Annotated in this window: 107 protein-coding genes (1 of these 107 cut by a window edge); 76 read left to right on the top strand and 31 right to left on the bottom strand. The window is 70.8% G+C overall.

The window, feature by feature from the left end; translation table 11 throughout:
- Positions 1-315 (top strand): GMC oxidoreductase (locus ABD743_RS41575; protein ID WP_344729780.1); only part of this gene is annotated, 315 nt, incomplete at its 5' end.
- A gap of 12 nt (positions 316-327) precedes the next feature.
- Here ABD743_RS41575 and ABD743_RS41580 read toward each other — a convergent pair.
- On the bottom strand, positions 328-1,566 hold the full coding sequence (locus ABD743_RS41580; RefSeq protein WP_344729782.1) for an FAD-dependent monooxygenase: 1,239 nt from the start codon (positions 1,564-1,566) through the stop codon (positions 328-330).
- 78 nt (positions 1,567-1,644) lie between these two features.
- Positions 1,645-2,406, bottom strand: coding sequence for a class I SAM-dependent methyltransferase (locus tag ABD743_RS41585; protein WP_344729784.1), 762 nt, complete (start codon positions 2,404-2,406; stop codon positions 1,645-1,647).
- Between the two features lie 181 nt (positions 2,407-2,587).
- Between ABD743_RS41585 and ABD743_RS41590 the strand changes: the two genes are divergently transcribed.
- Complete coding sequence (locus ABD743_RS41590) at positions 2,588-3,181, top strand: superoxide dismutase family protein (RefSeq protein WP_344729786.1); 594 nt, start codon at positions 2,588-2,590, stop codon at positions 3,179-3,181.
- A 62-nt stretch (positions 3,182-3,243) separates the two neighbouring features.
- Here the strand turns inward: ABD743_RS41590 and ABD743_RS41595 are convergent, their stop codons facing one another.
- Positions 3,244-4,038, bottom strand: coding sequence for an SDR family oxidoreductase (locus tag ABD743_RS41595; RefSeq protein ID WP_344729788.1), 795 nt, complete (start codon positions 4,036-4,038; stop codon positions 3,244-3,246).
- Between the two features lie 183 nt (positions 4,039-4,221).
- Between ABD743_RS41595 and ABD743_RS41600 the strand changes: the two genes are divergently transcribed.
- Both ABD743_RS41600 and ABD743_RS41605 read left to right on the top strand, forming a co-directional pair.
- The gene (locus ABD743_RS41600; protein WP_344729790.1) at positions 4,222-4,401 is read left to right on the top strand and encodes a hypothetical protein; all 180 of its coding nucleotides are present in this window, start codon (positions 4,222-4,224) and stop codon (positions 4,399-4,401) included.
- Between the two features lie 203 nt (positions 4,402-4,604).
- Positions 4,605-5,666 carry an acyl-CoA dehydrogenase family protein gene (locus tag ABD743_RS41605; protein WP_344729793.1) on the top strand — a complete coding sequence of 354 codons (1,062 nt, stop codon included), beginning with the start codon at positions 4,605-4,607 and terminating at the stop codon, positions 5,664-5,666.
- Positions 5,667-5,785: 119 nt separating this feature from the next.
- On the opposite strand, the gene ABD743_RS41610 is transcribed toward ABD743_RS41605, so the two are convergent.
- From ABD743_RS41610 to ABD743_RS41635, 6 genes are all read right to left on the bottom strand, one after another.
- Positions 5,786-6,958 carry a hypothetical protein gene (locus tag ABD743_RS41610; RefSeq protein ID WP_344729795.1) on the bottom strand — a complete coding sequence of 391 codons (1,173 nt, stop codon included), beginning with the start codon at positions 6,956-6,958 and terminating at the stop codon, positions 5,786-5,788.
- Entirely contained in the window at positions 6,955-9,207 is a 2,253-nt protein-coding gene (locus ABD743_RS41615; RefSeq protein ID WP_344729797.1) for a xanthine dehydrogenase family protein molybdopterin-binding subunit, read from the bottom strand. The genes ABD743_RS41610 and ABD743_RS41615 overlap by 4 nt, the downstream gene beginning before the upstream one ends.
- Entirely contained in the window at positions 9,204-10,208 is a 1,005-nt protein-coding gene (locus ABD743_RS41620; RefSeq protein WP_344729799.1) for an FAD binding domain-containing protein, read from the bottom strand. Before ABD743_RS41620 ends, ABD743_RS41615 begins: the two co-directional genes overlap by 4 nt.
- A gap of 5 nt (positions 10,209-10,213) precedes the next feature.
- Positions 10,214-10,672 (bottom strand): (2Fe-2S)-binding protein, encoded by a 459-nt coding sequence (locus ABD743_RS41625; protein WP_344729801.1) that lies wholly within the window; start codon positions 10,670-10,672, stop codon positions 10,214-10,216.
- A 408-nt stretch (positions 10,673-11,080) separates the two neighbouring features.
- Positions 11,081-11,734 (bottom strand): DUF998 domain-containing protein, encoded by a 654-nt coding sequence (locus ABD743_RS41630; protein ID WP_344729803.1) that lies wholly within the window; start codon positions 11,732-11,734, stop codon positions 11,081-11,083.
- Between the two features lie 229 nt (positions 11,735-11,963).
- Positions 11,964-12,641, bottom strand: coding sequence for a hemerythrin domain-containing protein (locus tag ABD743_RS41635; protein ID WP_344729805.1), 678 nt, complete (start codon positions 12,639-12,641; stop codon positions 11,964-11,966).
- A gap of 288 nt (positions 12,642-12,929) precedes the next feature.
- Between ABD743_RS41635 and ABD743_RS41640 the strand changes: the two genes are divergently transcribed.
- From ABD743_RS41640 to ABD743_RS41675, 8 genes are all read left to right on the top strand, one after another.
- Positions 12,930-13,601, top strand: coding sequence for a bifunctional 4-hydroxy-2-oxoglutarate aldolase/2-dehydro-3-deoxy-phosphogluconate aldolase (locus tag ABD743_RS41640; RefSeq protein WP_344729807.1), 672 nt, complete (start codon positions 12,930-12,932; stop codon positions 13,599-13,601).
- On the top strand, positions 13,598-14,575 hold the full coding sequence (locus ABD743_RS41645; protein ID WP_344729809.1) for a sugar kinase: 978 nt from the start codon (positions 13,598-13,600) through the stop codon (positions 14,573-14,575). The genes ABD743_RS41640 and ABD743_RS41645 overlap by 4 nt, the downstream gene beginning before the upstream one ends.
- An 804-nt stretch (positions 14,576-15,379) precedes the next feature.
- Entirely contained in the window at positions 15,380-18,157 is a 2,778-nt protein-coding gene (locus tag ABD743_RS41650) for an AAA family ATPase (protein ID WP_344729811.1), read from the top strand.
- Between the two features lie 87 nt (positions 18,158-18,244).
- Positions 18,245-19,078: a GNAT family N-acetyltransferase gene (locus ABD743_RS41655; protein ID WP_344729813.1), complete on the top strand. Its 834-nt coding sequence runs from the start codon at positions 18,245-18,247 to the stop codon at positions 19,076-19,078.
- 37 nt (positions 19,079-19,115) lie between these two features.
- Positions 19,116-19,634 carry a winged helix-turn-helix transcriptional regulator gene (locus ABD743_RS41660; RefSeq protein ID WP_344729815.1) on the top strand — a complete coding sequence of 173 codons (519 nt, stop codon included), beginning with the start codon at positions 19,116-19,118 and terminating at the stop codon, positions 19,632-19,634.
- A gap of 48 nt (positions 19,635-19,682) precedes the next feature.
- A complete protein-coding gene (locus ABD743_RS41665) occupies positions 19,683-20,189 on the top strand; it encodes an SRPBCC family protein (protein ID WP_344729818.1) in 507 nt (168 codons plus the stop codon).
- Between the two features lie 5 nt (positions 20,190-20,194).
- The gene (locus ABD743_RS41670; RefSeq protein WP_344729820.1) at positions 20,195-21,256 is read left to right on the top strand and encodes an LLM class flavin-dependent oxidoreductase; all 1,062 of its coding nucleotides are present in this window, start codon (positions 20,195-20,197) and stop codon (positions 21,254-21,256) included.
- A gap of 18 nt (positions 21,257-21,274) precedes the next feature.
- On the top strand, positions 21,275-23,605 hold the full coding sequence (locus ABD743_RS41675) for a molybdopterin-dependent oxidoreductase (RefSeq protein ID WP_344729822.1): 2,331 nt from the start codon (positions 21,275-21,277) through the stop codon (positions 23,603-23,605).
- A gap of 19 nt (positions 23,606-23,624) precedes the next feature.
- On the opposite strand, the gene ABD743_RS41680 is transcribed toward ABD743_RS41675, so the two are convergent.
- Both ABD743_RS41680 and ABD743_RS41685 read right to left on the bottom strand, forming a co-directional pair.
- Positions 23,625-24,836 carry a GDSL-type esterase/lipase family protein gene (locus tag ABD743_RS41680; protein WP_344729824.1) on the bottom strand — a complete coding sequence of 404 codons (1,212 nt, stop codon included), beginning with the start codon at positions 24,834-24,836 and terminating at the stop codon, positions 23,625-23,627.
- Positions 24,837-24,890: 54 nt separating this feature from the next.
- The gene (locus ABD743_RS41685; protein WP_344729826.1) at positions 24,891-25,328 is read right to left on the bottom strand and encodes an STAS domain-containing protein; all 438 of its coding nucleotides are present in this window, start codon (positions 25,326-25,328) and stop codon (positions 24,891-24,893) included.
- A gap of 159 nt (positions 25,329-25,487) precedes the next feature.
- Between ABD743_RS41685 and ABD743_RS41690 the strand changes: the two genes are divergently transcribed.
- A complete protein-coding gene (locus ABD743_RS41690; protein WP_344729828.1) occupies positions 25,488-26,621 on the top strand; it encodes an SIS domain-containing protein in 1,134 nt (377 codons plus the stop codon).
- 122 nt (positions 26,622-26,743) lie between these two features.
- The gene (locus ABD743_RS41695) at positions 26,744-27,739 is read left to right on the top strand and encodes an isopenicillin N synthase family dioxygenase (protein ID WP_344729830.1); all 996 of its coding nucleotides are present in this window, start codon (positions 26,744-26,746) and stop codon (positions 27,737-27,739) included.
- A 1-nt stretch (position 27,740) separates the two neighbouring features.
- On the opposite strand, the gene ABD743_RS41700 is transcribed toward ABD743_RS41695, so the two are convergent.
- A complete protein-coding gene (locus ABD743_RS41700) occupies positions 27,741-28,508 on the bottom strand; it encodes a GntR family transcriptional regulator (RefSeq protein ID WP_344729832.1) in 768 nt (255 codons plus the stop codon).
- Positions 28,509-28,550: 42 nt separating this feature from the next.
- Between ABD743_RS41700 and ABD743_RS41705 the strand changes: the two genes are divergently transcribed.
- Genes ABD743_RS41705 through ABD743_RS41755 form a run of 11 tightly spaced genes read left to right on the top strand, consistent with a single transcriptional unit; the run spans position 28,551 to position 38,660 of the window.
- Positions 28,551-29,054: a MarR family winged helix-turn-helix transcriptional regulator gene (locus ABD743_RS41705; protein ID WP_344729834.1), complete on the top strand. Its 504-nt coding sequence runs from the start codon at positions 28,551-28,553 to the stop codon at positions 29,052-29,054.
- Between the two features lie 27 nt (positions 29,055-29,081).
- Positions 29,082-30,128, top strand: coding sequence for an ABC transporter substrate-binding protein (locus tag ABD743_RS41710; protein ID WP_344729836.1), 1,047 nt, complete (start codon positions 29,082-29,084; stop codon positions 30,126-30,128).
- On the top strand, positions 30,125-30,979 hold the full coding sequence (locus tag ABD743_RS41715) for an ABC transporter permease (RefSeq protein WP_344729838.1): 855 nt from the start codon (positions 30,125-30,127) through the stop codon (positions 30,977-30,979). The genes ABD743_RS41710 and ABD743_RS41715 overlap by 4 nt, the downstream gene beginning before the upstream one ends.
- Before the next feature lie 10 nt (positions 30,980-30,989).
- Positions 30,990-31,802: an ABC transporter ATP-binding protein gene (locus ABD743_RS41720; RefSeq protein WP_344729840.1), complete on the top strand. Its 813-nt coding sequence runs from the start codon at positions 30,990-30,992 to the stop codon at positions 31,800-31,802.
- A gap of 28 nt (positions 31,803-31,830) precedes the next feature.
- The gene (locus ABD743_RS41725; protein WP_344729842.1) at positions 31,831-32,970 is read left to right on the top strand and encodes a M24 family metallopeptidase; all 1,140 of its coding nucleotides are present in this window, start codon (positions 31,831-31,833) and stop codon (positions 32,968-32,970) included.
- Positions 32,967-34,025 carry an aminopeptidase P family N-terminal domain-containing protein gene (locus ABD743_RS41730; protein ID WP_344729844.1) on the top strand — a complete coding sequence of 353 codons (1,059 nt, stop codon included), beginning with the start codon at positions 32,967-32,969 and terminating at the stop codon, positions 34,023-34,025. Before ABD743_RS41725 ends, ABD743_RS41730 begins: the two co-directional genes overlap by 4 nt.
- A complete protein-coding gene (locus tag ABD743_RS41735; RefSeq protein WP_344729846.1) occupies positions 34,022-35,101 on the top strand; it encodes an ornithine cyclodeaminase family protein in 1,080 nt (359 codons plus the stop codon). The genes ABD743_RS41730 and ABD743_RS41735 overlap by 4 nt, the downstream gene beginning before the upstream one ends.
- Positions 35,098-35,637: a LeuD/DmdB family oxidoreductase small subunit gene (locus ABD743_RS41740; RefSeq protein WP_344729848.1), complete on the top strand. Its 540-nt coding sequence runs from the start codon at positions 35,098-35,100 to the stop codon at positions 35,635-35,637. The genes ABD743_RS41735 and ABD743_RS41740 overlap by 4 nt, the downstream gene beginning before the upstream one ends.
- Entirely contained in the window at positions 35,630-36,892 is a 1,263-nt protein-coding gene (locus ABD743_RS41745) for an aconitase/3-isopropylmalate dehydratase large subunit family protein (protein WP_344729850.1), read from the top strand. The genes ABD743_RS41740 and ABD743_RS41745 overlap by 8 nt, the downstream gene beginning before the upstream one ends.
- On the top strand, positions 36,889-38,145 hold the full coding sequence (locus ABD743_RS41750) for a 3-isopropylmalate dehydratase large subunit (protein ID WP_344729852.1): 1,257 nt from the start codon (positions 36,889-36,891) through the stop codon (positions 38,143-38,145). Before ABD743_RS41745 ends, ABD743_RS41750 begins: the two co-directional genes overlap by 4 nt.
- Entirely contained in the window at positions 38,142-38,660 is a 519-nt protein-coding gene (locus ABD743_RS41755; RefSeq protein ID WP_344729854.1) for a LeuD/DmdB family oxidoreductase small subunit, read from the top strand. The genes ABD743_RS41750 and ABD743_RS41755 overlap by 4 nt, the downstream gene beginning before the upstream one ends.
- A gap of 27 nt (positions 38,661-38,687) precedes the next feature.
- Here ABD743_RS41755 and ABD743_RS41760 read toward each other — a convergent pair whose 3' ends face one another.
- Complete coding sequence (locus ABD743_RS41760; RefSeq protein ID WP_344729856.1) at positions 38,688-39,185, bottom strand: hypothetical protein; 498 nt, start codon at positions 39,183-39,185, stop codon at positions 38,688-38,690.
- A gap of 348 nt (positions 39,186-39,533) precedes the next feature.
- Between ABD743_RS41760 and ABD743_RS41765 the strand changes: the two genes are divergently transcribed.
- Positions 39,534-41,156 carry an ABC transporter substrate-binding protein gene (locus ABD743_RS41765; protein ID WP_344729858.1) on the top strand — a complete coding sequence of 541 codons (1,623 nt, stop codon included), beginning with the start codon at positions 39,534-39,536 and terminating at the stop codon, positions 41,154-41,156.
- A gap of 74 nt (positions 41,157-41,230) precedes the next feature.
- On the opposite strand, the gene ABD743_RS41770 is transcribed toward ABD743_RS41765, so the two are convergent.
- On the bottom strand, positions 41,231-41,644 hold the full coding sequence (locus ABD743_RS41770; protein WP_344729860.1) for a nitroreductase family deazaflavin-dependent oxidoreductase: 414 nt from the start codon (positions 41,642-41,644) through the stop codon (positions 41,231-41,233).
- 125 nt (positions 41,645-41,769) lie between these two features.
- Here ABD743_RS41770 and ABD743_RS41775 point away from each other — a divergent pair, with 125 nt between their 5' ends.
- Positions 41,770-42,156 carry a DUF6394 family protein gene (locus tag ABD743_RS41775; RefSeq protein WP_344729862.1) on the top strand — a complete coding sequence of 129 codons (387 nt, stop codon included), beginning with the start codon at positions 41,770-41,772 and terminating at the stop codon, positions 42,154-42,156.
- Between the two features lie 13 nt (positions 42,157-42,169).
- Here the strand turns inward: ABD743_RS41775 and ABD743_RS41780 are convergent, their stop codons facing one another.
- Positions 42,170-42,814, bottom strand: a complete 645-nt coding sequence (locus ABD743_RS41780; protein WP_344729864.1) for a TetR/AcrR family transcriptional regulator C-terminal domain-containing protein — start codon at positions 42,812-42,814, stop codon at positions 42,170-42,172.
- A gap of 90 nt (positions 42,815-42,904) precedes the next feature.
- Here ABD743_RS41780 and ABD743_RS41785 point away from each other — a divergent pair, with 90 nt between their 5' ends.
- The 7 genes from ABD743_RS41785 to ABD743_RS41815 all read left to right on the top strand — a co-directional run bounded on the left by ABD743_RS41785 (position 42,905) and on the right by ABD743_RS41815 (position 51,525).
- Positions 42,905-44,482, top strand: coding sequence for an FAD-dependent monooxygenase (locus ABD743_RS41785; protein ID WP_344729867.1), 1,578 nt, complete (start codon positions 42,905-42,907; stop codon positions 44,480-44,482).
- Between the two features lie 53 nt (positions 44,483-44,535).
- Complete coding sequence (locus tag ABD743_RS41790) at positions 44,536-46,350, top strand: potassium channel family protein (RefSeq protein WP_344729870.1); 1,815 nt, start codon at positions 44,536-44,538, stop codon at positions 46,348-46,350.
- A 29-nt stretch (positions 46,351-46,379) separates the two neighbouring features.
- The gene (locus ABD743_RS41795) at positions 46,380-47,165 is read left to right on the top strand and encodes a DUF427 domain-containing protein (protein ID WP_344729872.1); all 786 of its coding nucleotides are present in this window, start codon (positions 46,380-46,382) and stop codon (positions 47,163-47,165) included.
- A gap of 258 nt (positions 47,166-47,423) precedes the next feature.
- The gene (locus ABD743_RS41800; RefSeq protein WP_344729874.1) at positions 47,424-48,134 is read left to right on the top strand and encodes a YoaK family protein; all 711 of its coding nucleotides are present in this window, start codon (positions 47,424-47,426) and stop codon (positions 48,132-48,134) included.
- Positions 48,135-48,283: 149 nt separating this feature from the next.
- Complete coding sequence (locus ABD743_RS41805; protein WP_344729876.1) at positions 48,284-48,853, top strand: hypothetical protein; 570 nt, start codon at positions 48,284-48,286, stop codon at positions 48,851-48,853.
- Between the two features lie 392 nt (positions 48,854-49,245).
- Positions 49,246-50,526 (top strand): aspartate kinase, encoded by a 1,281-nt coding sequence (locus ABD743_RS41810; RefSeq protein WP_344729878.1) that lies wholly within the window; start codon positions 49,246-49,248, stop codon positions 50,524-50,526.
- Between the two features lie 165 nt (positions 50,527-50,691).
- Entirely contained in the window at positions 50,692-51,525 is an 834-nt protein-coding gene (locus ABD743_RS41815; RefSeq protein WP_344729880.1) for an alpha/beta fold hydrolase, read from the top strand.
- Positions 51,526-51,825: 300 nt separating this feature from the next.
- Here the strand turns inward: ABD743_RS41815 and ABD743_RS41820 are convergent, their stop codons facing one another.
- The 5 genes from ABD743_RS41820 to ABD743_RS41840 form a co-directional block, all read right to left on the bottom strand.
- On the bottom strand, positions 51,826-53,301 hold the full coding sequence (locus ABD743_RS41820; protein ID WP_344729882.1) for a hypothetical protein: 1,476 nt from the start codon (positions 53,299-53,301) through the stop codon (positions 51,826-51,828).
- 40 nt (positions 53,302-53,341) lie between these two features.
- Positions 53,342-53,500: a hypothetical protein gene (locus ABD743_RS41825; RefSeq protein WP_344729884.1), complete on the bottom strand. Its 159-nt coding sequence runs from the start codon at positions 53,498-53,500 to the stop codon at positions 53,342-53,344.
- Between the two features lie 230 nt (positions 53,501-53,730).
- Positions 53,731-53,910: a DUF7455 domain-containing protein gene (locus ABD743_RS41830; RefSeq protein ID WP_344729886.1), complete on the bottom strand. Its 180-nt coding sequence runs from the start codon at positions 53,908-53,910 to the stop codon at positions 53,731-53,733.
- Positions 53,911-53,915: 5 nt separating this feature from the next.
- The gene (locus ABD743_RS41835) at positions 53,916-54,149 is read right to left on the bottom strand and encodes a hypothetical protein (RefSeq protein WP_344729888.1); all 234 of its coding nucleotides are present in this window, start codon (positions 54,147-54,149) and stop codon (positions 53,916-53,918) included.
- 296 nt (positions 54,150-54,445) lie between these two features.
- Positions 54,446-56,926, bottom strand: coding sequence for an Hsp70 family protein (locus tag ABD743_RS41840; RefSeq protein WP_344729890.1), 2,481 nt, complete (start codon positions 56,924-56,926; stop codon positions 54,446-54,448).
- Between the two features lie 210 nt (positions 56,927-57,136).
- Here ABD743_RS41840 and ABD743_RS41845 point away from each other — a divergent pair, with 210 nt between their 5' ends.
- From ABD743_RS41845 to ABD743_RS41880, 8 genes are all read left to right on the top strand, one after another.
- The gene (locus ABD743_RS41845) at positions 57,137-57,907 is read left to right on the top strand and encodes a sensor histidine kinase (RefSeq protein ID WP_344729892.1); all 771 of its coding nucleotides are present in this window, start codon (positions 57,137-57,139) and stop codon (positions 57,905-57,907) included.
- A complete protein-coding gene (locus tag ABD743_RS41850; protein ID WP_344729894.1) occupies positions 57,898-58,563 on the top strand; it encodes a response regulator transcription factor in 666 nt (221 codons plus the stop codon). The genes ABD743_RS41845 and ABD743_RS41850 overlap by 10 nt, the downstream gene beginning before the upstream one ends.
- A 76-nt stretch (positions 58,564-58,639) precedes the next feature.
- Complete coding sequence (locus tag ABD743_RS41855) at positions 58,640-59,989, top strand: sensor histidine kinase (RefSeq protein WP_344729896.1); 1,350 nt, start codon at positions 58,640-58,642, stop codon at positions 59,987-59,989.
- The gene (locus ABD743_RS41860; RefSeq protein WP_344729898.1) at positions 59,986-63,630 is read left to right on the top strand and encodes a sensor histidine kinase; all 3,645 of its coding nucleotides are present in this window, start codon (positions 59,986-59,988) and stop codon (positions 63,628-63,630) included. Before ABD743_RS41855 ends, ABD743_RS41860 begins: the two co-directional genes overlap by 4 nt.
- The gene (locus ABD743_RS41865) at positions 63,627-64,568 is read left to right on the top strand and encodes a slipin family protein (RefSeq protein WP_344729900.1); all 942 of its coding nucleotides are present in this window, start codon (positions 63,627-63,629) and stop codon (positions 64,566-64,568) included. The genes ABD743_RS41860 and ABD743_RS41865 overlap by 4 nt, the downstream gene beginning before the upstream one ends.
- 49 nt (positions 64,569-64,617) lie before the next feature.
- Positions 64,618-64,983, top strand: a complete 366-nt coding sequence (locus ABD743_RS41870; RefSeq protein WP_344729902.1) for a hypothetical protein — start codon at positions 64,618-64,620, stop codon at positions 64,981-64,983.
- A gap of 77 nt (positions 64,984-65,060) precedes the next feature.
- Positions 65,061-65,480, top strand: a complete 420-nt coding sequence (locus tag ABD743_RS41875; protein ID WP_344729904.1) for a hypothetical protein — start codon at positions 65,061-65,063, stop codon at positions 65,478-65,480.
- Positions 65,477-66,238: an SDR family oxidoreductase gene (locus ABD743_RS41880; RefSeq protein WP_344729906.1), complete on the top strand. Its 762-nt coding sequence runs from the start codon at positions 65,477-65,479 to the stop codon at positions 66,236-66,238. Before ABD743_RS41875 ends, ABD743_RS41880 begins: the two co-directional genes overlap by 4 nt.
- A 105-nt stretch (positions 66,239-66,343) precedes the next feature.
- On the opposite strand, the gene ABD743_RS41885 is transcribed toward ABD743_RS41880, so the two are convergent.
- Positions 66,344-66,883 (bottom strand): PadR family transcriptional regulator, encoded by a 540-nt coding sequence (locus ABD743_RS41885; protein WP_344729907.1) that lies wholly within the window; start codon positions 66,881-66,883, stop codon positions 66,344-66,346.
- A 95-nt stretch (positions 66,884-66,978) separates the two neighbouring features.
- Between ABD743_RS41885 and ABD743_RS41890 the strand changes: the two genes are divergently transcribed.
- A complete protein-coding gene (locus ABD743_RS41890) occupies positions 66,979-68,337 on the top strand; it encodes a carotenoid oxygenase family protein (RefSeq protein WP_344729909.1) in 1,359 nt (452 codons plus the stop codon).
- A gap of 9 nt (positions 68,338-68,346) precedes the next feature.
- Here the strand turns inward: ABD743_RS41890 and ABD743_RS41895 are convergent, their stop codons facing one another.
- Entirely contained in the window at positions 68,347-69,384 is a 1,038-nt protein-coding gene (locus ABD743_RS41895; RefSeq protein ID WP_344729911.1) for a zinc-dependent alcohol dehydrogenase, read from the bottom strand.
- A 294-nt stretch (positions 69,385-69,678) separates the two neighbouring features.
- On the opposite strand from ABD743_RS41895, the gene ABD743_RS41900 reads away from it, so the two are divergent.
- From ABD743_RS41900 to ABD743_RS41935, 8 genes are all read left to right on the top strand, one after another.
- Positions 69,679-70,725 (top strand): helix-turn-helix domain-containing protein, encoded by a 1,047-nt coding sequence (locus ABD743_RS41900; protein ID WP_344729913.1) that lies wholly within the window; start codon positions 69,679-69,681, stop codon positions 70,723-70,725.
- A gap of 102 nt (positions 70,726-70,827) precedes the next feature.
- A complete protein-coding gene (locus tag ABD743_RS41905) occupies positions 70,828-72,444 on the top strand; it encodes an ABC transporter substrate-binding protein (RefSeq protein WP_344729915.1) in 1,617 nt (538 codons plus the stop codon).
- 102 nt (positions 72,445-72,546) lie between these two features.
- Entirely contained in the window at positions 72,547-73,860 is a 1,314-nt protein-coding gene (locus tag ABD743_RS41910) for a dihydrolipoamide acetyltransferase family protein (protein WP_344729917.1), read from the top strand.
- On the top strand, positions 73,857-74,726 hold the full coding sequence (locus ABD743_RS41915) for a sugar phosphate isomerase/epimerase family protein (RefSeq protein WP_344729919.1): 870 nt from the start codon (positions 73,857-73,859) through the stop codon (positions 74,724-74,726). Before ABD743_RS41910 ends, ABD743_RS41915 begins: the two co-directional genes overlap by 4 nt.
- The gene (locus ABD743_RS41920) at positions 74,723-75,745 is read left to right on the top strand and encodes a thiamine pyrophosphate-dependent dehydrogenase E1 component subunit alpha (protein WP_344729921.1); all 1,023 of its coding nucleotides are present in this window, start codon (positions 74,723-74,725) and stop codon (positions 75,743-75,745) included. The genes ABD743_RS41915 and ABD743_RS41920 overlap by 4 nt, the downstream gene beginning before the upstream one ends.
- 13 nt (positions 75,746-75,758) lie before the next feature.
- Positions 75,759-76,748: an alpha-ketoacid dehydrogenase subunit beta gene (locus tag ABD743_RS41925; RefSeq protein WP_344729923.1), complete on the top strand. Its 990-nt coding sequence runs from the start codon at positions 75,759-75,761 to the stop codon at positions 76,746-76,748.
- Between the two features lies 1 nt (position 76,749).
- Positions 76,750-77,727: a thiamine pyrophosphate-dependent dehydrogenase E1 component subunit alpha gene (locus ABD743_RS41930; RefSeq protein WP_344729925.1), complete on the top strand. Its 978-nt coding sequence runs from the start codon at positions 76,750-76,752 to the stop codon at positions 77,725-77,727.
- Entirely contained in the window at positions 77,724-78,713 is a 990-nt protein-coding gene (locus ABD743_RS41935) for an alpha-ketoacid dehydrogenase subunit beta (RefSeq protein WP_344729927.1), read from the top strand. Before ABD743_RS41930 ends, ABD743_RS41935 begins: the two co-directional genes overlap by 4 nt.
- Before the next feature lie 3 nt (positions 78,714-78,716).
- On the opposite strand, the gene ABD743_RS41940 is transcribed toward ABD743_RS41935, so the two are convergent.
- Positions 78,717-79,541 carry a transporter substrate-binding domain-containing protein gene (locus ABD743_RS41940; RefSeq protein WP_344729929.1) on the bottom strand — a complete coding sequence of 275 codons (825 nt, stop codon included), beginning with the start codon at positions 79,539-79,541 and terminating at the stop codon, positions 78,717-78,719.
- Positions 79,542-79,865: 324 nt separating this feature from the next.
- Between ABD743_RS41940 and ABD743_RS41945 the strand changes: the two genes are divergently transcribed.
- Positions 79,866-81,464 carry an MDR family MFS transporter gene (locus ABD743_RS41945; protein ID WP_344729931.1) on the top strand — a complete coding sequence of 533 codons (1,599 nt, stop codon included), beginning with the start codon at positions 79,866-79,868 and terminating at the stop codon, positions 81,462-81,464.
- Here the strand turns inward: ABD743_RS41945 and ABD743_RS41950 are convergent.
- Positions 81,395-82,024, bottom strand: coding sequence for a TetR/AcrR family transcriptional regulator (locus ABD743_RS41950; protein ID WP_344729933.1), 630 nt, complete (start codon positions 82,022-82,024; stop codon positions 81,395-81,397). The two genes, ABD743_RS41945 and ABD743_RS41950, sit on opposite strands and share 70 nt — an antisense overlap.
- Before the next feature lie 85 nt (positions 82,025-82,109).
- Between ABD743_RS41950 and ABD743_RS41955 the strand changes: the two genes are divergently transcribed.
- The 11 genes from ABD743_RS41955 (at position 82,110) to ABD743_RS42005 (ending at position 91,421) form a co-directional block, all read left to right on the top strand.
- The gene (locus ABD743_RS41955) at positions 82,110-82,805 is read left to right on the top strand and encodes a hemerythrin domain-containing protein (protein WP_344729935.1); all 696 of its coding nucleotides are present in this window, start codon (positions 82,110-82,112) and stop codon (positions 82,803-82,805) included.
- 145 nt (positions 82,806-82,950) lie between these two features.
- The gene (locus tag ABD743_RS41960; RefSeq protein WP_344729937.1) at positions 82,951-83,679 is read left to right on the top strand and encodes a GntR family transcriptional regulator; all 729 of its coding nucleotides are present in this window, start codon (positions 82,951-82,953) and stop codon (positions 83,677-83,679) included.
- Between the two features lie 46 nt (positions 83,680-83,725).
- Entirely contained in the window at positions 83,726-84,688 is a 963-nt protein-coding gene (locus ABD743_RS41965; RefSeq protein ID WP_344729939.1) for a VOC family protein, read from the top strand.
- Positions 84,689-84,808: 120 nt separating this feature from the next.
- Positions 84,809-85,645 carry an SDR family NAD(P)-dependent oxidoreductase gene (locus tag ABD743_RS41970; RefSeq protein WP_344729941.1) on the top strand — a complete coding sequence of 279 codons (837 nt, stop codon included), beginning with the start codon at positions 84,809-84,811 and terminating at the stop codon, positions 85,643-85,645.
- Between the two features lie 86 nt (positions 85,646-85,731).
- Entirely contained in the window at positions 85,732-87,066 is a 1,335-nt protein-coding gene (locus tag ABD743_RS41975; RefSeq protein WP_344729943.1) for an MFS transporter, read from the top strand.
- Positions 87,063-87,899 (top strand): N-acyl homoserine lactonase family protein, encoded by an 837-nt coding sequence (locus tag ABD743_RS41980; RefSeq protein ID WP_344729945.1) that lies wholly within the window; start codon positions 87,063-87,065, stop codon positions 87,897-87,899. The genes ABD743_RS41975 and ABD743_RS41980 overlap by 4 nt, the downstream gene beginning before the upstream one ends.
- 37 nt (positions 87,900-87,936) lie before the next feature.
- Positions 87,937-88,893, top strand: coding sequence for an NAD(P)-dependent oxidoreductase (locus ABD743_RS41985; RefSeq protein ID WP_344730158.1), 957 nt, complete (start codon positions 87,937-87,939; stop codon positions 88,891-88,893).
- A 3-nt stretch (positions 88,894-88,896) separates the two neighbouring features.
- Positions 88,897-89,307 (top strand): cupin domain-containing protein, encoded by a 411-nt coding sequence (locus tag ABD743_RS41990; RefSeq protein ID WP_241034339.1) that lies wholly within the window; start codon positions 88,897-88,899, stop codon positions 89,305-89,307.
- Positions 89,304-89,753, top strand: coding sequence for a 4-carboxymuconolactone decarboxylase (gene pcaC, locus ABD743_RS41995; RefSeq protein WP_344729947.1), 450 nt, complete (start codon positions 89,304-89,306; stop codon positions 89,751-89,753). The genes ABD743_RS41990 and pcaC overlap by 4 nt, the downstream gene beginning before the upstream one ends.
- Complete coding sequence (locus ABD743_RS42000; protein ID WP_344729949.1) at positions 89,746-90,663, top strand: NAD(P)-dependent oxidoreductase; 918 nt, start codon at positions 89,746-89,748, stop codon at positions 90,661-90,663. Before pcaC ends, ABD743_RS42000 begins: the two co-directional genes overlap by 8 nt.
- Positions 90,660-91,421 (top strand): carboxymuconolactone decarboxylase family protein, encoded by a 762-nt coding sequence (locus tag ABD743_RS42005; RefSeq protein WP_344729951.1) that lies wholly within the window; start codon positions 90,660-90,662, stop codon positions 91,419-91,421. Before ABD743_RS42000 ends, ABD743_RS42005 begins: the two co-directional genes overlap by 4 nt.
- A gap of 129 nt (positions 91,422-91,550) precedes the next feature.
- On the opposite strand, the gene ABD743_RS42010 is transcribed toward ABD743_RS42005, so the two are convergent.
- Positions 91,551-92,198: a DUF1707 SHOCT-like domain-containing protein gene (locus ABD743_RS42010; protein ID WP_344729953.1), complete on the bottom strand. Its 648-nt coding sequence runs from the start codon at positions 92,196-92,198 to the stop codon at positions 91,551-91,553.
- Positions 92,199-92,334: 136 nt separating this feature from the next.
- On the opposite strand from ABD743_RS42010, the gene ABD743_RS42015 reads away from it, so the two are divergent.
- Positions 92,335-93,324, top strand: coding sequence for a DMT family transporter (locus ABD743_RS42015; protein ID WP_344729955.1), 990 nt, complete (start codon positions 92,335-92,337; stop codon positions 93,322-93,324).
- Position 93,325: 1 nt separating this feature from the next.
- Here the strand turns inward: ABD743_RS42015 and ABD743_RS42020 are convergent, their stop codons facing one another.
- A complete protein-coding gene (locus tag ABD743_RS42020) occupies positions 93,326-93,721 on the bottom strand; it encodes a hypothetical protein (protein ID WP_344729957.1) in 396 nt (131 codons plus the stop codon).
- Between the two features lie 279 nt (positions 93,722-94,000).
- Entirely contained in the window at positions 94,001-94,924 is a 924-nt protein-coding gene (locus ABD743_RS42025; protein ID WP_344729959.1) for an LLM class F420-dependent oxidoreductase, read from the bottom strand.
- A 278-nt stretch (positions 94,925-95,202) separates the two neighbouring features.
- On the opposite strand from ABD743_RS42025, the gene ABD743_RS42030 reads away from it, so the two are divergent.
- A complete protein-coding gene (locus ABD743_RS42030; protein WP_344729961.1) occupies positions 95,203-96,711 on the top strand; it encodes a GMC family oxidoreductase in 1,509 nt (502 codons plus the stop codon).
- A 64-nt stretch (positions 96,712-96,775) separates the two neighbouring features.
- Here ABD743_RS42030 and tcuA read toward each other — a convergent pair whose 3' ends face one another.
- Positions 96,776-98,248 carry an FAD-dependent tricarballylate dehydrogenase TcuA gene (tcuA, locus tag ABD743_RS42035; RefSeq protein ID WP_344729963.1) on the bottom strand — a complete coding sequence of 491 codons (1,473 nt, stop codon included), beginning with the start codon at positions 98,246-98,248 and terminating at the stop codon, positions 96,776-96,778.
- A gap of 126 nt (positions 98,249-98,374) precedes the next feature.
- Here tcuA and ABD743_RS42040 point away from each other — a divergent pair, with 126 nt between their 5' ends.
- From ABD743_RS42040 to ABD743_RS42075, 8 genes are all read left to right on the top strand, one after another.
- Positions 98,375-99,436, top strand: a complete 1,062-nt coding sequence (locus ABD743_RS42040) for a Bug family tripartite tricarboxylate transporter substrate binding protein (RefSeq protein WP_344729965.1) — start codon at positions 98,375-98,377, stop codon at positions 99,434-99,436.
- Positions 99,437-99,536: 100 nt separating this feature from the next.
- A complete protein-coding gene (locus ABD743_RS42045; RefSeq protein WP_344729967.1) occupies positions 99,537-100,058 on the top strand; it encodes a tripartite tricarboxylate transporter TctB family protein in 522 nt (173 codons plus the stop codon).
- A gap of 1 nt (position 100,059) precedes the next feature.
- Positions 100,060-101,580 carry a tripartite tricarboxylate transporter permease gene (locus ABD743_RS42050; protein ID WP_344729968.1) on the top strand — a complete coding sequence of 507 codons (1,521 nt, stop codon included), beginning with the start codon at positions 100,060-100,062 and terminating at the stop codon, positions 101,578-101,580.
- Positions 101,581-102,148: 568 nt separating this feature from the next.
- A complete protein-coding gene (locus tag ABD743_RS42055) occupies positions 102,149-103,654 on the top strand; it encodes a helix-turn-helix domain-containing protein (protein ID WP_344729970.1) in 1,506 nt (501 codons plus the stop codon).
- Positions 103,655-104,429: 775 nt separating this feature from the next.
- On the top strand, positions 104,430-105,296 hold the full coding sequence (locus ABD743_RS42060) for an ABC transporter permease (RefSeq protein WP_344729972.1): 867 nt from the start codon (positions 104,430-104,432) through the stop codon (positions 105,294-105,296).
- Positions 105,293-106,135 carry an ABC transporter permease gene (locus tag ABD743_RS42065; RefSeq protein WP_344729974.1) on the top strand — a complete coding sequence of 281 codons (843 nt, stop codon included), beginning with the start codon at positions 105,293-105,295 and terminating at the stop codon, positions 106,133-106,135. The genes ABD743_RS42060 and ABD743_RS42065 overlap by 4 nt, the downstream gene beginning before the upstream one ends.
- Positions 106,119-106,898 carry an ABC transporter ATP-binding protein gene (locus ABD743_RS42070; protein WP_379659307.1) on the top strand — a complete coding sequence of 260 codons (780 nt, stop codon included), beginning with the start codon at positions 106,119-106,121 and terminating at the stop codon, positions 106,896-106,898. Before ABD743_RS42065 ends, ABD743_RS42070 begins: the two co-directional genes overlap by 17 nt.
- Before the next feature lie 55 nt (positions 106,899-106,953).
- Positions 106,954-107,922 (top strand): ABC transporter substrate-binding protein, encoded by a 969-nt coding sequence (locus ABD743_RS42075; protein ID WP_344729976.1) that lies wholly within the window; start codon positions 106,954-106,956, stop codon positions 107,920-107,922.
- A 3-nt stretch (positions 107,923-107,925) separates the two neighbouring features.
- Here ABD743_RS42075 and ABD743_RS42080 read toward each other — a convergent pair whose 3' ends face one another.
- Positions 107,926-108,738, bottom strand: a complete 813-nt coding sequence (locus tag ABD743_RS42080; protein WP_344729978.1) for an IclR family transcriptional regulator — start codon at positions 108,736-108,738, stop codon at positions 107,926-107,928.
- Positions 108,739-108,797: 59 nt separating this feature from the next.
- Between ABD743_RS42080 and ABD743_RS42085 the strand changes: the two genes are divergently transcribed.
- Genes ABD743_RS42085 through ABD743_RS42095 form a run of 3 tightly spaced genes read left to right on the top strand, consistent with a single transcriptional unit; the run spans position 108,798 to position 112,107 of the window.
- A complete protein-coding gene (locus ABD743_RS42085; RefSeq protein ID WP_344729980.1) occupies positions 108,798-110,087 on the top strand; it encodes an FAD-dependent oxidoreductase in 1,290 nt (429 codons plus the stop codon).
- Complete coding sequence (locus ABD743_RS42090; RefSeq protein WP_344729982.1) at positions 110,084-111,202, top strand: cupin domain-containing protein; 1,119 nt, start codon at positions 110,084-110,086, stop codon at positions 111,200-111,202. Before ABD743_RS42085 ends, ABD743_RS42090 begins: the two co-directional genes overlap by 4 nt.
- A 14-nt stretch (positions 111,203-111,216) precedes the next feature.
- Positions 111,217-112,107, top strand: a complete 891-nt coding sequence (locus tag ABD743_RS42095) for a fumarylacetoacetate hydrolase family protein (protein ID WP_344729984.1) — start codon at positions 111,217-111,219, stop codon at positions 112,105-112,107.
- A 10-nt stretch (positions 112,108-112,117) separates the two neighbouring features.
- On the opposite strand, the gene ABD743_RS42100 is transcribed toward ABD743_RS42095, so the two are convergent.
- Both ABD743_RS42100 and ABD743_RS42105 read right to left on the bottom strand, forming a co-directional pair.
- A complete protein-coding gene (locus ABD743_RS42100) occupies positions 112,118-113,758 on the bottom strand; it encodes an ABC transporter substrate-binding protein (RefSeq protein ID WP_344729986.1) in 1,641 nt (546 codons plus the stop codon).
- Between the two features lie 26 nt (positions 113,759-113,784).
- Positions 113,785-113,899, bottom strand: partial view of an ABC transporter permease gene (locus tag ABD743_RS42105; RefSeq protein ID WP_344729988.1) — the final stretch only. 770 nt of this gene lie beyond the right edge of the window; 115 of the gene's 885 nt are visible here — the last part of the coding sequence; its start codon lies beyond the right edge, outside the window — the gene reads right to left on this strand; it ends in the stop codon at positions 113,785-113,787.

A 113,899-nucleotide genomic window follows, 5' to 3' on the forward strand; every position in this document is an offset into this window, starting at 1 on the left:
GTCACAACCGACGAGGACGTCGTGGACTGGGTCCGACGCACCGGCGAGACCGACATGCACCCCACGTCCACCTGCCGCATGGGCACCGGCCCCGACTCCGTGCTCGACCCCTCCACAATGCGGGTACACGGCCTCCACGGCCTGCGCGTCGTGGACGCCTCCGCGATGCCCTACTGCCCCAACAGCGCCACCCACGCACCCACAATGATGCTCGCAGAAAAAGCCGCCGACCTGATCCTCGGCAACACACCACTCCCGGTGGAGCGACCGGCGGGAGTCAGTGGGGCGAGCGGGCGCGGGTCGGCCCCCGGCTGAGGGCCGGCCCGGTCACGCCGTAGGCGCCGGTTGGCTTCGGGCCGGGCGTTCGGTGCGATGGCGCAGGGCCGCCTGCACGTCGTGCTCGTGGATCCAGGCGATGTCCTGCGGTAGGCGCGCCAGCGCCCGGTTGCGTTCGTCGGCCGCCTCGCCGTCCGGCAGGTGCAGCAGTGCGTTGGTGAGCCACGACAGGCGCTGGATCCGGCGGGTCCGGCCGCGCCGCAACGCCTGGTAGGTCGCGAACGCGCTGGGCAGCTCGATCGTGCCCGGCACCTGCGCGAGAAGCGCGGCCAGCGTGAAGGCGTCCTCCACGGTCGTGTTCGCGCCCTGGCCCTGATGGGGCAGCATGGCGTGGGCGGCGTCACCGAGCAGGACGGCACGGCCCCGATCCCAGCGCGGGAGGGGGCGCACGGCGAACAGGCCCCAGCGCACGGCGTGCGTCACCGCGCCGATCATCGCGGTGGCCGCGGGATGCCAGCCGTCGAATGCGCGCAGCGGTTCGTCCGCGGCGACGTCGTCGACCCAGCCGTCGGTGCGGGCCCACGCCTGCGGGCCTTCGACGACCGCGAGGAAGTTGACGCTGTCGCCCGTCGGGCCGATCGGGTAGTGCAGCAGGTGCGCGCCGGGGCCCGTCCAGAACTGGATGGACTGCGGATCCGGCAGGCTCGGTAGTCGGTCGACGGGCACGATTCCGCGGAAGCCGCTGGTGCCCGAGTAGATCTCGTGATCGCCGCCTGCCACCCAGCGCCGGACGGTGGAGCGGATGCCGTCGGCGCCGACCACGACGTCGGCGTGCGCGGTGTCGCCGTCGGAGAACTCGAGCACGATCCCGCCGGGTCGCTCGGTGAGGCCGACGAGCCGGCGCCCCAGGTGCAGGGTGCCGGCGGCGATCTCGCTGCTGAGGATCACCTGCAACTGCGCGCGACGGATACCGTGGACGGCCGCGTGGAATCGGTTCCGGTACCACGATCCGCTGCGGACGGGGTGTGCCGCGATCCTGGTGCCGTCCCGCCAGTGCCGGTGGATCAGCTCCGCGGGGGTCGTCGACGCCGCCGCGAGCCGATCGCCCAGGCCGATGCGCTCGAGCTCGCGCGTGGCGTTGGCAGTGAGCGCCACAGCGGCCCCGATCTCGGTCAGCTGTGGCGTCTGCTCGTACACATCCGCCGTGAGTCCTCGCTCGCGCAGCGCGAGAGCAAGGGTCAAGCCGCCGATTCCGCCGCCGATGATCGCCACTCTCAGTGTCGAAGCCATGACGGAACGGTAGATCGGGCTGCGGCCGTTCATCCCCGGTTGCGATCAGAAACCTGGAATGCAGGCGCAACCAGCGTCTCAGCCGACCACGCCGATCGCCGACCACGCGACCCCCGTGATCTCGAACGGCGCCGGTGGCAGCAGTTCGGCGCAGTGGGCCCGAAGCGCTGCCCGCCGGTCGTCGTCGAGCCCGGCGATGTAGGTCCCGCCCGGACCGACGCCGAGCATCATCGGATCCCACCAGTCGGCGAAGGTCGGGTAGGCGATCGTGACGTGGAGCTCCGACGAGCGGATGTCCCGCAGTCCGGCGGCGGTGAGCAGCTCGGCCAGCTCGCCCTCGCGTGAGCCGGGACGATCGGATTCGCCGGGCGCGTCCGTGTCGAGGTCGTACACCGCCCGCCAGAGCGGCGACAGCGGTCCGCGGCCGCCCGCGTGGTCCCAGACGCAGGCGGCGACGACGCCGCCGGTACGCGTGACGCGGGCCATCTCGGTGAGGCCGGCGGTGGCGTCCGCCATGAAGTGCACGACGAGCTGCGCCGCCGCGACGTCGAACCCGTCGTCGTCGAACGGCAGGTGCTCCGCGGCGGCGTGCCGGATGTCGACGCCCGGCAGGCGCGACCGCGCGGCGGCCACGAACGGTTCGGACGGGTCGACGGCCGCGACAGCACCGGATCCCAGGCGCTCGACGAGCACCGCGGTCAGGGCGCCGGGTCCGCAGCCGACATCGAGAGCCCGCTGCCCGTCGCGGAGCCGGAGCGAGTCGGCGAACGCGGGGGCGAGCGGCTCGGAGTAGCGGCCCATGTATCGCTCATAGGCATCGGGGGCGACGGCGAAGCTCATGCAGGCGATCGTGCTCCGTGGCGTCAGGGGCCGCGACCGCCGGAGGCCGGGGCGCCGCGTCACCACGCTGTGTGACGCACCGGCTGCGCTAGCAGATCGGGCGATCGATCCGTACCCCCGATCCGGCCCAATAGCTCGCTGTAGCCTGCCGGAAATCCCCGAGTCCGCCATCCTGCTCGGCATGCGCTCGAGACGACTGCTGATCCTCGGCCTGCTCTGTGTCCCGCTCGCCGCCTGCGGAGGTGGCGGTACGGCTCCGGCGGCACCCCCGTCTCCCGCTGCGCCGCCTGCCGCAGGCGAGACCGTCCGGGCGAGCGGCACGTTCGCGGCGCCGCCTCCGGGAGTGGCGGTGACCTACGACCAGACGCTGGTCCCGGTCGGCTCCACGGCCGTCGTCGACGCCACCGAGGGTGACGGCCGCACCACCGTCACGATGAATGTCACCGGGCTCGAGCCGAACCGGCGCTACGGTGCCCACGCGCACGCGAAGCCGTGCGGCGCCACGGGTGCCGACGCCGGACCGCACTTCCAGTTCACGCCCGACCCCGTTCAGCCCAGCGTCGACCCGGCCTACGCCAACCCGCAGAACGAGATCTGGCTCGACTTCACCACCGACGCGCAAGGCGCCGCCACAGCGACCTCCACCGTGAACTGGGAGTTCCCGGAGGATCGGCGCGCCGAGTCCGTGGTCATCCACACCATGCCGACCTCCATGGAGCCGGGCAAAGCCGGTACCGCGGGGGATCGCGCGGGCTGCATCACCGTGGGGTTCTAGGCGCAGCGGGTTCTGGGCGCAGGGGGTGCTCGGCGGGAAAGGCCACGACGTCGGCCGTCTCGTCAGTAATGGATGGTGCCTCGGCTGCCGCCGCCGACGGGGATGGCGTCGCCGGTGATCGCGACGCTGCGTGGTGAGGCGAGGAAGGCCACGACGTCGGCCACCTCCTCGGCGGTGATCAGCCGCCCGATGCTCGTGGAGGCGGCGAAGCGGGCGGCGATGTCCTCCGTGGTCACACCGGCGCGCTCGGCCATGCCGGCGAAGAGCTCGGGGATGCGCTCGGTGACCGTCGTCCCCGGGTGCACGGCCGTGACCGTGATGCCGCTCGGCCCGAGCTCATCGGCGAGGTTCTTCGTCATCGCGACCACGGCCACGTTACGGATGGAACCCACGATCGAGCCGGTGAGGCGGGTGGCGAGCCCGCTGACGTTGACGATGCGGCCCCACCCGCCGGCGATCATGTGTGGCGCGACGGCGCGCGCACAGCGCAGATAGCCGAGAACCTTGGTCTCGACCTCCGCTCGGAGCGCGTCGTCGGGGAGCTCCGCGAGCGTCGGCACGGGGCCGCCTGCAGGTTCTGCCGCGGCGTTGACCAGGATGTCGACTCCGCCCAGCGCGGCGACGACATCCTCGACCATGGCGCGCACATCGCCGTCGTCGCGCGTGTCCGTGGGGCGGACGAACACGGCGGTGCCGTGCCGGGCGATCTGCTCGGCTGCCCTGTCGAGTGCGGTGCGGTCGCGGGCGACCAGCGCGACGGACGATCCTTCCGCGGCGAGCTGGTCGGCAACGGCCAATCCGATACCGCGGCTGCCGCCCGTGACCACAGCGCGCTTGCCCTTGAGTTCGAGATCCACTCGGTCCTCTCTACCACGTGCCAGAAGAGAGGGTTCGCATACCACATGGGGGATTGAAGACGTACGCCGGGTACATCACCCTTGCCTGAGGGCTCCGATCGGGTGATGATCTTCTGGCACCGACGGGAACCCTCCGATCACGGAGAGTGATAAGCGGTGGCACAGGGGTCAAAGGGGACGTGGATGTCGAGCGATCACGAGTACACCGGTGATTACGGCTACGACCTGCTGCACGAGGTGCGGCGCATGAAGGTCTTCGTCCCGGCCGCCCGGACGCCCCTGCCGGTTCGTGGTGTTCGTGCCCCCGGCAGTGACCTCGACCCGGACGGCGACCTCGGGTACGACCAGGCGCACGAGAAGTAATTCGCATTTTCCGAGCCCGAGAGTATTCCTCGATTCTCCGCGCCGGCTCCAACTGTTAGTGTGAGTGCCACCGTTCCTCGGGGTATCGCGCGGCACAGTTATCCTTTTTCGGGTCGTGGAATTCGGTGTCCGGTTCGTGCTGGTCCACCTCGGGGGCGGAATTCCCGTGGCAATGTCGCCCACGCCCCGTTCGAGGAGTGAGTATGACCACTGCGGCCACCCGTCCCTCCCCGAAGGACGTGGATCCCCTCGCGCTCCCGGACGTACTGCGCCCGGCCATCGAAGCTCGGCGCACGGAGATCGAGAGTCAGCGGCGGCTGCCGTCGGAGCTGGTGGCGACGTTGCGCGAGTCGGGCGCCTTCCGCTTTTTCACGCCACGTGAGTACGGCGGTTTCGAGTCCACCCTGAGCGACATGGTGACGGTGCTCGAGGCCATCGGCCGTATCGACGCCTCTGTCGCATGGACGATGTGGAACGGCAACCTGGGCTTCTTCGCCGTGTGGCTTCACGATGCCGGGGCCGCGAAGATCTGGGACGCACAGCCCGACCCGATCATCGTCAACTCGATCCGCCTGACGGGAATTGCCACTCCCGCGGAGAACGGCTACGTCCTGTCCGGCCGGTGGGACATCGTCACCGGCGTGGACGCCGCCGACTGGATCGCGCTCTTCGCGCTGGTCGCCCCGCCGGACGGAAGCGACGATTCCGAGCACCCGGAGGTCAGGGTGTTCTGTGTGCCTCGGGACGCCGTCACGGTCCTCGACACCTGGCATGTCGGGGGCATGCGCGGCACGGGGAGCAACAGCGTGGTCGTCGACCAGCTGTTCGTTCCCGCCGAGATGGCGAACGACGTGCTCGCCCCGTTCCGGATCGACCGGCCGCTCTACCGCATCCCTGCCTTCACGATCGCCTCGACCGGCGGTGCGGGCGCGGTGCTGGGCATCGCCCGGGCCGCGGTGGACGAGATCGTGCAGCTCGCCGGCACCAAGATCACCGAGAGCGGGACGACCCTCGGACACGGCGAGCACGTCCAGGACGCGATCGGACGGGCGGAGGCGGCTCTGCGGTCAGCGCGGTTGCTGCTGCTCGCCGTGGCCGGAACGATCGATCAGGCGGCGGCTGCCGGTGCCCCGATCACCGAGGCGATGCGCGCGGAGCTGCGGGCGGCGATGAGCAATGCCTGCGAGATCAGCCGCACGGTACTGACCAGCATGTACGAGCTGGGCGGATCATCGTCGCTCTACACGGGCAATCGGCTCGAATAGCTCTTTCGTGACGGCCTCGCGGGTGCGCAGCACGGCATCCTGAGCCGGGCGCAGTTCGCGCTCGCCGGCCGGGTGCGCCTCGGTCTCGATCCGCAGAGCCCGATCTTCTGACGGAGTGATCACGTCTGGGACGGGGCCTCGTCGGGCATGCTGAACGGCCAGCGCCGCCCGATCCCGACGTAAAGGACCACCGAGGTGCCGATGCTGTTGAGGGCGACGTGGCCGACCCAGTCCTGCGGAGTCGCTTTCGTCCAGGACAGGTTGTCGGCGCAGGCCGTGAGCACCACGTAGAGAGCCGCGGCCAGGAGCACGACGATCAGGAACGAGCCGAGCTGGGAGCGGATCCAGCCCTCGAACAGCATCCCGATGACGAGCCCTGCGGCGATGAACGAGCCCGCCGCGGCGGTGATCGCGGCCGAGGGCACACCGGCGAGGTCGTGGACGACCGCGTAGGTCAGCAGACCGCCGCCGATCACGACGATGTTGCCGGCCACGATGCGCTGCCAGCGCCGGCGCCACTCCGCGAAAGGCCATCCCCGCCAGACGACGAAGAACAGCACCTGCCATCCCCCGATGACGGCGAGGATGGCACCGACATCGGCTCCCGGGAGCGGTCCGGTGTGGGCGGTGAGGCCCGAGCCCGGCGCCGCGTCGACGTCGACGACGGCGACGTAGAGCGCCAGGGCGACGACCCAGGACACCACCAGCGCGGCGACCCCCGCCACGAACCGCCCCAGCCGGCGCAGCGGCCAGCCCTCGCAGACGAGCGTCAGCTGGAGGATCGCGACGAAGGCGGCGCCGGCCAGCGGGAGCGTGGCGGGCCACGTCGGGAGGTGGCCCGGCCCCGGCGCCGGATCGAAGATGCCGCGCACGTCCAAGTGGCCGACGACGATCTGGCCGAGCATCGCCAGCAGGATCGCCGCGATGATGACGAGACCGGTGTCGAGCAGCCCGGACCAGCCGGGACGCAGGCTCGACCCCGGCCAGTCCTCCCACCAGAAGGCGATCATGGCCACCGCCGGGAGCGCGAACGTCACCAGCGGCCCGAGCACCAGCGCCGAGGGCTCGGGACCGCCCGCACCGACCGCGATCAGGACGGCCACCGGGACGACGAGCAACAGACCGGCAAGGCCGAGTGCAGGTTGCCGGGCGAAGCGCCCGCGCCCGGGGTCGGCCGGCGTGCGCCCGCGTGCAGCCGGGTTGCTGATCGTCGGGCGGTGCGGCAGAGCGCGTGAGGACGTGCCGACGTCCGCGGGCTGCGCGAGCGGGACCTCGGGCGAGGGAGTGGTCATGCGGGGACGGGCGCAGTGTCCATGACCAGCTCGGCTGCCATGGGTAGCTCCCTGATCCGGCGCCCCGTGGCGTGGAACACGGCGTTGGCGATCGCCGCCGCGACACCGACCTGCCCGATCTCGCCCACGCCCTTCACCCCGAGCGGGTTCACGATGCTGTCGCCGACCTCGACGAAGTCGACGGTCACCTCCGGTGCATCGGCGTTGACGGGCACCAGGTACTCACCGAGGTTGCTCGCGCCCCAGCGCCCGTACCGTGCATCCATCCTGTTGCCCTCCAGTAGCGCTTGTCCCAGTCCCCAGAGCATTCCGCCCATGAGCTGGCTGCGGGCCAGCTTGGGGTTGAGCACACGCCCCGGCGCGAACACCCCGACCATCCGCCGGACCCGCACGAGCCCGATGTCCGGATCGACGGCGACCTCGGCGAACTGCGCACCGAAGGTCAGCAGGCCGTGCGGTGTGTCGAGCGGTGGCGGAGTCCAGCTGCCTGGAGCCTCGATGGTCGTCTGCCGGTTGCGCTGCAGCAGCTCGGCGCACGTCTCACTGCTTGCGAGGCCGTCCCGGCGCGCGATGCGCCCGTCGCGTACCTCGATCGCCGCAGGGTCGGCCCCGTGCAGCGGCGCCCCCGGATCCGCGACCTCCAGCGCGACGATCCGGTCGCACAGCGCCCTCGCCGCGGCGTGCACGGCGGCGCTCACCATGCCCGCGCCCGCCGACCCGACCGCCGCCGAGGTGTTGGGCAGGTCCGTGTCGCCCGCTTCGAAGCGCACCGAGCCCAGCGGCAGGCCGAGGCCGTCGGCGGCGACCTGCGTCATCGCCGTCAGGACCCCCGTGCCGAACTCCTGGGTCCCGGTCCGGACGACTGCGCTGCCGTCGGCGTAGAGGCGTGCACTGGCGTGCTGGGTCGGCATGAACAACGCCACCGGGTACGCGGCTGCCGCCATACCGGTGCCGATCAGCCGGTCGCCCTCACGGCGTGCCCGGGGCGTCGGGTGGCGATCGCTCCAGCCGAAGAGCTCGGCGCCGCGGCGCATGCACTCCGCCAGCCCGTCGCTCGACCACGGGTTGCCGCGGTCGTCCGTGTTGCCGTGGTTACGGACCCGCAGCTCGATCGGATCGACCCCGAGGTCGTGGGCGAGCTCGTCCATCGCCGTCTCGAGCACGAACACGCCGAGCGACTCACCCGGCCCGCGGGTGAAGGTGGGCGTCATCGTGTTGCCGTGGATCAGCCGGTGCCGGCCGAGGTAGTTCGGGCAGGCGTAGAGCTGTGACGAGACGCCTGTTGCCGGTTCGGCCCAGTCGTCGAACGGCGAGGTGATCGACAGCTTCTCGTGGCGGATCGCCGTCAGGAGCCCGTCCCGTGTCGCGCCGACCGCCATCCGTTGCTCCTGCTCCTCCCGGTGGCCTGCGGAGGTGTACATCTGCGGGCGGGTGAGGCTGAGCTTCACCGGGCGGCCGACGTGGCGGGCGGCCATCGCGGCCAGCGTGGAGTGCGGCCAGACCATCGCCTTGCACCCGAACCCGCCGCCCACGAAGTGGGTGACGACCCGCACGTCGGACAGCGGCATCCCGAGCAGCTGCGCCACCGTGAGCTGGCTCGCCCGGATGCCCTGCGTCGACTCGTAGATCGTGAGTCGCCCGTCTGCCCACACGGCTGTGGTGGCGGAGGGCTCGATCGGGTTGTGGTGGTTGGCCGCGAACCGGTAGGCCACGTCGACCCGCACGTCGGACGCGGCCAGCGCCGTCTCGACGTCGCCGCGCTCGTTCCGTCCGGGGAGGAGCCCCCCGAACAGCATCTCGGCGTCGTAGGCGGTTGCGCGCCCCTCGTCGATCGTCGTCGTCGAGGCGGTTCGCTCGTACCGGACGTCGACCAGCGCCGCCGCGTACTGAGCGCACTCATGGCTCTCGGCGACGACCACGGCGACGGGCTGCCCGGCGTAGTGCACGACGTCGTCCTGCATCGGGAAGAAGCTCTCCCCGGGGGCGGCCGCACCGACGAGCGAGGGCAGCAGGTGCGGCTGTGCCGCCACCTTCGGCAGGTTTGCGTGGGTGAGGATCGCCAGGATCCCGCCCGCCGCGGTCGCGCGCGTGGTGTCGATCGCGGTCACCGTGCCGCTCGGGATCTCAGCTCCGACGATCGCGGCGTGCGCCAGGTGCGGCAGCGGGATCTCGGCGGAGTAGCGGGCGGCCCCGGTGACCTTCTGACGGCCGTCGACCCGGTCGAGGGGAGTACCGATCGCCGGGCTCATCGCGGGCCTTCCGGTGTCGCCGCGGCCATGGCCTCGCTCAGGCCACGCACGATCGCTCGCTGGGCGAGCGGGACCTTGAACGCGTTGTGCTCGCGCACCACCGCTGTGCGCAGCTCGGCGGCCGCGGCGTCGGCGAACGACGTGGTGGTGGCGGGTGCGCCGACCAGTTGTGCCTCGGCCCGCCGCGCCCGCCACGGGATCGTGCCGACCCCGCCGAGAGCGAGCCGCACGTCGGCCACCAGCCCGTCCTGCACCTGCAGCGCCGCGAGCACCGACACCAGCGCGAACTCGTAGGACTGGCGGTCGCGGAACTTCAGGTACAGCGACTGCGCCGCCATGCGGAGCGCCGGAACCTCCATGGCGACGATCAGCTCACCGTGCTCCAGCGGATGTTCGATGTGCGGGGTGTCGCCGGGCTGCAGGTAGAAGTCCTCGATCGCCACCACGCGGGCCCCGCTCGGGCCGATCGAGTGCACCTGCGCGTCGAAGGCCACGAGCGCCACCGCGACATCGGACGAGTGCGTGGCGATGCAGTGCTCGCTCGTGCCGAGGATGGCGTGGCCGCGGTTCTGCCCGTCGTGCGCCGAGCACCCCGTCCCGGGGTCCCGCTTGTTGCACGGCGAGACACCGTCCCGGAAGTAGGCGCAGCGCACCCGCTGGCACAGGTTGCCGCCCATCGACGCCATGTTGCGCAGCTGCTCGGACGCCCCCAGCAGCAGCGCCTGCGAGATCCCCGGGTACCGCGCGACGACCCGGGGATCTCTCGCCACGTCGTTCATCCGGGCCAGCGCGCCGATCCGCAGGCCGCCGCCGGGCAGGTCCTCGACGTCGTCCAGAGGCAGGTCGTTGATGTCCACGAGCAGGTCGTGGGCGGTGACGCCGAGGCGGACGAGGTCGACCTCGGTGGTGCCGCCCGCGAGGAACGCGCTCGCGGGGTCCGCGCTGACCGTCGCGACGGCCTGGGTGACACCGGTGGCCCGCGTGTAGCGCAGCGGTCGCATCGGCCTCAGCCCTTCGCGTCCGCGTCGCGAACGTCGCGGATCGCGGCGCGGATGTTGGGATACGCCGCGCAGCGGCAGATGTTGCCGCTCATGGACTCGGCGATCTCCTCGTCTGTCGTCGCATTGCCCTCCTCGAGGAGGGCGACGGCTGACATGATCTGGCCGGCGGTGCAGTAGCCGCACTGGAAGGCGTCGCGTTCGATGAACGCCTGCTGCATCGGATGCAGCGTCCCGTCGTCTGCGGCGAGCCCCTCGATCGTGGTGACCTCCCGGCCCTCGCACGTGATCGCGAGCGTCAGGCATGCCAGCACGCGCCTTCCGTCGACCCAGACCGTGCATGCGCCACAGGTGCCCTGGTCGCAGCCTTTCTTCGAGCCGGTCAACTCCAGGTGTTCGCGCAGCGCGTCGAGCAGGCTCACGCGAGGTTCGAGGCCCACCACGTGCGACGCGCCGTTGATCCGCAACGTGATCGCGGCCGTGGCCGGGCCGTATATGCCGGGCGGCGCCGGTGCGGCTGCCGCGGCTGTGGTCGTGCCGGAGGCGGTTGTGGCAGTGGGCGGGGCCATCACGGTTCCTCGGGTGCTCGGTATCCGCAGGTCATCGGCGGGATGTCACGACCGAAACCACGACGGTCCGAAATTCTCCGCAGGTGCATCGACGTCGGCGACGGCCACACGGACCAACCCGGTCGCCGTACGGACTGGCCTGGATGGCGCCCTTCGGCCTCCTCCGCGGCGCCCGCGGGGACGCGCCGGATGCGAGGACTCCCGGCCACCGTGCCCGTCAGCCCCCTGCCGGGGACGAGAGCGACGGTGACCGGGAGTCGGCTCCTCCTGAGGCCGCGATCAGGAGGTCGATCCACGGGCCGGCGGTCACACCCGCAACGGGTTGCGCAGGCCTCGAACCACGGTGACCATCCCGATCACGATCAGCCAGACGAGGCTCGGGTAGGTGGCGACGCGCTGCATCCCGCCGCTGCCGATGCCCAGGTAGAGGGAGGTTCCGGCGTACTCACCGATGGTTCCCAGCACGGTGCCGAAGAGTCCGATGGCGGCCAGCACGATGCCGATGCGGCTGAGCCGCGGATCACTGCGGAAGAGCACCATGCTGAGCAGGAGGATCCCGAGGGCGCCGAGCTGGACGTTAAGACAGCCGACCAAGTGAAGGCCGATGTTGGTGTTCTCCGGGGCGAGCCCGACGAGGATCTTGCCGAAGCCGAGCATGATCCAGAGCACGGTGGCCGTGTCGGCGAGCCAGCCGGTGGGCCAGTACTTCCAGAGCAGCAACGCCCCGACGATCACCAGCACGCCGGTGAGCACGAACGACGCGTTCATCACCGCATGCAGGGGGGAGCACACGTAGATGGGCTCTCCGTTGGGGACCGAGAACAACCCGCACTGTGTGTTGGCGAGATCCCCGATGTGGTTGCGGGACCAGCTGTATGCCGGAGTCCACGCGTACGCCACTGCTACGTGGGCGACGACGAACTGCACCGCCGCGAGCGCCCACGCCGCGCCTCCGACCACGACGGCACTGTGGGGAATCTCCCACGTATCGCCGCCGGTTCTTGAACGGAAGAAGGTCGCGTTTCCTGCCGTTGTCACTGGGGTGGTCGCCTGTCTCTCGTCGATGCACCTGAACCGCCCTCACGGTCGATGCGGGCGGTGTCTACTGCATGGAGTATTCCGTCCGACGATGTGAGTCGACATCAGTCATGTGACTGCATGACTGAGACCCGACGACAGAACGGCAGGCTCAGGCGGCGAGCCCGAGGCGGCGCTTGCGGTTGTGGTAGCGGGCGATCAGCAGCGGTCGCAGCGCCCGGGTGGAGAACGGGATGCTGTTCAGCATCGAGGCATAGCCTGCCGTCGGCGTGGGGTCGGACATGAGTCCGAGCACCAGGTCGGGCCGCGCCGAGGGAGCGCTCCTCGCCATCGCCGCGCGCAGGGTCCGCACAACCGGGTCGTCGAGCAGCGCGAGCAGCGCCTTGAGCAGTGCCTCCTCCTCGTCGAGATGGTCGGAGATGTTCATCGCCGCGGACTCCAGGGCCGCCAATGCGGCCTCGGCCATCTCGCGGGCCTCCCGCGATGCAGCGTCGGCACCGAGCTCCTCGAGACGGTCGAGGCGTCGCGCGAGCCCATCCAGCTCCCGGTCGATCGCAACGTGCTGAACGCTGAGGTCGTGGAGCTCGACCACGTCGGGTGGGGAGGCCTGCGCGAGCGGCCTCCACAGCACCTCCTCCTCGCGGCGTTGGTGAGAGTGGACGAACTCGATGAGCCATCGCCCCACCCCGACACAGCTGTCGACCTCGCCTGCGGTGGCCGGTGTGTGCTTCAGGGCCGCCCGCATGAGGTCGACGCCCCGGCGCATGATCGTGTGCGCGGCGATGAGCTCGTCGTAGATCCTGTCGCTCTCGGGCTCCGCGCTCCGCATCCGATCCTCCTCGGCGTAACACTCTGTTCGTTTATACGAGTGTGGGTCCGCCTTACCGTGGCGGGCATCGGTCAAATGACTCCGGGCCTTCCGCCCGATGTGACCTGCGTCAACAGAAGTGTCGGTGATCACGTGGGAGCGCCCGGCTGAACGGGTTCGGTCCGGCTTGTGGGGTGACAACCCGTCGCGCATGATTCAGTTCCGGAGCGTGACGATCACTGGCGATCTGCGTCGTCGGCCCGGCTGCCGCGCGGCGTGCCGGGGAAGGAACGGAGGGGACCACCACCCATGACGGCCGACCCGGCGCCGCCCCTGTGCCCGCGCGTCCCGATGGGCGAGGGACTCTCCGCCACCCGAGTCGTCGCCATCCTCCGGGCAGGCGACTCCTCCCGCGCGGAGGCCGTGGTCGACACGTTGGTGGAGGGCGGCATCCGTTGCCTCGAGCTGACGATGACCACTCCCGGCGCCCTCGACGTCGTCGAACGCCTTACTGCCCGGCTGCCTGCCGAGGTCGAGGTGGGGATGGGCACGGTGCTCACCGCGGGGGAGGTGGACCGTGCCGTCGCTGCCGGCGCGCGTTTCGTCGTCTCGCCATCGGTCGTGCCCGCGGTCATCGACGCGGCGTTGCGCCACGGCATCGCGAGCTACCCCGGGGCGCTCACGCCCACCGAGATCCACAGCGCCTGGACGGCGGGTGCGAGCGCGGTGAAGCTGTTCCCCGCAGGTTCCCTCGGCCCCGGGTATCTGACGGCGGTCCGTGCACCGCTTCCGGACATCCCCGTCGTGCCCACGGGCGGGATCGACATCACGGCGGTGCGGGCGTGGCTGGATGCGGGCGCTTGTGCCCTCGGCATGGGTGGGCCACTGATCGGCGATGCCCTCGGCCCCTCCGGTGACCTCGCGGCGCTCGCCGGGCGGGTCGCCGCCGTCCGTGCCGCGGTGGCCGGAGCGCAGCGGTGACCGCACCCGGGGACGTGCCCGCCGCCGGTCTGGTCACCCTCGGCGAGACGCTCGGGCTGTTGGTCGCCGAGGACACCGGGCCGCTCGCGCTGGCCCACGGGATGCGCCTGAGCATGGGGGGCGCGGAGTCGAACGTCGCCATCGGGGTGTCGCGGCTCGGGGTGCCGGCGACCTGGATCGGACGTCTCGGCCGCGACCCGGTCGGTGACCTCGTGGAGCGCCACCTGCTCGCCGAGCGGGTCCGGCCCGTGGTTCACCGCGACGATGCACCCACCGCGCTGATGCTGCGGGAACGGCGCACCGGCACCTCGTCGCACGTGTCCTACTACCGGCATGGCAGTGCGGGGTCGCACCTGTGCCCCGCCGACCTGCCCGAGCACGTCATCGAGGAGGCCGGCATCCTGCACGTCACCGGGATCACCCCGGCGCTCGGGGCGGAGCCCGCCGCGGCCGTCCGCGAGGCCGTGCGGCGGGCGCGGGCGGCGGGAGTCCCGGTCTCGGTCGACCTGAACTTCCGGTCACGGCTCTGGAGCGCGGCCGAGGCGGGCGTGGTGTTCCGGGAGTTGGCGGCCGCCGCCGACATGCTGTTCGCGGGCGACGACGAGGCGCGGATCGCCCTCGGCATCGACGACCCGGCGGCGGCCACGCCCGCGGAGCTCGCCACCGCGCTCGCCGAGCTCGGGCCGGGCGAGGTGGTGGTGAAGAGAGGCCGCCACGGCGCCACGGCCAGGATCGACGGCACCGTGATCGACGTGCCTGCCGTGCCCGTCACTGCCGTCGACACCGTTGGCGCGGGTGACGCCTTCGTCGCCGGCTACCTCGCATGCCGACTCAGCGGGCGCGACGTCGACGAGCGGCTCTCCACCGCCGCGATCACCGGGGCCTTCGCCGTGACCGTCCCCGGCGACTGGGAGGCGTTCCCCCGTCGCCACGAATTGACTCTCCTCACCGCGGAAGAGAAGGTGCGTCGCTGAGCGACGCGTCTGCAGCGGTGAGCAAGATCTACGCCGGGTTCGTGTGGGGCCTCGTGCTCATCATCGGGATCGGCAACCTGGTCGGCAGCTGAGAGCGACCGACATCGGCCTGATCCGGAGCCCGCTTCCCGCCGGGAGGCGGGCCCCGCCCGTCCTGACGCATGGGCGGCACGCCCTGGAGAACCCTCCCGATTTGCCGGTGACACCCACAGGCCCAACGGATGTGCGCGCGAACCGACGCAGTGGCCCGGTCACTCGCTCGGAGGTGTCCTTCGTCACTCCACGCGGTCAGGCGCCCGTTCGTCCTATGACCGATCCACCCAGATGGGGGAGACAAGGTCCTCTTCGGTGACATGTGTCGATGTGATGCCGGGTAAAGCGGGCTGTCCGTATGCAGTATGTCCGTCGGGTTCATGTCGGAGAGTCGGGCGGTGATCCGGCCGTAGCGGTGACGGGCGTCACAAGATCCGTCTCCGCGCCCCTTGCACAACGGGAGCCGCAGCGCAAATCTCGGTTATGTGAGCCTGCGTTGACAAGTGTCTGCTACCCGGTCGGCGTCCTTGCTGCGGGGGATTCCCGCCGGTTAGGTTGTCCTTCCCGCCGAGGAGATCGTGCTGACCCGGTGCTTCGCAGCACCGGGCCCTGGGTGCTGCAACACCCGGGTTCCAGTGTCGTATCAGTCACGCCCTCGGCCTCGCGGCGAGCGCCGTCCCTCATGGGAGCGTCGGCGCCGTGATCGGATGCGGTCGATCACTGGGGGCCCAGCGCTCCTGGCGTGACCACTGACATCTCTGGAGGCATGTGTTGAGCGATCCTGACCCTGGTCGGGCGGGCATCGCCGCCGGCCTGGTCGGACGTGACGAGGACCTCGAGCAGGTCTGCTCGTTCCTGAAGTCGGCGGCGGCCGGCGGTGCGGCCCTGCTCCTTGTCGGGGAACCGGGCGTGGGCAAGTCGGTGCTGGTGGACGTCGCGGTGGCAGAGGCGTCGGAGCGGGGAATGCTCGTACTGCGCGCAGGTGGCGCGGAGTTCGAGGCGGATGTCAGCTTCTCTGGCCTGAACCAGGTGCTGATCCCGTTGCTGGGCGAGTTCGGAAGGCTGCCCGAAGCTCACCGGGCGGCCCTGTCGGTGGCCCTGGGAATGGAGGAGGGCTGTACCCCGGACCGCTTGGTGGTGTCCAGCGCGACGCTCGGGTTGTTGCGCGCGGTGGCCGCACAGCGAGCGGTCCTGGTCGTGGTGGACGACGTCCACTGGATGGATCGGGCCAGTGCGGCCGTGCTCGCGTTCGTCGCCCGCCGCCTGGCCGGCAGCCGCGTGGGGTTCCTGGCCGCCTCGCGGCCGGGCATGGAGAGCTTCTTCGAGGGTGCGGGCCTCCCCGAGCACGAGCTACAACCGCTGGACGACGACGCGGCGCTGGCGCTGATGGGCTACCGGTTCCCGACCCTCGGCACGAAGGTGCGCAGGCGGGTACTGGCCGAGGCACGCGGCAACCCGCTCGCGCTGCTCGAGCTGCCTGCCGCGCTGACGGGACCGCAGCGTCCGGCCCTGCGGGCGCTGCCCGCCGTGCTGCCGCTGAGCCGACGGTTGCAGGCCCTGTTCGTGTCGCGGATCTCGGAGCTCCCCGCGGCCTCCCGCCAGCTGCTGCTGCTCGGGGCGCTGGACAGCACGGCCGACCTGCGCGTGCTGAAGGCGGCCACCAGTGAGCCCGACGACGAGGACCCACTCGCGCCGGCGGAACACGCACAGCTGCTACACGTGGAGGAGAGCACCGGGCGGCTGACCTTCCGCCATCCCCTCACCCGGTCTGCCGTCGTCGAGCTGTCGACAGCCGACCAGCGCAGGCGGGCCCACATGACGCTGGCCGACATGTCGCAGCGGCCCGAGCACCGGGCATGGCACCTGGGCGAGGCGACCATCGAGCCCGACGAGAGGGTGGCCGGCCTGCTCGAAGAGGCCGCCGACCGGATCCTCGGCCGAGGGGACCCTGCCGGTGCCGTCGCCGCGTTGAGCCGGGCGGCCCAGCTCAGCCCTCTACGTTCCGACCGCAGCAGGCGGCTGGCCGAGGCGGCATACGTCGGCCTCGAGACCGGTGACATGGAGGTGGCGTCCCAGCTGCTCGGGGACGCCCGGCGGGCCGACCCGGCGCACGGCGGCGGGTCGCTCTACGCCGCCGCGACCGCCGCGTATCTGCTCAGCGTCGGAGACAACGACGTCGAGACCGCACATCGCCTGCTGGCGCGGGCGATCGAGACCCGCACCGATCCGGACGACGGCGCGCTCGTCGAGGCGGTGTGGACCCTGTTGCTGCTGTGCTGGTTCGGCGGCGAGGCCGAGATGTGGAGACCGTTCCACGCCGCGGTCGCCGAACTCGGGTCGCGCCTACCTCCGGACCTGGCGCTGATGAGCGCGACCTTCCCCGACCCGGTCCGCACCGCAGGCCCGGTGCTCGACCAGCTGAACAGTGCGATCAACGGGCTGCGCAACGAGGTCGACCCGGTCCGGATCGCCCGCATCTGTCACGCCGCCGTCAACGTCGACCGGCTCGCCGGCTGTCGCGATGCGCTGTGGCGGGTCGTGAGCCGGGCCCGGGAGGTCGGGCCGTTCCCGCTGGCCGTGGTCGCGTTGATCCACCTGTGTCTCGACGACTACATCAGCGGCCGGTGGGACCAGATCTCCGAGCTCGCCGACGAAGGTCTCGAGACGGGCGATGCGCAGGGCTATCGCCACTTCGCTTGGCCGTTCCACTACTTCCTGGCACTCGTCGCCGCGGCCCGTGGCGACCAGGACACCTCACGGGCCCAGATCGACAAGGCGCTGCAGTGGGCGACGCCGCGGGGAGCGCGGGGCGTGGTGCACTACGTGCACCACGCGCAGGCCGTGGCCGCTCTCGCGCGGAGCGACTTCGAGGACGCCTACCGGCACGCCGTGGCGATCAGTCCGGCGGGGGAGTTCGCCTCGCACGTGCCCGTTGCCCTCTGGGCGATGATGGACCTGGTCGAGGCGGCGGTACGCACCGACCGGCGGGCCGAGGCGGCGGCGCACGTGAAGGCGATGGAGCAGGCGAAGGTCGCGGAGTTGTCCCCGCGCATGGCCCTGCTGGCGACGGGGTCGGCGGCGATGGCCGCCGACGACGACAGCGCAGGCGAGCTCTTCGAGAAGGCTCTCGCTGTTCCCGGTGCCGACCGCTGGCCGTTCGAGGCGGCCAGGGTTCGCCTCGCGTACGGGGAGCAGCTGCGTCGAGCACGTGCCACCAGCGATGCGCGGGTGCAGCTCACCGGCGCGTTGGAGACGTTCGAGCGACTGGGTGCCCGGCCGTGGATGGACCGGGCGGGCCACGAGCTCCGTGCCGCGGGGCTCGGCACCGCCCACGCCTCGGGTGCCGGGCTGCTCACACCGCAGGAGCGCGAGATCGCCGTGCTCGCGGCCGCAGGTCTTTCCAACAAGGAGATCGGACAACAGCTGTTCCTGTCGCATCGCACGGTGGGTGCGCATCTGTACCGTGCATTCCCGAAGCTCGGAATCACGTCGCGTGCTGCGCTGCGGGACGCGCTGGCTACCCTGCCGACCGGTCCGGGTGAGAGTTGAAGCGCTGTAAAAAACAATTCGTCCCGATGCCTGATATGAAAAATGTCCGGTTCCTTGGGCGCCCGCGGATCGGGTTAGGCTGAGCCGATGTCGGGGGGATTGGCAGCGGCGACGGTACTGGAAAAGGTCGAAGCCGAAATGATGTACCGGGCGGAGTCCGGTGCGCCTGCGCAGGTGCTGGCCCACATGGGAATGGCCTCGGCGCGGATCGGTGGCGGCAGCGTGCTCGTGATGCGCCGGGATGTCACGGAGTTCTGGAACAAGGCGTTGGGTTTCGGCTTCGACGAACCGGTCACCGCCGAACTGATTGGCCGGGTGTGCGAGTTCTACCGCGAGCATGACGCCCCGATGGCCGTCCTACAGCTCGCGCCCGCCGTGCTGCCCGACGACTGGGACGACATCCGTACCCGCTACGGCCTCGAGCCGGGTGGTGCCGTGGTGAAGTCGACGCACGACCTCGTGTCCATCGACCCGCCGAAGACGGACCTGCGGGTCGGGGAGGTCGACGTCGACAACGCGCGGCAGTGGGCGTCCACGCTCCTGCGCGGTTTCGGCATGCCCGAGGAGGGGCTGGCGGAGATGACCGCCGCCGTTGTCGGGAGCCCCGGCTTCCGGTGCTACGCGGCCTGGGACGGCGACGAGATCGTCGCCGTCGGCGGCGCATTCGTCCTCGGCGACGTCGTCGAGCTGTGGGGAGGCACCACGCTGCCCTCCCACCAGCGGCGCGGCGCGCAGTCCGCGTTGCTGGCCACCCGCCTCCTCGACGCGAAGGCCGCCGGGTGCCGGATGGCTGTGGTGGAGACGGCGGCCGAGGGTCCCGGCGAGCGCAACCAGTCCTTCCACAACGTCCTCCGGCTGGGCTTCTCCCCGCAGTACGAGCGGCCGAACTGGGTGTGGCGGCCGGGCCGTCAAGTGCGCTGAGCTGCTGGGTCTCTTCCAGGGACCGTATGATTCGCCCATGAGGCGCACATCATTCGCACAGTGGCCGTGCTCGGTCGCGCGCACCATGGACCTGCTGGGCGACTGGTGGACCCCTCTGGTGCTGCGTGACGCCTTCTACGGCATCCGGCGGTTCGACGAGTTCCAGCAGGGGCTCGGGATCGCCCGCAACACACTGGCCGATCGCCTGCGCCGCCTGGTGGACGAGGGACTGCTGGAGAAGCAGCCGTACCAGACCGACCCCGTGCGCTACGACTACGTGCTCACCGAGAAGGGCCGCGACTTCTGGGGGGTGCTCGTCGCCATGGCGCGCTGGGGTGACCGCTGGCTCGCCGGGGAGGGTGGACCGCCGGTCACGTTCCACCACGATCGCTGCGATCACGACGCGCACGCGGAGGTGGTCTGCTCGCACTGCGGGGAGCCGCTGACGGCCGAGGACACGACCATGCGGATGGGGCCGGGCTATCCAGCGAAGCTGGCCCGCCACCCGGAGGCGCTGAAGCGGTTCGGCGACGGTTTGACAGGTCAGTCTATCTAGGCAACTCTACTGGTGAGGCGCTCATACAACTCGAGGAGTGCGCACGCCATGGAGTGGACCGGTGCCCGCTACGCGGACAAGCCGACGGTCGAGGCCGAGACCTGGATCGACGCTCCGCCGGAACGGGTGTGGTCGATCGTCGCCGACGTCGAACTGATGCCGACGATGAGCAGCGAGCTGGAGTCGGTGCAGTGGTGCGACGGCGCCACCGGGCCCGCCGTGGGCCACAGCTTCGTCGGCCGCAGCAGGCACGACGCCCTGGGGGAGTGGGCCACCACGTCGCACGTCATCGAGTGCGAAGAGCCGCGGGTGCTCGCGTGGGCGGTGCAGGACCCGGAGAACCCCACGGCGCTCTGGCGTTTCACCCTCGAGCCCGCCGACGGCGGCACCCGGCTGCGCGAGTGGATGCAGATGGGCCCCGCCCCTTCGGGGCTGAGCCACGCGATCGATCGGATGCCCGACAAGGAACAGAAGATCGTGTTCGTCCGGATGCGTGAGTTCGAGAACTCGATCATCCACACACTCGCTGCCATCAAGAAGCGGGCCGAGGGCTGATCCGGATGCGCACCGCCACCACGATCGAAGCCTCGCAGGAGGGCGGCTGGCCGGAGACGGTCGAGTTCGTCCTGGAGGCCGAGCGTCTCGGTCTCGACGTCTGCTGGGTGGCCGAGGCGTGGGGTGCGGACGCGCCGTCGGTGCTCGGCTACCTCGCGGCGCGCACCGAGCGCATGCTGCTGGGTTCGGGCGTGATCCAGCTCGGCACCCGCACACCCGTCGCGATCGCGCAGGCAGCGCTCACGCTGGCCCAGATGTCGCAGGGACGGTTCCTGCTCGGCCTCGGCCCCTCGGGCCCCCAGGTGATCGAGGGTCTGCACGGAGTGCCGTTCGCCGCGGCCCGCACCCGGGCGCGGGAGACGGTGGAGATCATCCGTCAGGCGTTCGCCGGGGAGAAGATCGCCTTCTCGGGCTCGCGGTTCCAGGTCCCACTGCCGGGCGGGGAGGGCAAGCCGATGCGGCTCTCGATCGCCCCCAACCCGGACATCCCGATCTACCTGGCCGCGATGTCGCCCCGGCTGCTGGAGCTGACCGGTGAGATCGCCGACGGGTGGCTCGGCACGAGCTTCGTTCCCGAAGGCTCGGCCGCCTATTTCACCCACCTCGACGCGGGGCTTGCCGCCTCGGGGCGTACCCGCGCCGACATCGACGTCTGTGAGGGCGCCGAGGTCGCCTTCGCCGAGAACGAGGACGAGCTGCGGGAGATGGTGGTCCCCCGGAAGAAGAAGCTCGCGTTCAGCCTCGGCGGTATGGGCTCAGCCAGCACGAACTTCTACAACGACGCCTACAGCCGGCAGGGCTGGGCCGAGGCGGCCGCTGCGATCCACGAGCGCTGGCAGGCCGGCGACCGCGACGGGGCCGCCGAGCTCGTGACGGACGAGATGGTGCTGGGCACCACGTTGATCGGCACCGAGGAGATGGTCGCCGCGCGCCTGCGCATCTGGCGCGACGCGGGCGTCGACACCGTCCGGCTCTACCCGGCGGGCGACACCCTCGACGCCCGGCTCACCACCCTCGGCCGTGCGATCGACATGGTCCGCGCCCTCGACGCTCTCGACCCCGCCTGAGCGACAACAGGAGAAGACATGCCTGCCGACTGGCACAAGACCGCGTGCAGCCTCTGCTACCTCAACTGCGGGCTGGAGGTGCAGATCGACGGCCGGTCGATCACGCGGGTGCGCGGGGACAAGCAGCACCCGCGCTCGCAGGGGTACCTGTGTCAGAAGGCGCAGCGACTGACCTTCCTCGGCAACCACGACGACCGGTTGACCACCCCGCTGCGGCGCCGGCCCGACGGCACCCACGAGGCGATCGACTGGGACACCGCCTTGAGCGAGATCGCCGAGCGCCTCACCGTGCTGCGTGACGCCGACCGCGCCGCCGGACGCCCGGGATCGCTGGCCTACGTCGGTGGTGGCGGGCAGGGCAACCACTCCGGTGGCGGCTACGGAAAGGCGCTGCTGAGCTGGATGGGCGGCACCCGGTACTTCAATGCGCTGTCGCAGGAGAAGACCGGGGACTTCTGGGTCAACGGCAAGATGTTCGGGGACCAGACCTGCCACACGGCCGAGGGCGTCGAGGAATGCGACCTGCTCGTCGTCCTCGGCTGCAACCCCTGGCTCGCCCATGGTTTCAGCAACGCCCGCAGCGCGCTCAACACGATCAAGAACGACCCGACGCGGAAGATGATCGTGGTCGATCCGCGCCGCACCGAGACCGCCCAGGCGGCGGAGCTGCACCTGGCGCTGCGGCCGGGTACCGACGCCTACCTCCTCGCCGCGATGATCGCGATGATCATCGAGCGGGACGGGCAGGACGCCGAGTTCCTCGCTGCCCGCACCGAGGGCTTCGCCGAGGTCGCCGAGGTGCTCGGACGGGTGCCCGTAGATGCATGGATCGCCCACGCGGAGGTGGAGCGCGCCGACGTCGAGCGCGCGGTCGACATGATCCTCGACGCGCGGGCGATGACAGTGCGGGTCGAGCTCGGCATCCAGCAGGGACGCCACTCCACGCTCAACAGCTACCTCGAGAAGCTGCTCTACCTGGTCACCGGCAACTTCGGCCGGGAGGGCACGAACAACCTGCACACCTGGCTGCTCCCGCTGTGGGGCAACTCCCGCGGCCAGCGCTCGGAGATCACGGGCTTCGAGTACATCGGAGGCCTCCTGCCGACGAACACGCTGGCGGAAGAGATCCTCACCGACCACCCGCACCGGGTTCGGGCGCTGTGGGTGGAGTCGTCGAACCCCGCCAACACCTACGCCGACACCACAGGCGTCGAGGAGGCCATCCGCGCGTGTGAGCTGTCGGTGGTGGTCGACATCGCCTACACCGAGACAGCGGCGCTGGCCGACTATGTGCTGCCGGCGGCGGCACAGCACGAGAAATGGGAGTTCACGCTCTTCGACTTCGAGTGGCCCACCAACTACTTCCAGCTCCGGCGCCCGCTGTTCGAGCCGCTCGCCGGCACGCTCGTCGAGGCGGAGATCTACGCCCGGCTGTTCGAGAAGCTGGGTGTGCTGCCCGACGCCGTGACGCTTGCCGAGCTCGCCGAGGCCGCCCGCAGCGACCGGACGAACCTGCTGCGGAGCGCGGGCGAGGTGATGTCGACCCACCCGGGCCTGGCGGAGATCGCCCCGGTGCTGCTCTATCGCACGCTCGGCACGACGTTGCCCGACGGCGCCGGGTCGATCGCGCCCCTCTGGGCGGGATGCCAGCGGCTGGCGGGGCGGATGACCGCACCGGTGCAGCGGGCGCTCGGCTCCGACTCGACCGGCCCCGAGCTCGGGAACGAGCTGTTCGACCGCATCCTCTCCTCACCCAGCGGCACCCCGTTCAGCCGCCACACCTATGACGAGGTCTGGGAGCTGACGAAGCGCGAGCGGGTGCAGCTCGCGGTGCCGGAGCTGCTCGAGTGGCTCGACCGACTCGACCCCGATGCCGAGCGACCCGATCCGCGTTACCCGTTCTCGCTGGTCAGCGGCCAGCGCCGCTCGCACAACGCCAACCAGATCCTGCGGCCGCCTGCGTGGCGCAAGACGGACCTGGACGGCGCGCTGCGGGCGCGCGCTGCCGACCTGGCGTCGATCGGCGCCGACGATGGCGACTGGGTGGCGGTCGCCACCCGGACCGGGCGGATCGTGGTGCGCGCCGAGGTCGACGAGAGCATGCGCCCGATGCAGGTGGCGCTGCCGCACGGCTTCGGCATGTCCGTGCCCGACGGCCAGGGCGGCCGGGTGGTCAACGGGCCGCGGATCAACCTGATCACCGACGCCGCCGATCGCGATCCCATCGCGGGAACGCCGCATCACAAGGACGTCCCGGTGCTGTTGGAGCCCGCCACCGCCGCCGAGCGTGAGCTGGCGGAGCGCGACAGCCGGCGCGTGCGTGAGGTCGTCGCCGCGACCAAGGGCTGATCGCACCCTTTCGGGTATCTCAGACGCGTTCGGCGGCGAACGGCCCTCCGGCGGCGAAGGCCAGGGCGGCGAAGCGCTCGCCGATGCGGCGGTGTGTGGCAGCGTCCGGGTGGAGCTGGTCGGGCAGCGGGAGCTCGGCGAAGTCGGCCTCGCCGTAGAGGTCGCGACCGTCGAGATAATGCAGGTTCGCGTCGTCGGCTGCCCGCTGCTTCACGATGCGGGCCAGCTCGTCCCGGATGACCGTGAGCGTCAGCTTCCCGCGGGCCTGTTCCGCGGGGTCACCCATGGCCCGGAACTGCAGCCTCCCTTCCGCCAGGCTGCTGAAGTCCGGGGCGCTGGGGCCGGGGGTGTCCTCGTGGATCGGGCACAGGATGGGCGAGACGACGAGCACCGGAGTGGTGGGATGTCCTTCACGGATGGTGTCGAGGAAGCCGTGAACCGCCGGCGTGAAGGCGCGCAGGCGCATCAGGTCGGTGTTGACCAGGTTGATGCCGATCTTGACGCTGATCAGGTCCGCGGGGGTGTCCCGCAGGGCGCGGGCGGTGAACGCATCGAGCAGGGCGCTCCCGCCCAGACCGAGGTTGATCAGCTCCACGCCGCCGAGGGACGCGGCCAGCGCCGGCCAGGTCGTGGTGGAGCTCGCCGCGTCGGAGCCGTGGCTGATCGAGCTGCCGTGGTGCAGCCACACGCTGCGGCCCGCGTCCGGTACGGGCTCGACGGGGGCGTCGGTGCGCAGGGCGATCAGCTGCGTGATCTCGTTGTAGGGCAGCCAGATCTCGACGTCCTTCACGCGGTCGGGCAGACCGCGGAATCGGACGGTGCCGACCGGGCCGGGCCTCGTGTCCGCGGAGCCGGTGGCCATGTCCACCATCAGGACGTTGCCGCCGGTCACACCGGCCTGCCCGGCCAGGCGACCGTCGACGAGCAGGTCGTACACGCCGTCCGGACGGGGCAGGGCGCCCTGGTAGGCCACCTTGGTGCGGAGTGCGTCCAGCTCGACGGCCGTGGCCCGGGTACGGAACACGACCCGTACGCCGGAGGGCTGGGACTCGGCCATGGCCAGTTGCCCGTCGGCGCACTGTGCACGAGCCCTGGCGGGCAGGCGGTGCGGCAGCACCCCGTGCTCGGTGCGCTCCACGTCGAGGGCGCCGCGCAGGAGATCTGCGGTGACGGGCGTGGTGGTCCAGTCCGTCGAGCCGGGCGGGATCGAGGAGTCGTGCGGGGAGCTCATGAACTCAGCTTGTCCAGCAGATCCCGGATCCGCACGTGAATTCGGGCGGGGGCGTCAGAGGTCTGCGAGGGCCGTGGTCACGTCGGGATGCAGCGGCAGGATCTGCTGCAGGTTCATCGTCTCCCACGGGCGGATCACGGCCTGGTTGTCGGGCGGCGCCACGAGGCGCAGCGCGGGCCGGGGAGTCTGGTTCGGGGCGGGATAGGGGCCGGGGCCCCGGCTCGCCGTCGTCCGGGTGGCGAGCTCGGCGAGCGTGCCCAGTCCGGAGGAGCCGAGGAAGCTCACCGCGGCGAGGTCGATCACCAGCGCGGTGAGGTCGGGCCATGCCAGCGTCTCGTCGACCACGGACATGAGCTTGCGCGCGGTCTGCAGGTCCAGCTCGCCCCTCACCGTCACCACAGCCGCGGATCCGATGCGGGTCGCGTTCAGTGTCAGCAGGTCGGCGGGCGCGGACGACGCGTGGTCGGGATCAGCGTTGTCGCGGTCGGTCACAGCATCACCGTAGTGGCTCCGGGTCGCCACGCCGGATTGCCGCGACGGCGCGCGCCATACCAAGCAACCGGCGGCGTCACCCCGTGTTCATCGGATGTCATCCGCGAGAAACCCCAAACTGTATACCGTTTGACCGTGATGGCTTCCCGGATCAGACCGATGGCGGGGGTATGGGCCCTGGACGACCGGCAGCGCGCGGTGCTCGCGCGCGTCGCCGACGCCGAGCGGACCGCGGTGGTCGCCCTGCCGACCGACGGTTCGTGCGATGCCGAGCGCCGCCGCAGGGTGGAGGCGACCCGTGACGCGCTGTTCGCGCAGCCCGCGGTCGTGGACCGCAACTGGGCGGTCAACCGTGACGCCCTCGACGAGGTCGCGCGGATGATCGCCGGTCGTGAGCTCGACCGCGCCTTCCTCGTGGGAGCGGGCGACTCGCTGGCCGTGATGGCGGCAGCCCGGATCGTGTCGGAGGCGATGCTCGGCGTGCCGTGTGAGCCGGTGCGGAGCCTCGAGATGGCCCACTACCTCGCACCCGCGGTCACCGAGCGGTCGCTCGTGATCGCGCTCTCGCGCTCGGGCGAGACCATGCGCACGGTGGAGGCCCTGCTCGTCGCGCAGTACGCCGGAGCCCTCACTCTCGCTCTCACCGACACGGCGGGCTCGACCCTCGACGAGGAGAGCAACCACGCGCTGCACGTCGACGCGACGCGGGTGGGGTGGCCCACCCAGTCGTCCACCGCGGCGCTCGCCCTGCTGTTCCGGCTGGCCGGGCTCGTCGGCCGGGCCCGCGGTGCAGCCGGAGCCGATGCCCTCCTGGCGGAGCTCGCCATCGTGCCCGGGCTGATGTCGGCGGCACTAGCGATGAGCGACCCGATCGTGGCCGAGGTGGCAGCGCGGGAGGCCGCGCGGCACATGTACCTGTTCTCCGGCGCCGGGCCGAACTGGGGCTCTGCGTTGCTGGGCGCGGCGAAGGTCGAGGAGTGCTCCCCGGACCACGCCATGGCTGTGCAGTTGGAGGATCACCACCGGTGCAAGGCCGGCGATCCGCTGTGGCTCCTCGTACCGAGCGGTCCGTCCGTCAAGAGCGCGGTTGACACGGCCAGGAAGGCACGTAAGTTCGGCGGGCAGGTCTATGTGGCCACCACCGCGGGTGAGCACGCGTTCGACGGTCTCGCCGACGCGGTGGTGCGGTTACCCGACGTCGCCGAGCTGCTGAGCCCGTTGCTGTACCTGCTGCCCGCCCAGCTCATGGGCTACCACGTGGGCATGGCGAAGTTCGCGGCCGCCGACGCCTGATCAGGCGTGCCGCCAGGGGGCTCGACCGAGAACCGAATTCGTCGATTGACCCACCGAACGCCCGTTTCCGCCGCCGTTGAATACGAACTGTATACCGTTGCGTGAATGCAAGGGAGATCACGATGACCGGGCAGACTCCGAACCGGGCGATCGCCCGGGTCGATGTCGTGGATGTCGCGCCGGCGCTGGACCCGGCCGGCCCAGCTGCCGAGAAGCACTCCGTAGCCGCGGAGCTGCTCGCCTCCTTCCGTCGCACGGGCTTCGCCGTGATCACCGGCCACCAGGTTCCGGTCGAGCTCTTCGCGACCATGTCCGAGGTCTCCGAGGCGTTCTTCGCGCTCTCCCGGCAGGAGAAGCTCGCGGCCGCTTTTCCGGCACCGGGGATCCTGCGGGGGTACGAGCCGCTCGATCCCGAGGACGACCCGGAGGCTCCGCGAATGGAGTCCTTCATCGTCAACCGGCCGGTGCCGCCGGGTGACCAACCGGAGGGCAGCGTCGAGTACAAGCTCTGGCGCTGGCCGAACGTCTGGCCGGAGCGTCCCGAGCAGCTGCGACCGGTGTGCGAGCGCTACTACCAGGAGATGGAGCAGCTCGGTGACCGGCTGCTGGAGCTCGTGGCCACCGGACTCGGGCTGCCCCCCACCTGGTTCGCCACGTCGTTCGACCGGCACTTCTCCAATCTCGTGGTCAACCACTACCCACCCCGGCCGGCCCGACACGACACCCTGCCCCGCAGCCGGCCTCACACCGACCACGGTGTGCTCACCCTGCTCTACCGCCCGGACGAGCCGGGCGGCCTCGAGGTGCAGGCGCGGGGCCGGTGGTGCCGCGTGCCGTTCCTGGCGGGGTCGCTCGTGCTCAACGTCGGCGACCTGCTCGAACGCTGGACGGGCGGCGTTCTGCGTGCCACGCCGCACCGCGTGGTGACACCGGCCGGTGCGGCGGCGATGGTGCGCAGGCAGTCCGTCGGATACTTCCAGCAACCCAACCCCGACGCGCTCGTCGAGCCCGCCCCCGCCCTGCAGGGTGTGCCGCAAGGGCTGCGCTATCGCCCCGTGCGTGCCGGTGTCCACATCTCGCGCAAGGAGCTCGGCCGGCACGCGGTCGCCGCCCTCTGAGTCAGGCCGGCTCGTCGCGGATGTCGCTCGACGCGCGCAGCGCCCGCATCGAGTCGATCCGGTGGTGCTCGATGTGGGTGTACGCGACGGCCTCCGCCACGCGCTCGTCGCCCGACTCGATGGCGGCGAGCAGCTCCTCGTGGCCGTTGTGGGCGTGGAGCGGGCCGGGCTCGTGTGTCATGAAGAACAGCCACATCATCCGGCCCGCGAGCGAGCGCATCACGGCCCGCATCAGCGCGTTGTCGGTGAGATCCACGATCCCCTCGTGGAACCGGGTGCTGTCGTCCGCGATGCGGTAGGCATCGCCGCTGTTCAGGCTGCCGCGCGCGGTCTCCAGTGCGGCCCGCAGCGGGGCGATCGAGGCGCCGTCGGCGATCCTGCGTGCGGCGTACCGGGCGGCGCCGACCTCGAGGCACAGCCGCAGGTCGAACAGATCGTGCACCGACCTGATCGTCCACGTGGTGACGATCGCGCTGCGGCGGGGCAGCGTGGAGACGAACCCCTCGATCTCCAGCACGGGCACGGCCTCGCGCAGCGGGACGCGCGATACCTGCAGTTCCTCGGCCAGCCGCTGCTCCGCGAGCCGGGATCCCTGCGGGTAGCGGCCTCGGATGATCCCCTCGCGCAGGGTGGCGTAGATCTGGCGCGAGAGCGAGTCAGGCCTGGTAGTGGGGTCGATCGGCGCCGCCATGGCGGGATTGTCCAGCACCGGCAGGGCTCCCTCCAAGCTGCGGGATCCGGTCTTGACCACAGACGCGATCGACTTCACTATGGGCACCTAACTGTTAGGGCCCCTTAGTTAGGAGAACGCGTGAGCTCAGGACCGAGCGGTGAACGCAGGGACGAAGACCTCGGCGTGCTTCTCGTCTCGGTCTCGGCTCGTCTCACCCGGCTCTACGGCCGGGTGCTCGGGCAGCTCGACACCCCGTTGACGTTCCGCCAGCACCGGATGCTCCGAAGGGTCTCGGAGGGGCACACGTCGATGGCGGCGCTCGCAGCCTTCGGAAATCTCACCGTCCCCACGGTGTCCGAGAGCGTCGAGGTGCTCGTGCGGCGGGGCTTGATGAACCGGCAGGAGAACCCGCAGAACAGGCGGTCGCTCCTGCTGAGCCTCACTCCGGAGGGGCAGGCCGCCAAGGAGGCGGCCGACGTGGCGCTGGCCGATGCCGGCGAGCAGCTGTTGCAGGCCGTGCCGCAGGAGCGGCAGCAGATCCTGCAGGAGTCGCTCGCGTCGATCTTCGACGCAGCCACGGAGATCTTCCAGCAGCCGAACGCGGCCGGCCCGGCGACGGCGGCCGCGCGGGGGTCGAAGTAGCAGCTACAGGTGCGAGAGGAGATCACAATGAAGTGTTCGAAACGGTGGCGCTGGCAGGTGGCGCTGCTGGGGGTCGCGAGCCTCGCCCTGGCCGCATGTGGCGGCGGGGGTGGTGATGCGGGCTCGGCGGAGGCGGCGAGCTGCGCGCCGCTCACGTCGAAGCAGCCGCTGAAGCTCGGGGTCAACCCGGGTGCGCAGGATCTCGTCACGTTCGTCATGCAGGAGCAGGGCTTCGCCGCGAAGCACAACCTCGATGTGACGGTCAGCTCGTTCCAGAACCCGTCCGCGCTGCACGCCGCGATCGGCCAGCAGACCGTCGACGTCGGGTTCGGGGGGCTCACCGCGATGGCGGTGGCCCGCCAGCAGGGGCGCGGCACGATGATCTTCGACGTCCTGACCAGCCCGTCGAACGTCGTGGTGACGCGCAACGACTCCGACATCCGCAGCTTCTCCGACCTGCGAGGACGCAAGCTCGGGGCGTTCGGCGGCCGGTCCAGTGCCACGTTCGCGATCACGTCGATCGTGGCCAAGGAGAAGTACGGGATCGACGATCTCGGCGGCCAGGTCGACATCATCGAGGCCCCCGACGCCGCGATGCTGGGCCTGCTCGACGCCGGCAACATCGACGCAGCGCTGATCGGCACGACGGCGACGGTGCAGGCACTGCTCTCGGGCAAGTACCGCACGCTGAGCGACATCTCCGAGGACTACCAGGCCGCGTTCGGCAAGCTCCCCGGCCACGTCCTCGGGGCCACCACCGACGACTACGCGGAATCGCACTGCGGCGTGCTCAATGCGTTCAGCGGGGCCCTCGACGACACGGTCGCGTTCATCCAGACCGATCCGAACGTCTGGGCCGACTACGCGAAGAAGATCGAGCTGACCGACCCGCGGGCGCCGCAGATGCTCAAGGAGCGCGTCGGGTCGCGCTACATCGCCGACTGGAACCAGGAGCAGGCCGACGCCGAGGCCAAGCTCATCGAGCAGCTCGTCCCGGTGCTCGGCGCGGATAACTTCGTGCCCGCCGTTCCGGACGGCCTCTTCCGCACCGACCTGCGGACGGCCACGTCATGAGCACGCTGCACAGCGATCGCGAGCCGGACGTCTCGCTCGCCACGGCCGTGGTGCCGGTCGCGGGTGAGGCCGACCTCGTGCCGGTGGTCCGCCGCTCCTGGCGGGGAGTGTGGCTACGGGCCGTGTCGCTCGCCGCGCTCGTGGTGGTCTGGTTCATCGCGTCGCTGTTCTTCGACGAGAGCGTGCTGCCCGGGCCGATCCGCGTGTTCGGCACGCTGTTCCAGAACCTGGGCGACTCCGAGACCTACTTCCACCTCTGGACCACCGTCTACCGGGTCGTCGCAGGCATGATCATCGCCGTCGCCTTCGGCCTGGTCATCGGTCTGGCGATGGGCCTGTCGAAGTTCGGCGAGGAGTTCCTCGACTCCTGGGTGCTCGTCGCGTTCACCGTGCCTTCGGTGGTCTACGGCATCCTCGCGATCCTCTGGTTCGGGCTCAACGACCTCGCGGCGATCGTCGCGATCGGCGTCACGGCCGTCCCGGCGGTCGCGATCAACATGTGGCAGGGTGTCAAGGCGATCGACCTGTCCCTGGTGCGCATGGGGCAGGCGTTTCACTTCTCGCGCAGCTCGATCCTGCGCAAGCTGGTGGTCCCGCAGGTGATCCCCTACCTGCTCGCGGCTCTGCGCTACGCACTCGGGTTGTCCTGGAAGATCGCCACCGTCGTCGAGCTGATCGGTTTGTCCAGCGGCGTCGGATACCAGCTGAGCTACTGGTTCGGGCTGTTCAACATGACCCAGGTGCTCGCCTGGACGATCTTGTTCACGATCGTCCTGCTGCTCATCGAGTTCCTGATCCTCAAGCCGACGGAGCACTGGCTCACGCGTTGGCGTCCGTCGATGCAGAACTGACCTGGGAGCCATGGTGTCCGAAAAGGTGTCCCGTAGCGACGGCGACCAGCCCTACCTCGTGATCGACAATGTCCGCAAGCAGTTCCCGCGCCGCGGGGAGCCGCCCCTCACCGTCATCGACGGGCTGAACGTGGCGGTGGAGCACGGCTCGCTGCTCTCCATCCTGGGCCCGTCGGGCTGCGGGAAGTCGACCCTGCTGAACATGATCAACGGGCTGGACGACGTGACGTCGGGCCGGATCATGATCAACGGGCACGTCGTCACCGCCCGCTCCCGCTCGGAGGTCCGCATCGGCGTCGTGTTCCAGGAGCCGCGGCTGCTGCCGTGGCGCACGGTGCGCGACAACGTCCGGCTGCCGCTCGACGAGCTGGACGTGCCTCGCGAGGAGGCCGACCGGCGGGTGCAGCGTTACCTCGACCTCGTCGGCCTCGGCGAGTTCGGCGACTACTTCCCGCTGCGGCTCTCGGGTGGCATGCAGCAGCGGGTGGCACTGGCGCGGGGTCTGGCGATCGAGCCCGACCTGCTGCTGGCAGACGAGCCGTTCTCCGCGCTGGACGAGATCACCGCCCGCAAGCTGCGCCAGGAGTTCACCGACATCTGGCGCGCCACCGGGCGAACCGTCCTGTTCGTCACACACAACATCCGGGAGGCGGTGTTCCTGTCCACGCGGATGCTCGTCGTCACCGCGCGGCCGTGCACCACGCACATGGACATCGCGATCGACGTCCCGTACCCGCGGGTGCCGGAGGACGACCGCCTCTTCGAGATCGAGAAGCAGGTCACCAAGGACTTCATCCAGATGGAGGAGGCGGCGGCCGTATGACCCCAGTGGTCGAGCGAAAGGAAACGAAGTGAACGGAGCAGACGACGTCGAGCAGGAACTGCGCTATACGAGAGTGCGCGCAGCGATGGCCGAGCAGGGCCTCGACCTACTCCTTGCCTACGGTCCGGGCTGGCGCCGGGAGAACATCCGCTACCTGACCGACGCACGTGTCACGGGCAGCGCCGCGCTCGTGCTGGTACCGGCGACGGGGGACCCCGCGGCGTTCTCCGTGCGGCCGGCCGACCTCGCCGTGATCGCGCAGCGCGGCTGGGTCACCGACGTGTCGCGGCTGGACTTCCCGGCCGCCACGGTGCTGACCGAGCGGCTGCGTGACCTCGCCCCGACACGGATCGGGGTGGCCCACCTCGAGCTGCTGCCGCAGGCGTTCGCCGACGCGATCGCTGCGGGCGCGCCCAATGCGGAGGTCGTGTCGGCCACCGGCCTGCTCGACAACGCCCGCATGGTCAAGAGCGACTGGGAGCTCGCGCAGATGCGCCGCTCGGCCGCCGTCTGTGCGGCGGGCTGGCAGAAGTTCGTCGACGTGCTGGAGCCGGGCCTGCCCGAGTACCGCATCGTCGCCGAGGTCGAGGCCGAGCTGAAGCGGCTCGGCGCCGAGGACAACTTCATGCTCATCGCCTCCGGCGGCGACGAGGTGATGGGGATGACGCCGCCCGGCCCGCGCCTGCTCGAAGAGGGCGACATGGTGCGCACCGAGCTCACCCCGCAGATGAACGGGTACTGGCTGCAGATCTGCCGCTCGGCGGTCGTCGGCAAGGCGAGCGACGCCCAGCGCCGCTCGTTCGACCTGTTCAACGAGGCCGTGGAGGCCGGGCTCTCGGTCGTGCGGCCGGGGATCACGGCGCACGAGGTGGCGGTGGCCGAGAACGACGTGTTCCGCAAGTACGGCTACGGCGAGTACTGCACGGCCAAGTACACGCGCGTCCGTGGCCACGGCCACGGGCTGCACCTGGACGAGTCCCCGATCATCGAGGGCAACCACACGGTTCTGCCGGAGCGGGCCGTGTTCATCGTCCACCCGAACACCTACACGCCGATCGCCGGCTACCACGTGCTCGGCGACCCGGTGGTGGTCACCGCCACCGGCTACGAGGTGCTGATCGAGACGGAACGGGTGCTCTTCGAGACCCCGCAGGGAGTGGCGGCATGAAACGTGGACTCGTCGTACTGGACACGGCGGAGGTGCCCGAGCAGGAGCGCCCCGACCGGGTCGCGCGACTGCAGCGGCGGCTCGCGGACGAGGGTGTGACGATCGGGCTGGTCTACGCCGACGTCCACCGCTCCGACGACGTCGGATACCTCACCAACCTCTGCATCTACTGGAACGAGGGCATCCTCGCGGTCCCCGCGGAGGGTGACCCCGCGTTCCTGATGAAGCTGTCGCCGCGGGTGCACCCGTGGATGCGGCGCTCGTCGACGCTCACCGATCTGCGCAGCGGCAAGGGGTTCACCGCTCTTGTGCAGGGGTTCGTCGAGAACGCCGCCGAGCCGGGCGTGATCGGACTCGTCGATGCCGCGCTGTGGCCGACCACCACCGTGGACGAGGTGCGGGCCGCGGCACCCGGCTGGGACGTGCGCCCGCTCGGCGGGCTCGTCCGCGAGCAGCGGCTCGTCCCGTCGGCCGCGGAGCTGGGTCTGCTGGGTGCGGCCGCCGGTCACCTGCGCACCGCGCTCGACGCCGTGACCGGCCCGGACCTGCCGCGCGGCGAGCGCATCGCCCTGCTCGAGCAGGCACTGCGCGGCGCCGGTTACACCGACCTGATGGTCGAGGTGGTGCACGGTCCGGACGAGGTGTCGGCCGTCGAGGTGACCGGACAGTTCCGGTTCAGCTGGCTGCGTGCCGCGCGGCTGGTCACCCCGGCTTCCGGCGTGCCGCAGTGGGCCGCCTCGCTCCAGGACGCACTGGCCGCCGCCCGCGGCGCCGTCGCACCGGGAGAGGCTGCCTCCGTGCCCGCCGCGGCCGCGGAGAAGACGCTCACCGGGCTCCCGGCCGGCGCCACGGCGCACGCCACCGTCGTGCACCAGGCCGACCTCTCGACGGGCGGTGACTATGCGAGCCCCGACGAGCAGCTTCCCGTCGGCGCCGTCGTGGTCGTCGCGGTCGAGGTGCTCTTCCCCGACGGCGGCCGGGTGGCCGTCGCCGACACCGTGCGCGTCGGGGAGACCGGCGCCGAACAGCTCGATGACAAGGAGCTGCCCGCATGAGGGTGCTGTCGAACGCCGACATCGAACAGGTGCTCACCCCGGCGGAGTGCCTCTCCGCCCTGGAGACCGCCTACGTCGAGCTGGCGCAGGGCAAGGGCGCGAACCGCCCGCGCAACCACACCTACTTCCCGGTGGAGGACGCCCGGCACCCCGGGTTCCGCTTCCGGTTCAAGTCGCAGGAGGGCGGCACGGTCAGCAGCGGCGTGTGGGCCCTGCGGATCACCTCCGACATCGCCGGCGTCGAGACGCTGGCCAACGGGGTGCAGCGGCGCCGCCTGATCCCCGCGGCGCCGGGCGGGCGCTACGTCGGGCTCGTGACGCTCTACAGCATGACCACCCTGGAGCCGCTCGCGATCCTGCACGACAGCGTGGTGCAGAAGATGCGGGTCGGGGCCACGTCGGCGCTGGGCATCCGGGAGCTGGCGGCCACGGACGTCACCGTCGCGGGGATGTTCGGTTCGGGCTGGCAGGCCGAGTCCCACCTGGAGTGCCTGCTGATGGTGCGCCCGGAGATCGAGGAGGTGCGGGTCTACAGCCCCACCCCTGGCAACCGGGAGAAGTTCGCGGCCACCTGGAGCGAGCGCACCGGCAAGCGGATCGTGGCCGTGGACTCCCCGCGCGGAGCGGTGGAGGGCTGCCGGATCGTCACGTGCGCCACGGCGGCCATGGACCCCTGCTTCGAGGGCGCCTGGCTGGAGCCGGGCAGCCACGTCACGGCGATCACCTCGCCGGACGGCACCGCCACCCGTCGTGAGCTGGACGACGCCACGTTCGACCGCGCCGACCGCATCGTCGTGCTCTCCCGCGAGCAGGTGCACCACGACAAGCAGTACGACATCCTCGGCCCGGTCGACCGCGGCCGGATGAGCTGGGACGACATCCACGAGCTGGGCGACCTGCTGGCCGGCACCGCACCGGGCCGCACCCGCCCCGACGAGACCACGATCTTCGCCAACAACACCGGCATGGGCCTGCAGTTCGCCGCGGTCTGCGCCAGGGCTCTTGCGCTGGCGGAGGAGCGCGGCCTCGGCCACGAGGTCCCGACGGACTGGTTCCTCGAGGAGACGTCGCCGTGAGTGAGCTTGCACAGGGTGTCGTCGGTGGCACGGCGATCGTGTTCGGCGACGACGTCAACACCGACGTGATCATCCCCGGTCGTTACCTGGTCAGCATCGACCCGGCCGAGCTCGCCGAGCACGCGTTCGAGCCGCTCGGGGCCGAGGTCCAGCAGCGGCTGCGGGCCAGCGACGTGGTGGTGGCCGGGCGGAACTTCGGCTGCGGCAGCGCCCGCGAGCAGGCCTCGACGTGCCTCATCGGGGCCGGGATCAGCGCGGTCGTCGCGCGGTCGTTCTCCCGGGTGTTCTTCCGCAACGCGATCAACACCGGGCTGGTGGCCGTCGAGTGCCCCGACGCCGTGGATGCCATCGAGGACGGCGCCGAGGTGCTGGTCGACTACGGCGCGGGCACGGTCACCGTGGGCGAGCGGAGCTTCGGCTTCGCGCCGTACCCGCCTGGCCTGCGCGTGATCCTCGAGGCCGGCGGGCTCATCCCGCACCTGATGCAGCAGGCTGCGGCGGCGAAGGACAAGGCGGGGGCAGGACAACGTGGGTAGGACGTTCGCGCAGAAGGCACTGGAGCGCGCGTCGGGGGAGAAGGACCTTCAGCCGGGCCAGATCGTCGACGCCTTCCCCGACCTCTACATGAGCCACACCGCCAGCTGGCGGTGCATCCGGACGCTGGAGCGGATGGGCGTCGACGAGCTCTACGACGTCGACCGGATCGCCATGGTGATGGACCACATCGCCCCGGCGGACAACGCCAAGACGGCGGGCTACCACGCGCTGTGCCGGGAGTTCGCCGACCGGATGGGCGTGCGCAACTTCTTCGACGTCAACGCGGGGATCGCGCACGTCGTGCTCATGGAGCGTGGGCTGATCAAGCCCGGCGAGCTGATCATCGGTACCGACTCGCACTCCACGATCTACGGCGCACTCGGTGCGCTCGGCACCGGCGTCGGGTTCAGCGAGATCACCGCAACCTGGGTCACCGGCAAGCTCTGGATGAAGGTCCCGGAGTCGATCAAGGTGGAGATCGACGGGCCGCTGCCCCGCGGCACGTACCCCAAGGACGTGATGCTGAAGCTGATCGGCGACGTCGGGGCCGACGGCGCCACGTACTGCTCCGTGGAGTTCCACGGCACCTACGTGGAGCAGATGTCGGTGTCGGAGCGGATGACGCTCTGCAACCTCGCGATGGAGATGGGCGCGAAGAACGCGTTCGTGCCCCCGGACGACAACACGCTCTCCTACCTCGACGACGCAGGCGCCGACCGCGCCTCGTACGACGTGCTGCTGCCCGACCCGGACGCGCAGTACCGGCAGGTCGAGCGCGTGGCAGGCGACACGCTGCTGCCGCAGGTGGCGGTGCCGCACACCGTCGACAACGTCGTGGGGGTGGACCAGGTCGCCGGCACGAAGGTGGACCAGGTCTTCATCGGCTCGTGCGCCAACGCGAAGTACGACGACCTCGCGATCGCGGCCGAGGTGCTCGCGGGCAAGAAGGTGGCACCGGGTGTGCGGCTCATCGTCACGCCCGCGTCGGCCAAGATCATGGCGAAGGCGGCGTCGGACGGGATCGTGACGACGCTGCTGGAGGCCGGAGCCACGATCACGAACCCCGGCTGCGGGGCGTGTGCGGGCAGCGGCGGCGCGATGGCCGACGGGGAGGTCACCTTCTCCACCGCCAACCGCAACTTCCAGGGCCGGATGGGCAGCTACCAGAGCAGCATCTACCTGGGCAGCCCCGCGACGGCAGCGGCGTCGGCGATCCGTGGTGTCATCAGCAACCCGCAGGAGCTGCTCGCATGAACATGGTGGAGAAGATCCTCGCTCGGGCCAGCGGGCGCCCCTCGGTGGAGCCGGGTGACGTCGTGGTGGCCGAGGTCGACCTGCTGATCATGCACGACCTCTCCGGGTATCTGACCAGCCGCGTTTTCGACAAACAGGTGGGTGGGCCGGTGCGCCACCCCGAGCGGGTGGCGATGGTGTTCGACCACCACTACTCGCCGCCCACCGAGGACGCCGCGGAGATGCTCAAGGAGAACCGCGAGTGGGCGCGGCGCAACGGCATCCACCTGTTCGACTGCGGCAACGGCAACATCCACCACACCGTCGTGCGGCGCGGGCTGGTCCGGCCCGGCGCGATCGTCGTCGGCTCGGACAGCCACACACCGGTTCACGGCGCCCTCGGCGCCTTCGCCGCGGCGCTGGGCAACGACTCGCACGCCGGCACCGTGCTGCCCTACGGGAAGGCGTGGTTCCGGGTACCCGAGACGGTGCGGGTCGAGCTCGAAGGCACGCCGCAGCCGGGCACCACGGCCCGTGACATCGCGCTGTGGCTCGTCGGGCAGATCGGCGAGGGCGGGCTCATCTATGCGGCGGTCGAGTTCGCCGGCCCGTACGTCAAGGAACTGTCGTTCTGGGACCGGTGGCTCTTCCCGCTGCTGTGCGTCGACCTCGGCGCGAAGTGCAGCTTCGTGGAGCCCGACGAGGTGACCGAGGCGTTCGTCCGCTCGCTCCCGTCCGGCTCCGCGCAGGACCGGCTCGAGCAGAGCGACGGCGGCGAGGCCTCCCGGGTGCTGCGCTTCGACGTGGGAGCGGTGGCGCCGCAGGTGGCGTGCCCGCCGACGGTCGGCAACCTCGCCGACGTCACTGCCGTGGCCGGCACGCCGGTGCAGTACGCCGAGCTGGGTGGGCACGCAGGCGGACGGCTGGAGGACTTCCGTGCCGCCGCGGAGGTGCTGCGCGGACGACGGGTGCACCCCGACGTCCGGTTCAACGTGGTGCCGTCCAGCCGGGAGGTCTTCACCCAGGCTGCGCAGGAAGGGCTGGTGCTCGCGCTGCACGAGGCGGGGGCCACGTGGTTCCCGCCGAGCACGGGCTCCAACCAGGCCTACAACATGGGTGCCATGGCCGCGGGCGAGGCGATGATCTCCACCCACGCCCGCAACTTCCCCGGCCGCAACGGCAGCGCCGAGGCCAGCATGTACCTGGCCGCGGCCCCGACCGTGGCGGCGTCGGCCGTCGCGGGCACGATCACCGACGCACGGGAGCTCGCATGACCACCGATGTCCCCGCGCTGCAGGCCAGCGGCCGGTGTTGGACGTTCGGGGACAACATCCCCACCGACCGGCTGGTGAAGACGAAGTACGTCGTCGAGCCGATGTCGGTGATCGTGCAGCACGTGCTGGAGGACCTGAACCCCCGCTTCCCGGTGGAGGTTCAGCCGGGCGACATCGTGGTGGCCGGCAAGCACTTCGGGCAGTCGTCCGGGCGGGCCATCGCGGTGAAGGCCCTCAAGGCCACGGGCATCGGCTGCGTCGTCGCCGACACGTTCGCGCGCACCTTCTACCGCAACGCGTTCGAGGTCGGGCTGCCGGTGCTGGAGCTGCCGGGCGTCACGGGGCTGGTCTCCGACGGCGACGTCCTCTCCGTGGACGTCGTGGCGGGCACGTTCCGCAACGAGACGACGGGACAGGAGCGCACGGTGGCGCCGCCGGATGCGTTCCTGTTGGAGATGATCAAGGCCGGCGGCCTGATCCCACTGGCCAAGGCGCGCACGGATCTGTTCGCCTGATCCCCAACGAGATCCGGGTTTCCGGCCTCACGAGGGCCGAAACCCGGATCTCGTCTTATCACCGGAGACCCGGGAGAAGTGGCCGCGCACGGCCGGACGGGTCACCGCCCAGAGCAGGGCCAGGAGCACGAGCGCCTGGATCACCTGCTCGACGAGCACCCACGACGGGTACTGGCCCGATGTCGCCAGGTAGACGATGCCCGCCAGGCTGACGACCGAGAGCACCAGCACGCGGAAGTAGGCCCGCCGCACGCCCCGGCGCAGCCGGCGGATGAGGAAGACGTACACGACCCCGACGATGATCACGGCGAACGCGCGTGACCACAGCCCGGCGCTGAGGCTCGCGCGCACCGCAGCGCCGTCCGCCGAGGCGGGGAGCGCCATGTGGGCGACCTGATAGTCGAGCAGGGTGTCGTGGAACGCTGCGAACAGCACCGCGAGCACGGCGCTCAGCCCCAGGTTGACCAGCAGGAGCGCGATCACGCGCCGTAGCTCGGGCGGTGGCGTGGCAGTCGGGACGGTCATGGGAGTGATCGTCGCGTCGCGTCCGTGCACACACCCATGACCGCTGTCACGGATTCGTGCACGGGTCCGCAAGCGCGCACTGCCCCCGCCGCGACATGGTCACGTGACGCGGAATCTGTCCTCTCCGAACAGCGACATGTGTCCATGTCGCCCGGTGCTTCCAGGACGTCCGATTTGTCGCCAAAATTGTTGACAATTTGGTTGCCACTCCGATCTTGGCGGTCATATGCTCTCGGCGGCCCCGGTGACCGGCCTGCAGAGCCGCGCCCCCCTCCCGGAGAGCGCGCTGTCGCGGTGTGTCCTCCGGCGACCGGTGGCGCGGAACTCGATGAGGAGTCGACGAGGCAGATGCGGTTGCGAGCACGTTCTTCGCGGGCGGTCGCGGCGATGGCCGTGGCACTCTCCGTTGCCCTGCTGGGGGCAGCATGCGGCGAGGTCAAGCAGAGCGCCCCAGGCGCCATGATCCAGCCGATCAATCCATATGGTGGAAACCTCGCCGCGGAGGGCACGCCCAAGAGGGGCGGCACGCTGCTGGTCGGCGAGGACCGGGAGATCATCGGGTTCGACCCCACGGTCCAGAACCAGAACGCAGCCGCCGCGGCGGTCTACGACTCGCTGCTGAAGGCCAAGCCCGACGGCACCGTGGAGCCGTACCTGGCCAAGTCCATGGACACCTCGGACAACGGCCTGACCTGGACGATGGGCCTGCGCCCTGACGTGAAGTTCTCCGACGGCACGCCCTTCGACGCGCAGGCGGTGATCATCAATACTCAGCGGCACATCGACAAGGTGAGCTCACCCGCCCACGCGGCGGCGTCGCTGATCGAGTCGATGACCGCTCCCGATCCGCTGACCGTGGTCTTCAAGCTGAAGCAGCCGATGGGCGACTTCGCACTCAACTTCGGGGGTGCGTTCTTCGGCGGCACGCTCGGCATGATCATCTCGCCCGCGGCGCTGCAGAAGTACGGCGACCAGATCGCGAGCCACCCGGTCGGCGCCGGTCCGTTCACCTTCGTCAGCTGGACGCGCGACTCCAAGCTGGAGCTGGCCCGCAACCCCGACTACTGGCAGCCGGGCATGCCCTACTTGGACGGCATCGAGTTCCGGCCGCTCCCCGACACCGAGACCAGGTACTCCTCGATCCAGAACGGGGACGTCGACATGATCTTCGGGGGGTACAACCAGGAGCTCGTGCGCGGCCTGGCCAACCCGAACCTCAACGTCTACTACGGACCGGGCAGCGCGGGCGAGTACATGTACTTCAACCTGACCAAGGCGCCCTTCAACGATCGCAACATGCGCGAGGCGATCATCCGGGCGATCGACCTGAAGGCGCTCTCGGCCAGCCAGTACAACAACCAGATGGTCCCGGCGAAGAGCCTGTTCATCGAGGACAGCCCCTTCCACACGCAGGCCGCCTCCGACGAGTGGCCGGCGTTCGACCAGGCGAAGGCCAAGCAGCTCGTCGACGCCTACCGCGCCTCCGGCGGCAACCCCGACTTCACGTTCAAGACCACGACCGCCCGGCAGGCCTTCGCCGAGTTCATCCAGGCCCAGATGGCGGCGATCGGCATCAAGGTCGACGTCAAGACCTACGACCTGGCGCAGTTCTCCTCGTCGGTGCTGCAGAGCAACGACTTCCAGCTCACGAGCTGGGTGGGTCCCTTCGACTACCCCGACCCCGCCGTTGCGCGGATCCTGTCCACCACCGGTAATGGCAACTACGGCAAGTACTCCAACCCGCAGGTCGACCAGTGGCTGACCGATGCCTCGGAGACCACGGACCCGGCCCAGCGGACGAAGGACTACCAGCAGGTCGAACTGCAGGTCGGCAAGGATCTCCCGCTCGCCTTCTTCACCCGTAGCTACCTGTCCACGATCACGAAGAAGGACGTCAAGGGCATCGACCGGCTCATCTCCCGGGACATGTGGTGGGCCACCACCTGGCTGGACCGGCCGTCCGGGCAGTGACCCCGTGCGCTGAGTGACGGGCAGCGCCGCGTCGGCGAGGTCATGGCCGACGCGGCGCGCTCAGGCGACGACGCTCACGTCCGCGTCACCACGACGACGGGGATGATCCGGTCGGTCTTGGCCTGGTGGTCGGTGAAGAAGGGGTAGGACGCCGTGAGGATGCTCCAGAGGCGCTCGTACTCCTCACCGGTGGCGGGCACGGCCGTGGCGTCGTAGGTCTCGTCGCCGACCTCCACGGTGACGTGGGGGTCGGCGACGAGGTTCCGGTACCAGTCGGGGTGGCGGGGCGCACCCATGTTGGACGCGATGAGGAGCAGCCGGTCGTCGTCAGGGTGGAACATCATCGGCGTGGTGCGCCGCTCCCCGGTGCGGCGACCCGTCGTGGTGAGCAGCAGGAGACGGTCGCGGTGCATACCGGTGATCTCCCCACCCGCCCGGAACTGCTCGATCGTGCGACGGTTGATCTCCGCGATGTCGGTGACGTCCATTCATCCTCCAGGTCCGAATGCGCCCGATCGGGCACATGATGCTCGCACTGCACGTCGTGCCCGGATCAGTGGCGTTAGCGTGACCGCGGCGCGGCCGCGACCGCGATGACCGGGGAGGGCTGCGGATGAACCTCGAGAAGGTGGTCTTCGGCTTCTTCGTGTTGCTGGCCGCCACCCTGAACTTCGGCTTCTTCATCGGTGACATCTCGAATCCCGACCTGCACAACGTCTACGAGCTGTTCGCGGCCGTCGTGGTCAGTCTCATCGCGACGGTGCTGAAGTTCGGTGACCGAACGCAGATCGGTGCCGTCCACCTGGCCACGAGCCTCGTCGCGGATCTGCAGCTCATCGCCGCCGCGGTTGCGTGGACCTACGCCACGAACATCTCGACCGAAGGGCTGACGCCCGCGGCCACGGCGAGCGTCGTGTCGCTGTCGGGCGGCGCATTGTTCGCCAACATCGTGTCGGTGGTGCTGCTCGTCGTCGAGACCGTCTCGTACCACCGCCGCTAGGGACGTCCGACGGTCACGCCCCGAACCGGGTGACGCGGATACCGGTGAGGATGATCTGCAGGCCGTGTTCGAAGCCTGCGTCGGTGTCCGGGTCGAACAGGTCGTTCAGCGCCTGCGTGGTGAGCGGGAAGCGTTCCGCGTCGCACCTGGCGGCGACCTGTTCCGGGTCGTACGGGTTGTCCGTGTCGTACGCCTCGCCGCCCCGCGCCTGTTCCTCGATGGTGAAGCCGATCGTGTAATGCAGGACGGCCGGGACGGCCTGGGCGGCGTCACGCAGGGAGAAGCCCGCGTCCTGGAGCGTCCGCAGCGTCAGTTCGATCGTGCGGAAGATGACCGGGTCGGTGACGTTGGTGCCGGCGAGGGTGCGCGCGCCGTCGCGGTAGTGCAGCATCGTCCGGCGCAGCCCGCGGGCCTGGTCGCCGAGCCACTGCGCCCACCCGACGTCGCGCCCGGGTAGCTCCAGTCGTTCGGTGGCCTCGATGAACAGGATGGTGGCCATCGCGTCGAGGAGTTCCTGCTTGTTCCTGACGTGCCAGTAGAGGGCCGGTGCCTGGACGCCGAGTTCCTTCGCGACCAGCCGCATGGTGAGCCCGTCGAGGCCGACGTCGTTGAGCAGCCCCAACGCAGTACGCGCGATCTGCTCGCGGTTGATCTTCATGGCACCCTCCGGCTTCGGTCGCTTGACAGCTTAACATCGTTCAAGTATCCCTTAACACCGTTAAATTTAACGCTGTTAAGGAGGCGGACGATGACCGGCACGGACGTGGTGGTCGTGGGTGGTGGCCCGACCGGCCTGATGCTCGCCTGCGAGCTGCGGCTCGCAGGCGTGGATGTGGTCGTGCTGGACCGGCTCGGAGGGCGGACCGGTGAGTCACGGGCGGGTGGCATCCACGCCCGCACCATGGAGGTGCTGGACCAGCGGGGCATCCTGGACCGATTCCTGGAAGTCGGCCGCCGGATGCAGGTGGGCCACTTCGCCGCGCTGCGGCTCGACGTCAGCCGCGTCGAGAGCAGGTATCCCTTCCTGCTCAACGTCGTGCAGGCCACCGTCGAGCGACTGCTCGAGGAGCGAGCTGCCGAACTCGGCGTGCGGGTCACCTGGTCGGCCGAGGTGACCGGCATCGAGCAGGACGACGCGGGCGTCGACGTCGAGGTACGGGGATCGGATGGCACGTATCGGCTACGGTCCGCCTACCTGGTCGGCTGCGACGGTGGGCGCAGCGCCGTGCGCAAGCTCGCCGGCATCGACTTCCCCGGCACCCCGGCGACCATGACCGAGCTGCTCGGTGACGTCGAGCTGACCGATCCACCGGCAGGCCCGATCTTCCAGGAGCGCCGGCGGCAGGGCTATTTCTCGGTGTTGCCCTTCGAGCCGGGCTGGCACCGGGTGATGGTCAACGATTTCGACCACACGGCCGACCACGACGAGCCGGTCACCCTTGACCGGCTGCGCACGGCGCTGGTCAGGGTCGCCGGCACGGACTACGGCATGCGCAGCCCACGCTGGCTCTCGCGCTTCAGCGACGCGGCCCGCCAGGCGGACCGCTACCGATCGGGCCGGGTGCTGCTCGCGGGCGACGCGGCCCACATCCACTTTCCGGCCGGCGGGCAGGGGCTGAACCTCGGCGTGCAGGACGCGGTGAACCTCGGCTGGAAGCTCGCCTCGGTGGTGCGCGGACGCGTGCCTCAGCAGATTCTCGACAGCTACCACGCCGAGCGGCACCCGGTCGCCGCCCGTGTACTGCAGAACACGCGGGCGCAGGCGGCCCTGGGTCGTCCCGGGGCGCAGACGGACGCCCTGCGGGAGGTCATCGGGAACCTGATCGAGTTCGACGAGGTGAACCGGTACCTCGGATACATGATCACGGCGCTGGACGTCCGGTACCCGATGGGGGAGGGGCATCCCCTGCTCGGCAGGCGCGTACCCGACGCCGACATCACCACCGCCGACGGCGACACGCGGGTGGCCGATCTGCTGCACGCGGGCCGGCCGGTGCTGCTCGACCTCAGCGGCGGCGTCGCCGACCTGGCCGACGTCGTTCACGACTGGACCGACCGGGTCGACCGCGTCGAGGCGAAGTGCCCGGCCGAGCACTGGGTCGTGCCGGTGACCGGCTCGGTGCCCGCCCCGGCCGCCCTGCTGATCCGGCCCGACGGGTACGTCGCCTGGGCCGCGCCCGCGGGCAAGCCGGTCGACGCATCGTCGCTGCGTACGGCACTGGCTGTCTGGTTCGGCCCCGGCCAGGTTCCGTCGGCGCCCCAGCGGGGGAACGGCTGGCAGGCGTCTTCCACGGTCCGTACCGTTCGGGCAGGTCACACCGGGTAAAGCCGGACAGCTGTCGGTGATCTCGCCATCGCCTGGGATGTAAGGGGGTCGAGATGGGCAACCCGCTGCTCTCGTTCTGGTGGCGCCTCTTCGGGCAGGAGGAGCGGACGACCGGACGGATGCGCAGGCCTGTCCCGCAGGCGTCGGCGGTGCAGGCCGAGGCCACGATCTTCCTGATCTTGCGGCGGATGCGGGCCCCGCTGATCGTCCTGATCACGATCTTCGCGGTGAGCGTGCTCGGCCTGACCCTGATTCCAGGACGCACGCCGCAGGGGCTGCCCTACCGGATGGGGTTCTTCGACGCCTTCTACTTCATGAGCTACACGGCCTCGACGATCGGCTACGGGGAGCTGCCGTACACGTTCACCGCCGCACAGCGGCTGTGGGTGACCGTCACGATCTACCTGACCGTCATCGGCTGGGCCTACGGGATCGGTTCCCTGCTCGCGCTGGTGCAGGACCGCGGGTTCCGCCAGGCGCTCGCCCTGCAGCACTTCACCCGCAAGGTGTCGCGGCTGCGCGAGCCGTTCCTGCTGATCGTCGGCTACGGACGCACCGGTGAGCTGCTCGCGCGTGCCTTCGACGCGATGGGGAGGCGATTCGTGGTGCTCGACGTCGAGAACGAGCGCATCGACGCGCTCGACCTCGCCTCGTACCACACCGACGTGCCTGGCCTCGTGGCCGACGCCCGCGACCCGAGTCACCTCGGGGTGGCCGGCATCGGCAACCCGCACTGCGAGGCGGTACTCGCACTCACGAGCGACGACGAGGCGAACCTGGCCGTCACGATGACGGCGGCGCTGCTTCGCCCCGAGCTGCCGGTGATCGCGCGCACGGTCTCTCCCGCGATCGCCGACCGCATGCACGCCTTCGGCACCCCGACGGTCGTCAATCCCTTCGACCGGTTCGGCGACCACCTGCGGATCGCGCTGCGCGCGCCCGCCAGCTTCCAGCTGATGATGTGGCTCGAGAGCGGCCCGGGCGCCGAGCTGCCGCAACGGAGCTCCCCGCCACGCCGTGGGCGGTGGGTGGTGTGCGGTTACGGCCGGCTCGGGCGCGAGCTCATCGAGGACCTGCACGCCGAGGGCCTGGAGTGCACGGTGGTCGACCCGGCCGCCGAGCCATCACCGGTGGAGGAGGTCACCACCGTGGTGGCGGGCCGGGGATACGAGCCCACAGTGCTGGAGCAGGCCGGCGTGGCGGACGCGGTCGGGTTCGTCGCGGCCACGGACAACGACACCACCAACCTGTCGCTCATCGCCGCCGCCCGGCGGGTCAACCCGTCGCTGTTCGTGACCGCGCGGCAGAACCGCCCGTCCAGCGGCCCGCTGTTCGCCGTGATGGACGTCGACTCGCTCCTTGTCCCGACCGAGGTGGTGGCCCACGAGGTGTACGCCCAGCTGAGCACGCCGTTGTTGTGGCGCTTCCTGCAGGAGGTGCCCGGCCGCGGGAACAGCTGGGCAGCCGATGTCGTCGACCGCCTGACCGAGGCCTGCGGCCGACACCTGGGGGCCCTGTGGAAGTTCCGGCTCAACCGGACCGATGCGCCGGCGCTGGCCGGATGGCTGGCGGCCGGTGACGCCCGGCTCGGCGACCTCCTGCGCGATCCCGACGAGCGGGAGGAGCGACTGGACGCGGTGGTCCTGATGATCCTCCGACCCGGCGAGTGCCTGCTGACACCGGACGATGACGTGGTGCTCGCGCCGGACGACGAGCTGCTGCTGGCCGGGCGCCCCTCGGCCCGTCGCGCGCTCGACACGACGCTGTGGGTCGACGCCGTCCGGGAGTACGTGGTCACCGGACAGCACGTGCCGGAGAGCTGGATCTGGCGACAGATGTCGCGCGCCACGCGGAACGGGGGAGAGTGAGTGGTGCCGCCGGCCTCTAGGAGGAGAACGTGACCGAGCACAACACCGATCGCGACTACCCCGAGTCGACCATCCCGCAAGGTGGCGTCGAGCCCGTGCCTCGGAGGGTGCGCGCCGTGCTGGGCGGGCGGGTCGTCTTCGACACCGTGCGAGCGATGTACGTGTGGGAGTGGCCGTACTACCCGCAGTACTACATCCCCCGCTCCGACGTGGACCCCGACGTACTGGTCGACGAGCAGCACGTCCAGCACCTGAAACACGGGACGGCACAGCGCCACGGGCTGCGTGTCGGGGACGTCGAGCGGCCGCGCTCGGCGCGGGTGTTCACCGAGGAGGCCGAGAAGGGGCTGGCCGGCACTGTGCGTTTCGACTGGGCCGCCCTCGACGCGTGGTTCGAGGAGGACGAGGAGGTCTTCGTCCACCCCCGCAACCCCTACACCCGGGTGGACGCGCTGCGCTCCAGCCGTCCGGTCCGGATCGAGCTCGACGGTGTGGTGCTGGCGGAGTCGGCTTCGCCGGTGATGGTGTTCGAGACCGGCCTGCCCACCCGCTACTACCTCGACCGCACCGCGGTGAACTTCGAACACCTCGAACCGACCGACACGGTCACCGCCTGCCCGTACAAGGGCCGGACCAGCGCGTACTGGTCGGTGCGGGTGGGTGACGAGCTGCATCCGGACCTGGCATGGGCCTATGACTTCCCGACGCGTCAGCTCCTGCCGGTCGCCGGCATGGTCGCGTTCTACAACGAGAAGCTCGACGTGATCGTCGACGGCGAACGGCTGCCGCGGCCGGACACGCACTTCTCCCGGTGAACCCGCGACGGCCGGCTCTGTGACCGCCGGCTCTCCGGTCACGGGTCACATCCGGCAGCGCCGGGCGCTCTTGCCTCGGTAAGGTCTCGATCGGCCGAAACGGCCTCACCGTCGCAGAGGACGGGCTGGTCAGGGGCCGGGAAGCAGCCCCTCGCGGCCAGCCGAACGTCAGCCGCCCATACCGCGCGTCCGACCTCGCACGGCACCGCCGCCTTGTCGCGGAGCGGAGCCTGCACGAGAACGGATGCCCCACGCACGATGAGCTCGACGTTGGACTGCACGGTCCCCTCCGAGTCCGGCATTGCCCGCGCGAGGGACCATCAGCGCGTTCACCTGGTGCTGATGCTGGCGCTCACGTTCTCCACCGGCGTGATCGACGCGGTCGGCTACCTCGGCCTTGATCGGGTGTTCAGCGCCAACATGACGGGCAACGTCGTGATGCTCGGGATGGCGCTGATGGGCGGTGAGAACCTGCCGGTCCCCCGGCTGGCGCTGGCTCTTGTCGGGTTCGTCGTCGGAGCGCTGGTGGCCGGGCGGGTACTCCGCAGGGCGGCCCCGGGGTGGTCGACGCGCACGACCGTGCTGCTCGGGATCGACTCCGCCGTCGTGCTGGTGCTGTCGCTGGTGCTGCTCCGGTTCGGGACGCACCCCGCCGACCCCGCCGGATCGGCGATCACCTCGGGACTGGCCGTCGCCATGGGGATTCAGGCGGCCACGGCCCGTTTCATCGCGGTACGGGACGTCACCACGGTGGTGCTGACCTCCACGCTCACGGCGCTGGCCGCGGACAGCTGGCCGGGGGGCAACGCCGGGCTCTGGTACCGCAGGGCGGCCGTGATCGGGCTGCTCCTCCTGGGTGCTGCCGCTGGTGCGGGGCTGCTGAAGTGGCACATCACACCGGCGCTGCTGCTGGCGGCCGTGATCATCGGAGCCGTTGCGGTCGTCGGCCACCGCGTGGCGAGGAGCTGAGACCACCGTCGCCACTGGCGGTTGTCAGGAGTGAATCGGCGCCCCGATCGGGCATCCTCCGCGCGAACGGTTCGCATTGTCGATGTCTGTCGGGTATGTCCGAATTGGCGGCACCGACTGCCGGTGCCGCACGGAAGGGGCAACCTGACATGTCCGAGCGCGACATCGCACTCCGCAGCTTGCACGACCTCGGGCTCGCCTCCTGGTTCGGCGGGTCACTGGCCGGTGCGGTCGCGGTCAACGGGGCCGCAGGTGACCTGCCCGACGACCGGCAGCGCCTGCGGGTCGCCTGTGCGGGGTGGGCGCGCTGGGCGCCGGTCAACCTCGCCGCGATCGTCGCCTACCTCGCCGGCGCCACCGGGCTCCTGCTGGCGGACAAGGATCGGGTGCTCAGCAAGGAGGGCGTGGGCGCCACCGCCGTGGCCAAAGTGGCTCTCACCGGCGTCGCGCTCGGGGTGACCGCCTACAGCGGAGTGCTGGGCAGGAAGCTCGGCCAGGCGGAGGGCGTGCCGGTCGACGGCGCCACCGATCCCAGTCCGGACACTCCTCCCGACATCGCGTCGACGCAGCGGCAGATGGCGGTCTGCCAGTGGATGGTCCCGGCGCTGACCGCCGGCCTGATCGTCCTCGATGCCGTGGACTACGAGAAGCGGCGACAGAACCGTGGACTGCCCGCAATCCTCGCAAAACTCGCACGACCCCTTCACCGTGGTAACTGATTCATATTTCGGCGAACCGTTCTGCCTCCGGCGCCGTGTCATCTGCAAGGGGGAGCTGTAACCCGTGGTTCACGGGAAGGCCCCGAGGTGACGAAAGCGCCTTCCGGACGACCGCTGTCGGACTCGGATGACGCGCCTGCCCGGAGACGAGGTGAACGGTGATCGCTGCGGCCCGTCCACTCTGCGAGATCCTCATGTGCTCTGAATCATCACGATTTCTTCGCCGCGCAGGTGGAGAGGCATCTGTGGCGCCGTGCCGCGGATCACTCCCGGCCGACGGTGGATCACGCGATCAATCGGACGTTGTCGTCAATCGGAGGCTCGTCCTCACGCAGCACCAGGTGTTCCCGCACAAGGGCAGGAGCACGGCACGATCAGGGGAGAGGCCTGGAATGAGCACGCGCACCAGCATCGAGGTGGCCGTCGAAGGGGGCCGGCGGGCGACCGCCGCGCCGGCGGCACCGTTGATCTGGAAGTTCGGCGGCACATCCGTCGCCGATCACGACCGACTACGCGCGGTCGCCGAGCGAATGGTCGCCGCGCAGCGGTCCGGACGTGGCGTCGTCGCGGTCCTGTCGGCGATGGGGAAGTCCACCGACCATCTCGTGGACGAGGCGTACGCGATGTCCTCGCGCCCACCGCTGCGTGAGCTGGACGCGCTGCTGTCCGTCGGCGAGGCGATCTCCTGCGCGCTGGCGTCGATGGCGGTTGCCGAGCTCGGCTCCCACGCGGTGTCGCTCACCGGCCCGCAGGCCGGAATCAGCACCGATGACAGGCACGGCAACGCCCGGCTGGTCGGCATCAACCCGCAGCGCATCCGCGACGCGCTGGCCGACGGGTCGATCGTGCTGGTCACAGGCTTCCAGGGGGTCGGCCCCGACGGGGACGTGACGACGCTGGGCCGGGGTGGTTCGGACGCGTCCGCGGTCGCTGTCGCGGCTGCGCTGGGCGTCGGCGAGTGCGAGATCTTCACTGACGTCCCCGCGGTGTTCACGGCAGACCCGCGCGTGGTCCCCGACGCGCGCAGGCTGTCCACCATCCGGCACGAGGAGATGCTCGAGATGGCCGAGGCGGGCGCGGCGGTGCTGCAGCCGCGCTCGGTGGAGCTGGGTCTGGCGCACGGCGTCGACATCCACCTGAGGTCGAGCTTCAGCACCGAGCAGGGCACCTGGATCCGGCACGAAGGGGCGGGCTTCGAGGACGGGGCCGAGGTCGCGGGTATCGCGCACCGGCGGCAGGAGAGCCTCTACGCCGTCGACGGCGCTGGTGCGGCACCGGTTGTGGCCGCGCTCGCCGAGCGAGCTGTCACCGTGGGCGCCATCGTGCCGACCGACGCCGGGGTTCGCTTCTCCGCGCCGGGCGCGGACGCCCACGAGGTCACCGCCGCGCTCGAGGCTGTGGGCCTGGTCGCCAAGGTCGACGAGGAACTGGGTTCGGTCTCCGTGGTGAGCCTCGGCATCGCCCGCAAGCCCGACATCGCCGTCCGCGCACTCTCCGCGCTGGAGGCCGACGGCATCACGCCGCGCCTGGTCACCTCGACCCCCGGCCGCATCTCGGTCTCGGTGCCTTCCGGCCAGGTCGACGACGCGGTGCGGCTGCTGCACCGGATCTTCATTCCCACGGCCGAGTGCGCGTCTGTTTCCGACCTGAATGCGCCCGCTGACGCAGCTTGATCCGGATATCGCGGACAAACGGCCGGAACGGTTCCCTTGGCCGGGGGTGCAGGCTTGCGCCCGGGCGGACGTTATTGCTCTGTTAATGCTGCGACCTGCGCGGATAGCCCAGGTGGCCGTATAGCGTGAGCCCGTTCGGAATCGGAGCGAAAGAGGAGGATCCTCATGCCCTACGTGACCGTCGGCCAGGAGAACTCAGGTCCGATCGACCTGTACTATGAGGATCACGGCTCCGGCCAGCCGGTCGTGCTGATCCACGGGTTCCCGCTCAACGGCGCGTCATGGGAGAAGCAGGTACCGGTCCTGCTCGATGCGGGATATCGGGTCATCACCTATGACCGGCGCGGCTTCGGCAAGTCCAGCCAACCCACCGTGGGCTACGACTACGACACCTTCGCGGCCGACCTCAAGACGCTGATCGACACCCTCGATCTGCGCGACATCGTGCTCACCGGGTTCTCGATGGGCACCGGCGAGGTCACGCGTTACATCGGCAGGTACGGCACGGACCGGGTGGCCAAGGCAGCGCTCTTCGGGCCGATCCCGCCGTTCCTGCTGCAGACCGGCGACAACCCCGAGGGCGTGCCGGGCAGCCTCTTCGAGGGCTTCAAGGACGCGATCCGCAAGGACCGTCCGGCCTGGCAGAAGGTGTTCCTCGACAACTTCTACAACGTGGACAAGCTGGGCGGCTCCCGGATCAGCGAGCAGGCGTGGCAGACCAGCTTCATCACCGCGGTGGGGGCCTCCGCGATCGGCACGCTGCAGTGCGTCGACGCCTGGCTCACCGACTTCCGCGACGACCTGCCGAAGTTCGACGTCCCCACGCTGATCGTGCAGGGCGTCGAGGACCGGATCCTGCCGATCGACTCCACGGGCAGGCGGCTCCCCGCGCTCATCAAGGGCTCCCGCCTGGTCGAGGTCGAGAACGGGCCGCACAACATCGGCTGGACCCACCCGGAGGAGCTGAACAAGGCGTTCCTCGACTTCCTGGGTGAGTAGGCGACACCACGGCAACCCGACGCCCCCGGTGCAATGCGCCGGGGGCGTCGTCGTGACGGCGGTGGTGGGGAGCGGCGGACGTTGGAACCGGAGCCCCGGCCGGCTCCAGCGGCTCGACCGGGACCCCAGCAGACATGGGCGGCAGCGCCGCGGCGACAGCCGGATCACGGTGGGGTCCTCCGGTCCAGCTGGTGTTGTCGCTGCTCACAAGGTTGTCAGCGGGAGTCCGGTTGCTCGATGGGGCGCTCCCCCGAGCTGCCGGTGAGCTCCCCCGGGCCGACGTAGGGCCGCCCCTGCGGCTCAGGCGGATCGAGTCAGCAGGGTCAGCGCGTGGCGGCGCAGTGTGGCGAGCTCGGTGGTGGCGCGGGGCGGGTCCGGCTCCGGTGAGGCCGCGCGCCGCAGATCGGCCGTGCGGGCCGCGGACTCGTCGCGCAGGTGCTGCTGGGCGGTGCGCACCGCGTCGCGGGTGTACTTGCTCGCGCCCAGAAGGAAGCCGTCGGCGCAGTGCCGTACGAGCGACTTCGCCCGGGAACGGCGGGCGTCGAGCTGTCGCTTGCGCTCGCCGCTCATGGCCGCCCCACCCATCAGCAGCGCCGCGAACAGCGCGGCGCCCACGACGATCCCGATCGGGAGGTGGATCCCGGCGAAGCGCGGCAGGACAAGGGCCATCATGAGGCCGCCGTATCCGGACGTCACGAGGGTGCGTCCCCGCGCAGCCAGGGGCCGGCCCTTACCGGCAGGCGGTTCACGGGGCGGCAGCTTGCCGAAGAGGTCGGGCACCGCAGGCGGATCGACGGGTCGCAGCGCTGGGCCACCGACCTCCGCGCTGACAGCCGCGGCGACCTCGGCCGTGCGCGACGTCAGCAGCGCGCGTGTCTGCCTGCCCTCGTAGTCGAGCCGCTCGCGCAGCCACGTGTGCATGGCGTCCCAGTCCCGCGCCGGATCGCCCTCGTCGATGGCACGCTCGGCCTCGGCCACCACGGTGCGCACGCGGGAGCGCAGGTCGAAATCGACGTCGGATGAGACGGCCCCGAACCCGTCACCGAGCACCTGTGACCAGCGGCCCCGGCCGGCTGAGCCCGGAGCGGCCTCGGCGTGGGCGGGGCGGCGGAGACGGGGTGGGGAGGTCGCCTCCATCTCGACGACCGCGTCGAGCACGTGCTCGGCGACGGCGCGCGCCGCGCTGAGCTCGGCCTGCTCGGCAAGGTCGAGCAGCCACGCGGCGAGGGCGGGAATCCCGGACGTCTCGGCGAGAGCGGGGTCGTCCTCGGAGAGGGCGCGGGCATGCTGGTCGACCGACACCGCGAAGTGGGTGTCGGAGACGTCTGCGGAGCGCAGTAGCTCCAGGTCGGCCCGGAGCACGTCCGGCCAGTCGGGGTGCCGGTCGGTCTCGGTCAGGGCGAAAACGACGGTGGGGGAGCGGTGGCGCAGCGCGCTGAGCTGGTCGACCTCGGCGGAGGAGAGCAGCTGCTCGGGTGTGGCGATGAAGACGACGACGTCGACGGCCTCGGCCAGGCCCGTGTCGCCCGTCTCGGCGATGGTGATGCGGGGAGGACCGGAGCCGGCGCGCAGCAGAGCGGCGGCCATCGAGGCCCTGCCCTGCTGCGCGCCGCCGGCTACCTGCACCGCGACCGACGGTCCGCGTAGCAGGCTGCGGGCCTCGGAGAGCCGGTCGACGATGTCGAGCCGGCCTCCGGCCTTGGCCGTGCCGATCGCCGTGTCCAGGACGTCCTGCGGCCTCGTGGTCGCGTGGTCCTTCGCCGGCGGGGCGGTCATCGGTACTCCTTGGTTGCTGTGCGGTTGCGGTGAAGAGGCGTCAGAAGTCGTAGTCGTCGTCCGAGTCCTCGTCCTCGTCCTCGTACTCCTCGTCCGAGTCCGAGTCGCTGTCCTCGAAGTCCGAGTCCGCCTCGTCCTTCCAGCCGGTCGCCTCGTAGTAAACCTCGTAGTACTCGGTGCCCTCGAAGTCCTCGTCCATTTTCCGTTCCTTCCGTCAGGTGGGTCGCGGATTCTTCTTCCGCTGTTGTCGAACCCACGACCAACAATGGCGGCGAGGTACTGGCGGAAACAGCGAGAAGGCCCCACCGTTGTCGGAGCGAACCCCCCTTGTGTGGAGGGGGTGAACCCTCCGTGTGCGACCGGCCCCGGACATGCCACGAGCCCGGTCGCGGGATGCGACCGGGCTCGGGAGGAGAAGCTGAAGTTGGGTCAGGAGCTGAGTGCGGCGCCGATCTGGAGCAGCCGCGGCGTGTACTCGCGGGCGTGGTGGGCGCAGAACAGCAGCTCACCGCCGGTGCGCAGCATGGCCCTCACGTGGGCCGCGGCCCTGCAGCGGTCGCAACGATCGCGTCGGGTGAGCACGGGGGACGGGACGGTGGACGTGGTCATGGCGATCACGCTGCTTCCAGGATGGCGTGGCCCGAGGGGGTGAGCCGGGCAGGCCCAGCGCCCTTGACCGCTGCGATGAGACCGGCCTCGGTCAGCCGGGGGCCGGTGAACTGGTCGCTGAAAGGAAGACCGTCGACAACGAGCGCATTGCTCGTGGTGGAGATCTCGCAACGCCCTGCTGCAACGGCGCGGAGAACGGCGCGGTCGCGGTGGCTGAGGGCGGCGGTCGTGGTGTTCATCGTCGTTCTCCTTTCGTCAGGAACGTCTTTGCGACAAGAGAAGGGTGCGCCGCAGCGGCTCCGGGGTACATCGCACTGTCCCTACGTACGGCTGGTTCGACCCGCCGGTTCACGTAGGGAAAACCCCCGCGGGGCAACCCGGCCCGCGCGGGGCATGTCCTCACCGGCTGCGGCATCGACGCCGCGCGGTACCGAGTGTCCGAGAGGGGGTGGCATGCGGCATCGGTCATTCGACTGCCGCGGCGTGACCTGGCTCCCAATCCGGCCTATGGCGAAGATCCTGTTCGTTGCCCGGCTCAGCCCGTGTGCAGGGTGGTCAGGGTGCCATCCGCGAGATTCGAGACGTACGCGATGGTTCCGTTGGGCAGCACGGCCACCGACGTCGGAGACTTGCCCGTGGGGATGGTCGCGGTCACCGACATCGTGTCGGGGTTGATCACCGAGACCGTGTTGTCGGTGACGTTGACCGCGTAGGCGAAGCGGCCGTCCGGCGCCCAGGCGATGTCCTGCGGGTTCCTCCCCACCGCGATGGCGGCGATGACCTTGTTCGTGTTGGTGTCGATCATCGTGACGGACGCGGAGTCGTAGTTCACGTTCGCCACCAGCGGCCGCGTGGGGTGCACCGCCAGGCTGTGCGGGCTCTTCTGGACCGGTATCTCCGCGAGGATCGCGAAGTTCGACGTGTCGATCACGGACACCAGGTTCGACTCGTGGTTGGCGGTGTAGGCGCGCTTGCCGTCCGGGGAGAACTCGACCCAGTGCGGGTTGGGCGCCACCTTGATCTCGTTGGTGACGGCGTTCGTGGCGGTGTCGATCACCGAGATCGTGCCGGAGTCGTGGTTGGGCACATAGAGCTGCTTCCCGTCGGGCGTGACGGCGGCGAGGAAGGGCCGGGTACGCACCGGGATGGTGGCCGTGATCGTGTTGGTGGTGGTGTCGAGCACCCCGACGGCGGCGATCGTCCTGGCGTCGTTCCAGATGCTGACGTAGATCGTGCGCCCGTCGGGGGAGAAGGCCAGGTACTGCGGGGGTCCGGTGGCGACGGGGATGGTGGCCGTCACCGAGTTCACCGCCGTGTCCACGACGGTGACGACGCCTGCGGCACGGTTCGCGACGTAGGCCTGGCGTCCATTGGGCGAGACGACGACGAACCCCGGAGTGGGTCCGGCAGCCACCGTGGGCCCGATGGACGGGATGGGCAGGCTGGCCGCGACGGCGGGCCGGCCCGCGGGCGGAGCAGCGGCCGGAGGCGCCTGGGCGGCGGGGGGCGAGGGGGGCGCAGCGGTCGTACCCGCGCCGAAGTGGTTGGTGAGGAAATAGACGAGACCGGCGATCAGCGCGGCCACGATGACCGCCGCACCTGCCAGGGCGAGGGGCCGGCGACCGATGCCCGGGGCAGGCCGGGACGCCGGCGGAGGCGGTGGACCGGTCGGTTCCTCCGGGCCCCCGCCCCCTGGACCGCCGGGGCCGGGCGGGCCGGAGCCTCCGGACGGCGGCCCGCCCGGCCCTGCCGGGCCTGCGGGCGTCTGCCGTTGTGCGGGGATCTGTGGTGGGGGCCCTGTGCGCTGGGCCGGGACGTCCGCTGCGGTCGCTGCGCCCGCGGGTCCGCGCTCGGCGTCCACGGCGACGGCAGCGCCGGAAGACTTGTCGTCGCCGCGACCGCCGCGCGGGACGGGGACGGGCGCCGCCGGTGGGGCGCCGCTTGCAGCCGGGATCGCTCCTGCCCTGGCCAGGGTGGCGGCGCCGAGCGCGACGGCGTACTTGGGATGGGCGTCCACCACGGTGGGGCGGCCCAGCTCCTCGGAGATCATCCTGGACACCAGCGGGATCCGGGACGAGCCGCCGACCAGCAGCACCGCCGACAACGCGCTCGCGTCGACCTGTGCGGAGCGCAGCGTCCGGATCAGCGTGCCGATCGTCGACTCGATGGGGGCGCGGATCATGTCCTCGAAGTCGCCCCGGGTGACCCGCACGTCGAAGTGGCGGTGGGGGAGGAACACGGGGATGGTCGTCTCGGTGTCGATCGAGAGGGCTTCCTTGGCCAGCACGCAGTCCTGGCGCAGCCGGGCCAGCGCCACGGCGGTCTGCGGGTCGCCCATGTCCAGCTCGGACAGTGCTCCGCTCGACGAGTAGTTGACGTAGGAGAGGATCGCCTCGTCGAAGTCGACGCCACCCAGGCGTTCGATCCCTTCGGGGATGCCGAGGATCTCGATGCCGCCGGAGCGCTTCTCCAGAACGGTGGCGTCGAACGTGCCCCCGCCGAGGTCGTAGACGGCGATGATCTCGCCGTCGTCGAGGTGGCGCGACGCCGCGTAGTGGGCAGCGGCGGCCTCGGGCTCGGTCACCGTGCGCGGCGCTGTGAGCCCCGCGACCTGCGGCACCTCGTCGAACAGCTCGCGGCGGAACGGTCCCCAGTTGGCCGGGTGGGTGAGGACGATGCTCTCGGGCTTCGTGCCCTCGGTCTCGGTCACCCTGGTCACCACGTCGTGCAGCAACGTGCCGAGCAGCGTGGTGACGGGATAGGGGGAGCCCCCGAGCACCACGGGCGTGGGGTCACCGAGACGGCGCTTGAACTCGCGGCCGATCCGGTCCGGGCTGCTGACGGCACGGCGGGCCGCGGCGTCACCGGAGACGAGGGCGCCGTCCTCGCGCAGGTACACCACGGCCGGGGTCACCACGGTGCGGTCGCCGAGGGTGAACATCTCGACATTGGACCCGTTCGCGATCGCGGCAGCGACGAACGTCGTGCCGAGGTCCACTCCGAGGTGATATCCCACGCGGCCTCCTGGGAGCCGGCACCGTACCTCGTCTCGGATACCCGCGATAGCGCTGGTCAGGGTCGGTCTTGGGTTCGCTCGCCCTCCGGTCGCGAAGCGTTACACCTCCGGCCCTGACCGAAACCATCGGGCACCAAGGGTGGGGAGAGCCCTACCCGGGGTGGGGTGCACCCCATTCCTGCGGGACCTCACACGCCGGACCATATGAGGATGATGCTCGAGCCAGCGCAGTGCGCCGGCGACGCTCCCCGCACGCCCCCCGAGCAGGGCATGTCCGACGCGCCGTCATCAGCCGCACCTCCCGCAACCGACCCGTCGACCGCCGACCCCGCCACCAGGCTCCCCACTCCTGCCCCGGACGCCCGCCGCCGCGCCGAGCGTGAGCAGTGGATGCGTCGTCGCCGCCTCGAACGCCAGCTGCACGACGGCGCCGCGCTGCGGATCTCTGCACTTGTGCTCCAGCTCGGCCTCTTCCGGCACCGTGTGCCCGACGCCGAACCCGACCTGCACGCGTCCATCGACAGCCTCCAGGACGAGCTGCACGCCGTGCTCCAGGAACTGCGTGATGTGGCAGGCAAGATCTATCCGTCCCTGCTCGACGAGGCCGGACTCGGCCCGGCCCTGCGCGAGGCGGCCGACCGTGTGGACATCCCGGTGCGGGTCGACGCCTCCGACGACCGGTTCGGTCCGGCGGCAGAGGGCGCCGCCTACTTCTCCGTGGTCGAGTGCTTGGCCGCGATGGATGCCGCGGCCGCCGCCGAGAAGGCCGCAGGCCGCGAGCCCGGCGGGGAGCCCGTCGACGTCGCGGTGCGGCATGTGGGTGACGAGTCCGACGGCGGCGTGCTGTCCGTGGAGCTCAGAGGAGTGAACGTGGCGCACGCCGGAGCGATGCTGGACCAGGTGCGGCGGCTCGGCGGCACCATCGATGTCGCCGGAGGGCCTGGCCCCGGCACGATCACAGCGAGGATTCCATGCGAGTAGCGCTGGCCGAGGACGGTGCCCTGTTCCGCGAGGGGCTACTGATGCTCCTCCAGGCGGCGGGACACGAGGTCGTCGGCAGCACGGCTGACGGCGACTCTCTGGTCGAGCTGCTCTCGACCCACCCCGCCGACGTCGCGATCCTGGACATCAGGATGCCCCCCGAGCCGGACGGCGGGCTGGTGACGGCGGAGCGGCTGCGCGGCCTGCATCCCGACATGGGCCTGCTGTTCCTGTCCCACTACGCCGAGTCGCACTACCTGATGCGCATCCTGCAGATCGGCACCGACTCCATCGGCTACCGGCTGAAAGAGAAGGTGGGCAGCGTCGACGTCCTCACCGACACCCTCAGCCGCATCGAGGCCGGCGAGATCGTCATCGAGCCCGTGCTGGCCAAGCGGCTCGTGGAGCGGCCCCGCGGCGACAAGAAGGGGGCCATCGCGTCCCTGTCCGAGCGCGAGCTCGACGTGCTGCGCCTCATGGCGGAGGGCCGGTCCAACACCGGCATCGCCGCGCAGCTGTTCGTCACGCCGAAAGCCGTCGAGAAGCACATCGCCAACATCTTCGGGAAACTCAACCTGCATGCCGACACCGCCGAGCACCACCGGCGGGTACTCGCTGTACTGACCTACCTCCGATCGCAGCGCGACGGCGACTGAGGCTTGGCCGCGCACGTCAGGACGCTTAGCGTGACTCCGAATCCGGATCCGATCCGGGTGGAACCGGTGGAGCGTGATGAACCGGACGAGCGTGGCGAGGGTGCTGCGGGCAGCGATGGTGGCCTGCGGCGTCGCCGCGCTGCTCCTGCTGCTGGTCGACTGCGGCCCCTTGCTCCTCGGATACTCCGGAGCAGGGTCCGGATCCGCGGTGCTGCTGCCGTTCGTCGCCGTCGGGGTGTGTGCGGTAGGGCTCGGGTTCGTGCTGCCCCGGGTGGACGCGGCGGTCGGGCGGCTCACCCACCACCGTGAGGTCACGCCGTACTCGGCGCTCGCGGCGGCGGCCGCACGGATCCGGGCCGGGTCGCTGGAACAGGCACTCCCGGGTCTTGCCCAGGTACTCGCCGACGGCACCGGTGCCACCCGTGCCGTGGTGTGGCTCGCGGTCGGCGACCGCCTCGTCGCCGCGGCGGAGCACCCGCCGCGGGTATCCACCGGCTCGGACGAGGAGCACGTGCCGAACCTGGCCGTGCTGCTCGCCCGACCCGGCACCGACCACGTCGTGCCGGTCCTCGACGGCGCGGAACTGCGCGCGGCGCTGGCGATCGGGAAGCCGGACGCTCCGATCACCCCGGCCGACCAGCGGCTCGTCCAGGACGTGGCGAACGGTGCCGCCCTGCTGCTGCGGGGTGTGGCGCAGAACGCCGAGCTGGCCGAGCGGGTCCGCCGGGCGGACGACCTCGCGACGCAGCTGGACGACTCCCGGCAGCGGCTCTCCCAGGCCCGTGAGGTCGAGCGCAGGCGATTGGTCATGGAGCTCGCCCACGCCACCGGCGACCGGCTGGCCGCGCTGCGTGCTGAGGTCGATCGCGCTCACGGCGCATTGGAGTGCCGGCCGGAGGTGGCCGCTGCGGCGCACGAGGCGCTGGTGCGTGCCCGGGGCGGGCTCGACGAGCTGCTGGACCGCTTCCGGGTGATCGCCCGTGGCGTGTACCCGGCTGTGCTGCGTGACCAGGGCCCGGCCGCAGCGCTCGACGAGGTGGCCACCGACCTCCCGCGGCCGGTGCGGCTGACCGGCAGCCTCGGTGGGCGGCTGGACTGGGAGATCGAGTCGGGGCTCTACTACGTGACTGCCGCCGCCCTCCACGCGCTCGCCGGCAGGCCGGCGGAAGGCGAGCTCGTGGTGGCCTTCGGAAGGGCCGACGGCCGGGCGACGGTGCGCATCGACGACGCAGCACCGGACGTCACCCCTGATCGTCTGCGCACCGCGCTCGCCGACGACGTCGAGCGGCTCGTGGCACTGGGCGGTGATCTCGAACTGATCCTCCCGGACGGACCGGAACGCCCCCTCGGTATGCGCGCGTGGGTGCCCGACCACCTCGAACCGGTGGTCGAGAGCGGCGCGGGGGCGGAGCTGGGGGTCCGATGAACAGCCCGGTGAGCGGCCCGGTGATCGGCTCGCAGATCGGCACTGTCGTCCTCGACGAGCCCGCCGACCGGGACCGGGACGGCGGAACGCGCGGCCTGCTCGCCTGGGTGACGTACGTGGCGCTCCTGGTGACGGTCACGCTGCTGTCGTTCGGGTGGCTGGTCATGGGGGCCGTTGTCGGCGCCGCCGCGTACGCCCCGGCCGTCACCGCGGGCTTCACGTCCGCTGCCGCGGAAGGGAGCGGATGGGCCCAGGGCGTGCTCGTCGCGATCCCGCGCAGCGAGCCGCTGGGTCAGGCCGTGCTGGACTACGCGCTCAGCCTGATCAGCATCGGTGTGGCGGCCGCCCTGCTCGTGTACCGGGGCAGCAGCTGGTCGGTCCGCTTGCTGGTGCTCGCGATGGTCGGTTCGGCGGGAGCGTTCAACCTCCAGGCACACGCCGCCGACACCGCGGTGTACACAGCCACCGGCCTCACTGTCGGCAGCCTCCACCAGATCTTGCTGCACGGGGTGGCCTGCGCGGCCTACATCGTCGCTCTGCTGGTGTTTCCCCCGGACCGGCGCACGACCGCGGCCGCCGGGTTCGGCCGCGCGGTACAGGTGGCGGCCGGGGTGGGGACGCTGCTGGTGGTGGGGTTCGGCACCGCGCTGCTCCCGCACACGATCAGCTGCGTGCTGTTCTTCGGGTTCCTCGTGCCGCTCGCCGGGCTGGTGGTGCTCCCGCGTCGCATCGCTGCCGGCACCACTGCCACGGCGCGCGCCCAGGCCCGGCTGCTGTTCAGCGTGCTCGCGGCGGCCTTCTCGATCGCGATCCTGCTCGCGATCATCACGCTGCTGCTGTGGTTGATGGACTTCTCCGGCCTGACCATCGTCGACCCGACTGCACACGGTCGTGCGGACGAGCCGACGGGGCTGCTGTTCTGGTTCTCCCGGCTGGCCTGCATCGCGATCGCCGTGGCTGTCTTCCTCGCGATGCGGCCGGAGGGGCTGTGGGCCGCGGAACGCCTGTTCAGCCGAGGGCTCGCCGCTGCGCTCGTCACGGCCGTGATCGGCGGCGGTTACGTCGTGGTGCGCACGCTCATCCAGGAGGCGATCGGCGACCCCGCCGCGCCGTTCACCGCGGCGACCATCGCCGTCCTACCGGCGGCGCTGGCGTTCCTCCCGGTCTACGTACGGGTCGAGCGGGTCGTCGACCGGATGCTGTTCGGCGCCCGGCCCACCCCCTACAGCGTGCTCGCGGGGATCGCCGCACTCTCGCGGGCAGGTGCCACCGACGCGCCCGACCTGGAGCGCGTCGCCGAGGCCGTCGGGCGGGGCGTGGGCGCCATCACCTGTCGGTTGACGGTGGTACGGCCCGGGCTGAACGACCGGGCCTACACCTGGGTCGCGCCGGGTGCGCAGGCCTCGGACGAGCTCGCCGAGGTGGCCGTCCGGCACGGGACCGAACCCATCGGCACGATCGCGGTCGACCACACGACGGTCGCCGGGCTGCAGGGCCCGCGCCGCCACCTCCTGCAGGACATCGCCGACAGTCTCGGAGCCGTCTTCCAGGCGAGCAGGTCCGGGATCGAGCTCGAACGGCAACTGCGCGCGGCCCTCGCACACGCCGCGGAGATCGCCGCGTCGCGCCGCGCGGTGGTCGCCGAGATGGACGCGGAGCGCCGCCGGATCGAGCGCGACCTGCACGACGGGGCGCAACACCACCTGGTCTCGCTGCGGCTGACTCTCGGTCTCGTCGAGCACCAGGTGTCGACCGGCCAGTTCGGCCCGGCCCGCGGCCGCCTGGAGCAGATCGCCGAGCAGATCGACACGGCCGAGTCGATCCTGGCCGAGACGGCGACCGGCGTGTCGTCCCCGCTGCTGGCCGAACGGGGCCTGGTGGGGGCACTGGGCGTCGAGCTCGCCGGCGGGCACCCGCCCGTCACCTTCGACTCCGACGGCGTGCCCGCCGATCTTCCGGTCCCGCCCGATGTCGCCGCCGCTGTCTTCTTCTGCTGCCTGGAGTCGGTGAACAACGCGCGCAAGCACGCAGGGGGCGCTGCGATCGGGGTCCGGCTCGCTCCGGGGGACGGGCGGCTGAGGTTCACGGTGTACGACGAGGGCCCCGGCTGGGATCCTGCCGCGCGTACCGGCTCGCCCGGTCGCGGGATGCGCAACCTGATGGCCCGCATCGGGTCGGTCGGCGGGCGGATCGAGATCCGGTCGCAGCCGGGTGCGGGGACAGTCGTGGAAGGTTCGGCCCCCCTTCCGCGACCTGAGACCGAGCCGGCCACCGAGGTTCCGGCCGCCACCTCCGCCCCCACCCCGGCCGTGGCGGTGGCCGACCTCCCGCTGATCGACCAGGTTCGCGACGCACTGCGTACCGCGCGCGAGCTGTACCACGGCACGCCGCAGGCCGAACCGTTGCGTGCTCTGGCGCAGCGGCTCGACGAGCCGCTGCGGGTGGCCGTCTCCGGGCCGTCAGGAGCGGGCACATCCACGCTGGTGGAGGCACTGCTCGCGGCTGCCGACCGCGGGCCCGGCGCCGAGCTTCGCGTGACGCTGATAGACATCCCGGGCGAGGAGCCGAGATCCGGGGCGGCACCGCAACCCGGCCCGGACGACGAGCTCGCCCCGCTCGCCGATGCGTTCGTCCTGCTCCTCCGGGGTCCTCGCGAGGACGGGGCGCTCCCCGTGCTGCCGGAGGGTCCGGACCCACCTCGTCCTGCGCTCGCGATCGGGGTGCTCGCGCGGGCCGACGAGATGGCCGGGGCGGACGCGACGGCCGCGGACTGGGACTCCCGCATCGAGGTCCGGAGCCTCTGCCACGTGGTGGTGCCCGTCTCGGGGCTGGTGGGCCGTGCAGCCGCGACCGTGAGCGACGCCGAGTACCGCACGCTTCAGGAGATCTCCGAGTCCGATGGGGAGGTCGGCGAGGTCGCGGCCGCGACCGGTGGGCCCACCGCCGCGTTGTCGGGCTCCACCTCCGTGCTGGCCTCGTCGTCCGTGTCGGCGCCGGGAACAGCGACCGAGTCGGTGTTGCACGCTGTGGAAGGCCACGAGGAGCTGCTTCAGCGGTTCGGCCCGGCCGGCGTACGGACGGCCGTCGAGCTGGTCCGGTGCGGGCGAGCGCCCACGTCGGCCGCGCTCGCGGCGGAGCTCCTGGACTCCAGCGGTGTGCCACGGCTGCTCGAGCTGATCGACTCGCGGTTCGCCCGGCGCGCCGACGCCGTCAAGGCACGGACCGCGCTGCTCGCGCTGGAGACCCTGGTGCGCGACCAGGCACCGCCGTCGGGCGACAGCGCGCTCGTCTACCGGCTCGACCGCATCCGGTCCGGGGCGCATGAGCTCACCGAGGCCGACCTGGTCGACGCCCTGCGCTGCGGCGCGCTCGACCTGCCCGACGGGGAACGCGATGCCGCCGAGCGGCTGCTCGGGGCCACCGGGGCGGCGCCCCGCGCGCGGCTGGGCCTACCCGACGACGCGGTCCCCCAGGAGGTCGCCCGCGTCGCGGGAGAGCAGCTGGCCCGGTGGCAGGGGCTCGCGGCGCACCCGATGTCGGTCAAGGATGCCCGTGACGTGGCGACCGTGCTCGTGCAGACCTGCGAACAGCTGCTCGCGCGGGCCGCGCGCAACGACGGTCGGATGGGAGGAACGAAATGACCGTCTATCTACTGATCCTCGTGATCACGATCATGGTCCTGGGCCTGGTGGTTCTCTGCTCCAGTCTTCGTGTCGTCCGGCAGTTCGAGCGAGGAGTGGTGTTCCGGCTCGGGAAGGTCCGCGACGGCGTGCAGGGGCCGGGCCTCGCGGTGATCGCGCCCGTGGTCGACCGGCTGCACAAGGTCAACATGCAGATCGTCACGATGCCGATTCCCGCTCAGGAGGGCATCACCCGCGACAACGTCACGGTCAAGGTCGACGCCGTCGTCTACTTCCGGGTGACCGACCCGGTGCGGGCGCTCGTCGACGTGCAGAACTACGAGTACGCCATCGGGCAGGTCGCGCAGGCCTCCCTGCGATCGATCATCGGCAAGAGCGAGCTGGACGACTTGCTGTCCAACCGGGAACGGCTCAACCAGGGCCTGGAGCTGATGATCGACAGTCCGGCGCTCGGGTGGGGCGTGCACATCGACCGCGTCGAGATCAAGGACGTGGCGCTGCCCGAGTCGATGAAGCGGTCGATGTCGCGGCAGGCGGAGGCGGAGCGGGAGCGCCGCTCCCGGGTGATCACCGCCGAGGGCGAGCTCCAGGCGTCGGAGAAGCTGGCGCAGGCGGCCGGAATGATGACCGCCCAGCCCGCGGCACTGCAGCTGCGACTGCTGCAGACCATGGTCGAGGTGGCAGCCGAGAAGAACAGCACCGTCGTGCTGCCCTTCCCGGTCGAGCTGCTCCGCTTCCTCGAACGCTCGACGCCGCCCGAGCCCTCCACCGGCGCGTCGCCGGAGGCGGGCTCCACGCCGGCCACCGCTCTGACCACGGAGGTGATCACCGAGAGGATCTCCCCGGGCGTGGCCGCCCCGGAGGACGTGCCTGCGGTCGCCCAACCGCCGTCGCCCGAGGCCAACGGCGAGACACGCACGGCGGCGGGCCACGGATGACCTCGGAGGTAATTGATCGGTCGCACGCAGACCGTGAAGGTCTCCGGGTGTGGAGATCGCCGTCGTCGTCATCCTGCTGGTTGCGGGTTTGATCAACGGGCTGCCGGTCATCGGCGTCGCGGGGGCTGGACGGCTCGCCCGGCTGTACGGCCTCACGATGGCCGATCCGGACCTGCTGGTGCTGATGCGCCACCGGGCGTTGCTGCTCGGACTGCTCGGTGCCGCACTGGTCGGGGCTGCGTTCGTGCCGGGCTGGCGGGCGCCGGCCATGGTCGCAGGCCTGGTCAGCATGCTCGCGTTCGTGGCCCTCGCCCGGGTCGCACCCGGACCGAAGATCAGGACCACGGCGATCGTGGACGTCGTGCTCTCCGCCGCGCTCGCCGTCGCGCTGGTTCTGCATCTGCTGCCGCGCTGAGCCCGGTTTGTCACATTTCCGCGTCTTCTGCCGTCCGGTGGATGGGCCGCGTCCGTGCGGTACGGGGAGGAGAAGTGATGACCGAGGTGCGCGAACGACGGGGGACGTCGGTGGCTGACCGTCTCGTGGTCGGTGTCGTCGTGCTCGTTGCGCTGGGCATGCTGGCGGCCGGGATCTGGTGCTGGGTGGCACCCGCTTCCTTCGCCGCGTTCACCAACTGGCCGGAGCACGAGCACTTCCTGCACGACGCCGGTGTGTTCCAGATGGGGATCGGGGTGATGCTGCTCGGCGCGCTCTGGTGGCGGGACGTGATCATCGTGGTGCTGGTGGGTGCGGTGTTCACCAACGCGCTGCACGCGCTGAACCACGCCCTCGACCTCGACCTGGGCGGCCGCGGCTCCGACCCCTGGCTCCTCGGGATCGTGGCGCTGCTCGCCCTGGCGGCCCTCGTCGTCCGGATACGCAGCCTGCGCCCGCGGGAGCGGACGGCGCGGTGAGTCTGGTCGTCGTGACGGGTGGGACCGGCACGCTCGGCCGGCGGGTGGTCGAGCGACTCGTGGCGGCGGACCGCCCGGTGCGGGTGGTGGGTCGGAGGCCGAACCCGGGCGGCGTGCCCGCGGGCGTGGAGTTCGTGCGGGCTGACCTGCGCCGCCGCACCGACGCCGACGTCGCCGTCGCAGGCGCGGCGGTCGTCGTCCACTGCGCCACGACCTACGGTCCGCGAGATGTCGAGCTGACGCGCAACGTGGTCGCCGCGGCCCGATCGGCCGGGCGGCCACACATCGTGGACGTGTCGATCGTCGGGATCGACCGGATCCCGATCTTCTACTACCGGGCCAAGCTGGAGGCGGAACGGCTGCTGGAGAGCTCCGGGCTGCCGTGGACGGTGCAGCGCGCCACGCAGTTCCACGACCTCGTCGCGCGGTTGCTCGACCTGCAGCGTCGCTCGCCGGTGATCGTGGTGCCGGCGGGCGTTCGGGTGCAGCCGGTCGACGTCCGCGACGTGGCCACCCGGCTCGCCTGCCTCGCCGACGGCGAGCCGGCCGGTCGCGTGGCCGACATCGGCGGCCCCGAGGTCCACGAGCTGCGCGAGCTGGCGGTGCTCTACCAGCGGGTGCTGGGCGGGCGTCGCCCGGTAGTTCCGATCAGGTTTCCCGGGGCGGCGATGCGCGCTTTCCGCGGTGGCGCCAACCTGGTTCCGGGAGCCGCCATGGCCGGCACGACCTTCAAGTCCTACCTGACGGAGCGCGAGTAAGCCCGCTCCGACGGCACACACGTCGTGGCCACCGTGCACACGTTCGGACATGTGTGCTGTGGCCAACCAGTGTGTGCCGTTGTCCGAATGCGCGGGTTGGGTCGGCTAGTTCGTCGCCTGGTCTGCTTCCAGCTGGGTTATCGCCCAGAGGGCCCACTCGTGCACGGCCTCGTACTGGCGCAGCCCGAACTCGGCGGCCAGCTGTCCGAAGCCCTCGGGTCCGCGGAAGGACGAGCCCTCGTGTGCTGCCCGGATCTCGCGCAGCTCCGCGGCGGCAGCAGCGGTGCTCTCCGCGACATGTGCGAGCACGATCTGGGCGTCAGCGGGGTCGAGCGCCGACAGGAGGAACATCCGCAGCACCTCCTCGTTGCGCACCTTCCCGCTGCTCTTGGGCGGCTGCAGCAACCAGGAACGCAGCTCCTCACGCCCGGCGGGGGTGACCGCGTAGGTGCGGCTGCCGCGCGCTCCCTCGGACGTCACCTCCACCAGGCCGCGCTCGGCCAGGCGTCCCAGTTCCGGATAGATGCTCGTGTGGCCGGCGTGCCATGCGTAGCGGCCGAGGGAGAGCTCGAAGGACTTCGTGAGCGCATAGCCGCTGGCCGGCTCGACGGCAAGCAGCCCGAGCAGGGCGTGCGACAGGGACATGCCGCAACCCTACCTTCCAGAATCGACATGTCAGCATTGACATGTCGCTACTGTGGTGTCAGAGTCGGTCCCGTTCGCGACGAAAGGGGCACACGATGACCACGGGCACCGTCCCGCTCTACCTGACCGGCCACATGGCTCCGGTTGCCGACGAGATCGAGGCGTACGAGCTGCCCGTAGCGGGCGCTCTGCCTCCCGAGCTCACCGGTCGCTACCTACGCAACGGCCCGAACCCGCTCCCGGGGGAGGACCCCGGGCACTGGTTCGGCGGCCACGGCATGCTCCACGGCATCCGGCTGCGGGAGGGGCGGGCCGAGTGGTACCGCAACCGGTGGGTGCGCACGGGCGCCCTCGCGGGCAAGCGGTACATACACGAGGACGGCACGATCGACCGCACTGCGGTGCACGCCAACACGCACGTGATCGAGCACTCCGGCCGGATCCTGGCGCTGGTCGAGAGCGGCTTCCCGTACGAGGTCACCGGCGAGCTGGACACCGTGGGCCCCGTCGACTTCGGCGGCAAGCTCACCACGGCGATGACCGCCCACCCCAAGGTCGACCCGGCCACCGGCGAGCTGCACTTCTTCGGCTACGGCGTGATGCCGCCCTACGTCACCTACCACCGGCTGTCCGCCGATGGGCAGCTCGTGCAGAGCACGCCGATCGAGGTGCCCGGGCCGACGATGATGCACGACTTCGCCATCACCGAGAACCATGCGATCTTCCTCGATCTCCCCATGACGTTCCAGCCGCAGCCGGGGATGCCCTTCGCCTGGGACGACGAGTACGGCGCCCGGCTGGGTGTCATGCCGCTCGCGCGGCCCGGCGAGGTGCGCTGGTTCGAGATCGACCCGTGCTACGTCTTCCACGTCGGCAACGCCCACGAGGACCCGACCGGCCGGATCGTGCTCGACCTGGCCCGCTACAGCCGCGACGCCATCGCGAACCTGTGGGAAGGCATCAGTGCCAAGCACCAACCCGCGGGCCCGGGCGCGGCGGCCGCCGTCACCGGTGTCGCCCGGATGAGCCGGTTCACCCTCGACCCCGACACGGGCACGGCGACCGTCGCCGAGCTCGACGAGCGCGGAGTCGAGTTCCCCACCGTGGACGACGACCGCGTCGGGCGTCCCTCGCGCTACCTCTACGCCGTGGCCGACTCGGGCGCCGGCACCGCCATCGTGCGGTTCGACGGGCAGCTCGGCACGACGACCGCCCACGAGCTGGGGCCGGACGTGGTCCCGGGCGAGGCCGTGTTCGTGCCCGCGAGCGGTGCGGACCGGGCGGAGGACGACGGGTGGCTGGTCTCGATCACCACCCGCCGCGACGGCAGCGCGTCGCAGCTGCTCGTGCTCGACGCCACGGACGTCGCGGGTGAGCCCGTCGCCGCGGTGACGCTGCCGCGCGGGGTCCCCGCGGGCTTCCACGGGTCGTGGATCCCCGACCCTGCCGCCTAGGAGCTGGGCTCAGTCCTGGGTGACCATCACCTTGACCGAGCCCACGGCGTCGGCCTGGGTGCGGAACGCCTCCTCGACGTGCTCGAGGGGCAGCCGGTGGGTGATCAGCGGCTGCATCCGCACCCGGCCCTGGCCGAGCAGCGAGAGGGCCTCGCGGAAGTCCTCCGAGGTGACGTTCGCGCTGCCGCGCAGCGTGATCTCGCGCTGCACGGCGAGCATCGCGTCGAGCTCTGCGCGGTGGTGGTAGAGCGCGACGAGCACGATGGTGCCGCGCGGCCGGACGAGGTCGACCGCGTGTGCCACCAGGGGCGCGGCGCCGCTCGCCTCGACGACGAGCGCCACCTCACGCTCGCCGAGATGCTCACGAAGTCCGTTGCGGACGGCGTCGAGCCCGCCTGCGCCGTCGAGGGTGACCATGCCGAGGCGGGCACCCACCTCGCGCCGCAGCGGGGAGAGATCCACCCCGATGACGGGGCCGGCGCCCGCGGCCAGCAGGATCTGGCCGACCTGGAGCCCGATCGTGCCGAGCCCGAGCACCACCGCGGGCTCACCGACCTGCGGCTGCGCCTGCCGGACGGCGTGCGCGGCCACCGCGGTCGGTTCGATCAGGGCGCCATCCGTGAACTCGGCGTTGTCGGGGAGCCGGTGCACGTTGCCGCCGAGCAGGGCGTCGGGGATGCGCAGCCGCTGGGCGAACGCGCCGGGCAGGCCGAAGGCGATGCTGCGGGTGGTCCAGACCTCGCACAGGTGGCGGGCGCCTGCGAGGCAGCGGCGGCAGCGTCCGCACGGCTGGATGGGCAGGCCGGTGAGCCGGTCGCCCACGGCGATGCCGTCGACCTCGGACCCGACGTCGAGCACGGACCCCGCGAACTCGTGGCCCATGATCTGTCCGTCGCGGGTGTGCTGGCCCGACCGGAACGCGTGCAGGTCGGATCCACAGACACCGCACGCCCGCACGTCGAGCACGACGTCCCGAGGCCCGGCGACCGGGTCGGGCACCTCCTCGAGCGGCATCCGCCCGGCACCCCTGAACACCCCGGCGAGCATGTCGGCCCCCTTTGGTCGATTCCCGGTCGGGGATGCTAGGCCCCGGCCCGAACTTCGGGCGCCGACGCGCGCGAATCGGCAGGAAGCGGTGCGCGCAGAGCCAGGCTGTGAGGATCACGACAGGCTGTGCGCGCATCGACAAGTTCGGCCGCACGCATCGCCAAGCCGCTCCGTCCGGCAGAACGAGGGGCCCCCGGGTGGTTGAACACGTTCGGGCGGTGGGTCAGTCTGGCGGGGAGCCGGCAGATCGGGCGTAGCGCCGGCACGCGATGGTGCAGAGAGAGGGGCGGGGCAATGACTGCCTTGTCGTCGGACGAGTCGATGCCGGCTGGCTATGAGCCATCCACGGGCGAGCGCTGGCAGGTCGGTGGCGGGCCACAGGGCAACGCTGATCGACAGGCCGATCGACAGGCCGAGTGGGAGGACGTCCTTGCGGCCACGCACGTGGCGTTCGACGTGCGGCTGCCCGATTCCGACGCCGGCGGGTTCGCGGGCACGGTGCAGCGGCACCGGCTGGGAGCGCTGCACCTGGTCGACTGCGTCTGCACGCCGTTCGCGGGGCAGCGCAGCACCTCCGTGATGGGTGGCACGGGCGAGGACTCGATCGGCCTGCAGATGGTGATCCGCGGCGCGGAGCGTGTGTTCCGCTCGCGCACGCAGCAGCACGTGCTGGAGGCCGGCGCCGTCGGCATGTGGGACGGATCGCGCGCCGTGGGCGTGGAGGTCGTCGAGCCGTTCACGAAACGCACGCTCATCTTCCCCAAGGAGATGGTGCACGCCGTCAGCCCACGTTTCGCCGACGTCGAGTCGCTGCCGTGGCTCGCCGAGCGGCCCGGCACCCGGCTGCTCGTGCGCTATGTCAACGCGCTCGCCGCGGAGCTGCCCGGCCTGGACGAGCGCACGGCCACCGCCGCCGCCGACGTCGTACTGGAACTGTTGCGGGCGGTCGTGGAGCCAGAGCTTCCGCAGGCGCGCACGGCCCGGCGCGAGGCCCTGCGTGCCCGCGCCCGCCGTTACGTCCGTGCCAACCTCACCGATCAAGCACTCGGGCCGGAGTCGATCGCCAGGGCGCTCTCGGTGTCGCTGCGCACCCTGCACGCCGTGTTCGAGGACACCGACGAGTCGGTGGCCGCGCTGGTTCGGCGCGCCCGGCTGGCGCGCTGCCGTGAGGACCTCGCGGAACCGACGGCAGGCTCGATCACCGAGATCGCCTTCCGCTGGGGATTCTCCGATGCCACCCATTTCTCGCACGCGTTCAAGCGCGAGTACGGGATGGCCCCGCGTGATGTCCGGCGAGCGGCGACCGGCGGTGTCCGCGCCACTGCGCGGATCGGCAAGTAATCCGGCGCGCAGCCGATGGCCTGACCCGATGCCCGGGATCCAGGCTTCCTCCTCGTACCGCGGAGCCGGGGGGCCGCCGAAATGTGACGAGGAGAGTGGACGATGCGGTTGCGATCGACCCGGGTCGTAGCGGCTGTCTCCGCGGTGTTGTGCGCGACGTTGATCGCCGCGTGCGGCGCGGTGGGCGCGAACACGCGGGGCGCCGCGGACGACGCCACGAGAGTGCGCCAGCTGGACCCCTACGGTGCTGATCTCGCGGCAGAGGGGACGCCCAAGTCCGGCGGCAACCTGATCATCGGCAACGACCGGGAGATCGTCAGCTTCGACCCGGCCCGGCAGAACGGCAACGTCGCCGCCCAGGCGATCTACGACCTGCTGTTCCGGATCGGGCCGGACGGCACCGTGCAGCCGTGGATGGCGTCCTCGATCGACACGGCCGACAACGGCCTGACCTGGCGACTCGGTCTCCGGGATGGCGTCAAGTTCTCCGACGGCACCCCGCTCGACGCCGACGCGGTGATCATCAACACCCAGCGCCACATCGACAAGGCGACCTCGCCGGCCCACGCGTACGCCGACCAGATCGCGTCGATGCGCGCGGTCGACCCGCTGACCGTCGAGTTCACCCTCAAGGCGCCGCTCGGCGACTTCCCCGTCTTCTTCGCTCAGGCGTTCAACGCCGGGTCGCTCGGAATGATCGTCTCGCCTGCCGCGATCGCTCAGTACGGCGACGACATCGCGAACCACCCGGTCGGTGCCGGCCCGTTCGTGATGGACAGCTGGATCCGCGACAACAAGATGATCCTGAAGAAGAACCCGAACTACTGGCGCACAGGGCAGCCCTATCTCGACTCGATCGAGTTCCGGCCGCTGCCCGACACCGAGACCCGCTACTCGACGATGCAGAACGGCGACGTCGACATGATCTACGGCGGGTACAACAACGAGCTGGTGCGTGCGTTCGCCAACCCGAACATGAAGGTCTACTACGGGCCGGGCAACGGCGGGTTCTTCTTCTACTTCAACTTCCAGCAGAAGCCGTTCGACGACAGGCGCATGCGTGAGGCCGTGGTCCGGGCGGTCGACCTGAACGCACTGGGCGCGAGCCAGTACATGGGCCAGCTGATCGGCGCCGACGGCCTCTTCCAGGACGACAGCCCGTATCACAGCCCGGAGGCCTCCGCCGCCTGGCCGGCGTACGACCCGGAGAAGGCCAAGCAGCTCGTCCAGGACTATGTGGCCTCCGGCGGTAAGGCGTCCTTCGCCTTCAGTACCAGCCGCAGTGAGGTCTCGCTCGGCGAATTCGTGCAGGCGCAGATGGCAGCCGTCGGCATCACCGTCGAGCTGCGGTTCTACGACCTCGCCGAGTTCACCTCGCGGGTGATCCAGAGCGGTGACTTCAATCTGATCAGCTGGGTCAACACCTTCGACTACCCCTACCCCGGGGCTGCGCGGCTGCTCCGCTCCGACGGCAACGTCAACTACGGGAAGTACTCCAACCCCGAGGTCGATCGGCTGCTCGACGAAGCGGGCGCCACCACCGACGCCGCGAAGCGCGCGAAGGACTACCAGCAGGTGGAGCTGCTGTCCAACCAGGACATCGCGGTGGCGTGGATGAGCCGCAGCTACCTCTCGACGATCACCAAGCCCGACGTCAAGGGCGTGGACCGGTACCTCTCGCGCGACCTGTTCTACGGGTCGCTCTGGCTGGACCGGTGACGGACGGGCGCGACCGCGCAAGAGGAGAGCGGATGAGGGACGGGCAGTGAGCGAGCTTGCGAGCGAATCGTCGGCCATGAGCGAGCGCAGCGAGGGCACGCGATGAGTGCCGACAGCGGGCTCGAGGTGCGGATGCCGCGCCTGTCGGAGTCGATGTCCGAGGGCACGATCGTCCGGTGGCTCCACGCCACGGGTGCCGAGGTCGAACGCGGCGACGAGCTGGCGGAGATCGAGACCGACAAGGCGATGGTGAGCTTCGAGGCCGACGCGGGCGGGATCCTGGAGATCCTGGCCGAGGAGGGCGCGACGCTCCCGGTCGGCGCGGTGATCGCACGGGTGGGCGGCACGGCCCCCGCGACCGGCGCGGTGCAGCGAGCTGTCGCCCCCGAGGCGCCCGCAGCGGTGGCCGCGGACCCTGCGCCGGCCGCGCCACCGCCGGCGGAGCGGACAAGGCGGATACCGACATCCCCGCTGGCCCGGCGCCGGGCGAAGGAGCTGGGCGTCGACCTCGCCGACGTGCAGGGGACCGGGCCCGGCGGACGGATCGTGCGAGCGGACATCGAGGCGGTGGCGGCGGCCGGGAAACCGGCAGGGGCGGCAACGAACGGAGTCGCCCCAGCGCCTCCGGCGGCCCCGGCAGGTGCCCCCGCTCGACCGGCCCCCGCTGCGGTGGCCGGCGAGAACGGTTCCGACGTGCGCGGACCCGTCACGGTCGTTCCGCTCTCGCGGGCCCGGCAGCTGACGGCCGACCGCATGAGCGAGTCGGCTCGCACCGTGCCGTCCTTCCCGCTCACCGCCGAGGTCGACATGACCCGGGCGCTGGAGCTGCGCGCCGGCATCGCCGAGCTGGGGGAGGGCACGGTCGTCCCGACGGTCACCGACCTCGTCGTGGCGGCCTGCGGCCGGGCGCTCCGCGAGCATCCGCGCGTGAACGCCTCCTACCGGGAGGGCACGGTCGCGATGTTCGGGCGCGTCAACATCGGTGTCGCCGTGGACGCGACCGACGCGCTGCTGGTGCCGACGATCACCGACGTCGACGCCCGCTCGCTCGGCTCCATCGCCGTGCGCACCCGTGAGCTGGCCGACCTGGCCCGCGGCGGGCAGATCGGCCCGGCCGACCTGGAAGGCGCCACGTTCACGGTGTCCAACCTGGGCATGTTCGGCGTCACCGTCTTCGAAGCGGTGATCAACCCGCCACAGGCGGCGATCCTCGCGGTCGGCGCACTGCGGCGGCTGCCGCGCGAGGTCGGCGGCGAGCTCCAGGTCCGCCCGATCCTCACCCTCACCCTCACCAGCGACCACCGCGTGCTCGACGGGGCGGAGTCGGCGCGGTTCCTGCGCCGCCTCGTCGAGCTGCTGGAACGGCCGCTCGCATTGCTGCTCGACCACCCGACGACGAGTGAGGAGAGTGCATGAGCGTCGACATCCTGGGCGCCTACTGGACCACCGCAGGTCCCGTCCAGATCCGAACCGGCCGCGAGTGGAGCCTGTTCGACTGGCCCGACCGCTGCGCCGAGGCCAAGCGCGTGGGCATGAGCGGCCTGGGGATCTGGCACACCGACCTGGAGCACCTGCTCGAGCGCTACAGCCTGGCGGAGATCAAGCAGATCTTCGACGACAGCGGGCTGCGGGACCTCGAGCTGGAGTTCCTCAACGACTGGTTCGTCCCGCCGGGCGACGAGAAGCGCGTCGCGTCCGACGGTCAGCGCGACCTGCTGTTCGAGGCGGCCGCGGCGCTCGACGCCCACCACATCAAGATCGGGAACCTGGCACGCACGCCGGCGACCGTCGAGCGGCTCACCGAGGCGTTCGGCGAGCTGTGCGCCGATGCCGCGAACCGGCACGGCGCGCCGCTGACCTACGAGTTGATGCCCTTCGACATCAACGCCGCGTCGCTGGAGGCGGTGCTGCGGATCGTGGTCGGAGCGGGTGCCCCCAACGGCGGCATCGCGATCGACACCTGGCACCTCGGCAAGATGCACATCGTGCCCGACGAGCTGCGTGCGATCCCGCCGGAGTACATGACCTACGTCGAGCTGTCGGACGGCATGCAGGAGAACATGCCCGACCACAGCCAGGAGACGACCCGGTTCCGGCGCCTGCCGGGCGAGGGTGAGTTCGACATCCCCGGCTACGTCCGGGTGCTCGCCGACATCGGCTACACGGGCCCGTGGGGCGTCGAGGTGCTGTCCGACGCGCTCCGGGAGCTGCCCATGCCGGAGATGTTCCAGCGGACCGTCGACACGGCCGTCGACCAGATCGAGAAGGGGTTGAAGCCGTGAGCGGCCTCCCATCAGAACGGCTCGTCGAGCTGTACACGCAGATGGTGCGCATCCGCGAGTTCGAGGAGCGGGTCAAGCGCACCTTCGCCGAGCACCCCGGCGTGATCCGTGGGCACACCCACCTCGCCGACGGCGCGGAGGCGTCGATCGTCGGGTCGATCGCTGCGATCGGTGAGGGTGACCAGCTGATGGCCACCTACCGCTGCCACGGCTACCCGATCGCCCTGGGCAGCGACACCGCCGCGATGATGGCGGAGATCTACGGCCGGTCCACCGGCACCTGCAAGGGCTACGGCGGCTCGATGCACCTCGCCGACCCGGCCCGCGGCTTCCTGGGAACCTCCGGGATCGTCGGTCAGAACATCCCGCAGGGCACGGGCGCGGCCTACGCGGCGCAGCTTCGCGGGCGCGGCGAAGTGGTGCTCACGTTCTTCGGCGACGGCGCGTCCAAGCAGGGCGCCTTCCACGAGTCGCTGAACATCGCCGCGGTCTGGAAGCTGCCGGTCATCTTCATCATGGAGAACAACAGCTTCTCCGCGACCGTGCGCACCGAGCAGGAGGACGCCAACGCGGCGGCGGGCGAGCCGCTGTCGATGAAGGCGAAGGCCTACTCGATCCCCGGTGTCACGATCGACGGCTCGGACGTGCTCGCCGTGCACGAGGCGGTGTCGACCGCCGTGGCGCGTGCGCGTGCCGGGGACGGGCCGACGCTGATCGAGTCGCGCGTCTACCGGCTGTCGGCGCACGGCAACTCGATCGCCCCGCCCGGGGTGCCGCTGCACTACCCGGAGCACGAGGCCATCTCGAAGTACGGCGCCGTGGAGGAGTACGAGGCCGCCAAGCGCGGCGACCCCATCCCGCGGCTGCGCGCCCACCTCGTCGAGATCGGGGCACTCACCGCAGAGCGCGCCACCGAGATCATCGAGGCGGCGCAGGCGGAGATGCAGCACGCCGTCGAGTTCGGTCTCAAGAGCCCCTACCCCGAGCCCCACGAGGCGCTCGCCTACGTCCACGCCTGAGGAGGTGTCCACGATGACGAGTGAGACGACCCGCGAGATCACCTACATCGCCGCGATCATGGAGGCGATTCATCAGGAGATGGCCCGCGACGAGGACGTCGTGCTGTTCGGGCAGAGCGTCGGCAACAACCCCGAGGACCCGTTCGTCCAGGCGTACGGGGACGGCCGGGTGCGTGTGACCCCGATCTCCGAGACGGCCGAGATCGGCATGGCCGCCGGTGCGGCGCTCGCCGGCAAGCGGCCGGTGGTCGACTGCACGATGGCCGAGTTCCTGCTGGTCGCGATGGACCAGGTGGTCAACGAGGCCAACCGGTTCCACTACATGAGCGGCGGCCGGGTCACCGCACCTCTCGTGCTCAAGGCCGGCTACGGCTTCACGGCGGGATGGGCGGGCCAGCACACCGGCTCGATCTATGGGATGTTCATGGGCGTGCCGGGGCTCAAGGTTGCGCTCCCGGCCACCCCCGCCGACGCCAAGGGCCTGATGGCCACGGCGATCCGCGACGACAACCCGGTGCTGTTCCTGCACCACTACCTGCTGACCCTCGAGAACGGCCCGGTGCCCGAGGGCGAGCACCTCGTGCCCTTCGGCCAGGCGGTCGTCCGCCGCGAGGGTGCCGACGTCACGCTCGTGGCCACCGGCTGGACCGTCGGCCACGCCCTGCGTGCGGCCGAGCAGCTTGCCGCCGAGGGGGTGAGCGCCGAGGTGATCGACCCTCGCACGATCGCTCCGCTGGACACCGCCACGGTGCTGGAGTCGGTGGCCAAGACCGGCCGGCTCGTGCTCGTCGACCAGGCAACCCGGCACTCGTCGGTGTCGTCCGTGATCGCCGCGGAGGTGGCCGAGCACGGGTTCTCGTCGCTGCGGGCGCCGATCGTGCAGGTCACGGCCCTGGACGCGTCGATCCCGTACTCGAAGCCGATGGAGGACTACATCCTCCCGGACGAGAACAAGATCGTCACCGCCGTCCGGAAGGTGCTCGGAGCGGGAGTCGTGGCCTGACGTGAGCGGAACGCCGAGCCCGGAACAGCTCCGGGACGCCCTGCGCCTCATGTGGCGGATCCGGGCCATGGAGGAGCGCGTCGGGCAGCTCAAGCGGGCGGGGGAGGTACACGGCCTCATCCACCTGTCCGTCGGGCAGGAGGGCGTGGCCGCCGCCGTCTGCGGTCAGCTGCGCGACGACGACGCCGTCTACAGCGGGCACCGCGCGCACGGGCACGCCCTGGCCAAGGGCGCGCCGCTCCCGGCGGTGCTGGCCGAGCTGATGGGCCGGGTCGACGGGCTGTGCAAGGGGCTCGGCGGGTCGATGCACCTGGTGGACGTCGAGCACGGGCTGCTCGGCGCCACCGGTGTGGTCGGCGGCAACATCCCGATGGCACTGGGCAGCGCGCTCGCTGCCCGGATGCGTGGCAGCGACGCCGTCGCCGTGGTGTTCTTCGGCGACGGCGCGGTGCAGGCGGGGCAGTTCAACGAGTCGATCAACATCGCGACCCTGTGGAAGCTGCCCGTGGTGTTCGTGTGCGAGAACAACGGTTTCGCCGAGTTCAGCCCGCGCTCGTCACACACCAACGTCGAGCGCGTGAGCGACGTCGTCGCCCCGTACGACCTGCCGCGCGAGACGGTGGACGGCAACGAGCTCGCCTCGGTCTGGACGGTCTTCGGGCGCATGCTCGCGGCCGTCCGGGCGGGGGAGGGGCCCGCGCTGCTGGAGTGCCTCACCCACCGGCTGCGCGGACACTACGAGGGAGACCCGGACCGCTACCGCGAGGCCGTTTCCAAGGCCGAGTGGCAGGAGAAGGACCCGATCCTGCGGCTGCAGCGCCAGGGCGCCGCGGACGGCTGGCTCGCCGAGGGTGACCCGGCGGAGCTGGAGGCGGCCGCGCGGGCCGAGGTGGACGAGGCCGTCGAGGCGGCCCGGCGCAGTCCGTTCCCCGATGAGGCGCTGGCGGCGTCGCTGGTGCGGGCCGGAGGTATGTCATGAGTGACACGCACGAGACGACCTACGCCGCGGCGGTCGCCGGCGCGATCGGTGACGCGATGCGCGTCGATCCGACCGTGTTCGTGATCGGCGAGGACGTCACGGCGGGTGGCCCGTTCACGACGACGGCCGGGCTCGCCGACGAGTTCGGCATCGAGCGCGTGCTCGACACCCCCATCAGCGAGGCCACGATCTGCGGGATCGCCGTCGGGGCGGCGCAGTCGGGCCTGCGGCCGGTGCTCGAGATCATGTACATCGACTTCATCACGCTTGCGCTGGACCAGCTGGTCAACCAGGCGGCGAAGGCGCACTTCATGTCCGGCGGCCAACTGACCGTCCCGATGGTGCTGCGTACGCAGGGCGGCGCGGGCCATCGGTCGGGGGCGCAGCACTCCCAGAGCATGGAGAGCTGGCTGACCCACGTCCCGGGCCTGACGGTGGTGATGCCCAGCCGGGCCGTCGACGCGGCCGGGCTGCTGGCCAGCGCGATCGCCGACCCCGGACCCGTGGTGGTGGTCGAGAACAAGACGCTGTACTTCCGCAAGGAGACCGTGCCGGTACACGTCGAGCCGGTTCCGATCGGGAAGGCGGCGATCCTGCGCCCCGGCCGTGACGTCACCGTGGTTGCGCTGTCGCGGCTGGTGCACGAGGCGCTTGCCGCTGCCGAGGAACTCGCCGCCGAGGGCATCGAGGTCGAGGTGATCGACCCGCGCACGCTCGTGCCGCTCGACCTGGAGACGATCCTGGAGTCGGTCGGGCGCACCAACCGGCTGGTCGTGGCCCACGAGGCCGTGCAGCACGGCGGGTTCGGGGCCGAGATCGCCGCCGCGGTGCAGCACGCCGGGTTCGACGATCTCGACGCCCCGATCGAACGGGTCGGCGCGCCGTTCCAGCCGATCCCGGTCAGCCCGCCGCTGGAGGACGCGTACCTGCCGGGAGCAGCCGAGGTGCGGGCGGCCGTGCTCGCGACCCTCGGCCGCAGAGGTTAGGCCTCACGTGGCGCCGATCACCTGACCCGTCCATTTCTGGCTGATCGCGGCGTACGTTCCGTCGTTCTGCGCGATGTTCAGCCACTGGTCGACCCATTGCTGCAGGGCCGGGTCGCTCTGCGGGATCAGATAGGCCTTCTGCTCGAAGGTGAAGGGATGGTCGATGCTTTCCCCGCAGAGTTGCGGGTTCGCCTTCGTCTCATACCTGATCTCGCTGGCATCGGTGAACATGGCATCTGCCTTGTTGGCAACGACCTGTCCGAAGATGGTGTTGTTGTCCGGATAGTTCACGATGCTGGCGTGGTGGATGTTCGCCTTGTCGAAATCGGCGTTCGTGCCGTCCGGGTTCACGACGACGCGCACCCCCGGCCGGTCGATGTCGGCGAGCGTCCGATATTTCGAACTGTCGGCGCAGCGGACGATGGCCGCCTTGCCGTCACGCAGGTAGGGCGTGCTGTAGAGCGCCTGCTTCGCCCGATCGAGGGTGACGGTGATTCCGCCCATCGCCATGTCGCAGCGGGTGCCCAGATCCTTCATCATCGTGCCCCAGGTCGTCGGGACGACGTCCAACTTGACGCCCAGGCGCTTTGCCATGTCCTGGGCCATGTCGATGTCAATTCCGCTCCATTGACCCTGCGGATCGCGATAGGTGAACGGGCGGTAGTCGCCGGTGCTGCAGACCCGCACGGTGCCTTGCTGGACGATGTGATTCACGTCGGGCGCTGGTGCGGGTGCCGCGGCCGGAGCCGCCGAACTGCATGCTGTGCCGAGCGTCGCCACGATCACGGCCGCTGCCCCGAGCGTGCAAATACGCCACGGACTTTTCATGGCTCCGACACCTACCAGCAGATCGAGGTGGCGGCTCCGTCAATGAACAGCGCAATTCGGGTCGCGGTACGCGGGCGAGGCCCGCACCTGGGGATCCATCGATTGTGACATCGGCCACTGGCTCGTTCGGTGGACCGCTGGAGGTTATGACGTCGGAACGGTCGGGAATGGGCTCGATCGTCGTGATGTCGCGCGGCGCGGGTGTGTCGCGCCACTCGACCCGGGGCGGCCACTTCAGCGGCGTAAAATAGGTAGCATTGCCAACTAGGAGCGAGCACTTACGGGCTTGCTGTTCTCCGACTCTCCTCCGAGGAGTTCCCAGCAGTGACCAATGTGGTCCCTTCCGGTACGAAGGGGGTCGGCTTCCGCTCGGAGCGCGGACCGGTCCTCATCGCGGTGATGCTGAGCACGGGTCTCGTGGCGCTCGACAGCACGATCATCGCCACGGCGGTCCCCTCGATCGTCACCGACCTCGGCGGCTTCGAGCAGTTCCCCTGGCTGTTCTCGATCTACCTGCTCACCCAGGCCGTGACCGTCCCGCTCTACGGCAAGTTCGCCGACGTGCTGGGCCGCAAGCCGGTGATGCTCTTCGGCATCGCGGTGTTCCTGCTCGGCTCGGTGCTCTGTGGCGCGGCGTGGAGCATGCCGGTGCTGATCATCTCGCGGGCCATCCAAGGCATCGGGGCCGGAGCCGTCCTGCCGATCAGCATGACCATGGTCGGTGATCAGTACACGGTGGAGGAACGGGCGAAGGTGCAGGGCTACCTCGCCAGCGTGTGGGCGATGGCGTCCGTGATCGGCCCGACGCTCGGCGGGATCTTCGCCGAGTACCTGACGTGGCGGTGGATCTTTTTCGTCAACGTCCCGGTCGGTGCGGTCGCCGTGGTGGTGCTCGTCCTGAGGTTCACGGAGAGCGTCGAGCGACGCAAGCACCGCATCGACTACATGGGCGCCGCACTGCTCACCCTCGGCTGCTCGTTGCTGATCCTCGGGCTGCTGGAAGGCGGCGTGGCCTGGCGATGGGGCTCGGTCGAGAGCATTCTGATCTTCGTGGTCAGCGCGGTGATGCTGATCGGTTTCGTGCTGGTGGAGCGGCGGGCTGCCGAGCCCGTGGTGCCGCTGTGGGTGTTCAGCAAGCGCACGCTGGTGGGTGGGAACCTCGTCTCCCTGATCATCGGAGCCCTGCTGATCGGCATGAGCTCCTACCTCCCCACCTTCGCCGAGGGCGTCATGGGCACCGGTGCGCTCGTCGCCGGCCTGACGCTGGGGGCGCTCACCGTCGGGTGGCCCCTCGCGGCCTCCCAGGCGGGGCGCTTCTACATGCGGATCGGCTTCCGTGACACCGGTCTGATCGGGAGCGTCCTCGTCGTGATCGGGGCGCTGCTGGTGGCATTGCTGCCGATCGGGTCCACGGTGTGGCAGGCCGCAGGCGCGGGCTTCGTGCTCGGACTCGGACTCGGCCTCTCCTCGGTCCCCACCCTCGTGGCCGTGCAGTCGACCGTCGGGTGGAACCGGCGTGGCGTGGTGACCGGCACCAACATGTTCAACCGCTCGATGGGCAGCGCCGTCGGGGTGGCGGTCTTCGGAGCGATCGCCAACACCACTCTCGCGAACCGTTTCGCACACCCGCCTGCGGCTGTGGCCGGGCAGCTGCCGCCCAGTGCCGACGCCACCAGCCTCGTGTTGGGTGGGCACCCCGACCCCGCATCACCGGTCGACGCTTTCGTCCGCGAGGCCCTCTACGCCGCCACGCACCAGGTCTTCGTGGTGATGTTCGTGGTCAGCATCCTGACCGTGGGGGCCACTCTGCTGATGCCCCGCCGGACGGCGCAGCTGACGTTCGCCGAGGACGCTCAGGTGCGCGAGGAATCGCCCAGCGTCCCGACCGCCTGCACGCAGAGCCAGCGCTCCGCCTCGTCGTAGGGCCATCCGCAGTCCTTGACGAGCGTGCGCCACGCGGTGAGCCCGAAGCAGAACCACAGCCGGTCCGCCGCCGCGCCGACGTCCAGGCCTGGCGCCAGGAGGCCGTGCCCGTGGAGGTGCTCGGCGACCCGCCGTAGCGTCTCCCGGTAGTACTCCGTGGCTTGGCGCCAGATGTCCTCGGCCGTCTCGTGGCTCGCCATCGAGGAGAACAGGATGTCGAGCGTCTCCTGGTGCGTCTCCTGGCCCCGGCGGGTGCCGCGGGCGAGCTCTCGCATCGCCGACTCGAGATCCTCGGTCTCCAGGATCGCGGCGAGCGTCTCCTGTGCTCCCGACGTGTGCACGGCCGCGGTCAGCAGCTCGCTGAGGATGTCCGCCTTGGTGCCCGCACTCGCGTAGACCGTCTTCACCGCGATGTGAGCCCGGCCGGCGATGTCGGCCACGGTGACGCGGGCGTACCCGTGGGCCGCGAACAGCTCGCGGGCCGCCGTGAGGATGTCGCGACGGGTTGCGGCTGCGTCGGTCTCCCTGCGGACGGAGCGGTAGGGGCGCGTCGGCGGCATGCGCCCATTTTACGGTGAGGCGTACGGTATTGATTGCAGGTGCACTCACCTCAATGTGGATGCATGCCGAACCGGGGAGGGTTCCTTGATCAACGCGTCGCCCGAGCGTGCCGAAGGGCTGCGGTTGTACGACGAGCTGCTGGCCGTGCACACGATCCTGCGGCGGGGGTCGGCGCTGCTCGTGGAGTCCTTGGGAGCGCTGGCGGCGGGCCGGCGTGTCCATCTGGGCACCCTCGTCGCCGTGGCGCGCTGGCACACCGCCTTCCTGCACCATCACCACCACAGCGAGGACGAGCAGTTCTGGCCGTTGCTGCGGGAGCTGTTCCCTGCGTCCGCCGAGGACCTGAGCCGTCTCACCGCCGAGCACGCGGAGCTCGACGCCGAGCTGAAGGTCCTCGGCGAGGCGATCGACGCGATCGGCGCCCTCATGGGGAACGCTGCTGCCCGCCAGGTCGCCGCCCGCCATGTCGCCGAGCTCACGGCCCACTCGTCCGCGGTGGTCTGTCACGAGGCGCTCGTCGCGCATCTCGACGACGAGGAGCCCGTGCTGCACACGCTCTTCCCGCAGGTCTCCCCGGACCGCATTCGACGGCTGCGCGCCGCGATCGTGGCGGCCGCGCCCAAGTCGGGTCCCGATCTCGTCCTCGGGCTGCTCGCCGACCCGGAGCCCGCCCCGGGCTACGCGGACATCACCCAGAACTTCCCGGCGCCCGTGCGCTGGTTGCGTCCGGTGCTGCTGGCGCGGTACCGCTCACGGCGACGCGCGCTCGGCGTGGGATAGTCCGATCACGGACGATCCGAAACCGGGGCGGCGCGATCCGATCACTCGGCGTTACAGTGGACTGGTGTCCGATCCGCGAGGTTTGCCCGGCCCTTCAGCCCCTGAATCCTCGTCCCGTATGACGATCATGCCGTACGCTGAGCGGGTGACTGAAGCGGGAACCGGGCAGGTGGCAAGTCTTGCCGCGCAGATCGGCCGCGTGGCCGCGCCACTGCGCAGCCAGGTGCTCGATGTGCTCCGTGAGGCCATCCTGACTTTCCGCTTCGCGCCCGGACAGCGTCTGATCGAGCGCGAGCTGATCGACCTCACCGGGGTCTCCCGCACCACCATCCGGGAGGTGCTGCGCGAGCTGGCCGCCGAGGGACTGGTCAAGACCATCCCGCAGAAGGGCGCCATCGTCGTCTCGCTCTCCCCGGAGGAGGCCGAGGAGCTCTACGAGCTCCGCGAGGTCCTCGAAGGCCACCTCGCGAAGAAGTTCGTCGAGCGCGCCACGGATGCCCAGGTGGTGGCCCTGCGCCGGGCGTTCACCCAGCTCGAGAACGTGGTCGACCGGCAGGAGGGCACGCTGGCCGTGCTCAAGGCCAAGGACGTGCTCTACGAGCTGCTGCTTGCAGGCGCCGGCAACTCCGCGTTGCGGGCGAGCCTCTCGCAGCTGCACGCGCGGGTGAGCCTGCTGCGGGCCAGCTCGCTCTCGTCGGGTCCCGGCCGGCCGCCGGAGGCGGTGGTCGAGCTGCGCGCGCTGGTCGAGGCCGTCGAGGCCAGGGACGCCCAGGTCGCCGCCGACGCCATGGTGTCGCACGTCCGTGCCGCCGCCCGGGCCGGTATCGAGGCCGTGCGCACGTCGTCGCATTCCCTGCTGGCCACCAGCCGCTGACGTCTTCCGTTCCCCCTCAGCTGTTCGGCTCGAAGGAGAGTAGGCAATGGCACACGTCCACGGGAGCCACCACATCACCCTGTCGGTCGGATCGGCGCAGGAAGACGTCGACTTCCACGTCGGCACGCTGGGGATGCGGTTCATCAAACGCACCGTCCTGTTCGACGGCTCCTTGCCGATCTACCACCTCTACTACAGCAACGCCGCAGGCGACCCGAGCTCCGTGGTCACCACCTTCCCCTTCCGCCAGGCCGGGCTCATGGGCAGGCGGGGCACCAACCAGGCCCGGGAGGTGCACCTGGCGGTGCCGTCGGGCTCGCTCGACTACTGGCAGGAGCGGCTCTCGGGCCGTGGTGTCGAGGTGGAGAACGCCGAGGTGCTCGACCAGCGCCGGCTGCTCTTCCGGCACCCCACGGGCATCGAGTACGCCCTGGTGGGAGTCGAGGGCGACAGCCGCGTCGGGTGGACCGAGGGCGGCGTTGCGCAGGAGCACGCGATCCACGGCATCTACGGCGTCGGCGTCCACGTGGCCAACCCGGAGAACATGGTCGAGTTCCTCTCCGACTCCTTCTACGGCAAGTCCCTGGTGGAGGAGGGCGACCGGGTCGTGCACCAGGTCGGGCAGCCGAGCCAGGGTGGCTCCGTCGAGCTGGTGGTCAACCGCACGGACGAGCCGGGCACCTGGCGCTACGGCGAGGGCACCATCCACCACTTCGCGTGGAACGCCCAGACCCTGGAGAACCAGGACGCGCTGAAGTTCGAGATCGAGGGTGTCGGCTACACCGACATCTCCGAACTCAAGGACCGCAAGTACTTCAAGTCCGTCTACGTGCGCACGCCCGGAGGAGCGCTCTTCGAGCTCGCGGTCACCCACGCCGAGGGCGGCTGGACGTGTGACGAGTCGCCGCAGGAGCTGGGATCGAAGTTCCAGCTTCCCGATCAGTTCGAGGCCCGCCGCGCCGAGCTCCTCGACCAGCTCGAGCCGATCCAGGTGGCGGCGGACGACTGAGCCGGCCGGCCGCTCGGCCGCGGCGTCCGGTCCATTCCCCGCGTGTCACGGAACCCCGCGTTGTGGGTGCTCGTCTGATTGTCATACAGTCAGGTGAGCATTCGCGGTGAGGGGTGGGGTATGCCGGAGCAATCCCTGAGGGGCCGGGTCGCCGTCGTCACGGGAGCTGCCGGCGGGATCGGCGGCGCCACTGCGGCGCGGCTGTCCCGTGCAGGCGCCTCCGTCGTCCTGGTCGATCTCGACGGCGACGCGGCGGCGCAGTTCGCCGCCGGACTCGACGGCGACGCGATCGGCGTGCAGGCGGACGTGTCGCGCGAGGAGGACGTCGAGCGCTACATGGATGCCGCGGTGGAGCGGTTCGGGCGGGTCGATCTCCACCACCTCAACGCCGGGATCCCGGGCTCGCCCACGGCGCTGCCCGACCTGGCCGTCGAGGAGTTCGACCGGGTGATCGCGGTGAACATGCGGGGGACGTTCCTGGGGCTGCGGGCAGCGTTTCGCCAGTACGTCCTGCAGGGTGGAGGCGGTGCGATCGCCGTCACGGGCTCCATCGCCAGCCTGCGGGGCAGCTCGGACCTGCTGCCCTACCACGCCTCGAAGCACGGGGTGCTCGGCCTGATGCGCAACGCCGCGGTCTACGGCGGTCCGCTGGGCGTGCGGGTCAACGCCGTGGCGCCCGGCATCGTGCCCACCGCGCTCTTCGGCTCCGCGGGTGGTCCCGGGGGCAGCGCCGACATGGTGCAGCGCGCCTCGACCACCCCGATGCGCCGGGCGGGCACGCCCGAGGAGATCGCATCCGTCGTCGCCTTCCTGCTGAGCGACGACGCCGCTTACATCACCGGTGAGGTGGTGTCGATCGACGGGGGCGCCTCGATCGTGAACAGCGTGCGGCCCTCCGGCGGCGCGGGGGCGTGGGACACCGCCGAGCTGGACGCTCGCACCGCCCCGCGCGCCTAGTCGCGGCACAGATCTTGCTCGGCCTAGGATTGTATGACAGTCTGGCGATCGAACGGGCCGACGGAGTGCTGACGAGGGAGTGTGCGATGGCGCACGGCGTGGGGGAGACCGCAGCGGAGATGGACGTCGGCGCTCGCCGCGTCGTCGCCTTGGCCACGGCCGTCGGCAACTTCACGGAGTGGTTCGACTTCGCGATCTACGGTTTCCTCGCCGCCATCCTCGGACGCTTGTTCTTCCCCGGCGCGAGCCCGGCTGCGGCGCTGCTGGCCTCGCTGGCCGTCTTCGGCGTGGCGTTCTTCATGCGGCCGCTCGGCGGGCTCGTGGTCGGCGCCATCGGCGACCGCCACGGCCGCCGGGCGCTCCTCACGCTCTCGATCGGCATGATGGGACTGTCCACCACGCTGATCGGCGTGCTGCCCAGCTACGCGGCGGCCGGTGTCGCCGCACCGATCCTGCTGGTGCTGCTGCGCTGCGTCCAGGGCTTCTCCGCCGGCGCCGAATGGACCGGGTCGGCGGCGTTCCTCGTGGAGCACACGCCGGTGGATCGTCGGGGCCGGTACGCGAGCGTCGTCTCGGCCACCGCCGCGCTCGCCACCGCGTTCGGCGGCATGCTGGTGCTCGCGCTGGAGCTGACGCTCACCTCCGACCAGATGCTCTCGTGGGGCTGGCGCATCCCGTTCCTGGTCGCGGTGCCGCTCACGCTGATCGGCACGTGGATCCGGCTGCGGATCGACGAGACGCCGGTGTTCCAGCGGCTGGTGAAGGCGGGAGCGGTCACCGACGCCCCCGTCCGGCGCGCCGGCCGTGACGTCAAGGCGATCGCGATCACCTTCGCGTTCTCCAGCGTGCAGGGCCTCGGGTTCTACTACCTCGCCACCTACGTCATCAGCTACCTCACCGCCACGGTCAAGCTGCCGGAGGCGCGAGCGCTCCCGCTCGTCGCGATCGGGCTGCTCGTCTACGCGGTGCTCTGCCCGTTCGCCGGGGCGCTCAGCGACCGGGTCGGCAGGCGCCGGGTGAACCTCATCGGCGGCACCGGGCTTGCGGTCGTGAGCGTTCCCGCGTTCGCGCTGATGGGCACGGGCACCCCCGCAGGGGTCGTCGGTGGGATGGTGCTCTTCTCGGTGTTCCAGTCGATGGTCAGCGTCACCACCGTGTGCATGCTCGTCGAGCTGTTCCCGGCCCAGACGCGCTCGACGTCCAGCGCCATCGGCTTCAACCTCGGGCTCGCGCTCATCGGCGGTCCCGGCCCCCTGATCGCGGCTGCCATCGCCGCGGCGACGGGGAGCAGCATCCTGCCCGCCTTGTACATGGTGGTCGTCGCCGCGCTCGGCACGCTCGCTCTGGTGCGCTGGCTCCCGGAGACCGCGGGCCGCGCGCTGGACGCCACCACCGCCGTCCCCGCAGGATCGGCCCGATGAAGACGGGATACGAGGTGCTCGCGGTGCGGTACGGCGCACGGACCGCGAGCAAGTCCGACAGCTATCTGAACTTCCACGTGTACGGCGAGCCCGACGTCGAGTTCCCGATGGACTACTACTTCTGGGTCGTCCGCGACGGGGAGCGCACGATCCTCTTCGACTGCGGGTTCGGGGCCGAGGCCGGCCGACGCCGCGGGCGCACCCTGCTCGTCGAGCCGGTCACCGCACTAACAGCGCTCGGCATCGACCCGGCCACGGTCACCCAGCTCGTCGTCACGCACGCGCACTACGACCACATCGGGAACCTGCAGAGCTTCCCCGCCGCGGAGATCGTGATCGCCCGCCGTGAGTTCGAGTTCTGGACCGGCCCCTACGCCGGGCGCATCCAGTTCGCGCACTCGACCGAGCCCGACGAGCTCGACCGGCTGGCCGCGGCGGCTGCGCAGGGCAGGGTGCGGCTCGTCGACGAGACGCTCGACCTCGCACCGGGGATCGAGCTGGTGGTGGTCGGCGGCCACACCCCGGGGCAGCTCGTGGCGCAGGTAGCCGTCCACGACGAGGCAGGCGGGCCGGGCGCGGTGATCCTGGCCGCCGACGCGCTGCACTTCTACGAGGAGCTCGAGCGGGATCGCCCGTTCTTCGTGGTGGCCGACCTGCTGGACATGTACCGCGGCTTCGACACGCTGCGCGAGATGAGCGAGGACCCGGGGCGGCTGCTCGTCGCGGGTCACGACGCCGAGGTGCCGGACCGGTTCCCGGACCGGGTGCCCGGCATGTCCGGGGAGCTCGCCGATCTGGTCGTGCGGGTCGCGGGACGAACAGGGAAGTCGTGAGTGGAGGAGGTGGTGTGATGAGCGAGCTTGCGAGCGAATCAGTGTCACAGCGCCTTCGCGAAGCGTCGACCGAGCGCAGCGAGGAGGAGCGATGAGCAAGCCGACAGTCGGGATGGTCGGGCTGGGCAACATGGGCGGCCGCATGGCGCGACGCCTGGTCGACGCCGGGGTACCGGTCGTCGGGTTCGACGCGCAGCGCGCGCGGGTGGAGGCGGCCGGCGCGAAACCGGTCGGTGATCCTGCCGAGGTGGCGCGGGCGGCCGAGGTGATCCTGATGTCGCTGCCCGACAGCCACGTCGTCGAGCCGGTGGTGCGCGGTCCGGACGGGCTGCTCGCCGGGGCATCGGCGGGAGCCACGATCGTCGACCTGTCGACGGCGGCGCCATCGTCCACCGTGGCCCTGCACGCCGAGGCGAAGAAGGTGGGCGTCCGGTACCTCGACGCGGGCATCTCGGGGGGAGCGGCCGCCGCCGAGAAGGGCACGCTCACGATCATGGCGGGCGGCGACGCCGCAGTGCTCGACGAGATCCGGTGGGTGTTCGAGCCGCTCGCCGCCCACGTGCACCACATGGGGGCGTCCGGCGCGGGCCACACGGCCAAGCTGCTGAACAACTTCCTCAACGCGGTGAGCCTCGCGGCCTCGGCCGAGGTGATGGTCGCGGGGCGGCGGGCCGGGCTGGACCTGGCCCAGTTGCTCGAGGTGATCAACAGCAGCAGCGGCGTGAACTTCGCGACGCTCAACCGGTTCCCGCACATCGTGCAGGGGGACTACCTCGAGGGCGGGCTCACGGGGCGTCTCATGACGAAGGACGTCGCGCTCTACGTCGACCTCATCGGAAAGCTGGGTGTGCCCAGCCTCAACGCTGCGGGGCCGCTGGCGAGCTTCGGGCTCGCCGAGAGCCTCGGCTACGGAGATCAGATCAGCAACCGCGTCGTGGATGCGATCGGTGATGTCGCGGGGGGCACCCGCGTCCACGACACCACGGAAGGATGAGAGATGCAGATCGTCCGGGGACGGGCCCCCGACTCGACCCCCACGCAGGCCCGGAGCGACACGTTCACCGGCACCGTGTGGGGCGACCCAGTGCTGCCCACCACCGCGGAGGGCAACACGATCAACTCGGTGACCTTCACGCCCGGTGCGCGCACCTACTGGCACCACCACACGGGCGGCCAGATCCTGGTGGTCACCGCCGGCCGCGGCTGGGTGTGCTCGCACGGCGGGCCGCCTGAGGTGATCCGGGCCGGGGACGTCGTGTGGGTTCCGCCGGGAGAGCGCCACTGGCACGGCGGCACGCTCGACACGGTGATGACCCACCTGGCCGTGTCGCTCGGCCCGACGGTCTGGTCGGACGAGGTGGACGAGGACGAGTACCGCGCCCTGCTGGCGCCGGAAGGGCAGCGATGACGAACTCCGATGCGAGCAGCAACGACGGCATCGCCGGCACCGATACGGCAGACGCCCGGTACGAGCGGGGCCTGGCGATCCGGCGCGAGGTGCTCGGGGAGGCTCACGTCAACCGGTCGCTGGCCGGGGTGAGCGACTTCTCCCGGCCCGTGCAGGAGTACGTCACGCGCACGGCCTGGGGCGACATCTGGAGCCGGCCCGGCCTGGACCGGCGTACCCGCAGCCTGCTCAACCTCGCGATGCTGACGGCGCTGAACCGCAACCACGAGTTGGGCGTGCACGTCCGGGGTGCGGTCACCAACGGATGCACCGAGGAGGAGATCCAGGAGGTGCTGCTGCAGGCCGCGGTCTACTGCGGCGCGCCGGGGGCGCTGGAGTCGTTCCGGGTGGCCGAGCGCGTGCTGGGGGAACTCGCGGCGGAGACGAACGGAGTGAGTCGTGCCTGAGCTACCCGTGCGGGCAGTCGGGTTCGTCGGGCTGGGCCGCATGGGAGACCCGATGGTCCGCCGCCTCGCCGCGGCGGGCGTGGACGTGCGTGGCCACGACGCCGCGCCCGGCCCACGGACGACATTCGCCGACCTCGTCACGATCGTCGACAAGCCGGCCGAGGTCGTCCCGGTGGACGGCGAAGGGCCCCCGGTCGTGGTTCTGATGCTCCCCGACTCGAACGTGGTCGAGGCCGTGCTGGGCGAGGGGCTGCTCGACGCCCTGACCCCGGGCACGCTGCTGGTCGACATGGGTTCCTCGGAACCGATGCGCACGAAGGCGCTCGCCGAACGGGTGGCCGCCCGCGGAGCCGTCATGATCGACGCCCCCGTCTCCGGCGGCGTCTCCGGAGCCACCGCCGGCACGCTCACGATCATGGTCGGCGGACCGGACGCCGAGGTTGCCGCGATCACCCCGCTCCTTGCCGTCCTCGGCCGCGTGCGCCACGTCGGGCCGGTCGGCGCAGGTCATGCCCTCAAGGCGCTGAACAACCTGATGTCGGCCTCGCACCTGCTCGCCAGCTCGGAGGCGCTGCTCGCCGGGGAGCGCTTCGGGCTCGACCCGGCCGTGATGCTGGACGCGGTGAACGGGTCGAGCGGGCGTAGCGGCTCCACCGAGAACAAGTGGCCGAACTTCGTGCTGCCGGAGACCTACAACTCCGGCTTCGCTCTCGCGCTGATGGTGAAGGACATCCGCATCGCGCTGGGCCTGGCCGAGGCGACGGGCGCGCCCTCCGCGCTCGCCGCACGCACCGTCGAGCTCTGGAGCGAGGCCGCCGCGGCGCTCGCCCCCGACGCCGACCACACCGAGATCGTGCGCTGGCTGCGCGCCGGCGAGTCGACGGACCCCGATCCGAGGAGCGACCGATGACGCTGACCGCAGAGCAGCAGGAGATCAAGGACGAGTTCGTCAAGGTGCGGGGCACCTGGGGCGACCCGTGGGAGCGGATGCTGGAGCTCGACCCCGCGTTCGTCCGGGCCTACCTGCACTTCTCCGCCGTCCCCTGGACCGGTGAGTCGCACCTCGAGCCCAAGATCAAGGAGTTCGTCTACATCGCCGCCGACGCCGCGGCGACGCACCTCTACGTGCCCGGGATCCGCCAGCACGTGGCCGCCGCGCTGGAGTACGGGGCCACCGAGCAGGAGATCATGGAGGTCATCGAGCTCACCAGCACGCTCGGCATCCACGCCAGCAACATCGGCGTCCCGCTCCTGCTGGAGGTGCTCGAGGAGGAGGGCCTGCGCTCCGGCCCGGCCCCGCTCGACGAGCGGCGCGAGCGGCTCAAGGCCGAGTTCACGGCGAACCGCGGCTACTGGCACCAGTTCTGGGACGGGCTGCTCGAGCTCGACCCCGACCTGTTCGAGGCCTACATCGAGTTCTCCTCGGTGCCGTGGAAGACAGGGACGCTGCCGCCGAAGGTCAAGGAGCTCATCTACATCGCCTTCGACGCCTCGGCCACCCACCTGTACGTGCCCGGGCTCAAGCTGCACATGCAGAACGCGGTGCGGCTCGGAGCCACCGCAGGCGAGATCATGGAGGTGCTCGCGATCGTCAGCGTGATCGGCATCCACGCCGCAACGACCGCGGCTCCCATCCTCGCCGAGCTCACCCGGAACGTTCCCCAGTGACGGCAGGCCGGCTCGGCGTGTGGGGGACGGTTGCGCCGACCGGCTTTCCGTGGGTTGCGGGTGCGGCGCGAGCGGGATACGCGCCGCACCCGTAGCCGAGGCGTTCTCTCGATGTAGCCGTGCGGGGGCCTACTGATCGCCCCGCCACCAGCGCCGCTTCGGCGAGCGAATCTCCACCGAGCCGGCGCGCACGGAGCCGGTGAGCCGGAACGTCGGGCCCGTGGTGCCGTCGGACGTGGCGCGCCTCTTGTCCTCGATGCTGCTCATCACGGACTGCACCTCGTGGTGATCGACGCGCGACCCGTGCGGCATCCGCATCTCGACCGAGCCAGCCACCACGTCCAGCTCGATCTCGACGACGTCGTGGGGGATCCGCGCTGCGGTGAAGTCGAGTTCCGTCGATCCCACCTTCGCCCGGATCACCAGCCGGGCCGGCACGTCCCACTCGCCGCGACGGGTGACGGAGCCGAGCACGCTGCGCAGCTCGGTGGTGCCCTCGGAGTCCACCGTGGTCGTGGTCGACTGCGGGGTGCGTACCGGACTCCGTCGGGTCGCCACGCCCGTGGGCTGCTCGGGGTGGGTCATCCCCGGCAGATCGATCACCACGACGTTCAGCTCGCCACGGGTGCGGGCGGCGAGCGCCGCGTCGACCCGCTGCGTGAACTCGTCGAGGTCGAGCATCCCCGCGCCCGTGGCGCGCTGCAGCAATCCGATGATGTGCTCGCGCTCGGCATCGGACACGCGCAGGGACTGGGCATCGGGAGCGTGATCGGACACGCGCTGACCGTAGCGAGCGACCATGGCTTGGTCATCCACCGATCAGCGGGCTCGCGGGTCACTTCGCAGGCGGGCTCGTAGCTGGACGGGATTCTGCGTTTGTGATGTCGGTCCGGGAAGGTCAGAATCTTCGTAAGTGAGTGCTCGCGATGGTGAGACCGAGTCTGCTCCGCGCACTGCTCGCGGTCGCAGGCATGTCGTGGCGATCGGGGCGGCGGTGCTCGCCGGCGTCGGGTTGGCTGCTCAGGCGCGGTTGAACGGAGAGCTCGGCGCACGGCTGGGCGATGGGGTCGCAGCCTCGTTGGCCTCGACAACTGCCGGCATGGTGCTGTTGCTGGCACTCGTGCCCACTCTTCCGGCAGGGCGGCGTGGGCTTCGGTTCGTCGCCGCCGCCTTGCGGTCCGGCGGATTGCGGTGGTGGCACTGCTGCGGTGGGGTCGGCGGCGCGGTGTTCGTGGCAGGCCAGGGGGTGAGCGTCGGCGCCTTGGGGGTTGCCGCGTTCACCGTGGCCATCGTCGGAGGCACTGCGACCGGCAGCCTCGTGGCGGACCGGTGGGGGCTCGGACCGGGCGGACGGCACGCGGTCACTCTCGCCCGGGTCGGCGGCGCGCTGATCTGTGTCGCAGCGGTCGCCGTCGCCGTCCGCGATCGGCCGGGCGGTCAGGGCGCGTTGCTACTGGTGGTGCTTCCGCTGCTTGCCGGCGTCGCGGTCGCGGTCCAGTCCGCCCTCAACGGCCGGGTCGGCGCGGCCGCCGGGTCGCCGTGGCCTGCCACGTTGGTCAGCTTCGTCGTCGCCGAGCTCACCCTCACCGTCGCGGTGCTGGTCGAGCCGATTGTTCGCACTGCGCCGGCCGTGCGGCTCCCCGCCGAGCCGTGGCTCTATGCCGCGGGCCTGATCGGCATCGGCGTGATCGCGACAGCCACGCTCGTCGTCGGTCAGGTCGGTGTGCTGGTCTTCAGCCTGGCCAGCGTTGCAGGCCAACTGTCGGGCGCGCTCGCCCTCGACACGATGACCCCGGGCCCCAGGCCCTCGCTTGCGACGTGGATCGCGACCGTCGTGACTTTCGGCGCAGTGGTGCTGGCGGCGCGCCCCCCACGTCGTCGTCGCTCGGTGGAGCCCGGTTGAGCTACGACGGGCCGGTCCTTCTGGTGCACGTGAACGGTTCGTCGATCCAGTAGGTGTCGTGCTGCTCGTCGTGGACGATCGGGTACCTGGTGGCCGGATCGCAGAGCTTGTCGATCTGGGCCTGGTCCGCCGAACTGATGGTGAACCAGTACTTGTTGGTGTCCGGGCCGGCCACCTGGCATTCGTAGAAGAACCCTTTCATGCCAGGACCGAACACATCACTACGGAAGTCGGCGGCCAGTTTCTTGTTGAGATTGATGTTGTCGCAGTCGGCCTTCATCCCCTCGACGCTGGTGGTCTCGGCCGCCTCTGTCGTATATCCCTTGGCCGTGTGGGTGCCCGACGCCGTCCAGGTGCGTGCCGGCAGGGCGATCTGTTCGGCGACGTCGGCGAGCAACGGACTGGCGGGTGCGGCTGCCCGGGTCTGTGTCGGGGCGCCGGAATCCGCAACGCGGCCGGGGTTCGAGCATCCGGCGACACCGATGGCGAGAGTCGCCAGCACAAGAGGTGCGATCGGGATCCTGTTGCGGGCCGGAGGCGTCACGGTGGGCTCCCTTCCGGGCAGGCCCGGCGTGCCGGCAGCCGCCCGGGTGCGGACGCTAGCCGCCCCGGCGAGTGGCCGGCGGGAACAGCGCCCGTTCGGGTTCCCCTCCCGAGCTCTCGAGGGGGCCTCTCGTCACGAACGGAGGCGCTCGACAACCGGCTCGAACGCCTCCCGGAACGGCTCGTGCACGGTGACGTAGGAGAACCCGTATCGCTCCCGGTTCGCCTGCAACTGCTCGGCCATCTGCTCCGGGCTGCCGATGAGGAGGTAGGGCGACTCCAGTGCCTCGTCCACGCTCATCTCGGTGCCGAACCTGCTGATCATGTCCGCCGCGGCGGCGCGCCGGTCGAGGGTGGGCACCACAGCCTGCACGAGCAGGTGCCACTCGATCCCGTCGCTGCGCTCCCCGGCCCGCTCGCGCACGAACCGCATTCGCTCGTCCGTCTCCGCCGCCGTGGCCAGCCGGAACGTCCCCGGCGGCTTGCCTGCCACCTGGTAGGCGCCGGAGACGCCGATGATGTCGGCGTGCTGTGCGGCGACCGTCAGCACCCGGTCGCCGGTGCCGCCGACGATCAGCGGTGGTCCGGATCCCTCGAACCCGACGCGTTGCACGGGCCGCGGTGCCTTACCGCCCGGCAATTCGGCGAGATCCGTGGTGAAGAACCGGTGCAGCTCGGTGATCGTCTTCTCGAGGGTGCGAACACGCGAGCCGAAGGACGCCCAGGGGATGCCCGCGGCATCGAACTCCCACTTCATGTGCCCCGCGCCGAGGCCGACCTCGAGCCGTCCGCCGGTGAGGATGTCGGTGCTGGCCACCTCGCGAGCCAGCAGAGCCGGGTTCCAGAACGGAGCGTTGAGCACGAGGGTGCCCACCCGCATCTGCTCGGTCGCGTCGGCGGCCGCGACGAGAACCGGGAACGGTGCAGGTGCGCCGAGGTGGTCGGCGGCGAAGACGGTGTCGAACCCGGCGCTCTCCGCGCGACGGCAGACCTCCTGCAGGGCCTCGCGGGACGGGATCCCGAAGATGTTGAAGGAGAACCGGAAGTCACGAACCATTCCGACACCCTGTCGGTGCTGCCGGGGACGCACAACGGGGTTCGCCGCGCGCGGACACGCCCGCCACCCCCGGAGCGCGAGACCATCCGGCCTTTCGTGACCCGGGGGGAACTGGCGGAACGCGGCTTTCCCGTAATCGCGTGGAAGACCCGGGAGTGACCGGCGACACCGGGCGGCAGGGCTGCGACCGGTGCGGTGGCACTGTGAATCCCGCCGCCGGATTCCGTCACCGCATCCCGTCGATTGCCGACGGAACGGATCGGCGCTGGGGAGGTCGCGTGGCTTTCGACTACATCGTCGTCGGTGGTGGCACGGCCGGATGCGTGCTCGCGTCGCGGTTGTCCGAGGACCCCGACGTGCAGGTGCTGCTCCTCGAGGCGGGCGGAGCCACCGGGCCCGCAGCGATGGCCGATCCCAGGCGATGGCCGCTCCTCGTCGGCACGGAGGTCGACTGGGCGTACGAGACCGTTCCACAGCGAGGTGCCGGTGGCGTGATCTGTTCGTGGCCGCGCGGGAAGGTCCTCGGCGGGTCGAGCTCGATCAACGCCGTCATGCACTCGCGGGGTCATCGCGACAGCTACGACGCCTGGGCGGATGCCGGTGCCACCGGCTGGGACTACACGACGATGCTGCCGTTCCTCAAGCGCATCGAACGCGCGGTGGACGCCCCCGACTCCCGCTACCGGGGGATGAACGGCCCGATGATCGTGGCGCACGGCGAGGTGGAGCACCCCTTGTGGGACGGCGCGGTCGAGGCCGCGGTCGAGGTGGGCCACCCTGGCGCCACCGACCTCAACAACGGGCTGGAGGAGGGGGTCGGGTGGAGCGAGTACAACGTCGTCGACGGCGTGCGGCAGAGCGCGGCCGACGCCTACCTCGGCCCGGCGCTCGACCGGCCCAACCTCGCGGTGGTCACCGGGGCACAGGCGCGGCGGCTGCTCCTCGACGGGGGCCGCTGCAGCGGCGTGGAGTACACACAGGACGGTGAGCTGCGCACCGCATCCGCCGAGCGGGAGGTCGTGCTCGCCGCCGGCGCGATCGGCTCACCGCAACTGCTCCTGCTCTCCGGGATCGGACCGGCTGCGCAGCTGCGCGAGGCCGGCGTCGACGTGGTCGCCGACCTGGCGGGTGTGGGGGAGGACCTGCACGACCATCCGATGACGACCGTGGGCTACACCGCGACCCGGCCCGTCCGTGCCGCGACCTTCGTCCGCAAGCCGCACGTTCGGCTCCGCAGCGATCCTGCCGATCAGATCGACCTGCACCTGCTCTTCGTCGACACACCGGCCCCGTCGACGGGGACGCTCGGCGCGGGAGACGGGTACGCGATGAGGGTCGCGCTGATGACGCCGTTCAGCCGTGGGTCGGTGCGGTTGAACCCGGCGGATCCCGAGGGCGCCCCACTCATCGACCCGAACTATCTGGCCGACGAGCGAGACGTCGAGCGCATGGTCGTCGGGGTGCGCCGGGCGCGGGAGGTGGGGGAGGCGAAGGCCTTCTCGCCGTGGCGGGACCGCGAGCTGCTCCCTGGCCCCGACGTTCGTGACGACGCGGCCTGCCGTGAGTTCGTCCGCATGAACCTGACGACCTTCTTCCATCCGGTGGGGACCTGCCGGATCGGTGTCGACGACGGCGCTGTCGTCGACCCGGAGCTGCGAGTTCGTGGCGTCGAGGGTCTGCGGGTCGCCGACGCCTCGGTGATGCCGACGATCGTCTCGGCCAACACGAACGCCACGACCCTCGCGATCGCCGAACGAGCCGCGGTGCTGATGACCGGCAACCCGTGACCACCGGCCCCGAACCCCCGCGAGTCGCCCCCGGGTCCGGGTCCGACGCCGGTGGTCGTGCGGCTCAGGCCTGCATCCCGGCCCGCCGCCCGAACACGGCGCCCGCGGTGAGTCCGGTGCCGCCGGGGTAGTTACCGCTGAACAGCCCGCCCAGCATCTCTCCGCAGACGAACAGGCCGGGCACGGGTGCTCCGGCATTGTCGAGCACCCGGCCGCAGGTGTCTGCGCGCAGGCCGCCGAAGGTGAAGGTGATGCCGCAGGTCACGGGGAACGCGTAGTAGGGCGGGGTCTCCAGGGGGATCGCCCAGTTGGACTTGGGCGGCGCCACGCGCGACGCTCGGCCGTCCTTGACCGCGAGGTCGAGGGGGATGGTGCGGTCGATCCCGGCGTTGAACTCCTCGACGGTGCGCCGCAACGCCGCCGGGTCGACGTCGATGTGCGCGGCGAGATCCTCGATGCTCTCGGCCACGACGACCGAGACGCCGGGCATGTCGTACTCCTCGCTGCGCAGCTGCGGCCGGGTGGTGGCGTCGAAGAGCTGGAACGCGAGCCCGTCGGGCTGGGCGAGGATGCGGGCGCCGTACTCGGCGTAGGTGTAGTTGCGGAAGTCGGCGCCTTCGTCGAGGAAGCGTTGGCCGCCCTTGTTGACCACGACGCCCAGCGGGTAGCCGCCGCGGGTGAGCCGGTTGGTCAGCTCGCGGTTGCCCTCGTTGTCGGGGAACCACGCGTCCCAGGCCACGCTGTGGCACGTGGTCCAGTCGCCATGGGTGGCGGCGCCGGCGGTGATCGCCGCGGTGAGCATGTCGCCGGTGTTGAGCGGGGTGCCCCGCACCTTGGCCCGCTGCCAGCCCTCGCCGAGGTGCTCGCGGCGCAGTTCGGGGTCGGCCTCGAAGCCGCCGGCGGCGAGCACGACCGACCGGGCGTGCACGGTGCCCGTGGTGCCCGCGCTGTCGGTCCAGGTGACGCCGGTGATTCGAGCGCCGTCGCGCATCAGCTCGCGGGCCCGCACGCCGTAGCGGATCTCGACGCCGCTCTCCTCCGCGGCACGGGTGTGTTGCTGGATCAGGCCCTTGCCGCCCCCGGTGCTGCCGATGGCGAGCCCGCCCCAGAACACCTGGCGCCCCTGTGCGTCCGGATAGGCCTGCCGCTCGTACATCAGCCGGTAGCGCAGGCCCTTGTCGTGCAGCCAGCGCAGCGTTGCCTGGCTCTCGGCGATCAGCACCTCGGTGAGCGCCGGGTCGTTGCGGCCACCGGTCACCTTCTTCATGTCCGTCGCGAACGCCGCGGCGGGGTAGGGCGGGAGCACGGTCGCGGCGTGCCGGTCGTCCCCGTCGAGCAGGTCGGCGACGTCCGCGAGCCCGTCGTGCGCGACCCGGATGGCGCCCGCCGTGTAGTAGCTGTTGCCGCCGGCCCGCCCGGGCTCGCCCTTCTCCAGCAACAGCACCCGCCTGCCCCGCTCGGCCGCGGCGTGCGCCGCGCTGAACCCGGCGTTGCCTCCACCCACGACGACGACGTCGACAGCGTCCTCTGCTTGCATTTCTGCCCCCCAGCACTTGTCCCCCGACGCGGGTCACTGTAAGCAACTGTCGACCATGCGTGACGACACCGGCGTGTCACGGCGCCGGCGCTGCCATGCCGGAGCGTGCACGACGGGGGACGGCGGATGGAGCAACGACGCTCGACGGTGGTGGCCGACGACCCGGGCGACCCGGCCGCCCGCCCCCGCCGACGCCGGTACCGCTTCGCGCCTCTCGCGGCGGCCGTCGTCGCCACGGTTGCGGTGGTCGCGACGGCACCGGTGGACACCACGGGTGCAGGCGGATCGGCTCTGCGGGACGTGATCGGCGACCGGCAGCTGCGGATCATGGCCCCGGCTGCGCCCGGCGGGGGGTGGGACCAGACCTCGCGTGAGATGCAGGGCGCGCTGCGCGAGCTCGTCGGGCGTACCGAGGTCTACAACGTTGCGGGCGCCGGCGGCACGATCGGGCTCAGCCAGTTCGTCCGGCGCACCGGCGACCCGACCGAGCTGATGACGACCGGTCTGATCATGATCGGCGCGGTGGAGGCCAACGACTCCCCGCACTCGCTGGCCGAGACCACTCCGCTGGTCCGGCTGACCACCGACTACCAGGTGGTGGCGGTCGCGGCCGACTCCCCGATCTCCGACATGGCCGGTGTCGTCGCCGCGATGCGCAGCGACATCGCCGCCGTATCGATCTCCGGCGGCTCCGCGGGCGGTGCGGAGCAGATCCTGGCCGGCTTGATCGCCAATGCCGTGGGCGCCGACCCCGCGCGGATGAGCTACGTCGCGCACTCCGGCGGCGGCGAGGCGCTCACCACCCTGCTGTCGGGCCGCTCGACGATCGGGATCTCCGGGATCTCCGAGCTGATGCCGCAGATCGAGGCGGGCACGGTGCGCGCGCTCGCCGTGTCGAGCCCCGAACGGCTGCCCGCGCTGCCCGACGTGCCGACGTTGCGTGAGACCGGCGTCGACGCCGAACTGCAGAACTGGCGCGGTGTCGTCGCGACCGCCGACATCAGCCCCGAGCAGGAGCAGGCGTTGGAGGACCTCCTGGTGAACATGACCCGCACGGACGCGTGGCGTGAGGCGCTCGCCCGCCGCGGCTGGGGCGACGCAACGCTCGCCGGCCCGGAGTTCGAGGAGTTCGTCCGGTCCGAGCAGGACCGGGTGTCGCAGGTGCTCGACGAGATCGGACTGGGATGAACGGTCCGGGGATGAACGAGTCGGGGATGAGTGAGCGTGCGAGCGAATCAGTGTTTCAGTGCCTGCGCGCAGCGTCGACCGAGCGCAGCGAGGGAGTGCGATGAGCGAGGGCATGACGAACCGGCAGACCGACACGACGACCCCCGCGTCCGGGGCCGTCAACCGCACCACCGTGCTGGCATCGGGGGCGTTCGGCGCGTTGATGATGCTGACCTCCGTGCTCGTGATCGTGGACGCCGTGCAGTTGCCGGACACCACGGCGGTGGTGGGCCCCGCGGTCGTCCCGCTGCCGGTCGGGGTGCTCCTCGGCGGCGTCGGAGCGGGTCTCCTCGTCGACTCCTGGACCAAGCTCCGCGAGGCGGTTCCCGGGCCGCCGTGGCAGTCGCGGGCCGGGCTGCGGGTGCTGGCGCTCGTCATCGCGCTGATCCTCTTCGCCGTCCTGCTGCCCCTGCTCGGCTACGTGGTGTCGGCGACGGCGTTGTTCGTCGCGGCGGCGCTGGTGCTGGGCGCCCCGCGGGGGTGGCGGGTGGTGGCGTACGGGTGGGCGCTGGCCGCCACCGTCTTCCTGGTCTTCGACCGGCTGATCGGGCTCACCCTGCCCGCCGGGCCCTGGGGGTTCTGAGGTGGACCAGCTCGGGCTCCTCCTCGACGGTTTCGCGGGTGCGCTGACCCCGGCGAACCTGATGTGGGCGCTGATCGGCGTGACGATCGGCACGGCGGTCGGGGTGCTGCCCGGCATCGGCCCGGCGCTGACGGTGGCGCTGCTGCTGCCCATCACGTTCCGCCTCGAGCCGTCCGCCGCGCTGATCTTGTTCGCCGGCATCTACTACGGCGGCATGTACGGCGGCTCGACCACGTCGATCCTGCTCAACACGCCGGGCGAGAGCGCCTCCATGATCTCCGCGCTGGAGGGCAACAAGATGGCGCGGGCCGGGCGGGCGGCCGCGGCACTGGCCACCGCCGCGCTCGGCAGCTTCGTCGCCGGCACCATCGGCACGGTGGCGCTGACGTTCCTGGCGCCGGTCGTCGCCGACTTCGCCCTGGGCTTCGGACCTCCGGAGTACGTGGCGCTGATGGCCGTCGCGTTCGTCACGGTGAGCGCGCTGCTCGGGCCGAACCTGCTCAAGGGTGTGGCGAGCCTGCTGGTCGGGATCACGATCGGGCTCATCGGCATCGACTCCCAGACCGGCCAGCCCCGCCTCACCTACGGCGTCGACGCGCTGCTCGACGGCATCGACGTCGTGATCGTGGTGGTGGCGCTCTTCGCGTTGAGTGAGGCGTTCGGACACCTTCTGACCGGCACCGGGCACTCGACCGTGCAGCCGCTGCGGGAGCGCGCGGTGCTGTCGCGCTCGGACTTCCGGCGCTCCTGGCCAGCCTGGCTGCGCGGCACCGCGCTGGGATTCCCGATCGGGAGCCTGCCTGCGGGTGGGGCGGAGGTGCCCACGTTCCTCAGCTACAGCGTCGAGAAGAAGCTGACCAAACATCCCGAGGAGTTCGGTCACGGCGCCATCGAAGGCGTCGCGGGGCCGGAGTCGGCGAACAACGCCGCCGCGGCCGGGGTGCTGGTGCCGCTGCTGACGATCGGGCTGCCGACGTCGGCCACGGCAGCGGTGATCCTCACCGCGTTCCAGTCCTACGGCCTGCAGCCGGGCCCGCAGCTGTTCACCGAGTCCGGACCGCTGGTCTGGACGCTGATCGCGAGCCTGTACGTCGGCAACGTCATGCTGCTGGTCCTCAACCTGCCGCTCGTGCGGGTGTGGGCGAAGCTGCTGCAGATCCCGGCCTACGGGATCTACGCCGGGGTGCTGGTGTTCGCCACCCTCGGGGCGTTCGCAGCAGGCGGCACGACCGTCGACCTGGTGGTGCTGTGCGGGCTGGGCCTGCTCGGGCTGCTGATGCGGGAGGCGGGCATCCCCGTGGCGCCCGCGGTGGTGGGGCTGATCCTCGGGCCGATCGCGGAGCAGCAACTCAGGCGGGCGCTCACGCTCTCGGAGGGCAACCCGGCGATCCTCGTGTCGTCACCGATCACGGTGTTCCTGTGGGTGGTCGTGGCACTGTCACTTCTCATCCCGCTGCTGCTGCCCATCGCGAAGAGGCGCCGGCGGGCACTGGTCGCCGCCGGTCCTCCGCACGACGAATGAGCCGGCCATGCTCGGTGGCACGTTCTGTATGCCGGAATTCCTCGTCGGACATGAGCCTCCTGTGCCGGGCCGCCACCCATCGTTCACTGCTTTCGACAACTGCGTCCGGACAAATGGGCGCATTTTCGGCAGGATTGTCGGGTTGTCGCGGCGTTGAACGTGGCAACTTCGACTAGGGGGGTAGTGAAGTTACCCGGCATAAAGATCGGGATTCGTTGTGACCGATGCGCTGTCGACGACCGAGTCGTCGGCCGTAAGTCGATTAGGTCGGTGCGAGCCTGCGATGTATCGTCGCTACGGCTTATCGGAGACCGCTGATGACGGGCTGGAGCGGATGCTTGGCGACGCGATCGGCAATGACGGGAATCGACGCGGGTGCGTCGCCGTCCGCCGGGTCTCCCGCGCCGAGCGCTGACCGCGGACGATGGCAACCGATTCCTGCGGCGATCCACATGGTCGCCTCGCGGAGAGTGGTGTGGGAATGGAGATTTCGCCTGACGGGGGGCGCCCGTCGCGGCCCGACGCGTTTCCGGAAAGTGATTCACGGCGTGCGGACGACGTGCTGGCGATGCACCAGCTGTGTCGCCGGTCCGACGGCGGTGTGGCACTGGTGCGGTGGCTGGCGCAGCGCACGGGATCCTGGGTCGGGCTGTTCGATCGGACGGGCAGGGTGCTCGTCGGTTCGCAGTGCGCGTTCGATCCTGGTGCAGCGGCGCAGGTCGCCGCGGGGATCGACGACATGTTCTCCCGAGGCATGCGGACGTTCGCAACCGACGGGGAGACGCACAGGGCGTTGCTCCTCGTCGTCGATGTCTTCGCCGACGTGCGGGATCCGGTGCTGGCGTTCGTGGGCGGGCGAAGCGTGCCGCGCTCGCTGGCGGCCGATGCCGTGATGTTGCTCGGTACCTGCTGGTTGGCGGAGGAGTCGCGTCGCCTGAGCAAGCGGGTGGAGGCTGCCGACGCGCGGTGCCGCGAGGCGGTGCTGCACCTGCTGATGTCGCGGCGGACCTCGGCGGCCGGTCAGATCGCCTCGGCGCTGTCGCCGCCGCTGCCGGATCCGGCGCAGGTCCACGTGATCGAGTGCGGTGTCCACGAGCGCGGTGTCGTGATCCGCCGATGTACGGAGCTGACCGGCGGTACCGCCTGGATGGTGCGCTGCCCGGTCCACATACGGAACGTCCTCGTCTTGACGGAACCGGGCGGCAGCACGTCGCGGCCGTTCGAGATCCTCGTGACCGAGGAGGTCGATGGCGCTGTGGTCGGCACAGGCGACGTCGTGGCCCTTCGGGACACCGCGGTGGGGTACGACCAGGCGTTCCACGCGCTTGCCGTCGCCCGGGGCCGGGTGCAGCGGTGGGCGCGGTTCGACACGCAGCTGGATCTGCCCACGGTCCTCGGACCGCGGGGCTTGCGATGGGCGAACGCGCTGCTGGGTGCCCTGATCACGTACGTGCCTCCGCGTACCAGAGACCCGGATGCCCAGGAGCTGACGGCCACGGCCCGGTCGTGGCTGTCGTTCTCGATGGCCGCGACACGGCACCTGAAGATCCACCGGCATACCTTGTCGGGCCGGTTGCAGCGGATCGAGGAGTTGCTCGGGCTGGACCTCGCACGTGTGGATCAGCAGGCCCTTCTGGACCTCGCCTTCCGGATCAGGGCGACGCCGCGCACCATCGACGCGTGCGGTTCGCCTGAGCAGGACTCCCGTGTCGTCCTGGACGATCTGCTGCGCGCGCCCGCCGTGCAGCAGTGGGCCCGAGCCACATTTCGTCCGATCCGGGAGGCTGCGGACGCCGCCACCCTCGAGTCCACGCTGCAGGTGTGGCTGAACAGCGACTCGCGGCTCAGTGCCACGGCCGATGCCCTCGGCATCTCGGTCTCCGGTGCCCGCAAGCGGGTCAACCGGCTGGAACAGGTACTGCATCGATCGCTGCTGCACTTTCCCAGCGCACGCCACGATCTGTGGCTGGCCATGCGTGCCATGGACCTCGGGGTCCCGGCGGAGCGTGTACTCGACAATTCGTTACCGGACCAGCCGGTGGATATACAAACTGCTCCTCGCCAGTCCGGATGATCAGGCCTTAACGTGGCTACGTAACACGGGCAGCGCGAGGAGGTCAGATGTCGGATCGGGCCGACGCGGGGATCTCTTGGTCGGATGCGCGCCCGGACATCTGTGACATCCGGCTGTTCCGGAGTCGCACCCGCACGGTTAAGATCATGGCTGCCGACCCGTTGCCGGGTTATGGCGGAAGCGCTGCCCGAGTTCACGCCGGATCTCGACCGCGACGACGTCGGGCACTGCTTCTCGCTCGGCCCGGCGGGGATGCGGAACTCTCCACCGACCTCGGTCCGGTATTCGAGAACTTGCTGCTCTCGCCGTGTGCGGGATTCAACTCGACATTACCTCGATAACACTCCCGAACGGCCGGCGCGCGACACCCTGACTTCCCTCATGGCCGTGGACGGCGAGGCACGTCCACACGAGAGAACCGGAGATCGAGGGACTCCGAGCGGGCCGGGGTAGCCGGGCTCCCGGGGGGCGGGCCCGGGTACCCCGGCCATGAGGTCCGGGCGGTTCTGCAGATGATCGAAGCGGGCGCCGGTGGCGGGCTGTCCAGCTGCGCGGCCGCCCCCGCTGGGGACCCCCGTTGGCGTCCGACACAACGGCTCCCGTCCGGGCCCGGCAGACGTCATAGCCGATCGTGCTCCCTTTGGTCACGGACCGTGGCGACAAATTCGATATAGCGGAACAGAGCTTTGCGATATAGCCGTCTGCGCGTCACGGATATACTTTTCGTGCCCAGATCGGTGGCTCCCCGTATGTCCACCGCGCAAGGAGGACATCAGTGCAGCCCACGACCGGCACCGCGCCCCCACATGGGGACGTGGCGGAGCCAGCGGCGGCCCCGGTGGCCAAGCGGGCGCCCGCACGGGCGGACTCCCGGCTGCGGACGGTGGGCCTCGGGCTCAGCGGAATCGTCGGTGTGGTCGTTCTGCTCGAGCTGGTGGTGCGCACCGGCCTGCTCCCACATGCCTGGTTCCCGCCGCCGTCGGAGATCGTCCCGGCCTTCGTCGGCCTGGTCGCCTCGGGGGAGTTGTTCGTCCCGCTCGGCCAGACGCTGCAGGGCTGGGTGCTCGGCATCGTCGTCGCCGTCGTCGTCGCCGTCCCGCTCGGTGTGCTGATCGGCTCGTTGGAGCTCGCGCACCGCCTGACGCGCTTCATGCTCGAGTTCCTCCGGCCGATCCCCCCGGTCGCGCTGATCCCCGCGGCCGTCCTCATCTTCGGCTCCGATCTGGACATGAAGGTCTTCCTGATCGCGTTCGGCACCTTCTGGCCGGTGCTGTTGCAGACGGTCTACGGCGTGCACGACGTCGACCCGACGGCGCGGGACACGGCCCGGTCCTACGGGCTCGCCCCGCGGGCCGTGCTCTTGCGGGTCACGCTGCCCAGCGCGCTGCCCTACATCGCCACCGGCCTGCGCATCGCCTCGGCGATCGGCCTGATCCTCGCCGTCACGAGCGAGATCGTGGTCGGCGTGCCGGGGATCGGGGGCCGGATCACCGACGCCCAGTCCGCGGGCGGCGCCGAGGCGCTCATGTACGCGTGGATCCTCGCCGCGGGCCTGCTCGGGTGGGTGCTCAACGGCGTGCTGCAGACAGCGGAACGCCGGCTCCTGCACTGGCACCCGTCCTTCCGTGGAGGTAACCGGTGATCCGCGGTCGTGTCACGGACTGGGCGCTCGCGCTCGTCCTCCCCGTCCTGCTGCTCGTGGCCTACGACGCCTGGGCACGCACCGCGGGCGACTTCTTCTTCCCGCCACTGTCGGAGATCGGCGCGACCTTCGCCGACGAGTGGCTCTTCACCCGCATCCCCACCGACCTGCTCCCCAGCCTCGGGCGGATGCTGGCGGGCTTCGCGCTCGCCGTCGGCGGCGGCGTCGCGCTGGGCGCGCTGCTCGGGTTCTCGCGCATGCTCTCGACGGCGCTGGACCCCGTGCTGCAGTTCCTGCGCGCGCTGCCGCCGCCCGCGCTGATCCCCGTCTCCCTGCTGGTCTTCGGGGCCGGGGACAGCGCGAAGGTCTTCCTCATCGCGCTCGGAGCGGTGTGGCCCGTCCTGCTCAACACCGTCGACGGTGTGCGCGGGGTGGACCGCACGGCCCTGGACATGGCCCGCTCCTACCGGGTGCCTGCCCACGCGCGGCTCACGCGGCTGGTCCTGCCGGCCGCGCTGCCGCGGATCTTCGCCGGTGCCCGCACGGCATTGGGCATCGCGATCATCCTCATGGTGGTCAGCGAGCTGATCGGGGCCGACAACGGCGTCGGCTACGTCGTGCAGCTCGCGCAGCGCGGGTTCGACATCCCCGAGATGTGGGCAGGCACCCTGCTGCTCGGCCTGCTGGGCTTCGGGGCCAACGCGCTCTTCGTCGCGTTCGAGAAGCGCGTCCTGCACTGGCACATCGCGACCACCGGCCGGGCGAGCAGCGCACCGCGCCGTCGCTCCCGCCGCCCCACCCCGAAGCCGACGGAGGCCGCCGGTGCTCGACGTTCGTGACCTGACCAAGACCTACGACCCCGCCGGGGCGCCGGCCATGGCCGACCTGACGTTCACGGTGGGCGAGCGCGAGTTCGTCTGCATCGTCGGGTCGTCGGGCTGCGGCAAGACGACGATGCTGCGATGCCTATCCGGCCTGGTCGCGCCCACGTCCGGCACGGTGACGCTGGACGGAACACCGGTGGACGGCCCGCCGAAGGACATGGCCTTCGTCTTCCAGGACTACAGCCGCTCGCTGCTGCCGTGGATGACGGTCGCCGGGAACGTGAGCTTCCCGCTGTCCTACAAGGGTCTGTCGAAGGCCCGAGCGGCCGCGGCCACCGCGGAGGCGCTGGCGGCGGTCGGCCTCGCCGACCGCGGTGACAGCTACCCGTGGCAGCTGTCCGGTGGCATGCAGCAGCGCGTCGCCATCGCGAGGGCGCTGGCCTACCAGCCCCGGATCCTGCTGATGGACGAGCCGTTCGCCTCCGTCGACGCGCAGACCCGCGCCGACCTCGAGGATCTGTTGCTCGACATCTGGCGCCGCTACGACATCACGGTCCTGTTCGTCACCCACGACATCGACGAGGCCGTCTACCTGGCCCAGCGGGTGTTGGTGCTGCGCAGGCCCGCCCACGTGCACGAGATCGTCGAGGTGGACCTGCCGGCCGAGCGCGACCAGCTGGCCACCAAGCAGCTTCCCCGGTTCGGCGAGCTGCGCTCGCGGGTGCTGTCGAGCCTGCGTTCGCCTGCCACCGACACCCCGTCCGTCCTCCCTGGCTGATACAGCCCCCCAAGAGTCCGCTCCCCAGCAGTACGCCCCGAAGAAGAGGACATAGATGAGGACCTGGTCACGCCTCGGCGCCGCTGTCGCCGCCGCGGCTCTGCTCACCACCGCCTGCGGCGGCGGTTCCGGTTCGGCCCCACAGGCGGGTGAGGACGGCCTGACGACGTTGCGCATCGCCGAGACCGCCGGAGCGCCGCTGAACTTCCTCACCTACGGCGACGAGCAGGGCCACTTCGCCAACGCCGGGATCGACCTCGAGATCTCCTCGTCCACCGGCGGCGCCACCGTCATCCCGCAGCTGATGAGCGGTGACCTGGATGTCGCGGGCTCCAACATCGTCTCCGGGATCATCGCGATCAGCCAGGGGCTGCCGATCCAGATGGTCGCCGCAGGCACCAGCACCTCGGAGGACCCGGAGCAGGACTTCTCCGCTCTCATGGTCGCGCCGAACAGCACCGTGACAGGGATCGGCCAGCTCGCGGGGCAGAAGGTCGCGGTCAACAGCCTGCGCAACATCAACGACATCGTGCTCGGCAACCAGCTGGAGAAGGCCGGGCTGAGCTACGACAGCGTGCAGTTCGTCGAGATCCCGTTCCCGGACATGGCCCCGGCGATCCAGCGCGGGGACGTGGCGGCCGGCTTGCTCATCGAGCCGTTCATCACCGTGGCGGAGGGCCAGGGCCTGAAGATCATCGGGCGTCCGTACTCGGATCTGCGCCCCGGCCTGCAGATCGGGACGTACCTGATGCGGCAGGATCTCGTGCGCTCCAACCCGGACCTGATGCAGCGGTTCCAGCAGGCCGTGAAGGCCACCGCCGACTCCATCGCCTCCGACCCGCAGTCGTTCCGCAACGCGCTGCCCCGGATCAGCCAGACCGACCCGGCGCTGGCCGAGAAGGTGCGGATCAACCTGTGGCGCGGGGCCAGCGACCGCGAGTCGCTACGGCTCGTGATGGACCTGATGGTGCAGTACAAGCTGATCGACGCGCCCGTCGACCTCGACCAGGCGGTGGCCGGCTGAGGGTCAGTGTGGGGAGCGGAGGCGCTCGTGCACCATCTCCGCTCCTCGCAGGACGTGCGCGGCGAAGTCCCTGATCGCCTCGATGTCGCCCATCCGGCTGCTCGGGGCGGCCACGCCGAGCCCGGCCAGCGGCTGCCCCACCGTGTCGCGCAGCGCCGCGGCCACGGCGCACACCCCGTCCACGCTCTCCTCCCAGTTGAGCGCGTAGCCCTGGTTGCGGATCTCCGCGAGCTCCGCCTTGAGCGCCGTGCGTGAGGTGAGCGCCGCGCCCGTCGTCGCGGGCGGAAGCTCCTCGTGGGGGTAGCGCCGGTCGATCTCGGCTGCCGACAGCCCCGCGAGGATCGCCTTGCCGACAGCGGAGGCGTGCGCGGCCCGGACCACGCCCGTGCGGTTGCCCACCCGGACCGACCGCGGGCTCTCCGCGCAGTCGACGAACCGGATCGTGGTGCCCTCGAGCACGGCGAGGCTCGCCGTCTCCTGGGTCTGTTCCCGCAGTTCCTCCAGGACGGGACGGGCGACGCGGCGGATGTCGATTCGGCTCACCGCGGCGAGGCCGATCTCCACCAGCGCGGGGCCGGGACGGTAGGCGCCGTTGGGCCGGTCCTGCATGACGAAGCCGCGCCGGCGCAAGGCGGTGAGCAGCCGGTGTGCTGTAGATCGAGCCACGCCGAGAAGATCGGCGGCCTCCGCCACGCGCAACGCCTGACGCTCGCCGATCAGCTCTAGCAACCACAGGGCGTTGTCCACCGACGTGGTGGGTGCGGCTTGCCCGAGCGAGCGGTGCTGCGGCCGGACCGTCGGCCTGCTGTTCGACATGTAGGAACAATAGCCAACTTACTTCTTTCTGGGCGGAATGGATGTCTAGCCTCAGCGCCATGATCTGGGACCCCGCCACCGCCGCGCCGGTGAGCTTCGAGCGGCCGGTCGTCGTCGTCGGTGGCGGCCCGGTGGGTATGACCGCCGCCGCCGCGCTCGCCGTCGAGGGCCTGCCGGTCGTGCTGGTGGAACTCTCACCCGAGCCGCGTCCCGACTGGCGGGCCAGCACGTTCCACGCCGCCACCCTGGAGCTCCTCCAGACGATCGACATCACCGATCGGATGCACGCCGAGGGCCTGGTCGTGCCCAAGTACCAGTTCCGCGACCGCCAGGACGGGCTGGTCGCCGAGTTCGACTTCCGCCTGCTGGCCGACGAGACCCCGTTCCCCTACCGGCTGCAGCTGAACCAGCAGCACCTCGTGCGGATGCTCGCCGAGCGGCTGCGGGGCGACGAGCGGGTGCGGCTGCGCTTCGGCACCCGGCTCACGGGGCTCGACATCACCGCCGACGGAGCACGGCTGCACCTGTTCGGGCCGGAGGGCGAGAGCGAGCTCCTCGCGTCGTACGTGATCGGTGCGGACGGGCCGCGCAGCGCGGTGCGTGGCGCGATGGGCGTCGACTTCGACGGCTTCACCTACCCCGAGCGCTTCGCGATCACGAGCACGTCGGTGGACCTGCAGGAGCTGCTGCCCGACCTCGGGCACGTCAACTACGTCGCCGACCCGCAGGAGTGGCTCTTCATCCTGCGCACGCCGGAGTCGTGGCGCGTGGTGTGGCCCGTGCCGGAACGACTATCCACCGAGGAGGCCAGCGACCCCGCTCGCCTCCAGAGCCAGCTGCAACGCGTAGCCCCGTACGAAGCCGGTTACCCGGTGATCGACCACCAGCTCTACAACGTCCACCAGCGGGTGGCCTCGGCGTTCCGGCTAGGCCCGGTGCTGCTGGCCGGGGACGCCGCCCACATCAACTCGCCGCTCGGCGGGGTCGGCCTCAACTCCGGGATCCACGACGCGATGGACGCTGCACGGCGGCTCGGCCGGATCGGGCGGGTCGGTACCGACGGCAGCGCCGACATCGGCGTCGACATCGACGCCGAGCTCAGGGCCTACGACCACGTTCGCCGCACGGTGGCCGTCGAGTACGTCCAGGCCGACACCCAGCGCAACACCGATCGACTGCGCGAGACCGATGACACGGTTCGCCGGCAGAACCAGGACGATATGCGGGCAATTGCTGCTGATCCGCAGCGAGCACGCGCCTACATTCGTCGGGTGTCCCTCTTGGAGAGCGTGCAACGCTTCGGGATCGGCACGCCGCCTGCCGAGCTGGAACTGGAGGAAGCCAGATGACCCTGGACCACGTCGGAACGGACGCGGACCTCGCCGAGCTCTATCGGGACCTTGCCGCAGTGGATCTCAGCCCGCTCTGGACGATCACCGAGCAGCTGCTCACCCCGACTCCGAAGCCCCGTGCGGTGCCTTGGCTGTGGTCAGCCGCCACGATGAAGCCGCTGGCCCGCCGGGCCATCCAGCTCGTGCCCGTGGAGCGCGGGGGCGAGCGGCGGGTGCTCAGCCTGCAGAACCCGGGGCTCGGCGGGTCGCCCTATGCCGCCGGAACGCTCTGGGGGGCACTGCAGTGCCTCGGCCCGCGCGAGGTCGCCCCCGCCCACCGCCACTCGCCGGGCGCGATCCGGTTCGTGCTGGAGGGGGACGGCGTCTTCACCACCGTCGACGGCGACGCCTGCGACATGCACCCCGGCGACCTCGTACTGACCCCGTCGATGAACTGGCACGACCACGTCAACAGTGGCGACGGGGAGATGTTCTGGTTCGACGGGCTGGACCTGCCGATGGTGCAGGCCCTCGACAGCATCTTCTTCGAGCCCTACCCGGGGCCGGGGGAGAGCCAGCCGGAACCGGCCGAGCACAACGTGTCGGAGCGGCTCTACGCCGGTGGCACCCGCTACACCGACCGCGCCGTGGCCGACGTGCTCAGCCCCCAGCACTCGAAGCTCATGATCTACCGCTGGGCCGACACCGTGGCCGAGCTCGACCGGCTGACGGCGGCCTCCGACGACGCGGTCGTCTCGGTGGAGTACACCGACCCGGAGTCCGGGGCGAGCGTCATGCCCACCATGGCCTGCGCGGCCTACCGGGTGCGGGCCGGCAGCCACAGCCTCCCGGTGCGCCGCACGGGCAACTCGGTGCACGTCGTCTTCAGCGGCCACGGTTCCAGCGTGATCGACGGGCGGCGGTTCGACTGGGGGCCGGGCGACATGTTCGTGGTGCCGTCGTGGGCTGCTTCCGAGCATTTCGTCGATACAGCGCACTTCATCGACGACAGGCCCGAGCACGCCGAGGTGTTCGTCGTGTCCGACGCACCGGTGTTGCGGGCGCTGGGCCTCTACCGCGAGGAGACCCTTGTGGCCCCGCAACCGATCACCGATATTTTCTCCCCTCGCTGAATTCTGGAGACTTCGTGAAGCTCGCGTTGTTCGACGACTACCGCCTCGGTGTCGTCCGCACCGCCCCCGACGGCGATGTGATCGTCGACGTCACCGCCGCGCTGCCGGTCCCGCACGACCCCGACCCGGTGACCGCGGGCTGGTGGCGCGGCCTCGCCCGCGACTTCGACGAGCTCTCCGGCGCTCTGCGCGCGGCGGCGGCCGACGGCCCGGCCCGGCCGGTCTCCGAGGTGGTGCTGCACGCGCCCGTGCTGAACCCGTCCAAGGTGATCGCGGCGGCCAGCAACTACGGGGATCACGTCGCCGAGATGCACGAGGTGCAACAGCGCACCCTCGGCCGGGTCGAGGCCTGGATGATGAACTTCGACGTCTTCCTCAAGGCGCCGTCGTCCATCGTCGGGCCGGGCGGGCGGATCGTGCTGCCGCGCGACGTCGTGGCTGCGGGACACGAGGTGCACCACGAGTCCGAGCTGGTCGTGGTGATCGGCCGCGGCGGCAAGGACATCCCGGTGGAGAAGGCGATGGACGCCGTCCTCGGCTTCACCGCCGGGCTGGACATCACCGTCCGCAGCGCTGCCGACCGTTCCCGCCGCAAGAGCTACGACGGGTTCAGCCCGCTCGGCCCGTACCTCGTCACCACCGACGAGCTCGGCGACGGGTCGGACCTCGACATCCTGCTCACCTCGGGCGAGGCCGTGCGGCAGCAGGTGAACACCCGCGACATGATCACCCCGGTGCCGGCGATCGTGGCCTACGCCTCGTCGGTGATGACGCTGCAGCCCGGCGACGTGCTCTTCACCGGTGCACCTCCCGGCGTGGGGCCCATCGCCGCGGGCGAGCAGCTGGACATGTCGATCAGCGGGATCGGCTCGATGACGGTGACCGTCACGTCAGCAGCGGCCTGAGCAGCCCTCCTCAGCTGCGTCCTGGAGCGTCCGGGCCGAGCCACATGTCAATCTGGTGCCTCGTCCCGTAGTCCGGGTGCGGATACGCGTCGTGGACGTACGGGGCGAGGATCGACGGGCTGTTGTACACGTAGAGCGGCACGGGGTTCGAGACGTTCTCCAGGATGTAGCGCTGGATGTCGATCAGCTCCTGCAGACGGGCGGACTGGTCGAGCATCCCGCGTTGCGCGGTGATCCTCCGGTCCAGCTCGGGATCGTTGATCCCGTACCAGTTGCGCGCGCCGTTCGAGACCCACTCGGTGCTGAGGAACTCGTCGGCCGCGAGCATGGGTGTCTGCAGGCCGAAGCCCATGTCGTAGTTCTTCCCGGCGAAGCTCTCGGTGAAGTACGTGGCGTAGTCCTGCAGGTCCAGCTCGACCTGGATGCCGACCTCCGCGAGGTCCTGCTGGGCCCACTGCGCCTCGCGGACCACGGTCTCGCCGTAGCCGTCGGTGAGGATCATCCGCACGCTGAACCCGTTGGGGTAGCCGGCCTCGGCGAGCAGTCGCCGCGCCTGCTCGGGGTCGTGCGGCTGCAGCCGGGCGCTCTCTTCAGAGGCCAGCCCGCCGAACAGCGTGGGGGTCACCGGCCCGCTCAGGCTGCCGCCTGCGCGGATCGTCGAGAGCATCCCCTCCCGGTCGATCGCCATCGCGACGGCCCGCCGCACGCGCACGTCGTCGAACGGCTCGCGCTCCTGGTTCATGTAGAGCCGCACCTGCGTCAACCCCTGCTCCTCGTTGAGCTGCAGCGAGGAGTCCTGCGACATGATCCGATCCACCTGCGCCTTGTCCAGCGTCAGGGGGCTGAGGTAGTCGACCTGGCCGGTGCGCAGCGCTGCGATTGCGGAGGCCTGGTCCGGGACGATCGAGACGTGCACGCCCGCCATGTGCGGTGTGCCCTCCCGGTAGTAGTTCGGGTTGGCCGACAGCACGCGCTCCCGGTCACGCTCCCACTTGTCCAGCACGAACGGTCCGGTACCGATGGCGGTGGTGTTGAGGTCGAACTCCCCGCGCGTCCCCTCGCACGGCAGGATCCACATGAAGTGGTTGGCCATGTTCTGGTCGAACTCCGCGTACGGCTCGGCGAGCCGGAAGACCACGGTGTAGGGGTCGGGCGCAGAGATGTCCTGCACCATGCTGATCAGGTTGAGCTGGTGGCCGGGCAGGTCGCGGATCCGCTGCATCGTGCACAGCACGTCGTCGGCGGTGAACTCACGGCCGTTCACCGGGGGCTTGTCGTGGAAGCGCACACCGTGGCGCAGGTTGAAGGTCCACGTCCGGCCCTCGTCGGACGGGCCCCACTTCTCGGCGAGATCGCCCTCCAGCTGCGGGGAGCCGTAGGGGACGTCCGGGCCGGTGTCGAAGTCGACGAGCTTGCTGTAGGTGGAGCCGATGGCGACGTGGGTGTTGAAGGACGACTGAGCCTGCGGGTCGAGCGAGCGGGCGTCCGACGGCAGGGAGTAGCGGAAGATGCCGCCGTCCTGCGGTGGCCCGGCCGGCTGCGCGACGCCTCCTGCCGGGCTCCTGCCGCCCGGGGCGGAGAAGCAGCCGGTGCCGAGCAGGGCCACGGCGACGAGCGTGACGATGATCTGCAGCCGGGTGCGTGGTCGCACGGCGGCCTCCCTCGGGGTCGGCGGGGTCAACGGATCTGCTGCTTCGGGTCGAAGAAGTCGCGTAGCGCGTCGCCGAGGAGGTTGAAGGCGAGGACGGCGACGGTGAGGATCCCGCCGGGGAACACGACCATCCACGGGGCG

The organism is Pseudonocardia yunnanensis, from assembly GCF_039534065.1.
In the GTDB taxonomy this organism is placed as follows: Bacteria; Actinomycetota; Actinomycetes; order Mycobacteriales; family Pseudonocardiaceae; genus Pseudonocardia; species Pseudonocardia yunnanensis.

Bases quoted from the DNA above. Each gene is read 5' to 3' on its own strand.
- ABD743_RS41895 (WP_344729911.1), bottom strand. From the start codon at position 69,384: ATGCTCGCCGGGGTGTTCAGGGGTGCCGGGCGGATGCCGCTCGAGGAG.
- ABD743_RS41720 (WP_344729840.1), top strand. From the start codon at position 30,990: ATGGTGTCCGAAAAGGTGTCCCGTAGCGACGGCGACCAGCCCTACCTC.
- ABD743_RS41990 (WP_241034339.1), top strand. From the start codon at position 88,897: ATGCAGATCGTCCGGGGACGGGCCCCCGACTCGACCCCCACGCAGGCC.
- ABD743_RS41780 (WP_344729864.1), bottom strand. From the start codon at position 42,814: ATGAAGATCAACCGCGAGCAGATCGCGCGTACTGCGTTGGGGCTGCTC.
- ABD743_RS42040 (WP_344729965.1), top strand. From the start codon at position 98,375: ATGGAGCAACGACGCTCGACGGTGGTGGCCGACGACCCGGGCGACCCG.
- ABD743_RS41670 (WP_344729820.1), top strand. From the start codon at position 20,195: ATGCGCACCGCCACCACGATCGAAGCCTCGCAGGAGGGCGGCTGGCCG.
- ABD743_RS41975 (WP_344729943.1), top strand. From the start codon at position 85,732: ATGGCGCACGGCGTGGGGGAGACCGCAGCGGAGATGGACGTCGGCGCT.
- ABD743_RS41950 (WP_344729933.1), bottom strand. From the start codon at position 82,024: ATGCCGCCGACGCGCCCCTACCGCTCCGTCCGCAGGGAGACCGACGCA.
- ABD743_RS41610 (WP_344729795.1), bottom strand. From the start codon at position 6,958: ATGACCACTCCCTCGCCCGAGGTCCCGCTCGCGCAGCCCGCGGACGTC.
- ABD743_RS41590 (WP_344729786.1), top strand. From the start codon at position 2,588: ATGCGCTCGAGACGACTGCTGATCCTCGGCCTGCTCTGTGTCCCGCTC.
- ABD743_RS41850 (WP_344729894.1), top strand. From the start codon at position 57,898: ATGCGAGTAGCGCTGGCCGAGGACGGTGCCCTGTTCCGCGAGGGGCTA.
- ABD743_RS42025 (WP_344729959.1), bottom strand. From the start codon at position 94,924: ATGGTTCGTGACTTCCGGTTCTCCTTCAACATCTTCGGGATCCCGTCC.
- ABD743_RS41910 (WP_344729917.1), top strand. From the start codon at position 72,547: ATGAGTGCCGACAGCGGGCTCGAGGTGCGGATGCCGCGCCTGTCGGAG.
- ABD743_RS41665 (WP_344729818.1), top strand. From the start codon at position 19,683: ATGGAGTGGACCGGTGCCCGCTACGCGGACAAGCCGACGGTCGAGGCC.
- ABD743_RS41660 (WP_344729815.1), top strand. From the start codon at position 19,116: ATGAGGCGCACATCATTCGCACAGTGGCCGTGCTCGGTCGCGCGCACC.
- ABD743_RS41805 (WP_344729876.1), top strand. From the start codon at position 48,284: ATGTCCGAGCGCGACATCGCACTCCGCAGCTTGCACGACCTCGGGCTC.
- ABD743_RS41815 (WP_344729880.1), top strand. From the start codon at position 50,692: ATGCCCTACGTGACCGTCGGCCAGGAGAACTCAGGTCCGATCGACCTG.
- ABD743_RS41860 (WP_344729898.1), top strand. From the start codon at position 59,986: ATGAACAGCCCGGTGAGCGGCCCGGTGATCGGCTCGCAGATCGGCACT.
- ABD743_RS41715 (WP_344729838.1), top strand. From the start codon at position 30,125: ATGAGCACGCTGCACAGCGATCGCGAGCCGGACGTCTCGCTCGCCACG.
- ABD743_RS41980 (WP_344729945.1), top strand. From the start codon at position 87,063: ATGAAGACGGGATACGAGGTGCTCGCGGTGCGGTACGGCGCACGGACC.
- ABD743_RS41755 (WP_344729854.1), top strand. From the start codon at position 38,142: ATGACCACCGATGTCCCCGCGCTGCAGGCCAGCGGCCGGTGTTGGACG.
- ABD743_RS41820 (WP_344729882.1), bottom strand. From the start codon at position 53,301: ATGACCGCCCCGCCGGCGAAGGACCACGCGACCACGAGGCCGCAGGAC.
- ABD743_RS41730 (WP_344729844.1), top strand. From the start codon at position 32,967: ATGAAACGTGGACTCGTCGTACTGGACACGGCGGAGGTGCCCGAGCAG.
- ABD743_RS41585 (WP_344729784.1), bottom strand. From the start codon at position 2,406: ATGAGCTTCGCCGTCGCCCCCGATGCCTATGAGCGATACATGGGCCGC.
- ABD743_RS41810 (WP_344729878.1), top strand. From the start codon at position 49,246: ATGAGCACGCGCACCAGCATCGAGGTGGCCGTCGAAGGGGGCCGGCGG.
- ABD743_RS41580 (WP_344729782.1), bottom strand. From the start codon at position 1,566: ATGGCTTCGACACTGAGAGTGGCGATCATCGGCGGCGGAATCGGCGGC.
- ABD743_RS42080 (WP_344729978.1), bottom strand. From the start codon at position 108,738: ATGTCGAACAGCAGGCCGACGGTCCGGCCGCAGCACCGCTCGCTCGGG.
- ABD743_RS41600 (WP_344729790.1), top strand. From the start codon at position 4,222: ATGTCGAGCGATCACGAGTACACCGGTGATTACGGCTACGACCTGCTG.
- ABD743_RS42005 (WP_344729951.1), top strand. From the start codon at position 90,660: ATGACGCTGACCGCAGAGCAGCAGGAGATCAAGGACGAGTTCGTCAAG.
- ABD743_RS41845 (WP_344729892.1), top strand. From the start codon at position 57,137: ATGATGCTCGAGCCAGCGCAGTGCGCCGGCGACGCTCCCCGCACGCCC.
- ABD743_RS41690 (WP_344729828.1), top strand. From the start codon at position 25,488: ATGGCGGGGGTATGGGCCCTGGACGACCGGCAGCGCGCGGTGCTCGCG.
- ABD743_RS41935 (WP_344729927.1), top strand. From the start codon at position 77,724: ATGAGTGACACGCACGAGACGACCTACGCCGCGGCGGTCGCCGGCGCG.
- ABD743_RS41680 (WP_344729824.1), bottom strand. From the start codon at position 24,836: ATGAGCTCCCCGCACGACTCCTCGATCCCGCCCGGCTCGACGGACTGG.
- ABD743_RS41710 (WP_344729836.1), top strand. From the start codon at position 29,082: ATGAAGTGTTCGAAACGGTGGCGCTGGCAGGTGGCGCTGCTGGGGGTC.
- ABD743_RS41940 (WP_344729929.1), bottom strand. From the start codon at position 79,541: ATGAAAAGTCCGTGGCGTATTTGCACGCTCGGGGCAGCGGCCGTGATC.
- ABD743_RS41790 (WP_344729870.1), top strand. From the start codon at position 44,536: ATGGGCAACCCGCTGCTCTCGTTCTGGTGGCGCCTCTTCGGGCAGGAG.
- ABD743_RS41825 (WP_344729884.1), bottom strand. From the start codon at position 53,500: ATGGACGAGGACTTCGAGGGCACCGAGTACTACGAGGTTTACTACGAG.
- ABD743_RS42045 (WP_344729967.1), top strand. From the start codon at position 99,537: ATGAGCGAGGGCATGACGAACCGGCAGACCGACACGACGACCCCCGCG.
- ABD743_RS41965 (WP_344729939.1), top strand. From the start codon at position 83,726: ATGGCACACGTCCACGGGAGCCACCACATCACCCTGTCGGTCGGATCG.
- ABD743_RS41915 (WP_344729919.1), top strand. From the start codon at position 73,857: ATGAGCGTCGACATCCTGGGCGCCTACTGGACCACCGCAGGTCCCGTC.
- pcaC (WP_344729947.1), top strand. From the start codon at position 89,304: ATGACGAACTCCGATGCGAGCAGCAACGACGGCATCGCCGGCACCGAT.
- ABD743_RS41905 (WP_344729915.1), top strand. From the start codon at position 70,828: ATGCGGTTGCGATCGACCCGGGTCGTAGCGGCTGTCTCCGCGGTGTTG.
- ABD743_RS41785 (WP_344729867.1), top strand. From the start codon at position 42,905: ATGACCGGCACGGACGTGGTGGTCGTGGGTGGTGGCCCGACCGGCCTG.
- ABD743_RS41875 (WP_344729904.1), top strand. From the start codon at position 65,061: ATGACCGAGGTGCGCGAACGACGGGGGACGTCGGTGGCTGACCGTCTC.
- ABD743_RS41770 (WP_344729860.1), bottom strand. From the start codon at position 41,644: ATGGACGTCACCGACATCGCGGAGATCAACCGTCGCACGATCGAGCAG.
- ABD743_RS41655 (WP_344729813.1), top strand. From the start codon at position 18,245: ATGTCGGGGGGATTGGCAGCGGCGACGGTACTGGAAAAGGTCGAAGCC.
- ABD743_RS42055 (WP_344729970.1), top strand. From the start codon at position 102,149: ATGCACCAGCTGTGTCGCCGGTCCGACGGCGGTGTGGCACTGGTGCGG.
- ABD743_RS41890 (WP_344729909.1), top strand. From the start codon at position 66,979: ATGACCACGGGCACCGTCCCGCTCTACCTGACCGGCCACATGGCTCCG.
- ABD743_RS41885 (WP_344729907.1), bottom strand. From the start codon at position 66,883: ATGTCCCTGTCGCACGCCCTGCTCGGGCTGCTTGCCGTCGAGCCGGCC.
- ABD743_RS41830 (WP_344729886.1), bottom strand. From the start codon at position 53,910: ATGACCACGTCCACCGTCCCGTCCCCCGTGCTCACCCGACGCGATCGT.
- ABD743_RS42075 (WP_344729976.1), top strand. From the start codon at position 106,954: ATGAGGACCTGGTCACGCCTCGGCGCCGCTGTCGCCGCCGCGGCTCTG.
- ABD743_RS41970 (WP_344729941.1), top strand. From the start codon at position 84,809: ATGCCGGAGCAATCCCTGAGGGGCCGGGTCGCCGTCGTCACGGGAGCT.
- ABD743_RS41615 (WP_344729797.1), bottom strand. From the start codon at position 9,207: ATGAGCCCGGCGATCGGTACTCCCCTCGACCGGGTCGACGGCCGTCAG.
- ABD743_RS41675 (WP_344729822.1), top strand. From the start codon at position 21,275: ATGCCTGCCGACTGGCACAAGACCGCGTGCAGCCTCTGCTACCTCAAC.
- ABD743_RS41765 (WP_344729858.1), top strand. From the start codon at position 39,534: ATGCGGTTGCGAGCACGTTCTTCGCGGGCGGTCGCGGCGATGGCCGTG.
- ABD743_RS41835 (WP_344729888.1), bottom strand. From the start codon at position 54,149: ATGAACACCACGACCGCCGCCCTCAGCCACCGCGACCGCGCCGTTCTC.
- ABD743_RS41900 (WP_344729913.1), top strand. From the start codon at position 69,679: ATGACTGCCTTGTCGTCGGACGAGTCGATGCCGGCTGGCTATGAGCCA.
- ABD743_RS41855 (WP_344729896.1), top strand. From the start codon at position 58,640: ATGAACCGGACGAGCGTGGCGAGGGTGCTGCGGGCAGCGATGGTGGCC.
- ABD743_RS41735 (WP_344729846.1), top strand. From the start codon at position 34,022: ATGAGGGTGCTGTCGAACGCCGACATCGAACAGGTGCTCACCCCGGCG.
- ABD743_RS41620 (WP_344729799.1), bottom strand. From the start codon at position 10,208: ATGCGACCGCTGCGCTACACGCGGGCCACCGGTGTCACCCAGGCCGTC.
- ABD743_RS42085 (WP_344729980.1), top strand. From the start codon at position 108,798: ATGATCTGGGACCCCGCCACCGCCGCGCCGGTGAGCTTCGAGCGGCCG.
- ABD743_RS41605 (WP_344729793.1), top strand. From the start codon at position 4,605: ATGACCACTGCGGCCACCCGTCCCTCCCCGAAGGACGTGGATCCCCTC.
- ABD743_RS41800 (WP_344729874.1), top strand. From the start codon at position 47,424: ATGAGCTCGACGTTGGACTGCACGGTCCCCTCCGAGTCCGGCATTGCC.
- tcuA (WP_344729963.1), bottom strand. From the start codon at position 98,248: ATGCAAGCAGAGGACGCTGTCGACGTCGTCGTCGTGGGTGGAGGCAAC.
- ABD743_RS41925 (WP_344729923.1), top strand. From the start codon at position 75,759: ATGACGAGTGAGACGACCCGCGAGATCACCTACATCGCCGCGATCATG.
- ABD743_RS41640 (WP_344729807.1), top strand. From the start codon at position 12,930: ATGACGGCCGACCCGGCGCCGCCCCTGTGCCCGCGCGTCCCGATGGGC.
- ABD743_RS41635 (WP_344729805.1), bottom strand. From the start codon at position 12,641: ATGCGGAGCGCGGAGCCCGAGAGCGACAGGATCTACGACGAGCTCATC.
- ABD743_RS42090 (WP_344729982.1), top strand. From the start codon at position 110,084: ATGACCCTGGACCACGTCGGAACGGACGCGGACCTCGCCGAGCTCTAT.
- ABD743_RS41695 (WP_344729830.1), top strand. From the start codon at position 26,744: ATGACCGGGCAGACTCCGAACCGGGCGATCGCCCGGGTCGATGTCGTG.
- ABD743_RS41760 (WP_344729856.1), bottom strand. From the start codon at position 39,185: ATGACCGTCCCGACTGCCACGCCACCGCCCGAGCTACGGCGCGTGATC.
- ABD743_RS41775 (WP_344729862.1), top strand. From the start codon at position 41,770: ATGAACCTCGAGAAGGTGGTCTTCGGCTTCTTCGTGTTGCTGGCCGCC.
- ABD743_RS41750 (WP_344729852.1), top strand. From the start codon at position 36,889: ATGAACATGGTGGAGAAGATCCTCGCTCGGGCCAGCGGGCGCCCCTCG.
- ABD743_RS41865 (WP_344729900.1), top strand. From the start codon at position 63,627: ATGACCGTCTATCTACTGATCCTCGTGATCACGATCATGGTCCTGGGC.